94 protein-coding genes and 1 pseudogene (1 of these 95 running past the window's edge) are annotated in these 97,192 nt (G+C 41.2%); 30 read left to right on the top strand and 65 right to left on the bottom strand.

All coding sequences use genetic code 11. From position 1 onward, the window contains the following. Nucleotides 1-66 precede the first annotated feature (66 nt). The 11 genes from CWC16_RS14940 to rppH form a co-directional block, all read right to left on the bottom strand. Nucleotides 67-744 (bottom strand): FlgO family outer membrane protein, encoded by a 678-nt coding sequence (locus CWC16_RS14940; RefSeq protein ID WP_138542087.1) that lies wholly within the window; start codon nucleotides 742-744, stop codon nucleotides 67-69. Nucleotides 745-752: 8 nt separating this feature from the next. After that, on the bottom strand, nucleotides 753-1,445 hold the full coding sequence (locus CWC16_RS14935) for a FlgO family outer membrane protein (protein ID WP_055017390.1): 693 nt from the start codon (nucleotides 1,443-1,445) through the stop codon (nucleotides 753-755). A 13-nt stretch (nucleotides 1,446-1,458) separates the two neighbouring features. Then, entirely contained in the window at nucleotides 1,459-2,052 is a 594-nt protein-coding gene (locus tag CWC16_RS14930; RefSeq protein WP_138542086.1) for a FlgO family outer membrane protein, read from the bottom strand. Nucleotides 2,053-2,124: 72 nt separating this feature from the next. Continuing rightward, complete coding sequence (locus CWC16_RS14925) at nucleotides 2,125-2,664, bottom strand: SPOR domain-containing protein (RefSeq protein WP_138542085.1); 540 nt, start codon at nucleotides 2,662-2,664, stop codon at nucleotides 2,125-2,127. 87 nt (nucleotides 2,665-2,751) lie between these two features. Next, nucleotides 2,752-3,450 carry an SPOR domain-containing protein gene (locus CWC16_RS14920; protein WP_138542084.1) on the bottom strand — a complete coding sequence of 233 codons (699 nt, stop codon included), beginning with the start codon at nucleotides 3,448-3,450 and terminating at the stop codon, nucleotides 2,752-2,754. A 579-nt stretch (nucleotides 3,451-4,029) separates the two neighbouring features. Further along, a complete protein-coding gene (galU, locus tag CWC16_RS14915; protein ID WP_055016730.1) occupies nucleotides 4,030-4,908 on the bottom strand; it encodes a UTP--glucose-1-phosphate uridylyltransferase GalU in 879 nt (292 codons plus the stop codon). A 19-nt stretch (nucleotides 4,909-4,927) separates the two neighbouring features. Continuing rightward, nucleotides 4,928-5,779 (bottom strand): thymidylate synthase, encoded by an 852-nt coding sequence (locus tag CWC16_RS14910; RefSeq protein WP_138542083.1) that lies wholly within the window; start codon nucleotides 5,777-5,779, stop codon nucleotides 4,928-4,930. Nucleotides 5,780-5,790: 11 nt separating this feature from the next. Next, entirely contained in the window at nucleotides 5,791-6,594 is an 804-nt protein-coding gene (gene lgt / locus CWC16_RS14905) for a prolipoprotein diacylglyceryl transferase (RefSeq protein ID WP_138542082.1), read from the bottom strand. Nucleotides 6,595-6,604: 10 nt separating this feature from the next. Then, nucleotides 6,605-7,414, bottom strand: a complete 810-nt coding sequence (locus CWC16_RS14900) for a sulfite exporter TauE/SafE family protein (RefSeq protein ID WP_138542081.1) — start codon at nucleotides 7,412-7,414, stop codon at nucleotides 6,605-6,607. A gap of 72 nt (nucleotides 7,415-7,486) precedes the next feature. Next, the gene (gene ptsP, locus CWC16_RS14895; RefSeq protein WP_138542080.1) at nucleotides 7,487-9,751 is read right to left on the bottom strand and encodes a phosphoenolpyruvate--protein phosphotransferase; all 2,265 of its coding nucleotides are present in this window, start codon (nucleotides 9,749-9,751) and stop codon (nucleotides 7,487-7,489) included. Nucleotides 9,752-9,780: 29 nt separating this feature from the next. Then, complete coding sequence (gene rppH / locus CWC16_RS14890; protein WP_004586239.1) at nucleotides 9,781-10,299, bottom strand: RNA pyrophosphohydrolase; 519 nt, start codon at nucleotides 10,297-10,299, stop codon at nucleotides 9,781-9,783. 577 nt (nucleotides 10,300-10,876) lie between these two features. On the opposite strand from rppH, the gene mutH reads away from it, so the two are divergent. Then, on the top strand, nucleotides 10,877-11,548 hold the full coding sequence (mutH, locus tag CWC16_RS14885) for a DNA mismatch repair endonuclease MutH (RefSeq protein ID WP_138542079.1): 672 nt from the start codon (nucleotides 10,877-10,879) through the stop codon (nucleotides 11,546-11,548). A 166-nt stretch (nucleotides 11,549-11,714) separates the two neighbouring features. On the opposite strand, the gene eno is transcribed toward mutH, so the two are convergent. The 5 genes from eno to rlmD form a co-directional block, all read right to left on the bottom strand. Continuing rightward, nucleotides 11,715-13,013, bottom strand: coding sequence for a phosphopyruvate hydratase (eno, locus tag CWC16_RS14880; protein WP_055015359.1), 1,299 nt, complete (start codon nucleotides 13,011-13,013; stop codon nucleotides 11,715-11,717). Nucleotides 13,014-13,126: 113 nt separating this feature from the next. After that, complete coding sequence (pyrG, locus tag CWC16_RS14875; protein WP_138542078.1) at nucleotides 13,127-14,761, bottom strand: CTP synthase; 1,635 nt, start codon at nucleotides 14,759-14,761, stop codon at nucleotides 13,127-13,129. Between the two features lie 177 nt (nucleotides 14,762-14,938). Next, the gene (gene mazG / locus CWC16_RS14870; RefSeq protein ID WP_171037667.1) at nucleotides 14,939-15,736 is read right to left on the bottom strand and encodes a nucleoside triphosphate pyrophosphohydrolase; all 798 of its coding nucleotides are present in this window, start codon (nucleotides 15,734-15,736) and stop codon (nucleotides 14,939-14,941) included. A 1-nt stretch (nucleotide 15,737) separates the two neighbouring features. Beyond that, entirely contained in the window at nucleotides 15,738-17,894 is a 2,157-nt protein-coding gene (gene relA / locus CWC16_RS14865) for a GTP diphosphokinase (protein ID WP_055015363.1), read from the bottom strand. An 8-nt stretch (nucleotides 17,895-17,902) separates the two neighbouring features. Beyond that, nucleotides 17,903-19,228, bottom strand: a complete 1,326-nt coding sequence (gene rlmD / locus CWC16_RS14860; RefSeq protein ID WP_138542076.1) for a 23S rRNA (uracil(1939)-C(5))-methyltransferase RlmD — start codon at nucleotides 19,226-19,228, stop codon at nucleotides 17,903-17,905. Between the two features lie 111 nt (nucleotides 19,229-19,339). Here rlmD and barA point away from each other — a divergent pair, with 111 nt between their 5' ends. Beyond that, nucleotides 19,340-22,114, top strand: a complete 2,775-nt coding sequence (gene barA / locus CWC16_RS14855) for a two-component sensor histidine kinase BarA (protein WP_138542075.1) — start codon at nucleotides 19,340-19,342, stop codon at nucleotides 22,112-22,114. A gap of 107 nt (nucleotides 22,115-22,221) precedes the next feature. Here barA and pdxJ read toward each other — a convergent pair whose 3' ends face one another. From pdxJ to rpoE, 10 genes are all read right to left on the bottom strand, one after another. Next, entirely contained in the window at nucleotides 22,222-22,953 is a 732-nt protein-coding gene (gene pdxJ / locus CWC16_RS14850) for a pyridoxine 5'-phosphate synthase (RefSeq protein ID WP_138542074.1), read from the bottom strand. Between the two features lie 21 nt (nucleotides 22,954-22,974). Continuing rightward, complete coding sequence (gene recO, locus CWC16_RS14845) at nucleotides 22,975-23,667, bottom strand: DNA repair protein RecO (RefSeq protein WP_055019286.1); 693 nt, start codon at nucleotides 23,665-23,667, stop codon at nucleotides 22,975-22,977. A 20-nt stretch (nucleotides 23,668-23,687) separates the two neighbouring features. Further along, a complete protein-coding gene (gene era / locus CWC16_RS14840; protein ID WP_004586229.1) occupies nucleotides 23,688-24,620 on the bottom strand; it encodes a GTPase Era in 933 nt (310 codons plus the stop codon). Further along, nucleotides 24,610-25,287 (bottom strand): ribonuclease III, encoded by a 678-nt coding sequence (rnc, locus tag CWC16_RS14835; protein ID WP_055017379.1) that lies wholly within the window; start codon nucleotides 25,285-25,287, stop codon nucleotides 24,610-24,612. Before rnc ends, era begins: the two co-directional genes overlap by 11 nt. A 2-nt stretch (nucleotides 25,288-25,289) precedes the next feature. After that, a complete protein-coding gene (lepB, locus tag CWC16_RS14830; protein ID WP_004586227.1) occupies nucleotides 25,290-26,225 on the bottom strand; it encodes a signal peptidase I in 936 nt (311 codons plus the stop codon). Between the two features lie 16 nt (nucleotides 26,226-26,241). Further along, nucleotides 26,242-28,029 carry a translation elongation factor 4 gene (gene lepA, locus CWC16_RS14825; RefSeq protein WP_055017378.1) on the bottom strand — a complete coding sequence of 596 codons (1,788 nt, stop codon included), beginning with the start codon at nucleotides 28,027-28,029 and terminating at the stop codon, nucleotides 26,242-26,244. A 189-nt stretch (nucleotides 28,030-28,218) separates the two neighbouring features. Then, entirely contained in the window at nucleotides 28,219-28,668 is a 450-nt protein-coding gene (locus CWC16_RS14820) for a SoxR reducing system RseC family protein (RefSeq protein WP_055019290.1), read from the bottom strand. A gap of 19 nt (nucleotides 28,669-28,687) precedes the next feature. Further along, nucleotides 28,688-29,638, bottom strand: coding sequence for a MucB/RseB C-terminal domain-containing protein (locus CWC16_RS14815; RefSeq protein ID WP_138542073.1), 951 nt, complete (start codon nucleotides 29,636-29,638; stop codon nucleotides 28,688-28,690). A gap of 4 nt (nucleotides 29,639-29,642) precedes the next feature. Next, on the bottom strand, nucleotides 29,643-30,269 hold the full coding sequence (locus CWC16_RS14810) for a sigma-E factor negative regulatory protein (protein ID WP_138542072.1): 627 nt from the start codon (nucleotides 30,267-30,269) through the stop codon (nucleotides 29,643-29,645). Nucleotide 30,270: 1 nt separating this feature from the next. After that, nucleotides 30,271-30,852: an RNA polymerase sigma factor RpoE gene (gene rpoE, locus CWC16_RS14805; protein ID WP_004586222.1), complete on the bottom strand. Its 582-nt coding sequence runs from the start codon at nucleotides 30,850-30,852 to the stop codon at nucleotides 30,271-30,273. A 245-nt stretch (nucleotides 30,853-31,097) separates the two neighbouring features. Here rpoE and nadB point away from each other — a divergent pair, with 245 nt between their 5' ends. Continuing rightward, nucleotides 31,098-32,708, top strand: coding sequence for an L-aspartate oxidase (gene nadB / locus CWC16_RS14800; RefSeq protein ID WP_138542071.1), 1,611 nt, complete (start codon nucleotides 31,098-31,100; stop codon nucleotides 32,706-32,708). Here the strand turns inward: nadB and CWC16_RS14795 are convergent. Together CWC16_RS14795 and CWC16_RS14790 are read right to left on the bottom strand one after the other, a co-directional pair. After that, complete coding sequence (locus CWC16_RS14795; protein ID WP_349665942.1) at nucleotides 32,683-33,054, bottom strand: hypothetical protein; 372 nt, start codon at nucleotides 33,052-33,054, stop codon at nucleotides 32,683-32,685. The genes nadB and CWC16_RS14795 overlap by 26 nt on opposite strands. A 40-nt stretch (nucleotides 33,055-33,094) precedes the next feature. Then, nucleotides 33,095-33,346, bottom strand: a complete 252-nt coding sequence (locus CWC16_RS14790; RefSeq protein ID WP_004586219.1) for an FAD assembly factor SdhE — start codon at nucleotides 33,344-33,346, stop codon at nucleotides 33,095-33,097. A gap of 161 nt (nucleotides 33,347-33,507) precedes the next feature. Between CWC16_RS14790 and ygfZ the strand changes: the two genes are divergently transcribed. Further along, a complete protein-coding gene (ygfZ, locus tag CWC16_RS14785; protein WP_055015368.1) occupies nucleotides 33,508-34,419 on the top strand; it encodes a CAF17-like 4Fe-4S cluster assembly/insertion protein YgfZ in 912 nt (303 codons plus the stop codon). A gap of 12 nt (nucleotides 34,420-34,431) precedes the next feature. Continuing rightward, complete coding sequence (locus CWC16_RS14780; RefSeq protein ID WP_004586217.1) at nucleotides 34,432-34,917, top strand: FKBP-type peptidyl-prolyl cis-trans isomerase; 486 nt, start codon at nucleotides 34,432-34,434, stop codon at nucleotides 34,915-34,917. Nucleotides 34,918-34,957: 40 nt separating this feature from the next. On the opposite strand, the gene CWC16_RS14775 is transcribed toward CWC16_RS14780, so the two are convergent. From CWC16_RS14775 to CWC16_RS14765, 3 genes are all read right to left on the bottom strand, one after another. Beyond that, entirely contained in the window at nucleotides 34,958-35,446 is a 489-nt protein-coding gene (locus CWC16_RS14775) for a hypothetical protein (protein ID WP_138542069.1), read from the bottom strand. 16 nt (nucleotides 35,447-35,462) lie between these two features. Further along, on the bottom strand, nucleotides 35,463-36,242 hold the full coding sequence (locus tag CWC16_RS14770) for a DUF481 domain-containing protein (RefSeq protein WP_138542090.1): 780 nt from the start codon (nucleotides 36,240-36,242) through the stop codon (nucleotides 35,463-35,465). Between the two features lie 66 nt (nucleotides 36,243-36,308). Then, nucleotides 36,309-36,638 (bottom strand): HI1450 family dsDNA-mimic protein, encoded by a 330-nt coding sequence (locus CWC16_RS14765; protein ID WP_055015370.1) that lies wholly within the window; start codon nucleotides 36,636-36,638, stop codon nucleotides 36,309-36,311. Nucleotides 36,639-36,887: 249 nt separating this feature from the next. Between CWC16_RS14765 and CWC16_RS14760 the strand changes: the two genes are divergently transcribed. The 4 genes from CWC16_RS14760 to CWC16_RS14745 all read left to right on the top strand — a co-directional run bounded on the left by CWC16_RS14760 (nucleotide 36,888) and on the right by CWC16_RS14745 (nucleotide 39,687). Then, nucleotides 36,888-37,679 carry a crotonase/enoyl-CoA hydratase family protein gene (locus tag CWC16_RS14760; RefSeq protein ID WP_138542068.1) on the top strand — a complete coding sequence of 264 codons (792 nt, stop codon included), beginning with the start codon at nucleotides 36,888-36,890 and terminating at the stop codon, nucleotides 37,677-37,679. A 72-nt stretch (nucleotides 37,680-37,751) separates the two neighbouring features. Next, nucleotides 37,752-38,105 (top strand): CidA/LrgA family protein, encoded by a 354-nt coding sequence (locus CWC16_RS14755; RefSeq protein WP_138542067.1) that lies wholly within the window; start codon nucleotides 37,752-37,754, stop codon nucleotides 38,103-38,105. Beyond that, entirely contained in the window at nucleotides 38,098-38,817 is a 720-nt protein-coding gene (locus tag CWC16_RS14750) for an LrgB family protein (RefSeq protein WP_138542066.1), read from the top strand. The genes CWC16_RS14755 and CWC16_RS14750 overlap by 8 nt, the downstream gene beginning before the upstream one ends. Before the next feature lie 36 nt (nucleotides 38,818-38,853). Next, on the top strand, nucleotides 38,854-39,687 hold the full coding sequence (locus CWC16_RS14745; protein ID WP_138542065.1) for a mechanosensitive ion channel family protein: 834 nt from the start codon (nucleotides 38,854-38,856) through the stop codon (nucleotides 39,685-39,687). Between the two features lie 42 nt (nucleotides 39,688-39,729). Here the strand turns inward: CWC16_RS14745 and CWC16_RS14740 are convergent, their stop codons facing one another. The 5 genes and pseudogenes from CWC16_RS14740 to CWC16_RS14720 all read right to left on the bottom strand — a co-directional run. Further along, a complete protein-coding gene (locus tag CWC16_RS14740) occupies nucleotides 39,730-41,082 on the bottom strand; it encodes a magnesium transporter (protein ID WP_138542064.1) in 1,353 nt (450 codons plus the stop codon). 270 nt (nucleotides 41,083-41,352) lie between these two features. Next, a complete protein-coding gene (locus tag CWC16_RS14735; RefSeq protein ID WP_138542063.1) occupies nucleotides 41,353-42,102 on the bottom strand; it encodes an RIO2 family protein in 750 nt (249 codons plus the stop codon). Nucleotides 42,103-42,235: 133 nt separating this feature from the next. Then, nucleotides 42,236-42,760, bottom strand: coding sequence for a MarR family winged helix-turn-helix transcriptional regulator (locus CWC16_RS14730; RefSeq protein WP_249929279.1), 525 nt, complete (start codon nucleotides 42,758-42,760; stop codon nucleotides 42,236-42,238). Between the two features lie 97 nt (nucleotides 42,761-42,857). Further along, nucleotides 42,858-43,007 (bottom strand): hypothetical protein, encoded by a 150-nt coding sequence (locus CWC16_RS14725; RefSeq protein WP_502704909.1) that lies wholly within the window; start codon nucleotides 43,005-43,007, stop codon nucleotides 42,858-42,860. 5 nt (nucleotides 43,008-43,012) lie between these two features. Further along, nucleotides 43,013-43,424: pseudogene (locus tag CWC16_RS14720) on the bottom strand (cache domain-containing protein); the annotation flags it as partial. Between the two features lie 404 nt (nucleotides 43,425-43,828). Between CWC16_RS14720 and CWC16_RS14715 the strand changes: the two are divergent. The 8 genes from CWC16_RS14715 (at nucleotide 43,829) to CWC16_RS14680 (ending at nucleotide 55,877) form a co-directional block, all read left to right on the top strand. After that, nucleotides 43,829-46,537 carry a bifunctional glycoside hydrolase/polysaccharide deacetylase family protein gene (locus CWC16_RS14715; RefSeq protein ID WP_138542061.1) on the top strand — a complete coding sequence of 903 codons (2,709 nt, stop codon included), beginning with the start codon at nucleotides 43,829-43,831 and terminating at the stop codon, nucleotides 46,535-46,537. Continuing rightward, complete coding sequence (locus CWC16_RS14710) at nucleotides 46,537-49,824, top strand: tetratricopeptide repeat protein (protein ID WP_138542088.1); 3,288 nt, start codon at nucleotides 46,537-46,539, stop codon at nucleotides 49,822-49,824. The genes CWC16_RS14715 and CWC16_RS14710 overlap by 1 nt, the downstream gene beginning before the upstream one ends. Before the next feature lie 14 nt (nucleotides 49,825-49,838). Continuing rightward, nucleotides 49,839-50,354 carry a hypothetical protein gene (locus CWC16_RS14705; RefSeq protein ID WP_055015381.1) on the top strand — a complete coding sequence of 172 codons (516 nt, stop codon included), beginning with the start codon at nucleotides 49,839-49,841 and terminating at the stop codon, nucleotides 50,352-50,354. Then, nucleotides 50,351-51,646 (top strand): PelD GGDEF domain-containing protein, encoded by a 1,296-nt coding sequence (locus tag CWC16_RS14700; RefSeq protein WP_138542060.1) that lies wholly within the window; start codon nucleotides 50,351-50,353, stop codon nucleotides 51,644-51,646. Before CWC16_RS14705 ends, CWC16_RS14700 begins: the two co-directional genes overlap by 4 nt. Then, nucleotides 51,639-52,622 (top strand): HEAT repeat domain-containing protein, encoded by a 984-nt coding sequence (locus tag CWC16_RS14695; RefSeq protein WP_138542059.1) that lies wholly within the window; start codon nucleotides 51,639-51,641, stop codon nucleotides 52,620-52,622. The genes CWC16_RS14700 and CWC16_RS14695 overlap by 8 nt, the downstream gene beginning before the upstream one ends. Continuing rightward, nucleotides 52,615-54,132 carry a GT4 family glycosyltransferase PelF gene (pelF, locus tag CWC16_RS14690; protein ID WP_138542058.1) on the top strand — a complete coding sequence of 506 codons (1,518 nt, stop codon included), beginning with the start codon at nucleotides 52,615-52,617 and terminating at the stop codon, nucleotides 54,130-54,132. Before CWC16_RS14695 ends, pelF begins: the two co-directional genes overlap by 8 nt. Beyond that, on the top strand, nucleotides 54,120-55,484 hold the full coding sequence (gene pelG / locus CWC16_RS14685) for an exopolysaccharide Pel transporter PelG (RefSeq protein WP_138542057.1): 1,365 nt from the start codon (nucleotides 54,120-54,122) through the stop codon (nucleotides 55,482-55,484). Before pelF ends, pelG begins: the two co-directional genes overlap by 13 nt. Nucleotides 55,485-55,568: 84 nt before the next feature. Continuing rightward, nucleotides 55,569-55,877, top strand: coding sequence for a hypothetical protein (locus CWC16_RS14680; protein ID WP_138542056.1), 309 nt, complete (start codon nucleotides 55,569-55,571; stop codon nucleotides 55,875-55,877). Nucleotides 55,878-55,982: 105 nt separating this feature from the next. Here CWC16_RS14680 and CWC16_RS14675 read toward each other — a convergent pair whose 3' ends face one another. The 3 genes from CWC16_RS14675 to CWC16_RS14665 all read right to left on the bottom strand — a co-directional run bounded on the left by CWC16_RS14675 (nucleotide 55,983) and on the right by CWC16_RS14665 (nucleotide 59,505). Next, on the bottom strand, nucleotides 55,983-56,984 hold the full coding sequence (locus tag CWC16_RS14675; RefSeq protein WP_138542055.1) for a D-Ala-D-Ala carboxypeptidase family metallohydrolase: 1,002 nt from the start codon (nucleotides 56,982-56,984) through the stop codon (nucleotides 55,983-55,985). Nucleotides 56,985-56,999: 15 nt separating this feature from the next. Further along, complete coding sequence (locus tag CWC16_RS14670) at nucleotides 57,000-58,316, bottom strand: L,D-transpeptidase family protein (RefSeq protein WP_138542054.1); 1,317 nt, start codon at nucleotides 58,314-58,316, stop codon at nucleotides 57,000-57,002. Nucleotides 58,317-58,527: 211 nt separating this feature from the next. Next, entirely contained in the window at nucleotides 58,528-59,505 is a 978-nt protein-coding gene (locus tag CWC16_RS14665; protein WP_138542053.1) for a DNA topoisomerase IB, read from the bottom strand. Nucleotides 59,506-59,752: 247 nt separating this feature from the next. Here CWC16_RS14665 and CWC16_RS14660 point away from each other — a divergent pair, with 247 nt between their 5' ends. Both CWC16_RS14660 and purU read left to right on the top strand, forming a co-directional pair. Beyond that, nucleotides 59,753-61,639, top strand: a complete 1,887-nt coding sequence (locus CWC16_RS14660) for a hypothetical protein (RefSeq protein ID WP_138542052.1) — start codon at nucleotides 59,753-59,755, stop codon at nucleotides 61,637-61,639. Between the two features lie 294 nt (nucleotides 61,640-61,933). Continuing rightward, complete coding sequence (purU, locus tag CWC16_RS14655; RefSeq protein ID WP_138542051.1) at nucleotides 61,934-62,764, top strand: formyltetrahydrofolate deformylase; 831 nt, start codon at nucleotides 61,934-61,936, stop codon at nucleotides 62,762-62,764. A gap of 71 nt (nucleotides 62,765-62,835) precedes the next feature. Here the strand turns inward: purU and CWC16_RS14650 are convergent, their stop codons facing one another. The 3 genes from CWC16_RS14650 to acs form a co-directional block, all read right to left on the bottom strand. Then, a complete protein-coding gene (locus CWC16_RS14650) occupies nucleotides 62,836-64,431 on the bottom strand; it encodes an AbgT family transporter (protein ID WP_138542050.1) in 1,596 nt (531 codons plus the stop codon). A gap of 198 nt (nucleotides 64,432-64,629) precedes the next feature. Beyond that, entirely contained in the window at nucleotides 64,630-65,280 is a 651-nt protein-coding gene (locus CWC16_RS14645) for a response regulator transcription factor (RefSeq protein ID WP_055015393.1), read from the bottom strand. A gap of 104 nt (nucleotides 65,281-65,384) precedes the next feature. Continuing rightward, complete coding sequence (gene acs, locus CWC16_RS14640; RefSeq protein ID WP_138542049.1) at nucleotides 65,385-67,325, bottom strand: acetate--CoA ligase; 1,941 nt, start codon at nucleotides 67,323-67,325, stop codon at nucleotides 65,385-65,387. 418 nt (nucleotides 67,326-67,743) lie between these two features. On the opposite strand from acs, the gene CWC16_RS14635 reads away from it, so the two are divergent. After that, nucleotides 67,744-68,913: a DcaP family trimeric outer membrane transporter gene (locus tag CWC16_RS14635; protein WP_138542048.1), complete on the top strand. Its 1,170-nt coding sequence runs from the start codon at nucleotides 67,744-67,746 to the stop codon at nucleotides 68,911-68,913. Nucleotides 68,914-69,374: 461 nt separating this feature from the next. Beyond that, nucleotides 69,375-71,501: a TonB-dependent siderophore receptor gene (locus CWC16_RS14630; RefSeq protein ID WP_138542047.1), complete on the top strand. Its 2,127-nt coding sequence runs from the start codon at nucleotides 69,375-69,377 to the stop codon at nucleotides 71,499-71,501. 160 nt (nucleotides 71,502-71,661) lie between these two features. Here the strand turns inward: CWC16_RS14630 and recA are convergent, their stop codons facing one another. Beyond that, on the bottom strand, nucleotides 71,662-72,705 hold the full coding sequence (gene recA, locus CWC16_RS14625) for a recombinase RecA (RefSeq protein WP_055015397.1): 1,044 nt from the start codon (nucleotides 72,703-72,705) through the stop codon (nucleotides 71,662-71,664). A gap of 65 nt (nucleotides 72,706-72,770) precedes the next feature. Further along, on the bottom strand, nucleotides 72,771-73,262 hold the full coding sequence (locus tag CWC16_RS14620; RefSeq protein WP_055015398.1) for a CinA family protein: 492 nt from the start codon (nucleotides 73,260-73,262) through the stop codon (nucleotides 72,771-72,773). 21 nt (nucleotides 73,263-73,283) lie between these two features. Between CWC16_RS14620 and mutS the strand changes: the two genes are divergently transcribed. Further along, complete coding sequence (gene mutS / locus CWC16_RS14615) at nucleotides 73,284-75,869, top strand: DNA mismatch repair protein MutS (RefSeq protein ID WP_138542046.1); 2,586 nt, start codon at nucleotides 73,284-73,286, stop codon at nucleotides 75,867-75,869. Nucleotides 75,870-75,942: 73 nt separating this feature from the next. Here the strand turns inward: mutS and rpoS are convergent, their stop codons facing one another. The 11 genes from rpoS to CWC16_RS14560 all read right to left on the bottom strand — a co-directional run bounded on the left by rpoS (nucleotide 75,943) and on the right by CWC16_RS14560 (nucleotide 83,513). After that, nucleotides 75,943-76,917, bottom strand: a complete 975-nt coding sequence (gene rpoS / locus CWC16_RS14610; protein WP_055015400.1) for an RNA polymerase sigma factor RpoS — start codon at nucleotides 76,915-76,917, stop codon at nucleotides 75,943-75,945. 35 nt (nucleotides 76,918-76,952) lie between these two features. Then, on the bottom strand, nucleotides 76,953-77,777 hold the full coding sequence (locus CWC16_RS14605) for a peptidoglycan DD-metalloendopeptidase family protein (RefSeq protein ID WP_138542045.1): 825 nt from the start codon (nucleotides 77,775-77,777) through the stop codon (nucleotides 76,953-76,955). 41 nt (nucleotides 77,778-77,818) lie between these two features. Continuing rightward, the gene (locus tag CWC16_RS14600) at nucleotides 77,819-78,397 is read right to left on the bottom strand and encodes a YqaA family protein (RefSeq protein ID WP_055015402.1); all 579 of its coding nucleotides are present in this window, start codon (nucleotides 78,395-78,397) and stop codon (nucleotides 77,819-77,821) included. Between the two features lie 9 nt (nucleotides 78,398-78,406). Beyond that, the gene (locus tag CWC16_RS14595) at nucleotides 78,407-79,045 is read right to left on the bottom strand and encodes a protein-L-isoaspartate(D-aspartate) O-methyltransferase (protein WP_138542044.1); all 639 of its coding nucleotides are present in this window, start codon (nucleotides 79,043-79,045) and stop codon (nucleotides 78,407-78,409) included. Then, complete coding sequence (gene surE, locus CWC16_RS14590) at nucleotides 79,035-79,799, bottom strand: 5'/3'-nucleotidase SurE (RefSeq protein WP_055017357.1); 765 nt, start codon at nucleotides 79,797-79,799, stop codon at nucleotides 79,035-79,037. The genes CWC16_RS14595 and surE overlap by 11 nt, the downstream gene beginning before the upstream one ends. After that, complete coding sequence (gene truD / locus CWC16_RS14585; RefSeq protein ID WP_138542043.1) at nucleotides 79,783-80,829, bottom strand: tRNA pseudouridine(13) synthase TruD; 1,047 nt, start codon at nucleotides 80,827-80,829, stop codon at nucleotides 79,783-79,785. The genes surE and truD overlap by 17 nt, the downstream gene beginning before the upstream one ends. Next, the gene (gene ispF / locus CWC16_RS14580) at nucleotides 80,826-81,323 is read right to left on the bottom strand and encodes a 2-C-methyl-D-erythritol 2,4-cyclodiphosphate synthase (protein ID WP_138542042.1); all 498 of its coding nucleotides are present in this window, start codon (nucleotides 81,321-81,323) and stop codon (nucleotides 80,826-80,828) included. Before ispF ends, truD begins: the two co-directional genes overlap by 4 nt. Continuing rightward, nucleotides 81,320-82,021: a 2-C-methyl-D-erythritol 4-phosphate cytidylyltransferase gene (gene ispD / locus CWC16_RS14575; protein ID WP_138542041.1), complete on the bottom strand. Its 702-nt coding sequence runs from the start codon at nucleotides 82,019-82,021 to the stop codon at nucleotides 81,320-81,322. The genes ispF and ispD overlap by 4 nt, the downstream gene beginning before the upstream one ends. Continuing rightward, the gene (ftsB, locus tag CWC16_RS14570) at nucleotides 82,011-82,298 is read right to left on the bottom strand and encodes a cell division protein FtsB (protein ID WP_055015408.1); all 288 of its coding nucleotides are present in this window, start codon (nucleotides 82,296-82,298) and stop codon (nucleotides 82,011-82,013) included. The genes ispD and ftsB overlap by 11 nt, the downstream gene beginning before the upstream one ends. Nucleotides 82,299-82,328: 30 nt before the next feature. Continuing rightward, nucleotides 82,329-82,958, bottom strand: a complete 630-nt coding sequence (locus CWC16_RS14565) for a hypothetical protein (RefSeq protein WP_138542040.1) — start codon at nucleotides 82,956-82,958, stop codon at nucleotides 82,329-82,331. 75 nt (nucleotides 82,959-83,033) lie between these two features. Then, nucleotides 83,034-83,513 (bottom strand): DUF2947 domain-containing protein, encoded by a 480-nt coding sequence (locus CWC16_RS14560; protein ID WP_138542039.1) that lies wholly within the window; start codon nucleotides 83,511-83,513, stop codon nucleotides 83,034-83,036. A gap of 60 nt (nucleotides 83,514-83,573) precedes the next feature. Here CWC16_RS14560 and CWC16_RS14555 point away from each other — a divergent pair, with 60 nt between their 5' ends. Genes CWC16_RS14555 through CWC16_RS14545 form a run of 3 tightly spaced genes read left to right on the top strand, consistent with a single transcriptional unit; the run spans nucleotide 83,574 to nucleotide 85,904 of the window. Beyond that, nucleotides 83,574-83,813 (top strand): DUF1653 domain-containing protein, encoded by a 240-nt coding sequence (locus tag CWC16_RS14555; protein WP_138542038.1) that lies wholly within the window; start codon nucleotides 83,574-83,576, stop codon nucleotides 83,811-83,813. Between the two features lie 53 nt (nucleotides 83,814-83,866). Continuing rightward, nucleotides 83,867-84,715: an AAA family ATPase gene (locus tag CWC16_RS14550; protein ID WP_138542037.1), complete on the top strand. Its 849-nt coding sequence runs from the start codon at nucleotides 83,867-83,869 to the stop codon at nucleotides 84,713-84,715. Nucleotide 84,716: 1 nt separating this feature from the next. Further along, nucleotides 84,717-85,904, top strand: coding sequence for a vWA domain-containing protein (locus CWC16_RS14545; RefSeq protein ID WP_138542036.1), 1,188 nt, complete (start codon nucleotides 84,717-84,719; stop codon nucleotides 85,902-85,904). A gap of 174 nt (nucleotides 85,905-86,078) precedes the next feature. Here CWC16_RS14545 and CWC16_RS14540 read toward each other — a convergent pair whose 3' ends face one another. The 10 genes from CWC16_RS14540 to tkt form a co-directional block, all read right to left on the bottom strand. Further along, entirely contained in the window at nucleotides 86,079-86,606 is a 528-nt protein-coding gene (locus CWC16_RS14540; protein WP_138542035.1) for a hypothetical protein, read from the bottom strand. A 41-nt stretch (nucleotides 86,607-86,647) separates the two neighbouring features. Further along, nucleotides 86,648-86,962 carry a helix-turn-helix domain-containing protein gene (locus tag CWC16_RS14535; protein WP_138542034.1) on the bottom strand — a complete coding sequence of 105 codons (315 nt, stop codon included), beginning with the start codon at nucleotides 86,960-86,962 and terminating at the stop codon, nucleotides 86,648-86,650. After that, nucleotides 86,949-87,281 (bottom strand): type II toxin-antitoxin system RelE/ParE family toxin, encoded by a 333-nt coding sequence (locus CWC16_RS14530; RefSeq protein ID WP_138542033.1) that lies wholly within the window; start codon nucleotides 87,279-87,281, stop codon nucleotides 86,949-86,951. The genes CWC16_RS14535 and CWC16_RS14530 overlap by 14 nt, the downstream gene beginning before the upstream one ends. 78 nt (nucleotides 87,282-87,359) lie before the next feature. Next, entirely contained in the window at nucleotides 87,360-87,815 is a 456-nt protein-coding gene (locus CWC16_RS14525) for a GNAT family N-acetyltransferase (RefSeq protein ID WP_138542032.1), read from the bottom strand. Between the two features lie 22 nt (nucleotides 87,816-87,837). After that, on the bottom strand, nucleotides 87,838-88,044 hold the full coding sequence (locus CWC16_RS14520) for a hypothetical protein (RefSeq protein WP_010387734.1): 207 nt from the start codon (nucleotides 88,042-88,044) through the stop codon (nucleotides 87,838-87,840). Nucleotides 88,045-88,108: 64 nt separating this feature from the next. Next, entirely contained in the window at nucleotides 88,109-88,552 is a 444-nt protein-coding gene (locus tag CWC16_RS14515) for a hypothetical protein (RefSeq protein ID WP_138542031.1), read from the bottom strand. Nucleotides 88,553-88,731: 179 nt separating this feature from the next. Next, on the bottom strand, nucleotides 88,732-89,964 hold the full coding sequence (locus CWC16_RS14505) for an NRAMP family divalent metal transporter (RefSeq protein WP_138542029.1): 1,233 nt from the start codon (nucleotides 89,962-89,964) through the stop codon (nucleotides 88,732-88,734). A 142-nt stretch (nucleotides 89,965-90,106) separates the two neighbouring features. Then, the gene (hpf, locus tag CWC16_RS14500; protein ID WP_024033129.1) at nucleotides 90,107-90,463 is read right to left on the bottom strand and encodes a ribosome hibernation-promoting factor, HPF/YfiA family; all 357 of its coding nucleotides are present in this window, start codon (nucleotides 90,461-90,463) and stop codon (nucleotides 90,107-90,109) included. 178 nt (nucleotides 90,464-90,641) lie between these two features. Beyond that, nucleotides 90,642-90,956, bottom strand: coding sequence for a pyrimidine/purine nucleoside phosphorylase (gene ppnP / locus CWC16_RS14495; RefSeq protein WP_138542028.1), 315 nt, complete (start codon nucleotides 90,954-90,956; stop codon nucleotides 90,642-90,644). A 291-nt stretch (nucleotides 90,957-91,247) separates the two neighbouring features. Beyond that, nucleotides 91,248-93,239 carry a transketolase gene (gene tkt / locus CWC16_RS14490; RefSeq protein WP_055016909.1) on the bottom strand — a complete coding sequence of 664 codons (1,992 nt, stop codon included), beginning with the start codon at nucleotides 93,237-93,239 and terminating at the stop codon, nucleotides 91,248-91,250. A gap of 304 nt (nucleotides 93,240-93,543) precedes the next feature. Here tkt and metK point away from each other — a divergent pair, with 304 nt between their 5' ends. The 5 genes from metK to serA all read left to right on the top strand — a co-directional run. Then, on the top strand, nucleotides 93,544-94,695 hold the full coding sequence (gene metK / locus CWC16_RS14485; protein WP_004586168.1) for a methionine adenosyltransferase: 1,152 nt from the start codon (nucleotides 93,544-93,546) through the stop codon (nucleotides 94,693-94,695). Nucleotides 94,696-94,842: 147 nt separating this feature from the next. Beyond that, nucleotides 94,843-95,385, top strand: a complete 543-nt coding sequence (locus CWC16_RS14480; protein WP_055016907.1) for a hypothetical protein — start codon at nucleotides 94,843-94,845, stop codon at nucleotides 95,383-95,385. 19 nt (nucleotides 95,386-95,404) lie between these two features. Continuing rightward, the gene (locus CWC16_RS14475; protein WP_138542027.1) at nucleotides 95,405-96,001 is read left to right on the top strand and encodes a 5-formyltetrahydrofolate cyclo-ligase; all 597 of its coding nucleotides are present in this window, start codon (nucleotides 95,405-95,407) and stop codon (nucleotides 95,999-96,001) included. Nucleotides 96,002-96,038: 37 nt separating this feature from the next. Further along, nucleotides 96,039-96,692 (top strand): ribose-5-phosphate isomerase RpiA, encoded by a 654-nt coding sequence (rpiA, locus tag CWC16_RS14470; RefSeq protein WP_055016905.1) that lies wholly within the window; start codon nucleotides 96,039-96,041, stop codon nucleotides 96,690-96,692. Between the two features lie 9 nt (nucleotides 96,693-96,701). Further along, a protein-coding gene (serA, locus tag CWC16_RS14465; protein ID WP_055016904.1) for a phosphoglycerate dehydrogenase crosses the window boundary here: on the top strand, nucleotides 96,702-97,192 show its 5' end (the start). It continues 739 nt past the right edge of the window; the window shows 491 of its 1,230 coding nt (coding positions 1-491); the start codon lies at nucleotides 96,702-96,704; the stop codon falls past the right edge of the window.

Raw genomic sequence — 97,192 nt, 5'->3', positions numbered from 1 at the left:
GCTTACAGCTTACAGCTTACAAAAATTATAACGGCTTCTTGTTTTTCATATCAAGCTAAAATTAACTTAATTGCTTGATAAATATATATCTTCTTTGTTTAACACGTACAGTGGTATGAGTTTGCGGCTGCTTGCTACAATATGTTTGCTGTGAACATTTATAACGCGAGTGTTTACTGCTACACCATTTGGGCGGTAAATTAACGTACCTGCTAATACATAGTTAGCCATGCTGCTTTCGCTTAGCTTTTCTATATCGCGAGATAACACAAAGTCGCCTCTGTTTGATACATCAATGTTGTCCATGGTTTTAAAATCGACCACGCCGTAGCCAAATTTTTGCAGCTGATGAATAAACGTCTCTGCTAATTGATTACCCAACTGATTACTTTTATTAAGCGATGCGTCTAAATCGACAATGGTGGTAACCGCTATGTTGATGCTGTTGTTATCGGGCGCTTCGGCTTCAAGCGTATCGACTAAATCAAGTGCCATTTGCTCTACATAGTTTGCCAGCGTTTTGTGGTGTTTAAGCGGTGTAAACTGCTTCGCTGTGTCGTACTCACTTTGCTGCTGCACAGATTGGTTGGCATACATAGGCTTTGGTTGGCTACTTTGCGTTACCACGGTGTAATCTGAGCGTGTGTTAATGTTTTCGTTGTGCTCATTATTTTGCGTTATTGAACAGCCAGTTAATGCTAACGCTGTAGTTAGCCCCGCTATAGCAAATAGTTTGTAAAACATGGTCAACCTCACTCGCTGGCTTGTTTAAGCATAATTCCGTCGGTGCGATAGCTACTGTTTAGCGCATCAACCACTGATTGAGGGATAAAGCCTTGCGCACTGCCCACTACCGCTTTACTTTTAATGCCCACTATTCGTGCATTTACCAGTACGCCGCCTTGGTGGCTCACAAGTGTTCCTGCTAATACGTAATTAAAGTTTTGATCTTGGTTTAGCTCTAGGTAGTCGCGGCTAAATACAAAGTCGCCTGCGGGGGTTACTCGCATATAATCGGTGGTTTTAAAATCGATAACCGGTACTCCAAAACTATGCAGTTCGTGCATAAAGCTTTCGGCTATTTGGTTACCTAACAGGCTTCCATCACTGTAATCATCATCTAAAAACACAAAGCTAGAAACGGCAAGTGGCGTTTTGTCGTTTACGTATTGCAGGTTTTCGACCATGTCTTGCATTATCCCGCGCACATAATGGTTTATATTTTTGCGTTTTGCAGGGGCACTTTTGGTGTAGTTACTTTGCTTGTTTAAGTTAGACTGAAATAACGCGTCATTTGCTACAGGTGCTTTTACCGCACGTTGCTCTGAAACAAGCTGGGCTGCATTATCTTGCTCAACTTGCTCCGGCTCTGAATGTAGCGAATTTAGCATTTGCGAACAGCCAAAGCCTAATGGCAAACATAGGGTAATTAATAGGTTTCTCATGGTGTGCTCCTGATTAATATTCGTTGCGGTACAAAGAGCCGTCGCGCTGCTGAATTTTTTCACTTCCCCACATTACATTTATAGGGATCTCTGTGCTGCCTGCCGACAGGACTTGCTTATTTTCAATATTAACGAGTCGTGCATTAACTATATAAGCATGCTGCTGGCGCGTTACAGTGCCGGTGATGACTAAGTCAATATTTTGGCGATTGCGTAATTTACTTAAATCGCGGCTTAATATGCTGTCTGCGTTTTGCGCTAATATAAGGTTATTGCCAAGGCGGTACTCAACAGTATGATAGCCAAGCTGGGTAAATTGCGTTAGTAAGCTTTCTTGAATTTGTAAACTCAAACCCGAGGCCTGCCCTGCTACTAGCTTAGTATCTAAAGCATCGGCATAAAAAAAGCTACTCACACCAATACGCGCATTGGCATTTAAAGCGCCATTTATATGATTAAGCTGCGAGGTTAGATTGGCTACATACTCGTTTACAGTATAGGGTGCCATTGCTGCTTTTGGCGCGTCAGTGGGCACACTCGGCTCTGGGGGCGGAACCAAATTGCAAGCAGTTAAATTTAACAATACTAAAGGCAGTAAAAGGCGCATAGTTGCCGTCCTCTTTAAAACATATCGAGGATAAAGCAATTATTATGCCTAATTAACTTTAAGGCGTTTTTATTAACTTTGAGGCGTTTTGACATAATAGGTTACAAAGCAAGTATTGTTGTTTGTTAATGACTTACAGGCATCTTCAGCTGCGTTTTTTGTTTTAAACGCACCAAGCTTTAACCTATAAAATGTGTGCTGCTCAATGAGTACTTGTTCGGTATTAACTTCAAGCATATTGGGCACCGATTGATATTGTTTTACAGCCGCTTCAAGTACCGCTTTATTTTTATAAGCCCCTACTTGAACTGCAAACAGCGCATTTGGATTTACAACAGCTAAGTGATTAGTTTGCTGGGTTTGCTCTAGCTCTGGCTGCGTATTTAGTTGTTTTAATTTATCGACTGTGCGCTGTAATTCACTTTCTAGCTTTAACAGTCTTTCTAATTGAGGCTGGGTTTGTTGCCACTGCTGCGCAGACTCTTTTAGTACAGCTAAATCATCCTTTTTAATAAACACCGCCTGCTTTTGATCTGTCGCTAGTGCGTGAGCACTGTTTGCTAATGCAGAGCCTAAAACTAATGTAGCTAAAAAGTCCTTGTAGTGCAGCATAAGTATGTTGTTAATTTGGGTAAGAGTGGGCGCTATTTTAACAGCCAATCAACGCTTAGCAAGTCAGGGCTTATCGAGCTATCAGCTTTAAAGTTTAATTGGCTTGTCGGTATAGTTACTTACAATGCAGTCAAGCTTATACATTTTAAATACTTCACAGTCGGCTTTGGCATTTTTAAGGTTTTTATAAGAGCCAAGCTTTAAGCGATAAAAGGTTTTATCATTTATTTTTGCGGTTTCTACGTTGGTTAATATTTTATCCCTAAATAGTGGTGCTGCTTTAGTGTTCAGCTCTTGCCAAGCCTTCGCTACATCTTGCTTAGAGTCGACCGAGGCAACTTGTAATGCAAATACATGTTTAGGTGTATTAAGCTTTATAGTTTGCTTTTGATTATTGTTAGCGGCTTTATACCTTTGCTGGCGACGTGGCTTGTTACTGACTATACGCGAAGGCGTACGAGTATAGCGGCTGCTGTAGGCAGGGCTTGCATTAGATTGTGCAATCGCCTTAGAGTTTATTATATCTATATGATTAACGAGGTAAGTAATTTCTTTTTCAAGCTTTAAAATGCGCTCTATACCGGCGCGTGCTTGTTGCCATTGCATGGCGGCATCTTTTAATTGGGCCAGCTCCAGTGCCGTTATCGATACGTAATCGGGCGCGGTGTTAGGTATTTCATTATCAATAGCAGGTTTAGCTGTAGGCGTAATAGAGCACGCAGAGCCAAACGTAAGCGTAAAAAGGCATACAAAAAAGTGTTTATAATATTTTTTTAATTTAAGCATGTACCCGTTATCCTGAAAGCAGTGCCTGTGCACTTACATTTCAGTTAAACATTCTCACAAGAAAGCGTTTAACTTAGCAATTTAAACAATGAGCGATTTTTGCTCCTGCACGCTAATTGACCTACATAGGTAATAACTAACGTGTCCCTTCCGTGAGTTTGGCTTTTAATACAACTTTAATGCCAATTAACATAAACTTTACAATATAAATTACGTTATGTAGCTATATAACGCAAGTCAAATTCAGAACATAAATAAGCGTAGACCATTTTTACAACTAGCATGTTTAATTAACCTGAGCTCGACTTAAGAGATTAATTAGGCTGATATTTAAATTTACTCTATCTAGCCAGAAATTTTTTGTGAAAACAAGGCGAAATTACGCCTCAATAAGGGGCCTATTGCAAGTAAATACAACGTAGTTAACGCTATAAATAGCGGCTCAAAATAGATTAATTATCTAGCGTACAGATTAGCTAGTATGCAAAATTGTAAAAGCACTATTTAAAAGCTTAGCATTAGTGTTTTTTTTATAAAAAAAGGCGCCTAAAGGCGCCTTGGTCGGTGATTTAATAAAACCTAAATTAACGATTTAATAAATGTTTTTAAATCATCTGCAAACTCGTCGCGGCGCAGGGCAAACTCTATCGTTGCTTTTAAGTAGCCTATTTTGCTGCCACAATCGTGGCTACGGCCTTTCATTGCGTAAGCGTCTACTTTTTCTTGCTCCATTAGCATGGCAATTGCGTCTGTAAGTTGAATTTCGTTACCAGCCCCTTGCGGCGTTTTAGCAAGCAGTGGCCAAATTTTTTCGCTTAATACATAACGCCCTACTACCGATAGGTTTGAAGGCGCTTCATCTACTGGTGGTTTTTCTACCATGTTAATAATTGGCGAGCTTTCGCCTTGGTGAAGCTCTATGTCACCTAAATCAACAACACCGAATTTGTCTACTTCGTCCATGGGTACTGGCTCAACCATAATTTGGCTGTGCTTAGTTTGTTCAAAACGGGCGATCATCTCTGCTAGGTTGTCTTTTTTAAGGTCGCTCTCTACATCATCAACAATTACATCAGGCAAAATAACCACAAAGGGTTCGTTGCCAATAATTGGCGCTGCACAGTTAATTGCATGGCCTAAGCCTTTGGCTTCACCTTGACGTACGTGAATAATGGTCACATCTTTAGGGCAAATTGCCTGTACTTCGGCAAGTAATTGCCGCTTTACGCGTTTTTCAAGCGTGGCTTCTAGCTCAAAGCTGGTATCAAAATGATTTTCGATAGAGTTTTTACTTGAGTGCGTTACAAGTACAATTTCTTTAACGCCTGCGGCTACCGCTTCATTTACTACATATTGAATAAGCGGACGGTCTACCACTGGAAGCATCTCTTTAGGGATGGCTTTTGTGGCAGGTAACATACGCGTTCCAAGACCTGCTACTGGGATCACTGCTTTCATCTTGTTCTCCTTAATCTTATTATACTGAAAACGGATATTGGATTGGTTCGTGGCATTGATAGCCTACTACTTCAAAATCGTCTCGTGTTACCCATGTTTCTATATCTTCTAGTGATTTTATGTTTGGGTTAATATTTAATTGCGGTGAATCAAACGGCTCACGTTTTAACTGTACATCGCGCATTAACGGTAACTGGTTTTCGTAAATATGCGCATTAGCAATTTTATGATACGCCTTGCCTGCTTTATGGCCGGTAATTTGTGCAACCAAGGCCAGTAATACAAAACACTGAATTTGATTAAAATTAAGGCCTAGCGGCACATCGCAACTGCGCTGATATGATGTTAAAAACAGCGTGTCACCAAGCAGCGAAAACGTATGTGTGTGCATACATGGGCGCAAACAACCAAGCTCAAACTCACCAGGATTATAAAAGGTAATTATTTCACCTCTGTCATCAATCCCGTTCTTTAAGTTATTTACTACTTTAGCAAGCTGATCGAGCGTTGAGCCATCCGGTCGTTGCCATCCGCGGCCTTGCACGCCGTAGACGCGGCCCATATCGTCTTCACCTTTACGGTTAGGGTTATTAAGCCATGCGTTATTATCGTTTGCGTTTGCATCCCAGGTTTTACAACCTATATCGCGAAATTGCGCTGCGCTATCGTACCCGCGTAAGTAACCTAAAAGCTCTGCTATAGCGGCTTTGTAATAACTTTTACGCGTGGTGATCATAGGAAATTTATTATTACCTACATCGTATTCTAAGTCGGCATTAATAACAGTTAGGCAGCGCGTGCCTGTGCGTTTGTTTTCTACCCATACACCTTCGTCAACAATGCGCTGACATAAATTCAAATATTGTTTCATGTTATGTTTTACTATGCCTTTGCTGCTGTTACAGGTTGCGGTTTTTTATATGCCCAAATTAATAGCCCAAGGCCACCAATAATCATAGGCAACGAGAGTATTTGCCCCATTGAGATAAAGTCGGCAAATAGGCCAAGCTGCGCATCAGGTTGGCGGAAATATTCAATACAAAATCTAAATACGCCATACCCTAATAAAAATACACCGGCTACACTGCCTGCAGGGCGAGGCTTTTTAATAAACCATAATAAAATTAAAAACAGGACTAACCCTTCAAAAAAGGCTTCGTATAACTGCGATGGGTGACGCGCAAGCGGCCCACCCGTTGGAAATACCATGGCCCATGGCACATCGCTTACGCGGCCCCATAATTCGCCATTTATAAAGTTACCAATACGCCCTGCTAATAAACCCACTGGTACAAGCGGCACTACAAAGTCACCCACTGCAAACAATGATTTTTTACGGGTTTTTGCAAATAGAATAATAGCGGTAATAACCCCTAAAGTTCCGCCGTGGAAGGACATTCCGCCTTGGTCAATTCTAAATAAATAGAATGGATTTTCTAAAAAGTAGCTAAACTGATAAAACAATACATAGCCAATTCTGCCACCTAAAATAACCCCAAGCATGCCGTAAAAAAGCAAGTCACTTACTTGCTCTTTAGTCCAACCAGAATTTGGTTTTTCGGCTTGACGATTAGCAAACCACATTGCAAACGCAAAACCAATTAAATACATTAAACCGTACCAACGTACGCTTAGCGGTCCAACAGAAAAAATTATTGGATCGATTTGAGGAAACTCAAGTGCCATAAATAAACCTTTAGCTAAAAACCATTTTAAGTGCGATGAGCACAAGCAACACCGCGAAAATTTTCTTTATTATAGTAACAGGTAAATAATGAGTTGCTTTAGCCCCTAAGGGCGCCACAAACCACGATGTTATTACAATACCAAATAATGCAGGTAAGTATACAAACCCTGCGAACCCATGGGCTAAATCAGTTACGTTCCAACCTGCGCTTATATAACCAATAGAGCCAAATAACGCGATAACAATGCCGCATGCTGATGCGCACCCTATCGCTTTTTTTATATCAACCGAAAAGTAGTTAAGCATAGGGGCAATAAGCGCGCCGCCGCCAATACCTATTAAACCAGAAAGCGCCCCCATAAGGGCAGAAATGCTCCCTAAAATAGGCCCTTTTGGTAATGGTTTTTCATTAAGCGATTTACTGCGTGATGCCAATACCATTCTGCCTGCAATAAACACAACACTCACAGCAAACACGCTGCGTAACGCTTGTTCTGGTATTAAACTGGCGGCAAAGCCACTTATTAAAGCGCCTAAGCCTACACCCGACATTACCCAAGGCGCAATTTGCCACGGTACATTATCATTTTTATGATGAGCCAATACTGAAGAAGTAGACGTGAATAAAATAGAGGCAAGCGATGTTGCAATAGAAATAACCAAAACGTGATCAGGTGAAGTAACATTAAACATCAGCAATAAACTACTTAAAACAGGCACAATAATTAAACCGCCGCCTATCCCTAATAGCCCTGCTAAAAAGCCAACTACACAGCCAAGTAGCGCACAACTGACCACGAGTAAAGCTAAGTCATACATAGTGTTCTCAAATACCTTTTCGTGCGCATATATTAAAGGATTATTACGTTAATAGCATCTTTAAGCGCTGCATTATTTAGCGGTGTAGAATAGATCGCCTAATTGGTGCTCAATCATAAAATTGCGCGTTAGACGCAGTACCTGTTTAGCGTTCGACTGCATTAGGCACTCTGCAAGTAACTGCTGCATATCGTTAATGTTTAAGCGTCTTAAAATCCACTTTACTTTAGTCAATGACGACATGTTCATACTTAAATGCCTATAGCCCATGGCAATAAGTAAAATTGCGCCCTCTGGCTCGCCGCCCAGCTCGCCACATAAACTAAAAGGTAAGCTGTGTTTGCTGCATTCATTAGCCACTTTATTTAATACCCTTAACACACCGGGGTGATATGGGTTAAATAACTGAGCCACCCTCGCATTTGCTCTATCTACAGCAAGTAAGTATTGCGTTAAATCGTTACTGCCTACTGAGCAAAAGTCGACCTTCTTAGCCCACTCATCAAGCATAAATATACTTGATGGCACCTCAAGCATTATTCCTACCTCGGGGCGTTCTAACTTTTGATTTAGGCACTTTTCGCTTAATTCAAAATAAACTTGTTCAAATAACGCGAGCGCTTCGTCTACTTCTTCTGAGCCACTGATCATTGGTAGCATTATTTTTAAATTACCTAAGCCCATATTTGCTTTTAACATGGCTTTGAGTTGATCTAAAAACAGTTCTGGATGGTCAAGGCTTATGCGTATACCCCGCCAACCTAAAAAGGGATTTTCTTCGGTGATATTAAAGTAATCTAAAACTTTGTCGCCACCAATGTCGAGCGTTCGCATAACCACTGGCGCTGGGTGATAACTTTTTAGTACCTCCCTATACCAGTTTTCTTGCTCGGCCTGTGAAGGAAATTGCCCCTTTTGCATAAACCATGCTTCGGTACGATAAAGCCCTACCCCATCGCAAATATGTGTACTACTTTGTTCGGTATTAAGCTCAAGCCCTGCATTGAGCATTAAATTGATTTGCTCACCATCTAAGGTAACCGACTGTGCACTTTGTTCTGCTAAAAAGCGGTTATTGAGTAATTTATCTTGGTGCTTTAACTGTGCGTATTCATCGAGTAACACTTGCGAAGGAGAAATATATAAACGCCCAGAAAAGGCATCTAAAATCATTGGTTTACCATCAAATTGCAATAAGGGTAAATCTTCGATACCCCAAATAGCTGGTATTCCCATAGCGCGGGTCAATATAGAGGCATGGCTATTGGCTGAGCCATTTACACTCACTACACCTGCTAAATGCCCGTTGGGTACTTCAGCTAACATGGCGGGCGTTAAAGTATTCGCAATTAATATAGTATTCGGCGGATAATCTTTTACTGCGTGCTCAGTGTTTACAAGGTGGTGTAATACTCTTAGTCCAATGTCTTTTACATCAACGGCCCGCTCTTTAATGTAAGGGTCTTGCATGGCATTAAACTGTGAAATAAGCCGCTCAATAACAATTTTTAAGGCGCTTTTTGCACACCAGCCCTCTTGTAACTGTACCTCAACGTTGTGGCCTAAACTTTTGGCATCAAGTAATTGTTGGTATACATCAAATACCGCGAGTGCTTCACGGGGTATTGAGTCACTCAAAGTCATAGACAGGGTATTAAATTCTTTGCGGGTAGCGGCAACGGCTTGTGTAAATAAACGTTTCTGCTCAGCACTATCAGAGTCTTTTTTAAGCTCTATAGATTTAAAATCAAGCTTGGGGAGCACCACAAAGGCTTGGCCAATTCCTATGCCCGGCGCACTCGACACCCCTTTTAGCACTGAGGTTTGATGTGATGATTCGTCTTGGCGTAAAAGCTCTTTTATTTCAGCATGCGCAAGTTGCGAGGCTAGCTGCGCCGAAAGCGTAATTAAAAACGACTCTTCGTCTTGGCTAAAAACCCGCGCCATTTTTTGTTGCACAACAATAACGCCCAATACCTTTTTTTGATGCACCACAGGTACAGACAAAAAGGCATTGTAACCTTCTTCGTTTACTTCGGGGGAGAGCTTAAAACGCGGGTGAGATTTTGCAAAAGCAATATTAATAGGCTCTTCACGCTGAGCAACTAAACCAACAAGCCCTTCGGTAAAACCAATTCTAAACTTACCTACGGCATCAGGGTTTAGGCCTTCGGTTGCCATAAGTACAAAGTTATCTTGACTGTAGTCGGCAAAATAAATAGAGCAGCACTGGGTTTTCATGGCTTCTTTCACCATTTTCACAAAGCACACTAGGGCACTGTCTAAGTTCGCTTGTTGCGACACAGACTCAGCAATAGTTCTTAGTGTTGCCAGCATTACCTGCTCCTTATTTTATAATTATACTACTACCTTTTGTGTCGCCACTGCTCTTTATGATGTTCTCTTTTATTAAAAGGCATTGCAAACGGTGCAAACTCTTTCATCACCCGTCTGTATACATCGCGCTTAAACGACACCACTTGCCTCACTGGATACCAATAGCTTACCCAGCGCCAATCATCAAATTCGGGATGATGAGTTTTAAGCAAATTTACATCTTCATCTTTGCAACGCAGTTTTAATAAAAACCATTTTTGTTTTTGCCCAATACACACCGGACTAGAGTCGCGGCGAATTAATCGTTTGGGTAATTTATAGCGTAACCAATGTTTTGAGCTTGCGACTATTTCTACATCTTCTGGTCGCAAACCTACTTCTTCGTGTAATTCACGGTACATGGTTTGTTCGGGTGTTTCTCCGTCATCAACACCACCTTGGGGAAATTGCCAAGAATGTTGACCGTAACGTCTAGCCCAAAAAACTTGCCCCTGATTATTGCAAATTACAATTCCGACATTGGCACGAAAACCTTCGGCATCAATCACCTTAGTGCCTCATTTGTAAGTCGATTTTTAATGATTGTTCCACATTAGCTGCAATTCGGCAAACACTATTATCCCCAAAGTCATCACGCCCTAGTCACAAGTTTACTATTTACACTGTGCATAACAACTTAACTATAAATTAGCACCTGATGAGTCTAGGGCTAAAATAACCCCTAAATCATGTAACTTTTAGCAAAAAAAACTAAGCTATGCCTTGATTAATAAGTTTTGTACTATTTACTCACAGCTTGTGAATAACTTTTAATAAACACGGCTATTTTGCAAACAAGTCCACAATAGAAGATCTAAAAACTTGCTTTCTCCACAGATTCTGTGGATAAACATGTTTATATTGTTGTATTTATCCCATATAGAATTTGCCAACTTAATTAAAACTGAATGAGTTAAGCAAAAATATTAAAGCTGGTCAGTCACTTACAGTTAAATTGTGACTTTTTGGCGTGAGCAAAATTACGCCAAACACAACACGTATAAAAAACAACCAAAAGCAGAGATATCCACCTAAGTAGGCTTTTGCTATCATGGTGCTGTTAATTATTCAAGGTAAACCAATAGCATGCGACCAACTAGACCCCATTCAATTAATGACTTAATGCAACGCGTAAACGCTATTGCCGGATTAACTTTAGGCCAATTGGCATCGCAATACCGTTTTAAAACCCCTGACGACCTATTGCGCGAAAAAGGCTGGACTGGGCAACTTATTGAATACGTGTTAGGCGCTACTGCAGCCTCCAAACCCCTCCCCGACTTTGAAGATTTAGGGATAGAGCTAAAAACACTCCCCATTTCTTACAAAGGCAAGCCACTAGAGACTACGTTTGTATCGGTAACACCTTTAATAAACGTCACCGGTATGACATGGCATACAAGCGCTGTGCGTAAAAAGCTAAATCATGTTTTATGGTTACCCATACTAAGTGAGCGAGATATAGCCCCATTTGACAGAACGATAGGTAGCGGCTTTTTGTGGCAACCAACACCTGAGCAAGATGCCTTATTACAGCGTGACTGGGAAGAACAAATGGAGTTAATCGCACTCGGACGAGTAGATGAAATATCAGGTCATTTAGGGGATGCGATTCAAATAAGGCCTAAGGCGGCAAACAGCAAAGTGGTTACTGATGCTATTGGGCCAAATGGTCAAATTATAAAAACCCTACCGCGTGGTTTTTATTTAAAAACCAGTTTTACAGGTGAGATTTTAAAGCAGCAGTTTCAGCTTTAATTACACGTAATTATTAAACGCTTCAGGTGTGCTCGTTTTTACTAAATAGGCACCTTAGAAGGTTCACTCAGGTCTCCTATTAGAAAAGTAACTGGCATAAAAAATCCCCGCCTGAGCGAGGATTTTATCATCTAAAATTAAGAATTAGATTCTATATAAAACAGAATTACTGGCCTTTAACTTCTTTAAGACCGTTGTAAGGTGCTTTTGAACCTAGCGCTTCTTCAATGCGAAGAAGTTGGTTGTATTTTGCAACACGGTCAGAACGACTCAGTGAACCCGTTTTAATTTGACCTGCAGCAGTACCTACCGCTAAATCAGCAATTGTTGCATCTTCTGTTTCGCCAGAGCGGTGAGAAATAACAACAGTAAAGCCTGCATCTTTAGCCATTTTGATTGCTGCTAACGTTTCAGTTAGTGAACCAATTTGGTTAAATTTGATTAGGATTGAGTTAGCAATACCGTTGTCGATACCACGTTTTAAAATCTTAGTGTTCGTTACGAATAAATCATCACCTACTAGCTGGATTTTATCACCCAGTAGCTTAGTTTGGTGTGCAAAGCCATCCCAATCAGACTCATCTAAGCCATCTTCAATAGACACAATTGGGTATTGCTCAGTTAGCTCTTTTAAGAAGTAGTTAAATTCTTCTGAAGTGAATTTTTTACCTTCACCTTTAAGGTCGTAAATGTTTGCTTCTTTGTCGTAAAACTCTGATGCAGCACAGTCCATAGCAAGCGTAATGTCTTTACCTAGCTCATAACCTGCGTTTGCAACAGCAGTTTTAATAGCAGCAAGAGCGGCTTCGTTTGACTCAAGGTTTGGTGCAAAACCACCTTCATCACCTACCGCTGTAGAATGACCGTCTGCTTTTAATACTTTAGCAAGGCTGTGGAATACTTCAGCGCCCATACGTAGGCCTTCGCGGAAGTTTGCAGCGCCAACAGGTTGGATCATAAACTCTTGAATATCTACAGAGTTATCTGCGTGCTCACCACCGTTGATGATGTTCATCATAGGCAGCGGCATTGAGTAAACACCTGGTGTACCGTTTAAGTCTGCGATGTGCTCGTAAAGCTCAACTTTTTTAAATTGTGCAGCGGCTTTTGCAGTCGCTAGTGACACTGCTAAGATAGCATTTGCACCTAGTTTTTCTTTATTTTCGGTGCCATCTAAATCTAGCATTACTTTATCTACAGCACTTTGCTCTAATGCATTTTGGCCTTTTAGCGCATCCGCAATTTCGTTGTTAATAAAACCAACTGCGTTTAATACACCTTTACCTAAGTAACGGGCTTTGTCACCATCACGTAGCTCTAGCGCTTCGCGAGTACCTGTTGATGCACCTGAAGGAGCGGCAGCTCGGCCCCAAGAACCATCAGCTAAATATACATCAGCTTCAACAGTCGGGTTACCACGCGAGTCCATAATTTCGCGACCAATTACTTTTACGATTTCTGACATCTTGATTCCTCTATATTCCCAAAATGGTGAGTTCAGCTAACTTTACTACGTTTTATATCTTTTAGTCAGCCCTTTAGACAAAAAAGCCGTGCAATATGCACGGCTTTTTTTAATTACGAAGACGTTTTTTGATGAGTATGAGCGGCTGCTACAAACCCTTCAAATAACGGATGACCATCGCGTGGTGTTGACGTAAATTCCGGGTGGAATTGCGCAGCAATAAACCATGGGTGATCTTTGTTTTCGATTATTTCGACAAGTTTTTTATCTTCTGATAAACCAGTAAAGCTTAAGCCAGCTTGCTCTAATTGCTCTACAAAGTTGTTGTTTACTTCGTAGCGATGACGGTGGCGTTCAACAATTTCTGTATTGCCGTACACTTCATGCACCTTAGAACCCGGCGTTAAATGACATTTTTGTGCGCCTAGACGCATTGTGCCACCTAAGTCAGATTTTTCATCACGTACTTCAATATTACCTTCAGCATCTAGCCACTCTGTAATTAAGCCCACAACAGGTGCTTTTGAGTTAATATTAAACTCAGTTGAGTTAGCATCGGTTAAACCAGCAACGTTACGTGCGTATTCAATAAGGGCTACTTGCATACCTAAACAAATGCCTAGGTAAGGTATTTTGTTTTCACGGGCATACTTAGCCGCTAAAATTTTACCTTCAACACCACGGCCGCCAAAACCACCTGGTACTAAAATAGCATCTAGATGAGAAAGCAATTCAACCCCTTTGCTTTCTAAGTCTTGCGAGTCAACGTATTCAATATTAATAGTTAAACGGTTCTTAAGACCTGCATGTTTTAGTGCTTCGTTAACTGATTTGTATGCATCTGGTAGTTCAATGTACTTACCAACCATACCAATCGTTACTTCGCCCGTTGGGTTAGACTCTTGATAAAGTACCTGTTCCCATTCAACTAAATCAGCTTCTGGTGCGTCAAGGTGGAAACGACGACACACAAAGTTATCTAGCTCTTGTGACTTTAATAACGCAGGAATTTTGTAAATGCTGTCTACGTCTGGCAGCGAAATAACCGCTTTTTCTTCAACGTTTGTGAACAATGCAATTTTTGCACGTTCGTTGTTAGGCAATTTACGGTCTGAGCGACAAATAAGAATATCAGGCTGAATACCTACAGAGCGTAACTCTTTAACTGAGTGCTGTGTTGGCTTTGTTTTAACTTCGCCTGCAGGGCCTAAGAATGGCACTAGCGTTAGGTGAATAAATAGCGCACGTTCGCGGCCAATTTCAGTACCTAACTGACGAATTGCTTCAATAAACGGTTGTGATTCAATATCGCCTACTGTGCCACCAATTTCTACAATCGCAATGTCATGACCTTCAGCACCGTCGTATACACGTTGCTTGATGTCGTTTGTGATGTGTGGAATAACCTGAATGGTTGCACCTAAGTATTCACCACGGCGCTCACGGCGTAACACGTCTTCGTATACACGCCCTTGTGTGAAGTTGTTGCGGCTGGTCATTTTGGTGCGAATAAAACGCTCGTAGTGACCTAAATCAAGATCCGTTTCGGCGCCGTCTTCTGTAACGTATACTTCACCGTGTTGAATTGGGCTCATTGTGCCTGGGTCAACGTTTATGTAAGGATCCAGCTTTAAAATGGTAACATCTAAACCGCGGGCCTCTAAAATAGCTGCCAATGACGCTGCTGCAATACCTTTACCCAACGAAGAAACCACCCCGCCAGTAACGAAGATAAATTTTGTACTCATGCGAACCCTAGAATATCAGGAATTAAAAGGAATATAACACCCGAGAAAGAGACTCTGGGTATATCATCAAGACGGGGCGAAATTATACCAAAACAGCGTTGAGCAATCCAGCTAAAAATAGCGTTTACCCGCACAAAAAATGTTCTTTGATTAACATTAGTTTGTGCTGAGCTCATCTCATTTCACTTTTTTAATGGCTTCCCATGCTTTTTCCATTTCATCAAGCGTTGCGCTCTCTAAACTTTTTCCTTTTGCAATTAAATAACCTTGCACTTTTTCAAAGCGCCCCGAGAACTTATCATTGGCTTGTCTGAGTAACTGCTCCGGGTCGCGTTTAACATGGCGAGCCACATTGACCGTAGCAAATAATAAGTCGCCTATTTCTTCTGCGGTGTGATCAGATAAAGGGTCGTGCTCAAGCGCTTCTTTTACTTCAAGTACTTCCTCGCTTACTTTATCAAGTGCACCATGATAAGTAGGCCAGTCAAAACCAAGTGCGGCGACCCGCTGCTGAATTTTTTTAGCTTTAGCTAAGCTTGGCATATTAGTGGGTATATCTTGCCAAAGCGAGGCGTTGCTCGGCTGTACTTTTGCTGCACGCTCTTGTGCTTTAATTGCTTGCCATTGCGTTGCTAATTGCTCGTCGGTTAACGCTTGCTTAGTGTTAAAAACATGAGGGTGACGGCGGGTAAGTTTACTATTTAGCTCACTAACCACGTCGTTAAAATCAAATAGTTCCTGCTCTTTGGCAAGTTGGGCGTAAAACACTATTTGAAACAGTAAGTCACCGAGCTCATTTTTAAGATCGTTTAAATTACCCGACTCTATGCAATCTGCAACTTCATAAGCTTCTTCTAATGTATGTGGCACAATAGATTTAAAGTCTTGTTTTAAATCCCAAGGACACCCTACCTCAGGATCGCGAAGTGTTTGCATTATATGTAAAAGCTGCTCGAGTGCGTTGGTATCAGCCACTTTATTGGTTTCGTTTGGCACTGTGTACACCTTCAATTTGATGCAACTTAGATAATACCCGGTTTGTGCCCGATAGGTCATGCACTTCTATTTGCATAGTAAATACTGCCAGCTGATCGGCCCCAACGGTATTAACGTTCATGTTGATCACATTTACTTTTTCATTAGCCAGTACAGAGCTAATATCGCGGATTAAACCTGAGCGATCGCTTGCTTCAATTTTTATACTCAGCGCATAAGAGCCGTTTATTTCATCTGACCAACTCACCGATATAACGCGCTCTGGGTGCTGCTCTTTTAAGTTGTTAAATGCATCGCAATCTTCTCGGTGCACGCCTATGCCTCGGCCTTGTGTAATATAGCCAATTATTTTATCGCCAGGGACTGGGCGACAACATTTTGCAACGTGGCTCATTAGGCTGCCAACGCCGTCCACCACAATACCGTTTTTATCGCCTGTTACTTTACTAGGCGCTTTAAAACGAATAACGGGCTCTTCTTCGGTACGGTCGCTTACAAAGTTGAGCATTTGATTTAAACGTACATCGCCTGCGCCTATGGCAACCATTAAGTCATCTAACTCTTTAAAGTTAAAGCGCTTAATAGCGGGGTCTAAATCTTTATAGGTTAAATCTAGCTTTTGCAGTTCGTTATCAAGAATCTCTTTACCGGCGCTTAAATTTTTATCGCGGTCGAGCTGTTTAAACCAATGATGGATTTTAGCCCGCGCACGCGACGATTTAATATAACCAAGCGATGGATTTAGCCAATCGCGGCTTGGATTTGGCTGCTTTTGCGTGAGAATTTCGACCTGATCGCCCGTAGATAACTGATGCGTAAACGGCACTATTTTGCCAAATACTTTCGCCCCTATGCAGCGATGCCCTACATTTGAGTGAATGTAATAAGCAAAATCCAGCGGTGTAGCACCAACAGGTAAATCAATAATGTCGCCACTTGGGGTAAATATATAAACGCGGTCTTCTACAACTTGGTTTTTAAGCTCTTCGGCTAAGTCGCCTCCATCGACCACTTCTTCTTGCCATTGCAGTAATTTGCGCAACCAGCTAATTTTTTGCTCATAACCTGAGCCACGCCCTGGTAAGGCACCTTCTTTGTACATCCAGTGCGCGGCTACACCTAGCTCAGCATCTTGATGCATTTCGCTGGTACGTATTTGTATTTCAACGGTTTTTCCTTCAGGGCCAAATACCACAGTATGAATTGACTGATAGCCGTTTTGTTTAGGTGTAGCAACGTAGTCGTCAAACTCTTTATTTAGGTGACGCCAATTAGTGTGCACAATACCTAGTGCGCCGTAACAATCTTGCAGCCGCTCAACCACTATGCGCATCGCCCGAATATCAAACAGCTGATCAAACTCGTAGTTTTTTTGCTGCATTTTTTTATAAATGCTGTAAATGTGCTTAGGGCGGCCATACACTTGCGCCTCAATACCGGCTTCGCTTAGGCGCGCTTTAACTTGCTCCACCATATCTTCCATATAAGCTTCACGGGCAAGGCGTTTGTCATCAAGTTGCTTAGCAATGCTTTTATAAGTGTCGGGGTGTAAATACCTAAACGATAAATCTTCAAGTTCCCACTTAAGCTGCCCTATACCTAACCTGTTTGCTAACGGGGCAAAAATATCGGCGGTTTCTTTAGCGGCAATAACACGCTCTTCTTCATCGCCATTTTTTACATTACGTAAATGGCACACTTGCTCGGCAAGTTTAATTACAACCGCGCGCACATCTTCAACCATAGTAAGTAACATTTTACGAATGTTATCTACCTGCATTGTTCCTTTACCTTGGTGAGATAAAGTACTAATAGCCGCCATTTGTGCAACCCCCGTTAGAAGCATGGCTACATTTTTGCCAAGTTGTGCTTCTACGGTTTCAAGATCCACTAAGTCATTTAAGTAATAATGCGTAAGGTACGCAGTTGCGAGAGATTCTGCATCTAAATTAAGCTCGGCTAAAATTTCGACCATTTCGATAGCCGTGTTTTGCCGTGCTTGGTTGTCACATGTAACACACAATGCTTGCGCTTTGTTTAGTAGCGTTATTTTATCTTGCGATAACGCTAACTGTTTTAGGCTAGTAGCAAAGTCACCTGTGTCGTCCTGCTGATGTGATTGACGTGTAGCGACCATAAAACGCTTTACCTCCGTTGAAATAACGCCATTGTTTCTATGTGTCCTGTATGCGGAAACATATTCATTAGCCCAATTTTAGTAACTTCAAAACCTGCTTGCGAAATAATTGCACTGTCACGGGCTAAAGTAACAGGATCGCAAGAAACGTATAAAATGGTTTTAAACTGCTTTAAAGGTAGTTGCTCTAAAACAGCCATAGCACCGGTACGAGAAGGGTCTAATACTAATACGTCTAGCGCCTTATTAAACCATTGTGCTGTTTCAATTTTTTGCGTTAAATCAAAACAATGAAAGTGCGCATTAGTAATAGAGTTAGTGTGCGCATTTTGTGTCGCCATTGCAACCGCCGATGCAACCCCTTCTACGCCAATAACCGATTTAGCATGCTGAGCAAGCACTAATGAAAAGTTACCAATACCACAAAATAAATCCAATACCTGCTCGTTTCCTTGCAAGTTAAGCCAATTTACCGACTGCATTAACATAGCTTGGTTCACTTCATCATTTACTTGAATAAAATTACCAAGGCCAAACTCGAACTTTAAATTAAATTTTTCTAAAAAATAATAAGGCGTAGGTAAGTGAGCTTGTTCTATAACATCGCTGCTGTCTTGCCAAGTAATTAACCACTGCTGTGCATTTGCCGCCTCTTGTACACAGCTTTTGGCTTCATCTGCTATCGCTTTAGTATGACGAATAACAATAAAGTTCCCAGCTTCGTTTTGGCATAACTGTAAATGACTTATACTGTGTAGCGCTTTATATTGATTAATAAGCGTTTCAAAAACACTAAATACGTTAGTAAATGCCTTACTAAGCACATCACATTGCTCAATACTAATCACATTTTTAGAGCTAAGCGCACGATACCCAACTCGCATTTTTTTAGCGGCTTTATCATACATTACAGCAATTCGGGCGCTGCGCCTGTAATGAGTGGGCTTACTTAATAAAGGCGCTTGCCAATTTAACTCGCTTAATTTGGCAAATTTTTTAAATAATTGCGTCACTGCAGTTTGCTTTTCAACCACTTGCTGATTTATTTCTAGGTGCTGTAACTGACAACCACCACAGTGATTATAATGCGGGCAAAATGGTTGCGTGCGTGCATCGCTTGAATTAATAACCTTAACCAACTTAGCACTACTGTACTTAGCTTTATCTTCTATTAGGCTTGCCGTTACTTTCTCATTCGTTAAAGCGCCGCTTACAAAGCACACTTTATTATTGTGTTTGGCAACACCTCGCCCCTGATGATCCATGGCCGTAATATTAAGTGTGAGTGTTTGCTGTTTAAGTGGTTTTTTCTTTGCTTTAAAAATTTGCGCCATGCGGCATTACCTTAAATTTTGTATTACGTATAAGCAAATCAGATGCTTTGAGAATAGCCGATGAACCGTATATACTCGGTGCATACTAATAATGATAATAACGCTTCCATTATGACCAAATTAGGCTTACGTGATTCTGTTTTAACCTTAACCTTGATCCCCACAGTGATCATTGGTTTGTTACTTGGCGGCTATTTTACAATAAATCGTTACATTGAGCTTGATGAAATTTTATATCAACAAGGCAGCTCAATATCTGAGCCCCTAGCAATTGCATTAGAGCAGCCCTTACTTGAAAAAAATAAAAAGCTGCTCAATCGTCTTATTAGTTACACGCACAATAAGCATTCTCCTACCATTAAGTCGATTGCTATTTTTGATACTAACAATCAGCTTATTATGACCAGTAACTACCATCGCTCGTTTGATGAACTGACCCAAAAAGCGCAAATTGAAAACCTCAATACAACGAAAATTAATAAGACTGAAGAATTAATCACCTTCTACACCCCTATTTTTAATCACTCCGCGCCGGTATCAAAATGGGATATTAATGATTTTCAAACCCCGCTTGGCACCGTTATTTTGCAACTAAATAAAGACCAAGCCATTATAGGCCAGCAACGAGCGGTGTTAATTAGCGGCATTGTTATTTTATTTTCAATAGTATTGGCTTCTATTTTAGCCCTTAAGCTTAGCCGGATGTTCATGAACCCACTTAATAAGTTGGTACTTGCTACCGATAAGTTAGTAGAGGGTAAAAGAGACACAGGTTTAAACGACACCATGATGGGAGAATTTGAACTGTTGCGTGAAGGGCTTAATACCATTGCCCACACTATGGTTATGCAAAAAGACGAAATGCAGAAAAATATTGATCAGGCCACCAGTGATTACCGCGAAACCCTAGAGCAATACGAAACTTCAAATATTCAGCTAACCATGGCCAAAAAAGAGGCGCAAGATGCGAACCGCGTTAAGTCAGATTTTTTAGCCAAAATGAGTCACGAGCTACGCACCCCGCTTAATGGGGTTATTGGCTTTACGCGGCAGTTGTATAAAACACCTTTAAATAAACATCAAAAAGACTACCTCGATACCATAGAGCTTTCTGCCAACAGTTTATTGACGATTATTAGCGATATTTTAGATTTTTCTAAGCTTGAAGCGGGCGCCATGGAGCTTGAATCCATCCAGTTTCAACTGCGCGATAGCGTAAACGAAGTGATGACATTATTAGCGCCTTCGGCGCATGAAAAACAACTTGAGCTATCTATATATATTAACCCGCAGGTACCTGATGATTTAACGGGTGATCCAACACGCCTTAAACAAGTCCTTATTAATTTGTTAAGTAATGCCATTAAGTTTACCGAAAAAGGCTCAATAAAAGTTGATATTAGCTACCGTTTATTAGATGAAGACCGTGCCTCTATCTTAGTCTCAGTAACCGACACTGGTGTGGGTATACCAATGGACAAACAAGATGCACTATTTACCGCATTTGGCCAGGCTGATTCATCCATTACCCGAAAGTTTGGCGGCACAGGTTTAGGCTTAATCATTACTAAACACATTGTTGAGGCTATGAATGGCCGAATAACGCTAAATTCAGCTCCTGGAAGCGGCACCTGTTTTACCTTTAATGGTGTGTTTAGGTTGCCTGATCATACCTTCAGTAACGACCTACCTTCTAAGTCTCTTATTGGTAAACGCATATTATACTTAGAGCCACACGAGCATACGCATCACTCAGTGCTTTCTGTATTAAACGAGTGGGAGGCGGTTGTAACGGCCTGCTTTAATGAGGCTGCGTTTTTAGATGCTATCAAGCATAAAATGTTTAAATACGATATTTGTATTATTGGTGATATGGCATCGGTAGATGATATGCAGCGCCTTAAAGGCTATGTGAATATGGTTCGCGAGTCGTGCGATTATTTATACCTTATGCTCAATACGGTATCACATAATATGCGCGAGGCATTTATTGGCAGCGGCGCCGATGCCTGTTTAAGCAAGCCGCTTAATCATCGTAAATTATGTGAAGTACTCGCTGCACCTTATCGACTTGATCACCCAACCTTAAATATTGAGCCAAGCGATCAAACCTTATTGCCATTAAAAGTACTGGTGGTAGATGACAACGATGCAAACTTAAAGCTTATTTGCACCTTGTTAAAAGAACAAGTTGAATTTATAGACACGGCCTACAATGGCTCTCAAGCCTACAGCTTAAGTAAAAGCCACAAGTACGATGTTATTTTTATGGATATACAAATGCCGATAATGGATGGCATTACCGCCTGTAAACTGATTAAGGAGTCGTCTTTAAACGAAGACACGCCTATTATTGCGGTAACCGCGCATGCACTGCACAGTGAAAAAGAGCAGCTATTAAAAGATGGCTTTAAAGGCTATTTAACTAAGCCTATTGATGAAGATATGCTCAGCCAAATTATTTGCGATCATAGTCCGCAATCGCCTGTAACCCGCGACAAAATTAAAAGTGTAACGCCACAAAGCCCAGCTCCATTTGAAAGTAACTGCTTAGATTGGTCGCTTGCGCTACAGCGCGCTGGCGGCAAAGGTGAGCTGGCGATGGAAATGCTTAATATGCTGTTACATAGTGTGCCAGAGACGCTCTCGCAGCTTAACGAGGCTATTGAGCAAAACGATTGCCAAACAGTATTAAGTGTTATTCATAAGTTCCATGGCGCGTGCTGTTATACCGGGGTGCCTAAGCTTAAATCTCTGGCAGAAACCATAGAAACCTCACTTAAAAGTGACTGTGTGCTCGATAACGTTGAGCCTGAATTATTTGAGCTGCAGGATGAGCTGGAAAATCTCATGGCAGATGCACGTGTTACTGAGCATCAACGCTAAAAAACACATAATAAAAAAGCGCAGTAAATGCGCTTTTAATAGGTTTTAATATTACGACTTTACTTAGTTAAGTATTGCTATTAAATGCTGTCACCATAGGGTTAAATTTATAACCTTGCCTCTATCATTAGGCGTTTCATGTCGCGTACTGCTTTTTCAAGGCCATCAATAGCTGCACGCGCAATAATAGCGTGACCAATGTTAAGCTCATAAATCTCAGGCATTGCAGCAATCGGCTTTACATTATGATAATGAAGACCATGGCCTGCATTTACAATTAAGCCTAAGCTCGCTGCGTATTTTACACCCTCTCGTATGTGCTCAAGCTCTTTATGTAACTCTTCATCATTAGTGGCATCTGCATAGGCACCGGTGTGAATTTCTACATACGGTGCGCCACACGCTTTAGCAGCATCTAACTGTGCTTTATCAGCATCAATAAATAATGACACTTTAATACCCGCATCAGTCAATGTTTTAGTGGCTGCTTTAATTTTATCTACATTAGCGGCCACATCTAAGCCGCCTTCGGTCGTTAGCTCTTCACGTTTTTCAGGCACTAAACATACGTATTCTGGCTTTACTTCTAGGGCAATGTTAATCATTTCATCGGTAACTGCGGTTTCAAGATTCATACGCGTTTGAATCGTTTTAGCCATTACGTATACATCACGGTCTTGAATATGGCGGCGGTCTTCACGCAAGTGAATAGTAATACCATCTGCACCGGCGTGCTCTGCCACACTGGCCGCATGTGCTGGGTCTGGGTATGATGTACCACGCGCTTGGCGAAGCGTTGCAATATGATCAACGTTTACGCCTAAAAGAATGTCTTTCATTTTGTTACCTGTAAAATATGTTTATTGAGAGGCCATAAATAATTCACGGCTTTTTAATGGTTTATTACCCAGTAAAGGTTTTAGTAAATAACGGCTTAATTGTTTTGCCATATAAAGTACATCGCTTTGGCTAAAATCATGATTGGCAATCGCTTTAAGCTGCGAACCGCTAAACCCAGAGCGCGTATCTTGTTGCACCAAAAAACCCAGCTCAGGGAAATAACTATACGTTTGCTTTTCATCAATTGGCTCACCACTGGCATCAAAGCTAAAGTCAACACCATAACCTAAAAGCTCTAATAGCTGAAACTCGTATGAGCGCAGCACCGACTGTAAATCAACATCGCTATTTAAGTTCTCTAGATGAGTTTTATAAAGCTCGAACACGTGTTCAAGTGGCTCGTTTACCGGCACAATGCGGTTAGTCAGCTCATTTAAATAAAAGCCACAGTAAAGCTTATCCTTTGTTAAATATAAAGGATTGCCATGGAGCTCAAATTTATTAATGTATTTTAAATCGTACTTGCCACTGTAGTGAACAAGCAGTGCCTGAAAAGGCTGTAATTGTGCTTTGTGTTTAGTGGCCTGGCGACCACTAATTCGCGCCAGCATTCTAAGTTGGCCGACGCCTTCTACCAGCATATCAAGCATTACTTGGGAGTCGCTATAAGGACGCCGATGTAATAGGTACGCTGTGTAGAAGTCGCTATCCATATTAGTTGGCTAAATGCAGGTTAATCTTCGCCATAGCCTAAACTTCTTAAGGCACGTTCATCATCTGCCCAACCCGATTTAACTTTAACCCAAAGCTCTAAAAACACTTTGTTATCGAGCATTTCTTCTAGGTCTTTACGGGCTTCACGGCCTATCACTTTAAGCTTTTCGCCTTTGTTACCTATAACCATTCGCTTTTGGGTTTCACGCTCAACAAGAATTAACCCGTTGATATGCCACACACCGTTTTCTTGCCATTTAAACTGCTCAATTTCTACAGTAACAGAATACGGCAGCTCTTCACCCATAAAGCGCATGAGCTTTTCACGAATCACTTCTGCTGCCATAAAGCGCATTGAGCGGTCAGTTACATAGTCATCAGGAAAGTAAAACTCGCACGGTGGTAAGCGTTTAGTCACTTCGGCTTTAATTAAGTCAACGTTTTTACCTTGCGTTGCCGACACCGGCATAATGCCCACAAAATCAAATTTATCGCCAAGCATTTTCATATGCGGTAATACTAAGTCGCGGTCTTTAACTTGGTCTATTTTATTAATAACAAGTAAAACAGGCTTACCACTTTGCGATACTTTATTAAGCACCATTTCGTCATCGGCATTCCAGTGAGTGCCCTCAACAACAAAAATAATTAGCTCTACATCACCAATTGAGCTCGAAGCAGCACGGTTCATTAAGCGGTTAATAGCGCGTTTTTCTTCAACGTGTAAGCCCGGCGTATCAATATAAACAGCTTGATGCTGCCCTTCAGTATGAATACCCATAATACGATGGCGCGTTGTTTGTGGCTTGCGCGAGGTTATACTTACTTTTTGCTCAATGATTTCATTAAGCAATGTTGATTTACCTACATTAGGGCGGCCAACAATGGCAACCATGCCACAAAACGTATCAATGTCACCTTCATGAGGCTGTATTAAGGTATCAAGATTCATTTTTTAGTATCTTCAATGCTTTTTCAGCAGCTTTTTGTTCGGCTTTACGGCGCGAGCTACCAACAGAAATAATGCTATCCATACCTTCAACTATACATTCAACCGTGAACGTTTGATTGTGCGCTTGGCCTTTAGTATCAACAACAGTATAGCCCGGTAAAGATAACTTACGGGCTTGTAGATACTCTTGCAGCAGGGTCTTAGGATCTTTTTGATTAAGCCCTGGTGAAATAGCATCAAGTCGAGATTCGTACCACGCTAAAATCAGCTCACCACAACGCTCTATATTAGAGTCTAAAAATACAGCACCAATAATAGCTTCTACGGCATCAGCCAAGGTTGATTCACGACGAAAACCACCGCTTTTAAGCTCGCCAGGCCCTAAGCGTAAATAATCGCCTAAACCAAACTCGAGACCAAATTCAGCCAATGTTTGGCCACGCACAAGCGTAGAGCGCATACGGCTTAAATCACCTTCACGCGCTTTTGGAAATTTGTCGTACAAAGCATTGGCAATAACAAAGCTCAAAATTGAATCGCCTAAAAACTCTAAACGTTCGTTGTGTTGACCTTTATGACTGCGGTGTGTCATTGCTTGCTCAAGTAAACCTTGATCAGCAAATTCGTAGCCAATTCGTTTATATAATTCTGTTACATTTTTTTTCATTGTTACTGAATATTACCTAGGCGTTCAAAACGAACACCAGTTGGAACCCATCCTGGTAAAACATCATCTGGGCCATTCTCAAATTCAAAACTCATCCATATAAAGACAGCTTTACCCACCAAGTTTTCTTTTGGTACAAAGCCCCAAAAGCGACTATCTTGGCTGTTGTCGCGGTTATCACCCATCATAAAATAATGATCAGCGGGTACGGTCCATTCATCAGAAGGAGTACCTGGTTGCTGATAGTAACGCCCTTTACGTTCAGGTGCGCGTGGGTTGATTAAAATGTCATGCTTGAGTGTCGTTAAATCTTCATTTACACGCGCAAGCGACATTTGGCCTTGTTTAAACTCATTATCGTTAATTAATTTAAAATCAATTTTATTAAACTCATTACAAAGTAGGTCACCCTGCTGGGTCTCACCTTCTTTACAATTAGGTTGAATATACAAACGTTTATCACGATAAACAATCTTATCGCCCGGTAAACCAATAGCACGTTTTATATAATCTACTCGCTCATCTAATGGGTATTTAAAAACAACAATATCGCCACGTTCAGGCTCGCCTACATCTACAAGCTGGCTTCGCCATACCGGGTCTTTAATCCCGTATGAGTACTTTTGCACTAAAATAAAGTCGCCCACCAATAGGGTTGGCATCATTGAACCTGATGGTATTTGAAAAGGCTCAAAAATAAACGACCTAAAAATAGTAATAGCTGCAATCATCGGAAAAATCGATTTTGCAGTTTCTGTAATAGCCGGCTCAGGTGCAATTAACGCCGCTGTTTCTTCATCAAGCTGGCCACCGGCAGATGTTTGAGCAAGCGCTAATCGCTCTTGCCTTTTTGGCGCATACATTAGGTGGTCAATTAACCATATTAAACCTGAGCCTAATGTTAATAACACCAATAAAACTGAGAAATAACCAGCCATCTATAATCCTTTGTTTTTATTTACCAACTTTCAAAATAGCTAGAAACGCTTCTTGCGGTACTTCTACGTTACCCAATTGCTTCATTCGTTTTTTACCATCTTTTTGCTTTTGCAATAGCTTTTTCTTACGGCTCACGTCACCACCGTAACACTTAGCGATTACATTTTTACGTAATTGCTTAACCGTGGTACGCGCAATAACATGTTGTCCTATTGCAGCTTGAATCGCAATATCAAACATTTGACGCGGAATAAGCTCTTTAAGCGCATCAGCAAGCTGACGACCACGCGATTGAGCACTATCTCTGTGTACAATAATAGCAAGTGCATCAACGCGTTCACCATTAATAAGTATATCAACACGTACCATGTCTGATGTTTGAAAGTGCTTAAAGTTGTAATCAAGCGATGCAAAACCACGACTGGTTGACTTTAATTTATCAAAAAAGTCCATAACCACTTCAGCCATAGGTAGCTCATAAGTTACAGCGACCTGCTTGCCGTGATAACTCATTTTAGTTTGAACACCACGTTTTTCGATACACAGCGTTATTACGCTACCTAAAAACTCTTGAGGCACAAGTATGTTAGCTTCTACTACCGGTTCGCGTATTTCTACAATATCATTAACCGCCGGTAAGTCAGACGGGTTGTCGATTTGACGCGTACCTTCTTTAGTAACTACTTCGTAGATTACAGTAGGCGCGGTGGTAATTAAATCAATATCGTATTCACGCTCTAAACGTTCTTGAATAATTTCCATGTGTAGCATACCTAAAAAGCCACAACGGAAACCAAAACCAAGTGCTGTTGAGTTTTCTGGTTCAAAAAACAACGATGCATCATTTAAGCTTAGTTTATTTAGTGCATCACGAAACGACTCGTAATCATCTGAGGCAATTGGGAACATGCCAGCATAGACCTGCGGCTTAATTTTTTGAAAGCCTGGTAAACGCTCTGGTGCCGCATTTTTTTGATGTGTGATGGTATCCCCGACTGGGGCACCGTGTATTTCTTTAATACCAGCAATAACAAACCCTACTTCGCCAGTACGTAAAATACCTGTGTTGGTTTGTTTAGGGGTAAAGATCCCCACGTGATCAGCTATATGAACTTGCTCGTTTGACATTATTTTTATTTTGTCGCCAGCACGTAGTTCTCCATGCTTAATACGTACTAGTGATACAACACCTTGGTATGGGTCAAACCATGAGTCAATAATAAGCGCTTGTAAAGGTTCATCTTTCTCACCTACCGGTGGCGGGATGTCCTTAACAATCATTTCAAGTACTTCGGCAATACCCACACCGGTTTTTGCACTACATTGCACGGCATCTAGAGCATCTATACCAATAATATCTTCAATTTCTTCCGCTACTCGAAGTGGGTCGGCTTGTGGTAAATCTATTTTATTTAATACAGGGATTACTTCTAAATCCATTTCAATGGCGGTGTAGCAGTTTGCCAGCGTTTGAGCTTCAACACCTTGTCCGGCATCTACTACTAAAAGCGCACCTTCACATGCCGCTAACGAGCGAGAAACTTCGTAAGTAAAGTCAACGTGCCCTGGTGTATCGATAAAGTTAAGTTGATAGGTTTCGCCATCGTTAGCAGTGTAGTTAAGTGTTACGCTTTGCGCTTTAATGGTAATACCACGCTCACGCTCGATGTCCATTGAATCTAACACTTGCTTTTGCATTTCGCGGTCTGTTAAGCCACCACAAACCTGGATCAAACGATCAGAAAGGGTCGATTTACCATGGTCGATATGGGCGATGATCGAAAAATTACGGATATGCTTCATAAACTGGATTCTAAACTTCTATTTTAATAGGCTAAGTACGAACACCTGAGTGACTTGAAAATACTTATTGAGCACAAGTGCAATATTAATGGCTAAATACGCATTGTATAACCAAATTATTAATTGCCTTTTTACCCTGTATTTCCAAGTTACTCTGGTATAAAACGGCAATTTTACATTTAATTGGCCTTAATCACCATCTATTTGCGTTAAAGGAAGACTAATTGGATGAATTTTTATCACTTTTACATCGTGTCTTAATGTTTTCACTTTGCTTTTAGCTAAAAAATAACCACCTACTCCACCCAAAGCGGCGAATAAAATTTGCCATCCCTGCGCTAAAAGTAGTAATTCGGCACTAACAAATGCCAACGCTAAGCCTAAGAATAAAGGCAGCATATATACTGCAAAGGCATGTTTTACTAAATGCGAATCATCTAATGAGAGCGTGACTTTTTGGCCTACTTCAACGGGTGTATCGAATTGATATGGAAAGGTTTTTTTATCACTGCCAAAGAGTTTGGCAAAAACTTGTGAGCCACAGCGGCCATTACACCCTTCGCAGGCCTTTTTTTGCTGGGCTTCTAAGTGAGCAGTGGAGCCTTCTAGGGCTACCACTGTAAGTGTTTGTTCAATCATAACAACCCTTACGAATTGTTTATAATGCGCGAGTCACCGACTCTGCAATTGCCTTGGCGGTTTGGCTTGGCACATTACCAACAACAGATACATCAAAGTTTCCGCCATTATGCACATAAATTGTCGTTGCGCCAGATGTTAATGATCCACTTAAGCGACGACCCGGTAAGGGGCGCTGTACAAAAACAGATATTTCAACAAACCCATCTGAATATAAATAATAATCGGTAAGCTCGTTGTTTAAATCAAGCTTATGACGATCTGATTTTAGTAATTTAAAACCACTAGGCAACCAGCCAATGTGCCAGTTTGTGGCACTGCTTTTTTCACCTTCCAATGCGTTACCAGGTAACGGCGTTGGGAAATTACGATTTAGGACTTCTAAAATCATCGGTGCCGGCTGCTCTGTTACACTAATATGGGTTAACTGCAGCTGCTCTAGGGCTTCGCCTTGGTGGTTAACATAAGCGGCTTTTAACAACAGTGACGACTCAGTATCAAGCCAAATCCAATAGTTATATTTGTGTTCATCTTTTGATTCTATTCTCACTAGTTGCGCAGCTCGCCCTGCAATACGCCCTTTGCCGCCTAGTACAAAATCGTATTGGGCACTTAGCGCTTCAATATCTTTAAATAGTACTTCCGGTATTGGCCCTGCAATAGAATCTGTATTGATAGAGTATGGCTGAGATTGCGGTTCAAAGTAGGTAACTTGGTCGTTAATTCTAACCATTTCTAAGCCCGCGCCATTAAGTAAACTTAAATGCTCAAGCTCTGTTTCACCTTGCTTTGCATGAACCCAGCGGTAGGGTTCCATTGCTTTACCCTTTACCACCACAAAGGAGGCGTCAAAATTACGGGTATGCACAGCGTTTGCCATGTTAAGTAGTAAATCTTTGGCGGGGTTTGTGTCGTCAGCAAAAACAGTAAAGCTTACTACTAACGACAGAACAAAAGTAATTACTTTCATTTAATTAGTTTTTTTCCTCTTGCGCTTTGTCGCTATTTTGCGCTGTTTGCAAAGAGTGTGCAACACGTGCTTGACGTTGATGCTCTAAAACTAACGCGCCAATGCGTTGTTGCTGTAATTCGCGTAAACCTTGCTCAGCATTTTCAAGAGCAGGTTCTGATGAATAGCTCACCGGTGATGCCATACCAGTTAACGGGGTAGTTTGTAACAGCGGAATTTCGCTTTCTTGCTCGCCCGCCCCTTGTGGTAAGGTATTTACGCCAACAATGGCAAACATAGCTACGCTTGCAGCAATAGCAAGTTGTGCCACCGGCCTGCGCCAGTTAAACGCCACAACTTTATTATCTTGCTGCGCATCACTTTGCTCGGTATCTGGAGCGTTCTTTACTGTTGATTGAGTGAAATCGGCATACACAGGCTCACTTTCAAGTGCTAAAGCTATGTTTTCGCTTATATCGATGTGTATGTCGTTGTTATTTTTTTGAGCACGCATCGCATCACCAATTAGCGCATATCGACCAAACGTAGCAACATCTTCATCAGAAATTTTACCCTCTGCAAGGTGTTGTTCGCCGTCAAGTAATGCTGATAACGTTTCGCTATCCAACTTGTTAACGTGTGCTTTTGTCATACTAAGACTCGCCTATTAATGGGTTTAATTTATTATCTATTGCTTCTCGGGCTCTAAAAATACGCGAACGTACTGTCCCAACAGGGCAATCCATTACCACGGCTATTTCTTCATAGCTCATCCCTTCGATTTCTCTTAGGGTAATCGCGGTTTTAAGGTCTTCAGGCAAACTATCAATCGTATTAAAAATAACAGCGCGTACTTCGTCGCTTAACAGTAAGTTCTCAGGCGATGCGTTAGAACGCATCGAATCCGCGCCGTCATAAAACTCAGCATCTTCAGCGTCTATATCGTTTGCTGGCGGTTTACGGCCCTGAGCTACTAAATAATTTTTAGCACAATTAACGGCAATACGGTATAACCACGTATAAAAGGCACTATCACCTCTAAAGTTTGGAAGTGCACGGTAGGCCTTAATAAATGCCTCTTGTGCTACATCTGCAATATCGCCTTGGTTAGACACATAACGTGAAATCAACCCTGCAATTTTGTTCTGATACTTCTTTACTAATAGGTTGAAGGCGTTTTTATCTCCTTGCTGGACCCTTTTTACAAGCGCTAAATCTAATTCCTGCTCGCTCATTCGAGCCGGTACTCCTCTGTTTGATTCTTGCTGGTTATTCATAGTGTCGCCATTGTTCACAAATACTCTGACCTCTTTATGAATAAAAAGTTCTGCTTAATATTCTTTTTTTATAAAATAGTCTTAAATAACGCCGCTAAGCCATTAAAATCACTACATAGTAATATGACAAATATGATACAACTACACTATTAAAAACAAATATTGCTCTAATTTGAGCATTGTAACCGCAAAGTACCTCTGACATGAACCAAAATAAACATCATATTGCTGATGTCGCTATTATCGGTAGCGGCGCGGCGGGCTTATCGCTTGCATTGTCTTTAGCTAACTATTGTAATGTTACTGTGATCAGTAAAGGGGCCCTTACCGAAGGCTCGACACTGTATGCACAAGGCGGGATTGCCGCAGTATTTGATAAAAAAAACGACAGCATAGAATCGCATGTTGAAGACACTCTCGATGCCGGCGGCGGTTTATGTGACCGAGAAGCGGTGCATTATACTGCAAGTAATGCGCACCAGTGTCTACAATGGCTCATTGAGCAAGGCGTTCCTTTTGATATGGAGTTTGATAGTAAAGGAAAAGAGCGTTTCCATTTAACCCGCGAAGGCGGACACAGCCATCGTCGAATTTTACATGCAGCCGATGCCACTGGTAAGGCTGTACAAACCACGTTGATTAGCCAAGTTAAAGCGCATAAAAACATTACCCTACTCGAGCAATACAATGCCATCGATTTGATTAGTGATAAAAGCTTAGGTAAACCAGGTTCGCATATTCATGGCATGTACGTGTGGAATAAAAAAGCAAAAAAAGTAGAAACTATCTCCGCTAAGTTTGTAGCGCTCGCTACAGGGGGAGCAAGCAAGGTGTATTTATACACTTCAAACCCTGATGTATCTAGCGGTGACGGTATTGCCATGGCATGGCGTGCAGGCTGTAGAGTAGCCAATATGGAATTTAATCAATTTCATCCCACCAGCCTTTATCACCCTGAGCTGCAAAACTTTTTAATTACCGAAGCCATGCGTGGCGAAGGTGCGTATTTAAAGCGCCCCGACGGCACCCGCTTTATGAAAGACTTTGATGATAGAGAAGAGCTTGCTCCGCGCGACATAGTGGCTCGGGCTATCGACTTTGAAATGAAACGTTTAGGTGCAAATTGTGTGTACCTAGATATTAGCCACAAAGATAAAGACTTTATCATTGAGCACTTCCCGACTATTTACGCAAAATGTTTAAGTGTAGGGCTGGATATAACCAAAGAGGCTATTCCGGTTGTACCTGCTGCGCATTACACTTGTGGCGGTGTAATGAGTGACTTTAACGGTAAAACTGATTTAGATAACTTATACGCTGTAGGCGAAGTTGCCTACACGGGTTTGCACGGTGCAAACCGTATGGCGAGCAATTCACTATTAGAGTGCATTGTATTTGCCCATGCTGCTGCGAAAGATATTTTAAGTAAGCTCGGTGAGGCGCCTGAACCTCTTGCACTTCCAAACTGGGATGAAAGCCGAGTCAGTAATTCTGATGAAGAAATTGTTATTACCCATAATTGGCACGAGCTGCGATTATTTATGTGGGATTACGTAGGTATTGTGCGCTCAACTAAACGCCTAGAGCGAGCACTACATCGTGTTGAATTATTGCAGCAAGAAATACATGATTATTACGCAAACTTTAGAGTCAGTAATAACTTATTGGAGCTTCGTAATTTAGTGCAAGTAGCCGAACTTATTATTAGAAGCGCAATGCAACGTAAAGAAAGTCGGGGCTTACACTATACAATTGACTACCCTGAGCAAAATGAAAACCCAACGCCTACTATTTTGACTTCTCCTCGCCATTAATAGCAATCAAAGCTGCGCGCTTTAACCGCGCGTAGCTTTGATTGTTCACACTATTGGCTGAGATAATTAACCACTGACGTTTATTAAAGCCTTTAATAAGTAGCCATACACTGGTATTTAATATGATAGTTTTTGGGGTGATTTGCCCTTGAATCTTTACGTTTTCGTTTTCAAAGCGTATTTGTTTATGCTCTAAAATAATAAAGCCACTATCTGGGTGAATTGCGAGTATTTTTTGCCATACCCAGCAAAGTGCAATTGCATTTAGAGTTAAACAGACAACAATGCTAAAAAAAGAGCTCAAGTAAAGCCCTAATACAACACTCAATAAGCAGAAAAACAGCACCACAGGCCGATGTTCTGCTTTGTTATTTACTACTGTAAACCTATACACGTACTCGGTCTAAAATCAGCGATACCATAGTATTAAGCTCAGCATCTTTACATTCTTCATGGCCCATAAACCATGCAAACAAATCAGGGTCTTCTTGGGTTAGCAAACGCTGAAATACAGCCTGTTGCTGTGCATTTAATGAATCATATGCCTGCTCGACAAATGGCATAAACAAAACATCTAACTCTAACATGCCGCGGCGACAAGCCCAGCGTATACGTGCTTTACTATGAATTTCAGTCATTTTAAACCTCATACTTAATTGCCCTGAGTTTAACAAATACCTGCATAATTAGCAGCTATTAATCATTGGCCAAATAATAAAAACTGCCCAGCTTCGTTGCTGTACCCTTGGTTATAACTACGTTATTATGTCTACTCATTTGTATTGCACAGAAGGTTTTTATGTCGAGCGTTTATGCATGTCCGTTATCTCACCAGCTTATTAGCCTAACCGGTGCGGATAAATTGTCTTATCTTCACGGACAAATTACTCAAGATCTCAATAAACTATCTAACAGCAATTATTTATGGGCTGGCCACTGCAGTGCCAAAGGCAAGCTGTGGGGTGTGTTTAAATTATTTTCCCATCAAGATAGTTATTACCTAGCAGGCTCACAGCCTGAGGTAGAGCAATCGCTTATCGAGCTAAAAAAATACGCTGTGTTTGCCAAAGTAGATATAGATATCTCTACGAATAGACTAATTGGGTTGATCAGTGACGATTTAGCCCCAGTGCTTGAAAAGCTCGATATTCGTTTTTCTGACGAGCAAACAGCCTGTGACTTTCCAAGCGGTAAAGCACTAAAATTAGCGCCAAATCGCGTTTTACTAATGGTTGATAGCCAATTTAGTATGCCAGATGATGTGTCTACTTTAGATAACTGCGCGCTATGGCAAGAAGCCGCTATAAAAGCGGGCGAGCCACAGTTAAATAGTGACGCCATTGGCGAATACGTACCACAAATGGTAAACCTTCAAGCGATTAACGGCATTAGTTTTAAAAAAGGCTGTTACACCGGCCAAGAAACCGTTGCCCGTATGAAGTACCTAGGTAAAAACAAACGCGCTATGTATATTGTTACAGGTAAAAGCGATGGCCTACTTGAAGAGCCAGAGCTTGAAACCCAAGTGGGCGAGAACTGGCGCCGCGCTGGTAAACTAATTGCCCAAAGCTATAACGAAAATAGCCAAACCTTATTTGGCCTTGTTGTGCTGCCAAACGATACACCAAGTACACACGTACTTCGTGCAAAGCACACCCCTCAGGTAGAGCTAAGCATTCTGCCTCTACCTTACTCTCTTGAAGATGAATAAATAGGAATGACTATGATCGTTGCACCAAACACAGTAGTAAAAATGCATTATTCAGTACTGGATAACGATGGCAATACCATTGATAACTCTTTTGATGGCGAGCCACTGGTTTTTATTATTGGCACAGGCTACTTAATCCCAGGGCTTGAAAATGCACTCCAAGGCAAGCAAGCCGGTGATACATTAAATGTAAAAGTAGAACCTGAAGAAGGCTACGGCGAACGTCACGACAACCTAATGCAAGCGGTGCCTAAGTCAATGTTTGATGGCATGGAGATTGAAGTAGGTATGCAATTTAGAGCGTCAACTGATGATGGTGATCAATCTGTAATGATTATCGAGATTCAAGATGAAGACGTTATAGTTGATGGAAACCACCCGCTTTCGGGTATTACTCTTAATTTTGATGTAGAAATTTTAGAGGTGCGCGAAGCAACTGAAGAAGAGCTTGCGCACGGACACGTGCACGGTGAAGGCGGTTGTGGTCACGATCACTAATCATAGAGCCGTTTATAAAAAAGCGCCTAAGGCGCTTTTTTTATAACATATTGTTGTAGGTCGCGGTTTTTATTGGCGCCGGTTCCTCTAAAGGCGTTTCACTGGGTGTTATTTTACCCTCAAGCGCACGTAATAAGCCTTGCTGATCGTTTGTTCCTACTCGGTACTTAGTACCGTCTTTTAAGGTTAGCTGCACTGCACTAAAGCCTGATACAGAATACACCCACCCATCATGTGTAATACGAATACCAATACCGTGGCGGTAGGAGTTTTGCACCGCTTTAGCCTCTACTATGTCTGCAAGCACCAATCGTTGCCCCGCGACGCCAGGGCCAAAAGCCCAACTAATTGTGTGCTCGTCAACTTTTACGGTTAAACCATGAAACAAAAAGCCAACTAAAACGAGTACACCGGCAAATACCATTAATGGCACATCTGCACCCATTAAGTTCCAGGCTAAAGCTACAAAGCCGCCTATCCATGCTAAAACAAAAAATATAAACACCGCATATTGTTTATGCTGATACATAACGCTCTCTTTATTATTAAAAACTGTACACCAACGTGGCGCTTAATTCTGAGTCGTATTTAAGATTATCGTCTTCAGGTTTTGAGTTATAACGATACATGTAGGCAAACTTTAACGATACCGCGCCTATGACTTGACTAATCAAAGCGGTTTCTGACTTCAAACGTGAATTTAACCCCGATAAAGACTGTTCAATACTCACATCTTGATTAAAGCGCGTACGCTTTGATACCAAACGTTCCCACTGCATTGCAATACGTACTAAATAACCGGTTTGGTTTTCATCTTCTTCACTCACTTCTGACTCATCATCAGCCACTGAGCGATATAGACCGGGGCCAATATCAATATCTACTTTATTTTTTACACCTTGATATACTCTGGCACCATAACCAGTAGCGACTGTACTTTTGTATTCTAGACCGCTAAATTTATCTTCTTCGTAGTCACCGTAAATAAAAAATGAAGAATTTTTAACCCCCACCTTGTAGTTACCTTGTGCAGAGACAAAAATACGGTCCGCTGTTACGTCTGTTTGCCCTGTGTCGTCATTTTCATCGCGTTTATATAAAGTGTCTAATTTAAACTGATTGCGCCAGTTTTCGAAGTCTTGGTATAAATTCCCTCTAAATTTAAAACTAGTGGAGTTAGTGTTACCTTTACTTAAAATCAAGCCAAATTCAGTATCACCATAAAGCATTTCGCCTTTATGCAGCTCGTGAATTTCTTCATCAGAGAGTTGTCCATATTCATGAAAGTCTTCAAATGGGTCAACAGCCCAACAGCGGCTGCACATTATTAAAAACACGAATAGTAAATACTTATGCACGGTAAACTCTCTGGCACATACAAACAAAACTGCTTACTCAGCGTGCTCTGTTTCTTTCCACAAAATATGACAAAACGGCGCGTCTTTATCACGGCTAATTAAAATTTTTGCAAACAACACATCTTCGTTTTCAAACTCTAACCCCACTAACACCTGTACAAATAACTCCGGCTCTATTTCAAGTGCTACAAAGTCTTGCCATTGCGCATCAGGTTCGCCCTCTTCAATAAACCCAAGTTCTTCTCGGTACTCGTTAAAGTCTTCAACATCTTGCTCGCTAAGATTATTTGGCGCCAGCTCTAAAAAAATATCGTACGCTTGATGGGTAACTTCTTCTTCGCTGTATAAACGTGGGCCTGACATGGGTAAAACCTCAATGCATTTTAAGTGCACACATAATACCAAAACTCATCTGTGATTTGAGAAAAAACACCAAAAAATAATGACTTTTTTGTTACCAGCTCATGTGTGGTTAAGCTTGAATAAGATTCGACGTACTTTGACTAAAAAAGTTAAAAATAATTCAATTTATTTTGTATTATAAAACAAACTGTTACTTTACTTAGCACTGCGTACGTCATAAGCTCAAACACATGCGAATAGGAGAGCGCAATGATAAAACTAGAAATACAACAAGGCATTGCTAACGTTACTCTAAGCCGCGCAGAAAAACAAAATGCACTTAGCTTTGATATGTTTATGAAATTAAACAACACAATTAAACGTATTAAAAAAGATAAGCGTGTTCGCGCTGTAGTGATAAAAGGTGACGGTGAGCATTTTTGCTCAGGGCTAGATGTTGCAGGCGTTATGGCTTCACCTTTGAATATTGTAAGGCTGCTATTCAAATGGCTGCCAGGCAATCAAAACCTAGCGCAAAAAGTGGTGCTGGGGTGGCAATCTTTAAGCGTACCAGTTATTGCACAAATAAATGGAAATTGTTTGGGAGGTGGGCTACAAATAGCGCTAGGCGCCGATTACAGAATTGTTGATATTCAAGCAAAGCTGGCCATTATGGAAGCGCGCTGGGGATTATGCCCCGATATGGGTGCCAATGTAGTGTTAGCTGGTTTATTAAAACGTGACCAAGCGCTTTGGCTTGCAAGCCACGCAAACCCTATTAATGCGCAAAAAGCTTACGAGCTTGGATTAGTCACAGAGCTTACAAGTAATACAGAGCAAGCCACCCAACGTATGTTAAATACATTGCTAGAGCGCTCCCCCGACACACTTGCCGCTATAAAGCGCGTTACTCAGCAAAGTTATGCAACAAACCAACGAAAAATATTAGCTAAAGAAACGTTTAGCCAAGTTCGTTTGCTACTCAACCCCAACACAAAAAAAGCAATCGCCAAAACAAAAGGGAAAGCAGATATAAACTATGCAAACTCTAAACGCTGGTAAGACTAAGTTCGCATTTAAAAATGGGGTGAATTTGCTAACGTTAGCTTTTTTATATACTAATGAGCCATTATCATGAAGTACTTGCTTAGCAGTGTAATTATTTTACTGTGTTTAGGGTGTGCTAAATTAATAATGCATTTGATAGGTGGCAGCTTTCCTGCCCCCCTCCTTGGCATGGTTATCTTACTAAGTTTATTACTGTTAGGTGTAGTGAAAGAGCACCATATTAAACCCTCGGCCTCCCCTATTTTAAATATTATGCCAATATTTTTTATACCCGCGGGGGTAGGATTTATCGAGCACATTGCACTTATTAAGCTGCATTGGCCCTATTTAGTTTTGGTTATTTTGCTCGTCCCTGCCAGTACGCTTTTACTGGTAAGCAGCGTTGTTGGCTATGTTAAAGGTAAAAATAACAATGACTGAGCTGCACCTTACGCTATGGTACTTAACAACTCCCGCTATTATTTTGCTGTTTTTACTATTAAGAGCGTTTAATAAACACTGGCAGTACAGCATAGTAAAGTCGCTCACCAACCCGGTGTTTTTAAGTATTGCGATTATTGCCTTAGTGCTTGTTAATTTAAAATTACCTTATGCTGATTTTTCCACGCATAGCCAACTACTTAGCTGGCTATTAGAGCCTGCTATAGTGGCACTGGCCTTACCTTTGTATCAGCAGTTTATACATGTAAGAAAAAATCTACTGTTAATAGTAAGCACCTGTAGCTTAGGTATTATTAACGCCACTGTGGTGGCTTTTATTTTAAGTATTTTATTTGATGTACCCGCGAATTTAAGCGCATCCGTAGCTGCATTAAGTGTAACTACGCCTATTTCATTAATAGTTACTGAGTCTTTAGGGGGGATTAGCTCACTTGCCGCAGCATTAGTTATATTTATTGGCTTACTAGGCGCACTCTTTGGGTTAATGCTCATTAAGTGGATAGGTATCAATAACCACCAAGCACAAGGAATAGCAATGGGAACTGCGTGCCATGCTATAGGCACCGCAGCAGCTCTTGCTGAACACCCAAAAATAGGCGCACTTTCCTCAGTTGCTATGGCCTTAAGTGCACTACTAACGGCAATTATCGTCCCTGTGCTATATCCATTTTTAATCAACACTTTGCTATAGTTAGCAAAAATAATTACGCAATATAAAGAGCCCACTATGATCAGTTCTGAAATAGAACAATTTGAAAAATACTACACCATGCTCACTGAGTATTTAGTTACCTACAGCATGCAAATTGTGGGCGCCATTCTTATACTTATATTAGGTTTGTGGGTTGCAAAAAAACTCTCAAACCTAGTTGCAAAACTGATGGCTCGTCACAATGTAGATGTCACACTTACCAGTTTTGTGAGTAACGTGGTAAAAGTATTACTTATTGTGATGGTCATCGTTATAGCGCTTGGCAAAATAGGCATTAGTGTTACCCCCTTTGTAGCGGCTATAGGTGCCGCCTCTCTAGGTGCGGGTTTAGCCTTACAAGGGATGCTTTCAAACTATGGCGCAGGCCTTGCTATTATTGCCACGCGCCCCTTTGTGGTAGGCGATACCATTGAAGTAAAAGGGGTCAGCGGCCAAGTAAAAACAATTGAGCTGGGTTACACCATTTTAATTGATGAAGAGAAAGTAGAGATCACGATTCCTAATAAGCACATAGTGGGTGAGATTATTCATAACTCCTTTAGCTACTCGTTAGTTAAAGGAGAAATAGACATAGCCTACACTGCATGCGCTGATACCGCTGTTAGCCTTATTGAAGAAGTGTTAAAGGCCCATGACCAGGTCGCTCAAAATCCCCTATCACAAGTGGGTATAGAACGCTTTGCCGATAGCGGCGTTACCATTAGTTATCGCTATTGGGTACCTACAACCAAAATTATAGAAACCAAACTAGCTATTAATGCTGGTGTTTATAAAGCCATTAATGGCGCTGAGATAGAAATACCGTTCCCGCAACGCGTAGTGACTATTAATAACAACGCGCATTCGTAATAGCAAACAAAGCCGCTTAATGCGGCTTTGTTGTTTTATAGCTTAAAGCAGTAATAAACTGCCTAACCCTAAAAAGGTCACAAACCCGACTATATCGGTCACCGTGGTTAATATTACCGAGCCAGAAAGCGCAGGGTCTATTTTCATTTTGTCTAAAATAGACGGTATAACAACCCCAGCTAACGACGCAGCAACTAAGTTAAGCAATATCGCAATGGTAATTGTAATGCTAAGCATGGTGTCGCTAAACCAAGCAAAAGTTAACCCGCCAATCACTAAGGCCCACACCAAACCATTTACAGCGCCTACCCGTAGCTCCTTTTTTAAAAGTGCATTGCGGTTAGAGTCGGTGACTTGCCCAAGCGCTAAACCGCGCACTATTACTGTTAACGTTTGACTACCCGCAATTCCGCCCATAGAGGCCACCACAGGCATAAGCACCGCCAGGGCCACAACTTGCTCTATTGTTGCGCCAAACAAACCTATAAACCACGATGCTAAAAACGCCGTCGCTAAATTTATACCCAACCAAATTCCGCGGTTTTTAGCACTCTTTTTGACACTCGCAAACAGGTCTTCGTCTTCACGTAAACCACCGGCTTTTGCCGCGGCTTCATCGGCAATTTCTTGGCGTAATTCGTATGCCGCGCTAATGGTTAAACGCCCTACCAATTTATTATCACTATCAACCACCGGCATGGCCATTTTTTCACTGTGAATAACCACTTCTGCCGCTTCGTATAAATCATCATCTGCATGTAATGATGAAAAGTCATAGTTTGCCAGCGCCAATAGGTTATCGCCTTCATCGGCTTTTATTAAATCATTTATTGCAAGTTCACCTATTAGGCTGCCTTGGCGGCTAACTAAATACACCACTTCGCTGTATTGCGGCAACCCTTTTTGCAGTAGTTTTTTAACACCTGCTATTGTTGCTTTTTCGGTTATTTTTAAAAAGTCGAAACCAGCCCAGTGCCCTAATTGCTCAGGCGGATACTGTTGAGCAAGATCGTATTGTTTGGTTTGTGCTTCATCGAGTTGCTTTTTTGCATAATCAACAAAGCGCTCAGGGATAACCTCTTCAAGCTCAAGTAACTCCTCAACATTTACTTCATCTAATAACGCGTACGCCTCGTTATCATCTAAGGTTTGTAGTAACCATAAACAGCTGTCATCACTGAGGGTGACAAATATTTCGTGTTGCGTGTCTTTATCTAATAGTTGCCAAATTTCTAAGCGCTGCTCTTTGGGTATGGCTTCAAAAAGTAGTGATAAATGCTCAGTAGATAAATTAAGCTGTGCATCGGCTAAAAGCTGGCTTTTTTGTGCGTGTGTTTCGCATTGTAATAAATCGTTTATTAGCTGCGGTAGTTGGTCGACTGGATACTCAATCATCTTGAAACCTTAAATTTAAAAATGCACATTGCTTATAGTTTACTTGAACAATAAAAAATTGCAGAAAAAACCTAAACTTATTAAAGCACTTTAAGCTTTGGTATTTGAAACTGCACTCATTTTTTTTGCGCATTGTAGGGGCAAAAACACCCGCGATACTACTGTTTATTTTAAAAATTTAAAAAGAAGTGATTGGCCTTATTTTTAGCCAAAAAAAAGCCCATAACGCTAAGCGGTTACGGGCAAAGTTACACAATGAAAAAAGGGGAATTAAAATCTATCAGTTAAGTTACGTATTAGGTCAGAGTCCACAAACTGCGTGACCATTGCAGCACCCCATGCATATGCACGTTGTATTGGGTAGCCTTTGAATATCCATCGCTTACGAACATGGTTAAAACGCTGCAAATACTGCTGCTTAGCACGCGGCAAAGGTGTACTACTTAGCTTATCCCACGCTTTGTATACGCCCGACATGTCGCAGCCGCGCATAAAACGCTGCAACCAACGCGCAAAGCGCGAAAAGCTAATGGTTGACTGAAAATCAATGATATAAGGCTTGCCATCGCTACCACATAATATATTGCCCATATTACGTAAATCTAAATGCACAATGCCTAGGCGGTGCATTTTTGCAACTTGGCGTTCAAGCTCAATAAAAAACTCAACAGGCAACGCCTTGCCCTGCTGTATTAAGCTGCTAAGCGGCGTGCCTTCTATGTAGTCATACGCCACCGCTATCGGCGATAAACGGCTAAACCGATTAGCTACTGCATCAAGCTGTGCTAAACGGCTCAACCCTTTAAATTCTTGATTTACAGAAAGCTTGGCAAAGGTTTTACGAATAAACCACGGGCTTTGGCTAAAGTCTTTTACTATTAAGTCAAACGTATCATCTTTGTACCTGTATACAATTGCATTCGCAAAACGCCCTTTATGAACAACACTTAAATACTGTTGCATAAATACATGTTCAGGAAACTGCTGCTGTAATTGTGATAACAACTTATTTTCAATCATAACAAACCTAACAAGATGATAACTTTAATTGCCTAGGCAACTATATTAACAAGATTGGATTTGCCGCACAATGAGAACTAGTACTTAGCAGGCTAAGTTTTTATTGAAACAGTATCGCTAAAATGTTGATAATCTATTCGGGGGGTGAGTCTAAATTGGTTATTGCTTTAAATAATAAATCTATAACTTGCTGTTTTTCATCATCAGAGAATCCGTTAAGCGCTTTAGCATACACCTCATTTACCAGAGGCATTATTTGCGGGTACAAGGCTTTGCCTTTTTCACTTAAACCTAAAATGGTAGAGCGCTTATCGAACTCGCACTGAGTTTTTGCAATAAGATCTTTTTCTTCTAGGCGCTTTAGCAAGCGGCTCATAGCCCCTTTATCGTAAACCATATGCTCACACAGCCCAGCTAATGTATTTGCCGAGCCTTTTGCTAATAATACCACCACAATATATTGGGCCGACGTTAAACCCATTGACTGAAGCTGTGTATCAATATGGCTAGAAAGCTTTGAACGTAAAAACGAAATTACTCGCCCTAAATCTTGCTCAGGTATTAATTGTGCTCGGTTACAGCTATTTATCGAAGGCATACTTTGTTGCATATAAGGATTACTCAGTTTATTTAAAAATGCGTGTAATAGACTACACATAATTAATAAAATTCCCTAGGGTTAGCATACTTTCAATAATAAAAAGCCGCAACGTAAGTCGCGGCTATTAGTAATTTAAACAATACTGTTTAAAACTTTAAACCTTAAACTGCCCTATTAATTGCCCTAAGTTCTCACCGCGCCCAGCTAAATTTTGGCTAACCTCAGAAGTGGCCTTACTTGCTTGAGTTAGTTCATTAACAATTTCTTGAATGGCAAACACATTACGGTTTATCTCTTCTGTCACTGAGCTTTGCTCTGTTGCAATAATCCAACAATTATTTTTTACCATTTGGGTCTGTCATCCCTATTTTATTCTGCCCTTCAATAGCGCTTACTAACAGAGCATGGAACACGCTAACGCCGCGTGTGTCGTAAATAAAAAAGTAACCGTCGTCACCAAAAGTAAGCTCCCTCAGGACATTTTTAACACCTTGTGTAGATCCGTTATCCAACTGATGGCGTACCAACTCAATTGAGATTTCCACTTCAGTGGCAAGTAGCGAGGGTTTGTCTTTAATGAGTTTAGCTTTAATTGTTTCAAAATTTTGTTGCTGATTTTGCGATTCTAAATAGTACGAGCTGGCCATTAAGCTCATTAATAACTAGCTCAACGGTAAAATAGCCAGTAAAAAAGTTTATTTCTTAAGCTTATGTTACTCATTAAATCTCCACAAATAGGGTATACACGCAGACACTGTCTGCTTTGCCGTAATCAACGTAATAAAGTAAGCATTCAATATGTCACTATTTATACCAATTTATAAATACCATAGGGGTTTGCCAAGGGCTGGCAAGGTGGGCGCATTATAATTAGATTACAGCGCTTTAGATATATAGTATCACTTGGCATTAGTCGCAATTTTTATCGAAAACATTGTGCAGTAACGCGTCTTTATTACCTTTTATTTAGTTAACGCTTAAGCAATAGAGCCAGTCTTCACCTCACATTAAGGTAGCCAGGCATTTTTATTTAACATATAATCATCACAATTCTAATAATAAATACTTATACAAAAAAACGGAACAATGTTCAACGTTAACTTAGGCTGTGGTTTTTAAAAAATAATGAAGTATTTCTTATATCTAACGTTGTTAATTTGTTTAAACGTGTGCGCTCAACCTGCCAGCAAGAGTATTGCTTTTTACTATTCATCCCCCATGCCACTGGCTGAAATGACCTTTTATTCACGGGTTGTTGTGCAACCACAAAATATCACTAAACACGAACTGAATTGGCTAAAAGAGCGTGATATTAGTGTATATGCTTATCTAAGCGTAGGAGAGTCGTATACTGAAAATGAATCTTCAGTAGCTCAAAACCCACACTGGGATAGCCACATTGCTGATTTAACCGCTGAGCATTGGCAACAACATTTGCAAAAACAAGCGAATCAATTAAAGCAACGCGGCTTTAACGGTTTGTTTTTAGACACACTCGACAGCTACCAATTATTAAAACCCGATTACGATAAAGCAGCTCAACAAGCGGGCCTTGTTGATATAATTAAGGGTTTGTCGAGTACGTTTAACAAACACTTAATCCTCAACAGAGGATTTGAGTTATTGCCTAAGCTTAATAATTACGCATCTGATTTAGTTTCCGAAGGACTCTTTAGCCACTTTAACCCAGTCGATAACAGTTACAAACTCACCACTGTGGATGATCAAAACTGGTTAAATGCACAGCTTAACAAAGCACAAAAACTTGGCTTTAAAGTGCAGGTTATTGACTATGCAAAACCGCAGGCTCGCCTTGCAATGGCAAAACAAATTAGCGATCAAGGCTATGCACCTTGGGTTACTGATGGACACCTTCAAACTTGGGGGACATCAAGCATCCAGCCTGTGCCTAGGCGTATACTCATTCCGTATAACAGTAATGTAAAGCCACTGATATACACCACTGTCCATTTAAAACTTGCCACAATGATTGAGTATTTAGGCTACATCCCCGATTACATTGATGTAGCAAATACGCCTTTACCTAAAGTAGATACCAGCCTCCATGCTGGCATTATCTCGTGGACAACGAGCGATCAGTTTTATGATGCTCAAGTTATTGAGTGGCTCGAAGGTAACTTGGGGGTGGTACCACAACTTATTCTCGGCGAACTTCCACCTTCTAATAAATTATTACAAAGTTTAGGGGTAGAAACCCTTAACACTCCTTCAAATGGGCCTTATAAGCTTGCAACGATGGTACCTTGGCTGAAGGGTGAAGCGGCCAGCGCGCCCGCTATTGTAAAACCGTATTTATTAACACTTACTACGAACGCGCAATCATTAATATCAATACACGCTGACGATGGCACCACGCTAACTCAGGCAAGCAAAACAAAGTACGGTGCACTCATTGCGGCCCCCTGGCTAATAGATACATTACCTATGGAGGGCAGCAACTGGGTTGTAGACCCAGTTGCTTTATTAACTGATGCGATGGGACTTGCACCAATACTTGCCCCTGATACCACCACATTAAGTGGCCGGCGGATGCTGACACTGCATATTGATGGCGACGGTTTCACGAGCATTGCGCACTTTGCAGGTAAGCCTTATGCTGCAGAAATAATCCGTGATGAATTTATTAAAAAATATAAGCTGCCATTAACCTCTTCAATTATTCAAGCTGATATTGAGCCTAATGGATTGCATAGCGCTGACAGCCCAAAGCTTGAAAAAATAGCCAAAGAAATATTTGCGCTTCCCTATGTTGAGGTTGCATCACACACCTACAGCCACCCCTATTTTTGGACAGCCTTATCTGGCAGAAAAGAAATAGATAAAGACGATACCGACTACGGGTTTCATTTAGATGTTCCCGGCTATGATGCCATAGACTTAAACAAAGAAATAACTGGTTCAATAAACTACATTAATGAGCGACTCGCACCAAAAAACAAAAAAACCGTAATGATGCTATGGTCGGGTGATGCGACCCCAGGGCCTAAAGCGCTTGAGCTTGCACGAAATGCGGGAGTAATTAACGTAAATGGGGGAAATACCGACGTAAATGCTGATAACCCAAGCTTGTCGCATATTTCGCCTATTGGCCGCCCTGAGCGAGATTTGCTGTATCAAATATACGCCCCTATCTTAAACGAAAATGTTTACACTAACTTATGGCATGGCCCTTACTATGGCTTTAAGCGTTTAGTAGAGACATTTGAAATAACCGAAAAGCCATACAGGTTAAAACCTTACACAATTTACTTTCATTTTTACTCTGGCGAGGTGCCGGCGGGGCTTGACGCACTGCATTACAATGTGGATTACGTATTAGCCAGAGAAAACACCCCTGTGCATTTGAGCCAATATGCACGTATCGCCAAAGATTTTTATTTCTCTGCGCTTGCTAAAAATGCGCGTGGCGAATGGCTCTTTAGCTCTAAATATATAAAAACGCTACGCTTGCCTGCTATTTTTGATGTACCTAACATGACTAACAGCCACGGTATTTTAGGGGTAACGGCGAAAGGCAATTATATTCACGTGGGCGATGAAATAGCCACAATCAACTTTGATCACACAACCCCCGATAACCAACCTTATTTGCTTTCTGCCAATGTAGCGTTTAGTCATTGGCAGGTAAACGGCCCTGTCAGCTTTAAAGCGTGGATTGAAGCTAAAATTGAGCTAAGAAATGCCCAAAACTGTCAGTTTATCTCTCATATGGGTGAGCGTTACAGTGGAAAAACGTTTGGTAATAAAACGCAGTTTACATTACCTGCTGGCGAATTTTATGGCTATTTAAACTGCGCAACAAGGGCTCAATGATGAATAATAAAAAACGCCCTCACTTAGTGTCTGTTAAAACTATTTTAATTATTTTAGCCGTAAGCTGCTTTTCTCTTTACGCGCTGTTCCCACACACCCTCTTTTTTGAAGACGACTCATTATCGCAAGATTATACCTTTGAAAAAACCTACTTAAATGCCGCGTTAATTACAGACCCCTACAATGAAAAACTACGTGCAAAAAAAATAGCCATTCATATTGGTTTAAATGAATATTCACAAGCAACTAGCGAGCTTAAAAAGCTTCCTAAAAGTGATAAAAAAACTGAGCTAGAAATTAAACTTTTATACGCACTATGGGTTGATAGCGGTGCTAAAAAAGATGACCGTTTTGAAGAATTAACTCTTAAATTGTCGGCATTCACACATTGGGATGAACAATTATTAGAAATAGCCAAAGCAACAGGGCTTAATACAAGCGTAGCCCAATACTATGAGCGATACGCTCAGCCATTACTAGCCGCTGATTTTTGGTTAAGCGCTGGGGAGCCAGCCAAGGCCTTGGCCATTTATAAAACCCATATAAATGCTGATGTAGCTCAAAAAGCAATTGAAACTGCGCTTGGCGCTAACAACCCAAAGCAAGCCTACAGATGGTGGAAAAAATACGGTGATACCGCAAATTCTGAGCGTACATTATATTATGCAAGCCTAGCAGGTGATGATGTAGCCGCCTTGAAAGCAGTTGAAATATTACTAAAAGCACAACCTAATAACAGCGAGTATTTAACCAAAGCCATGCACTTACGCCTTGCCAATGGCGATGCACCAGGGGCTGAGCAATTAATCGCAAAGTTATTACGTAAAACCCCAAACAATAAATCGCTTAGGCTTTTAAACTGGAAAATTATGCGCTGGCAAAACAAACCAAAGCAAGCGCTTAAAGAATTTAAATGGTTAATGGCTCACAAAGCCGTTGATGTGGCTATGCTGACCGATAGTATTAATGACGCCAACGCTCTTTACTTGTACCAAGACGCTAACGACATTTACGAATATAAAGCGCAAAACCGACAGCTTAAAGGCAACGGATTTGCAAATTGGATGCAAACCAACGAATTTATTGGTAACGCAAAACAAGAGCTTAATCATATTGAGCGCTATGAGCAAATAAACGGAAAAACACCTCTTTCACAATATTGGAAAGCCAAGGTGTTACACGATACCGGTAATTTAGCTGGATTAAGAGCCTTGTGGCCTCACTACGCAGGGCCAAAAAACGAAGAAGATTTACTCTGGCTTGCAAGAGCACATTGGTTAAATGATGACTTTACAACTGCTTTGACCATTCTAAAGCAAAAAACACACAGTAACGATGATGAGTTTTGGAGTGCACGTGTTGATATGGCTATGCGTGTGAACGATAAACAAGAAGAGTTGTACGCCTTAGAGCAATTAAAAAACATTACCCCCTTGAGTGTAGGTGATATGCTGCATTATCAGCAGTTAAAATTTGCCGACAACCCACAAGGTTTATTAAATTACCTATGGCAGCAAGCGCCATTGACCGATAGACAATTAATTCAAATCACCTTATTAAGTACGCAAATTGGCGATGAAGAACACGTTACTCGTGCTCATCAGGCTCTTGAAAAACAACGTTATAATAAAGCGCTTTACCCAGCATGGTTAATCTTATCAAACTGGTACCAAAACCAAAGTGACTTAAACTACGCGTACACAACACTTAACCGTGCAGCAAAACTAAGCGAATACAATCCCGATGTGGTACTCACGCAAGGCTGGCTTGCATTACAAATGCACGACACCATTATGATTAAGCGTATTTTAGCTAACTACTCAAGCAATGAGCCCAACCGAGATTGGGCACAATTATTGGCGAGTTTATCTATTCATCAAAAAGCCTTTAATAGTGCTTACTTTTATCTGCGCCAGTTAGCTGTTAGTAATCCTCGGGATTTAACCACTTTAGTAAATTTAGCCGATGTGATGAACCAATTAGGCTACTACGCTAACGCCAGCGAACTTAAACATTATTTATTAAACCATTTACCAAAAGACAAATACGCATACCGCGGTTTAATGATCCAGTGGGCAGGTGCTATGGCCGTGCCCCACTTACGCCAATTTAGTAGCTTAGATGACATAGCGCCTGAGGCTATAAACAACACAACCGCTAACTGGTGGTTAGCAAGACGGGCTGCACAAAAGCTTGAGCCATGGCAAAAGCTACAATTAGCTATGAGCAACGGCGAATTTAATAAAGTGAAGGCGCTGGTAAATACACAAACGTTAGGCAAAGTAGATGAACTCAGCGCTTTATTATATTTAAAGCAACCTTATGCAACTATGCAGCGTTGGTATGAGGAGTTAACACAAGAGCCAACACTAGCCGAAACGTCTTTATTACGTAATGCCCGCACCAGCTACTTTAGAGCATTAGAGATTAATCTATCGCCCGAGGCGGGTTTAAACACTAGCCAGTACGATGTAAATGTTTATTTTCCGTATGCTAAAGGGCAATGGAAACTAAGTATTAGTAATCAGCAAAATCTAAATAACAACGGGTTGCTGTTTGCCATTGAAGATAAGATGACGTGGGGCCGCTGGTACTTTGATGCAAAAGTAGACTCGCATCAGGGCAAATTAATGAGCCGCCAAGGCCTGAGTCTAGATACGCGTTACCAATGGGATTCACGTACTCAGGTAGGTTTAAAACTTGAGCACAATGTTGAAAACCGCCAGTCAGAAACCTTGCTTAGCTTTGCTAAATTAAATAAAACCACGGCTTATATTAATTACGCCATTGATGGGCGCCAAAACGTGCAGCTCTCGGCAGCCGCAATGGCGTTTAAACGCCGCAGCGATAGCTCAACGCTTGTAAAAGGCCAAGAATACAACGCCCGCTATCAATACACTATTTTAAAAGACCGCCCTATTTGGAATACCTATTTTAGTGCGCAATGGCAAGACTTTGAGCGCACACTCGCCCCTTTAGGTGTAGACCAAAGAGCACGACCGCAACTTATTGATATACAACCATTTAGGCGCTTTGCTCTGGGTACCTCGCTTTCGTCAAACACAAACTTAGCTCCGCCATACTTAGGCGAAAGTCCCTCATGGTTATTTGACATCAGTACGGGTTATCAAACGTTAAATGATACCCTTGATGTGTCAGTATCAAGTGGAGCAGGCTGGTCTGTGCTAGGGGATGACTTATTTAAATTACAACTGGGTTATCAAAGTAGTAATAAAGTGGGCAACTCAGATACACAATTACAATTAGGCTATTACGTACATTTTTAATGTTAGGAGAGAATATGTTTCGTTTAATCATACCGTGTTTGGTATTAGTGCTCAGCGCATGTACCACCAGCCGTGTGGCTGATGATGTAGAGCTGGGACCATCAACTACCGTGGCGTTACTGCCTTTGGTAAATCATGCGCAAACTCCATTAGCTGGTGAACGTGCAGAAGATATACTGGCCAGTATTTGGCAGCAAAATAAGCTACCAAAGTTATTACGTGCACCGCGAAATAATAACAAGGAGCTTCCGCCGCTTGACGACCAATACCGCCTTGATAACGCTATGCAGTGGCTAAACACGCAGCAAACAGACTATGTATTATCAGGCAGCATTGAAGAATGGCGTTATAAAGCAGGCCTCGATGGTGAGCCTGTAGTAGCACTAACACTCAGCTTAACGGCTACAGGTCAAACAACACCACTTTGGACCGGTACTATCGCCAAAAGTGGCTGGGGACGCGATAGTATTGCTGCCACAGCACAAGATGTTATTGCCGATTTAATTTCGTACATTGAGGTTAGTGAGTGAAAACACATTTTTTTCGACCAAGAGAGGTTCCTGAGCTACAAATTTGGGCTGAGGTAATTATATTTACCACGCTTGCAATTGTACTGCCGGTTATATTTAACGCCGAAGACCCCTTTTGGACGGAAAATGGGTTTTCGTGGCCAGTCCTTGGGCCGCTGTTAGTGGCTTTGCGCTATGGTTTTTCAAAAGGCTTTATAAGCATATTATGTTTATTAGCTGGGCAGTTATTGTTAAGTGAAAGCCAGGTATTAGCGCAACCTAACGAGTTTAATATCAACGCTATGATTGGTTATTTAATTGTTATTATGATTGCTGGCGAATTCAGAGATGTATGGGAGCGCACCAATCAACAGCAAAGTATTGAACTTGAATATGTCACTAACCGATTAGAGACCTTTACCCGCCAATATCATTTAATAAACTCATCCCATGACCGGATTGAGCAAATGCTAGCAGGTCATACTCTTAGCCTTCGCGAATCACTTCAAGCGGTTCGCTCCGTTATCGGGCAACTAACACAAAGACGCTTAGACAGTGCAGCAACAAGCATTTTAAACTTATTTGTTGAGTATGGCTCACTCGAAAAAGCCGCACTTTATAAAGTAGAAAACAACGCCATAATAGAGCCGCCCTTAGCAAGTATAGGTGCTATGGGGGAGCTAAAGCTGGACGACCCACTTATAAAAGCTATGTTTGAAGAGCGCGAATTGGTTTCGGTAAAAGAGATTAAAAATACGTTTAGCCAATACCACATTGCTATCCCACTGGTTGATATTAATAACACCATTTATGGGGTTATTTTAGTACAAAACATTCAATTTTTTGCGCTCAAAAACACCACTCTCACCTTGCTTGCGGTTATGGCCGGTAATATCGGTGATTTACTTCGCCATGAAATAACCAACCCGGTAATGACCCCAGAAGAAACACCTTATTTTGTAAGACAGCTACGCAGAGCAAACAAAGAAGCTAAACGCTATAACATTCCCTCGCAACTGCTTAAACTAAAAGCAGTGCAAATAAGTGATGAGTCGCGTCAGTTGTTAGAGTATTTAAGTGAGGCTCGTCGGGGACTAGATATTTACCTTTACGACAGTGAGAACTACACTCTGTTATTGCTTATGCCAATGGCAAATGAACTGGATAAAAGCGGATTTATATCGCGTATTAACACATGGTGTATTGAACACTTTGGCAAAACCATTGAGCAACTGCATATTAAAATAGAAGAACAAGTGGCCTTACCAATAAGTAGCGAACACATCGCTAAGCTAGTTGCACCTCATGATTAAAATTATTGTTGCCGCTTTTATTGGTTGTTTATGTGAATACTTTGCTTTTGCGCATATTTTAGATGCGCCTAACTGGCTATTGATTGTTTTATTGCATGGCATTGCTAGCCTGTGCTTTACCTTTGTTAGTCATGCTTTTATGCCTAACAAATATAAAACCACCTTAAAAAGTGGCTCAGCGCTGTTATTTTTGCTGCTGTTTACCTTGCCAGTGTTTGGTATTTTAGGGGTGGTATTTGCCATTACTTTTGCCCTTAGTAAACCGCTTAAAAACAGCGACATTGATATTGTAGAGCACAAGGTTCCTGCACTGCCTTTTGAAGCAAGAAGTGTTTCAGCAACGCCTATTTACTCAATGGGTGGATTAAAAGCTATTTTAAAACACGCCAGTGAGCCCAATAAACGCCTAAGTGCAGTAATGGCTGCACGGCACATGAGCGATGCCCAGGCTATTCCTATTCTCAAACTGGCCTTAAAAGACTTAGAAGATGATATTCGTTTACTTGCCTATTCAACTTTAGATAGCAAAGAAACAAAACTGAACGAAAAAATAAGCCAGTGCCAGCAAGACATAGCCAATACTACTCAGCAACCCAAATTAAGCAATCTGCAACGCCAACAAGCAGAGCTTTATTGGGAGCTTAGTTACTTAGGGTTAGCACAAGGCGCACTAAAAAAATACGTACTAGAGAAAGCAGAAACACTGACTTTAACAAGTATAGAGTTTGATCCTCAACCAGCAAGCTATGTGTTTTTAGGCCGTATTCAGCTAGCGCTGGGTAAGTTAAATGATGCGCAACAAAACTTAAATCTAGCCACTAAATTGGGCATGGCCAGACGCCACGTATTGCCTTATAAAGCCGAAGTTGCCTTTGGATTACATAATTACACTGACTGTCAGCGCTATCTAGAAGAATTAGCGCTACAGCCCAAGGGTTCTGAGTTACGCCATTTACAGGAGTATTGGCATGAGTGAAAAAAAAGCTGACATTCTACTCTTACTTGAAGGCACTTACCCCTATGTCAGGGGCGGCGTATCGAGCTGGGTGCACCAGATAATAGAAGGCCTACCCCATTATAACTTTGAACTTGTGTTTGTTGGTGGCGCACCTGAACACTACGGTGATATTCAATACACGTTACCAAGTAATGTGACAAAACTGCACGAACATTATTTAGTTACGCCCCATAATGCAAAAATAAGCGCTAAACATGGCGTTAAATATAAAAAAGAGCTGTTCGATTTTTGGCAGCAACTGCAAAGCTATTTTCGAGACTGTAAAGATCCTATCCCCACAGAATTAGTCAAGTTTGCCTTTGAAAACCTAGCTAAAAAAAGTGGCATAAACGAAGCAGATTTTTTATATAGCGAATCGTCGTGGCAAGTGCTGGCAAACTATTATTTAACCTATTGCGATGAATCCTCATTTATCGACTTTTTTTGGTCGTACAGAAATTTATATAAACCACTGTTTAAAATAGCCGAAATAGCCCGCTCCCTCCCCGATGTAAAACTGATTCATTCTATTTCGACAGGTTATGCGGGTATATTAGGCGCAGGTGCAAGCGTTATACACAACACGCCATTTTTGCTTACCGAGCACGGTATTTACACTAAAGAACGTAAAATAGATTTAATACAAGCTAGCTGGATAAAAGAGTCTGAGCAAAGTCTCGGTAAAAACCTAAATACTGAAATGGGCTTTATTCGCCGAATGTGGATCAGTTTTTTTGAGCAAATTGGCCGCACTACTTATCATCAGGCAGACAAAATCATTTCTCTGTATGAGGGTAACAGACAACGACAAATTAAAGATGGCGCCAGTGAAAGCAAAGCCTCTGTAGTCCCTAATGGTATAAAAACAAAACGCTTTGTTGATGCACTTAACGCAAGACCTAAATCGGTCCCGAGGGTGGTAGGGTTAATTGGCCGTGTAGTGCCAATTAAAGATATTAAAACCTTTATCCGTGCCATCAAAGAGGTCCAAGCCGACCTGCCAGACATAGAAGGCTGGATCATAGGCCCTTTTGAGGAAGACCCACAGTATTACAAAGAGTGTCAGTTACTAGTAAGCAGCCTAGATTTAAGCAATAACATTACGTTTACCGGCATGCAAAACATTGCCGAAATACTCCCAAAATTAGGCCTTGTGGCGTTGACTTCAATTTCTGAAGCGCAGCCTCTGGTATTGCTTGAAGCAATGGCAGCAGGCGTACCTGTGCTTGCAAGTGACGTAGGATCGTGCCGAGAAATAATAGAAGGAGGTAGCGAAGAAGACAAGGCGCTTGGTAAGGCTGGCGAAGTAGTGTCTATTGCTTCACCTAGCGAGACCGCACAGCAAATAAACACGATATTACAAAACGAGCAAACATGGTATCAGTACCAACAAAGCGGCCTAAAACGAGTTAAAACATACTACGACGAGAGCCACATGTTTGCCCGTTACGATAAACTTTACAAGGATACAATCGCATGGCCGGAATAGGTTTTGAGATACGTAAAATTCTCAAAAAAAATACCCTACTTTCTGTTTTTGAAGCCTACGGTTACGCAGGATTAATAGGCTCGGGGCCTTGGCTACTTTCTATTATAGCGCTCATGCTCATTGGTATTTTAAGCTTAGGTGTCGTGCTGCCTAAAGTATTAATTGTTCAATTTTTAACGCTTATTACCTACATGATGGCAGCGTCTCTTATATTAACTGGCGGACTACAGCTGTTATTAACACGCTTTGTTGCCGATCTGTTTTTTCAAAAAAAGGATGAGCAAGTACTGCCTAACTTACTGGGGGCACAACTAGTAACAACAGTTGCGGCCTTGCTTATTGGTTTAGCCGTTTGGCCAATACTACCGCTGCCCGTAGTCACTAAAATAATCATATTGGGGGCATTTGTAAGCTTATGTAACCAATGGCTTGGCGCTATATTTTTATCAGGAATGAAAGAATACCGGCTTATTTTAGTGACCATGTTAAGCGGTTACAGCTTTATGGTGTTACTGGCATTTTTACTGCGCGACTGGCAAATAGACGGGTTGTTTTTTGCGTTTTTTGCCGGTGAAGCGCTACTGTTTTTTAGCTTTTTGTTTATGATTATTCGCCGCTACCCTGGCGGTAAACTCATTAGTTTTGATTTTTTAAACAATAAAAAAGTGTATTACAGCCTCTTTTTTTGTGGGCTCTTTTACAATGTAGGCGTGTGGGCCGATAAAATTATTTTTTGGTACACCCCCGCTACCTCTATTCAAATTATTGGCACATTAAGAGCAAGCCCTATTTACGACTTGCCTATATTCTTAGCCTATTTAACCATTATTCCAGGCATGGCGGTATTTTTAGTCAGAATGGAAACCGACTTTGTAGAACAGTACGACCGTTTTTATACCGCCATTAGAGATGGCTCATCACTTGAAGAAATTTTTTACCTAAAAGATAAAATGGTGCAAACAGCGCAAGGCGGCCTTTACGATATATTTAAAATCCAAGGTATAACCGTTGCGTGCTTATTACTGTGGGGCGAACAAATACTGAGCTTTATTGGTATAGACCCTAACTACAAAACACTGTTGTTTATTGATGTGGTGGGTGTAGGTGTTCAGGTAATATTTTTATCTATTTTAAATATTTTATTTTATCTAGATAAGCGTGCCACCGTATTATTTTTATCTGGGCTGTTTTTGTTTATCAATATTGTATTTACGATTGCCTCAATTGCATTAGGGCCACAGTTTTATGGTTACGGTTTTGCTCTCTCGACTATAATTACTTCGGTCGTTGGCCTGTATTGGCTATCAAAACAATTTGAAGAGCTTGAATACGAAACTTTTATGCTGCAATAATATATTATAAAAGCGGTATAAAAGTCGTCTTCTTTTACGTGACTGAAAACGTACTGAGTTTCTCTATATTTAATGGAATATATTATGGAAATTAATTATTTAAATTATTCACTTCAAGAGTTGCGTGAAGCTTGGATAGCAGTTGATGATTACACGTATCCGGAGCGTGCAATTGAAGTTTATAAGCTTTTAAAAAATTTGGAGATAAAAGCTTCAGAAAATTATCGTGATACATCATCTACTTGGGTTGTCTCTATGCTACGCAACTTCAACAAGCCTAAAATACTTGACCCAACCTTTAGCGATGTATTACTTGAAGAAAGTAGTGCTATGATGAAAGAGAAGCGAGTTATTAAACTTATAGCAGAGCGAGAAAATATTGATCACATATAAGTGATCAATATTTTAAGTTAAGAGCAACACTAGCCAAATTTAACGTGGAAAAAAATTTGGCTTTTTACTCGCATCATTTTTTACCAACACAAAAAAGCTATGTGGTTACTTACTCACCCAACGTGCTTTAAAACCGCGTGTATCAACATGTATAAATGCGCCTCTGTGCGGCTTAGGCCCATAAATACCTAATCCACCTAGTAAACCTTTAAATGATTCTCGCTTAGCAAGCGACTCCACTATACCAGCCATCGCTTGTGCATCGCCAATAGAGTGCTTACCGTCGTTGTTTATGTCATCCATACGGTAGTCGCCATCGTTATCAATAAATATATCGGCAGCGTCGCCAAATACATGGCGGCTAAGCTTTACGTTACCAATGGCTTTGTTGTAATAAGGGGTGCGGTAACCGCTCATTACCACCATATTTTTAACTGGTATGTTTTCTAAAATCAGCTCTTTGCGTATTTTTTCAAGTTTAAGTAACAACTTGTTTTGTAAAAATAAGTATTTAGGGTGTTTACTTCGTTGCTTACTCACAAATTCTTTAAGAGAAAAATGCGGTGATATTTTTGTATTTTCGTTCTCAGGTGTCACCTTTACAAAGCCATCGGGTACTATGTAATGCTCACTGTCTTTAATTTGCGAAGGTTTTGGGTAATGGCCAATATGGTAATATTTAAGCTTTCCACCTTGTACTTCACCTGCAGGCACTTTTACAAACACATTAATTGTCATGCGCTGCTTTTTGTCGGGGGATTCAATAATGACCTGTGTTAAACCTGGCTTTTTAGGTGCCCGCCACTGCCACCGATTTGTATCAGTTAAGGTGGCGTTGCTGTCCTCATTAATAAACGAATAGCTGCGTTTTGATTGTGCGTAAAGTACTTCAAATTCAACCGCTTCATTAGGCATCACAAAAACAGAAAACACCGAATAAGGCATTACTATGTCGTTAATTTTTAGGCTAAATTCTGCATCTTCAAAATTTGATTTATTTTGAATATTAACGCTTGGGTGCGCTTTTTTCACAGGCTCTGCAGCATAACCACCTAGGCTTACGCAAAGTGCTAGTACACACCCTAAAATACATGGAATAAACGGCATAAATCCCCTCATAATCTATTTTATTAATGCAGCAATAACTGATTGCTCTTCGTCATTAAGTAATGCTTTTGTGTCGTGCTGATAAATATCATCTCTAAAATTAATGAGCATGTCCTCATCAACCCAGGCCGTCCAATACACTAAATGAATAGGTAACGGCTCATCTAAATGAAACGTTTGCGTAGTGTCGTTTACCCTAGCTTCATCCATTTGTTTTAAGGTGTGAGTTTCACCTTGGTGCTTGATTATTTCACGCGCTAAAGAAAATGGCTTTTCGACTCGAATACAGCCATGCGATAACGCGCGCTGTGTTTGCCCAAAGCGTTGCTTTGCTGGGGTATCGTGAACATAAATGGCTTCAGGATTTGGAAACAAATACTTCACTTCGCCAAGTGGGTTTTCATCCCCTGCACGCTTAACTAAAAAATGATCAAACTGATAGGGTTTAATAGCCTGCCAATCGATATTACTGGGGTTTACTGTTTTAGAGTCTAGGTAGCTATTTTTTCTAACTTCAATGTCATTTTTAGCAAGGTAGTGAGGATCTTTTGCCACCTTTGGCGCTATTTCTTTGGTTGCAATAGAGGTAGGTATACGCCACTCGGGATTTACAACAAACTTTTCGATTTCGTCACTAAAGGCTGGTGTTTTCCAACTTGGTTTGCCGACGATGACGTTATTTTGTAGTTTTACCTCGCCCGCTTTTACATAACGTAATGTGTACTCAGGTATGTTTACATAAACATATTGTTCATCGCTTGAGCCGGCAAAGTTAGTAATACGATAAAAATTTAGCTTTAACTTATTTAGCTTCACCTTTGCAGGTACATTTAATTTAGCAACAGTGCGTTTGCCAACGCGCCCATCAACCTTTAAGCCATGGCGGCGCTGAAATTGCTTTACGGCCTGTTCAATTTGTTGATCAAAAGTACACTCCGCATCGGTACATGCATTATTTTTTAAATCACGCTCCTGGTATAAACGCTCTGCAAGCAAGTTTACCTCTTTACCTGTGCTGCCTAATTCAAGCAGTTCACTTATTTGCAGCGGAATAAAACCACCATTACTGACAATTTCTTTATACCAGTTGATTGCTTTTTCAGTACGTTCTATTAGCTGTGCTGCATTTTGATCAAAGTAGTAGTCTTGGTTGCTTTTAAGGTGCTGCTGCGAGCTATAGGTGATTAATGAAGAGCCTGCTAATGCAGTACTTTCAAGCTCTGAGGCGGCCAAAGCAGGTAAAGAGCTTATGCAAGCTCCCCCTATAAAAGCAGTGCTTAATGTGATGCTTTTTACCTTTTTAGACACCTGGTTTGAAAATAACCCCTTCATTGTGTACCTCCTCGCTAAATATCGTTGATAAATGCTTTTGTACTTACTGCTAATCAGTAACAAGAAGGTGCAACGCCAGTGCCAAACTTAAATATAACTTTAATTAATTGATATTAAATAAGTTTTAATAAATTCCATTTTTAATACAAGCAGGTTTAGTGTATCGCATTGTGTAATTAATTTGCTGTAGTGTGTAAAGTTGCCACAGCAATTAATCCTTTAAAAAGGCTAAAAAACCACGTTCATAGCGGCTTAAATATTTTGTTTTTCGTGGTAAAGATAATGACTCTCGCCACGCAGTTTGGGTTTGCTCATCCTCTCTACACAAGGCAATTAAATCAGGATGAACATACGATTTACGGGCGATAGCTGGCGTGTTACCTAGCTGTTCAGACACGCTCTCGAGCATACTTTTTAAACTAAGTGCGCCTTTTGCTTTTACAAGTTGCTTAAAGGCAATAACACTGGCTCGCCAGGTTCTAAAGTGCTTAGCGCTAAAGTCCTCGCCCATTATTTGTTGAATATACTGGTTAATTTCACTAGAGGTTACGTTTGTGCGCTCTCCATCGCTTATATATTGAAACAAATGCTGACCGGGTAAATCTTGAAGATCTTTAATTACATGACTAAGCACTCTGTCGGTTATGTTTACCTCGCGCTCTTTGCCCGATTTAGCCCGATACCGTAGCTGTATATTTTTACCCGTCAGCTTGGCATGGCGTGTACGCAATGTGGTGGCGCCAAAGCTTTTGTTCTGCTTTACATTTCGCTCATTCCCAACTCTCAAAGCGCCTAGGTCCATAAGTCTAACTACCGCAGCCAGGGTTCGCTCTACACTGAGCTCATCTCCTTGTAAATCGTTTTCTAAACGGGCACGTAAAAGAGGGAGCTTGTTGCCAAATATACCGCACGATTGATATTTTTTAGCCTCCTGCTGGGCTCTAAACTCAGGGTGATAACGATACTGCTTGCGACCTTTACTATCAAACCCGGTAGCTAAAATATGGCCATTTTCTTCAGGGCAAAACCAGACATTTTTATAAGCGGGCGGAAACGCTAACGCATTTAAACGATCAATCACTTTTTGCTCGTTAATTTGCTTGCCTATAGGGTCAAAGTACAGCCACGTTTTGTTTTTGCGCTTACGAGTTATACCGGGTAAATTATCATCTACGTAAATCAGTTTCATTTGCGCTCCAAGCAACTTTAACCATTTTTAACAAATGTATCACTGTAAAATAACCTTAAACTGAACAACGTAATTGATATATAATCAAAAATTCAATAATAATATAAAAAAGCTCGCGTTTAATTACCTGGTTCAGCATATAAACAGCACCTTGTGGCTCAGTTTAGCCATGCTTAAACCTGGTCAAAATACACGCAAATAATAATAACCTCCCGTTCAAAAATGTGCTGTTTAAAAGGAGCATACAATGGCATTTGATTATGGTTCTATTGATCTAGGATTAAAAAACCCCTTTAAACTAGAGGGTAAAGTAACTGCAGCAAGAGGTCTTGTTGAGTCAATTACAGGCATCAGTTTACTTGTTATAGCTGCAAGCTCGGTGAAAGAAGATACCACCGCAGGTTGGGTTTTAATGCTGTTTGGCATGTTCATTTTAGCACTGGGTATTCGCTCTTTATCAACGGGTATTTATGCTACCTTAAAATACTTTGTTGGTAGGAATCACCCCACTTCGCTTGCGTACAACTTTAGTAAGTCAGAAAGCTCTACAGCGCAGGAAGAAAAAAATGAGGTTGCCTATAATGCTCAATCGCTTGAAGAAATGCTGGTTGGTCGTAAAAACAGTACTTTTAAAGAACCAAATGGCTTTTTATCTCGTTTGTTACACAGCTTAATCCCCAAGCTATTATTTTTACCTTATCCTATACGCAATGTCGCCCAGCGGTTATTTGGCTCGTGGGTGAGTACGCTTGTTGCACTCGTTGCTTATGGGCTTGTTGCCTTTGTTTCGTTGTCGGGCTTTACTGGTGAAGCCGGCGAATTAGCCTTTCCGGTTTACAGTGCTATTTTGATGTTTTATGTGCTTTTTTCTTGGCGTTCGAGTAGCAAGCCGATTTCTCGCAATGCTGAAAGAAACATTGAAGCGCTGGGAGGCGGGACATTAGCTAAAATTATTTCGTTGTCGTTTATTTTGCCTATTGTTATTGGTCTGTCTATGTCGTGGTTGATGCAAGAGCAGCATATCAGCAAACAAGAAATAGACACATGGCTGACGCAGCTGCCAAACTTACATGCTGGCTTGTACCTGATTGCTATTATTATATTAGCAACGTTAAGCTGCACACTTGTATTTACAATGGTTAAAGCACGCTTAAATACTGTAACCCCTAGCGCAGAAGTATCAGAATTACGTGAAAACTGGCAAGAGTCTGTTCACCCTGATGAAGTATTTATAAACCTTGATAACCTTGTTATGGCAAATAGGCGCTACAAAGAAGTGCCAAATAGAGTTTACCGCGAGTTAGACCCAAAACTGCAAGAGCAAATTGAAGGCAAAGGCGGTTTTAGAGGCGAAATGATTCAAGAGGTACAACCTAAACTTCACACTGTGGAGCTTGGAAAAAACTTTACCCTCGCAAGATTAGTTTCACTCATAAGTGCTAATTTACTTTATATTGTGGCGTTAGCATTAACGGTATTGTTAGCCTATTCATTAATAGATATTTATTACTATATAGATAGCGCTAACATTAAAAATCTACAACAAGCGTTTAATAATCTAAATGTTACACAGTTTAGTAGCTTAGTAATGAGCAGTGTTCATATTTTAATAATAGCAGTGATTATTAAAGCTTTTGCGCGCTTACTGGCTAACTGCGCACACTTATTTTTTGCTGAAATGCAGTTTGAATCATTACTAGTTTACTTCAAATGCGAAGGCACATTTACTGAGTCAAAAATTTCAACAGGAACCGGTATTCACGATAGCACTCGCTCTGAAAACACCTTAGTGCGTAGCAGTATAACGCCTTGGGTCATTGTCTCTCGTGTTATTTCGAGCACATTTGCAGCTACTGGCATGAAAAACCTTGAGCACCCTCGCCATATTATGGAAATGCATAAAGACGAAGGTCAATTACAAGCGATTAAAAATGATGTGATAGCCTTTCTAAAAGACCGCGAATCAATCGCTTCAATTACCAGTGAACGCGATTTAGGTAATGCATCACAAATACATCAACTAAACCAACAGACCCGTGCAATCCCTACTCAGCAAGCTATAACGAAAGAGGATGAAGAGGCTGCAGGCTACTTAAGGCAAGAAGAAAACTCAACGCCAGAGCCCAAAACTTAACAATCGCTTTGTTATATTTGTAAACGCTAACTGGCCTCGCGGTTTGTAGCCTAACCAACAAGGTTACAAACCGCGCACCACCTACTAACTGTTTAACCCTTCTTGTAAACACCACCTTGTTAAAAATTGGGTGTGTATGTGCCACGCTGTTAACTTATTTTTAATTGTTCTTCACTTTATTGAATCATTTATACCTATTTGACTAATTAATTCTAAATTTACGCATAAACTCCTTGCTTTATGCGCTAAAAACCAAATAATGAAGCAATTATAATCTGGGTAAGAATGAGGAAAATGAGCTATATACTAACCACCCAATGTGACGATGATGTAGGCCTAATTGCCAAAATTACTGGGCTTTGCCACGTGCACAATTTAAATATTACACGTAATAACGAGTTTGTAGATAAAGACGCCAAACGTTTTTTTATGCGCACTGAGCTAACGGGCGAACCACAAAACGACTTTTTATCGCAATTACGCGCATTATTACCTGAGGGTGCACAACTTGCTCTGCATGATGATACAAAAACTAAAGTGGTGCTGCTTGCAACAAAAGAAGCGCATTGTTTAGGAACTGTACTACTCAAGCAATTTGAGCAAGCGTTAAATATTGAAGTATTGGCTGTAATCGCCAATTACCCAGATTTAGAACCACTAGCAAAAGGCTTTAATGTGCCTTTTCATGTTGTCTCACACGTAGGCCTAAGCCGTGCAGAGCATGATAAAAAAGTAGGTGATTTAATTGCCTCTTATAACCCAGACATTATTGGCTTGGCAAAATACATGCGCATACTAAGCCCAGAATTTGTGGGCCGGTTTGAGAACAAAATTATTAATATTCACCACTCATTTTTACCAGCCTTTATTGGCGCTAAACCGTATCATCAAGCATTTGAGCGCGGCGTAAAAATTATTGGTGCCACAGCCCACTTTGTAAATAATGAGCTAGATGAGGGCCCTATTATTTTACAAGACGTCACTAGCGTAACGCACGCTAACACCGCTGAAATAATGGCTAAAATGGGTAAAGACGTAGAAAAGACTGTATTTAGCAAAGCGCTTCAGCTTGCCTCTGAACACAAGCTATTTATTAACGGTAATAAAACCGTGGTATTTAGCTAAAATACTTTTGCACATATTAAAAAGCCAGCAACAGGGTCTGCCCTGCTGCTGGCTTTTTTATACCAAACAAATTATGGCGTGTAGTAAATAGGTGATTCAGGCCCAACAGGCAAACCTAACGCAAACACCCATACGTAAAATAAAATTACCCAGCCAATAAAAAACACAATGCTGTAAGGCAACATCGTCGCCACTAAAGTCCCTATTCCCATGTCTTTTTTATATTTAACCGCCACCGCTAAAATAAGTCCAAAGTAGCTCATCATTGGGGTAATTAAGTTAGTTACAGAGTCACCAATACGATAAGCCGCTTGAATAGTTTCTGGCGCGTAACCAATAAGCATAAGCATAGGCACAAAAATAGGTGCTGTAATCGCCCACTGCGCCGATGATGAGCCTAAACTCAAGTTCACCAATGCACACATTAATATAAACAATACAAATACTTCTGGACCAGTTAGGTTTAAGGCCTGTAACAGGGCTGCGCCGTTAATTGCCAAAATAGTGCCTAAATTAGTCCATTTAAAAAAGGCCACAAACTGTGCGGCAAAGAACACTAATACAATGTATAAACCCATTGAGCTCATGCTTTTACTCATTGCGTTAATAATGTCTTTATCGTTTTTCATACTGCCAACAACACGCCCGTAAACAAAGCCTGGCACACTAAATGTGACAAATATTATGGCAACTATGCCTTTTAAAAATGGTGAGCCTGCTACCTGGCCTGTTTCTGGATGGCGTAAAATGCCATCGGCGGGAATAATCGTCCAAGCAAATAGAGATAGCACTACTAATAGCGCAACGCCCGCCCACTTTAAACCGGTTTTTTCAAGCGCGGTAAGTGTATCAATATTGTTTTGTGATAAGTCGATGCTGGCTTCATCTGGGTTATATTTACCTAAACGTGGCTCGACTATTTTTTCGGTAACCAGTGTACCAAGGGCGGCTATAAGTAATACCGATATCATCATAAAATACCAGTTAGCCTCAGCCCCAACCTCGTAATTTGGGTCAATCATTTGTGCGGCAGGTGTTGTGATACCCGCTAATAGTGGGTCTATTGTACCGAGTAGTAAATTAGCGCTATAACCACCAGACACACCAGCAAATGCAGCCGCTAAGCCAGCTAAAGGGTGGCGCCCTAAACTATGAAATATCATCGCTGCAAGCGGTATTAAAACCACATAACCAAGCTCTGAAGCCGTGTTAGACATAATGGCTGCAAACACCACCATAAAGGTAACTAAGCGCTTTGACGCGCCCATAACCATGCCTCGCATCGCAGCAGAGAGTAAACCTGAGTGCTCAGCAACACTTACCCCAAGTAGTGCCACTAGTACGGTGCCTAAGGGCGCAAAACCAGTAAAGTTAGTAACCAGGCCAGCCATAATACGCTGTAGCCCCTCAGCACTGAGTAAACTAACGACCTCAATCACGCCACCAGGTGCACGCCCTGCTGCGCCAATAGGCCTTGGGTCTACGGCGCTTAATCCGAACCAATCTGCTATACCACTTATCAACACAATTGAAACTGCAAATATCGCAAATAAAGTAATGGGATGCGGAAGCATATTTCCTAAAAACTCAACGGTTGCTAAGAAGCGATTAAATAAGCCGTTATTGTCTTTAGGTTGATTATTAGGTGAGTGTGTGGAGTCTGTCATACTTAGCTCTATAAATTACAAAATTGCGCTAACCTAGCATTGTTTGCAAAAGAGATCATGTATAAAAGGTAAATGACGTGTAGATTTTAAGTGTAAAATTAAGTTGTGTAGAGACGAGCAGGCTTTTTAATTAAACGTTTTACAAGCTAAGGGCGATTTAATAGCTGAAAATAAAACGCCCTCACTTTTATATTATATTTATGCTTGCTCTATTGGCTCTAACTGTAGTTTAGCGGCAATTAAAACAGCCTGTGTACGGTTATAGACCCCAAGCTTTCTAAAAATAGCAGTAATGTGTGCTTTTACGGTTGCCTCTGAAATATGCAATTCGTAAGCTATTTGTTTGTTTAGTAACCCTTCATGCAGGTATTGCAATACACGGTATTGCTGCGGCGTGAGCGAGGCGACTTGTGCGGCAATTTCTCTGTCCTCTCCTTCTATTTCAGCTACTTTATTTTTTAATTCGTTTGGTAGCCACGTATCGCCTTCAAGTATTTGGTTAATAGCATTGGCAATATCATCTGAAGACGATGACTTAGGAATAAAACCCATTGCACCATAACCCATTACCTTAGAGACTATGTTGATGTCTTCACTCCCTGAGACAACCGCTATGGGTAAACTTGGGTAGTCTTCGCGAATGCGGATCAGGCCATATAAATCACCATTGCCTGGCATGTGTAAATCTAGCAGTAATATATCAAGATCTTCTTGTTCGCTGAGTACTTGCAATGTGCTGTCAAAATCTGATGATTCAAATACCTCTAAATCGTCAAACTTAGCACTTAATGCTCCCTTTAGTGCCTCACGAAATAACGGATGATCATCCGCTATTAAAAACTGACTCATGGTTCGCTCCTAATAAATTCGGCCGCCAATAAGGTATAACATACTTACTGACAGCCGATATACTACGTTTAGAATCAACTTGTAATCAAGTTTTTAACGCGCATTTAACGATTTAATCGGTTTTCTATGAGCTCATCTACCACGGTTGGGTCTGCAAGGGTTGATGTATCCCCTAGCTGTTGGTGCTCATTTGCGGCTATTTTACGTAAAATTCGACGCATAATCTTACCTGAACGCGTTTTCGGTAAACCTGGCGACCATTGAATCATATCAGGGGAGGCAATCGGGCTTAGTTCTTTACGTACCCAATTACGCACTTGCGTTGTGAGCTCATCACTGACAGTAATGCCTTCGTTTGGCGTAATGTAAACATAAATACCTTGGCCTTTAATATCATGCGGGTAACCTACTACTGCAGCCTCTGCTACTGCTTCGTGGGCTACCAGCGCGCTTTCTATTTCAGCGGTGCCTAAGCGATGCCCTGATACATTAAGCACATCGTCTACTCGCCCTGTGATCCAGTAATAGCCATCTTCATCACGACGACAGCCGTCACCTGTAAAGTAAACACCAGGGTAAGCACTAAAATAGGTTTGTTCAAAGCGTTCGTGGTCGCCATAAACAGTACGCGCTTGTGATGGCCAGCTATCTAATATAACTAAATTACCGTCAACCGCACCTTCAAGCGTATTACCCTCTGCATCAAATAACGCGGGTGCAATACCAAAAAACGGATGGGTTGCTGAGCCAGGTTTTGTTTGGGTTGCACCCGGCAATGGGGTGATCATAATGCCGCCTGTTTCAGTTTGCCACCACGTATCTACAATTGGGCAACTAGCGTTACCAATATTTTCGTAATACCAGGCCCATGCTTCTGGGTTGATAGGTTCACCCACCGAGCCTAAAATACGTAAGCTTTCACGCTTTGAAGACGCGGTTGGCTCATCACCTTTGGCCATTAACGCACGGATAGCGGTTGGTGCAGTGTATAAAATGGTGACGCCGTGCTTATCAATCACCTCACCCATACGCCCTGCTGTTGGATAGGTAGGCACGCCTTCAAATACCACTTGCGTACAGCCATTGACCAATGGCCCATAAGCAATATAGCTGTGCCCTGTGATCCAACCCACATCGGCGCTACACCAATATACGTCATCCTCTTGTAAATCAAACACGTACTCGTGGGTTATTGATGAGTAAACTAAGTAACCACCTGTAGTATGCACAACCCCTTTTGGTTGACCGGTAGAGCCCGACGTGTACAAAATAAAGAGTGGGTCTTCTGCATTCATTGGCTCTGGTTCACATTGCGCCGGTTGGTCAGCAACGAGATCGTGCCACCAAATATCGTTCTCGTTCCAATCAACTTCGCCACCGGTTAACTGGTGTACAACAACGTGTTCAATTGTTGTAACAGATTCTTGGGCTACCGCCTCATCTACATTGGCTTTTAATGGTACACAATTGCCCGCTCTGCGCCCTTCATCAGATGTGATGACCACTTTAGCGCCTGAGTCTTTAATACGGTCAGCAATAGCTGAAGGAGAAAAACCACCAAATACAACCGAGTGTATGGCGCCAATACGCGCACAGGCCTGCATGGCGTAAATTGCCTGCGGTGTCATTGGCATGTAAATAGCTACTCGATCACCTTTTTGTACGCCTAGTTTTTTTAAACCATTTGCAAAGCGCGCCACTTCATCATGTAATTGTTGGTAGGTAATGTTTTCACTTTGGTTTGGGTTGTCCCCCTCCCAAATAAGCGCCACTTTATCAGCTTTGGTTTTTAAATGGCGATCAATACAATTGTAAGAAGCATTTAAAACGCCGTCTTCATACCATTTAATATCTATATGGCCTTTATCAAATGAGGTGTTTTTAACTTTGGTATAAGGAGTAAACCAGTCTAAGCGCTGGCCATGTTCACGCCAAAACCCTTGTGGGTCATCAATCGACTGTTTGTAGAGTATTTTATATTTATCGTTATCAACTAACGTCGTTTTTTCAATGTGTGCAGGAACAGGATAGATACTTTGTGACATCTCAGTCTCCATTTTAATAACTTGCCATGAATTAAGGATTACTCAGCAGTACTTTATTAAGTATTAGACCTTAGTTGTACAACCCTTCTAATTGCCGTTTTGTGGTTTATAATCACGCGGCTCATGACTTTTTTACATAGAAATACAATATGTTAAATATAAGTAAGTGGTCACTAAATTACTCTTAAACCTTCGTCTTATAGACCAATAGGTAATTGAGTAAATTTTGCACATATTTAAAAGTGGTTTCGAGCATTAAAATAATGTGACCATGCTACTCAAACCTTTATTAACGGATGAATTCATAGCGTGAAGCAAAATAAGTAAAAGTTTTATTCGTAAGTAATACCAGTAGCAAGTAATACATTTGAACGTATAAAAAGCAACAAACAACAAGTAGCCTTTAAAGGACACCACAATGAAATTTACCCCATTAAAAACTCTTGCAGCGAGCGCTGTGTTATGTGCCTTAACAAGCACAGCTTATGCGGCAACTGCAGCTAAAGTAGGTAACACAGAATTTACTTACGGCGGATACATTAAGCTTGATACTATGTGGAGTGACTACTCTGCAGGTGCCCCTTCTGGTTCAAGTGTAGGGCGTGACTTCTATGTACCAAGCACAGTGCCCGTAGGCGATGATGCTGATTCAGATGCTGTATTTGATATGCATGCACGTGAGTCACGCTTTAACTTTGGTACTTCCACATTAATGGATAACGGTAAAACAGTTAAAACTAAAATTGAGCTAGACTTTTTAGCTTCAGCCCCTGGCGGTAACGAGCGCGTATCAAATTCTTATGCACCACGTATTCGTCATGCATTTGTAACTTACGACGGTTGGTTATTTGGCCAAACATGGTCAAACTTTCAAAACGTAGGTGCACTTGCTGAAACACTTGATTTTGTCGGCCCAGCCGAGGGCACTGTTTTTGTTCGCCAAACACAAATTAAATACACAACAGGCGCATGGTCGTTCTCTTTAGAGAACCCTGAAAGCACTATTACCACTCAAGGTGGCGCGCGTGTAGAAACAGACGATGCATCACTTCCTGATTTTACTGCACGTTACACACATAACGCCGACTGGGGTAACTTTGTAGTTGCAGCACTTGCTCGCAAACTTACTTATAAGGTAGGCGATGTGGACGCTGATGAAACCTCGTTTGGTATTAGCGCTTCGGGCCGTGTAAATTTTGGTGAAGACTACCTTAAATTTATGCTTACTCAAGGTAAAGGCCTTGGCCGTTACGTGGGCTTAAATGTAGCACACGGTGCAGTACTTGATGGTGATGAGTTAGATGCAATTGACTCAACCTCGGGCTTTGTTGCTTATCAGCATAAGTGGACAAGCCAGTGGCGCTCAACTTTCTTATATTCTTTCTTTAGTGCTGATAACAACACTGATTTATTAACCATTTCGGGTGACCCTGTTGAATCAAGTCAAAGCTTCAGTGCAAACATTTTATACTCACCCGTTAAACGTTTGACATTTGGTGCTGAGTTTAAGCATGCCGAGCGTGAAACGGAAAGTGGTATTGACGGAGATTTAGACCGTTTACAGTTTTCTGTTAAGTACAACTTTTAATTAAGCATATTAATAACACCAAAGCGGCTTAGGCCGCTTTTTTTAGTCTTTGAAAAAATACTGAACCAGCGCTATTTACTATTAATCAGCGTAAACTGTACTTTAGCAACGTTTACATCAGTTGTAGTAGAGTGATTAGCTGTTAAATCGTCTGCTAACGTGAGGCATTAAAAATGTTTAGTAGCAAATTTTAAAGTAACTAATTGACTAACATATTAAATCGTCTAAATAATGATTTAGCTAAAAGCTCAGTAGAACTTGTAATTCAATCCCCTATCCCACTTAATATAATTGTTGCCTTAACATCAAACTAAGTAGCTATTAAGGCGCTAAAATTCCCAAACTATCAATAATTTCTGGTAAGCCCTAATTATTTTGTTTATATAACACCCTTGTTATTGAAAATCACTCTCATTTAGATTATGTTATGCACTTCTTTTTTGAACCTATTGGAAAAACACATGTCGTCCCAACAAATTTTGCGTTTATCTAAGCTTAGCCTTATTACTTCACTTGTTTTATCTGGTCATGCATTTGCACAAGAAACTACAACAAATACAGATGATTCATTAGAAAAAATAGCGGTATACGGCCAGCATCATAAAAACTACATCACTGAAGATGCGCAATCTGCTACAAAACTAGGCCTAACAATCAAAGAAACTCCTCAAAGTATTTCTGTTGTTTCTCGCGCGTTAATGGATGATTTTTCACTAGATGATATTAACTCAGTGCTAGAAAGCACGCCTGGCGTAACTGTAGAGCAAATAGAAACAGACCGTACTTATTTTAAAGCCCGCGGCTTTGAAATCACAAACTTTCAGGTTGATGGTTTAGGTATCCCACAAAGTTCAGGCTCTATTCAAGGCACTTTAGATACTTCTATTTACGACCGTGTAGAAATTGTACGAGGCGCAAACGGCCTAATGACAGGTGCAGGTAACCCTTCTGCCACTGTAAATATGGTGCTAAAAAAACCAACCTACATAACACAAGCTCACGCATCTTTATCTTACGGCTCATGGGATAACAAGCGCTTAGAGCTCGATTATTCTACACCGATTAATGATGATCACGCTGTGCGTGCAGTTTTCACAAAGCAAAAATCTGAGTCATACCTTGATCGTTACGAAACAGATAAAACAATTGGTTACCTTGCCTACGAAGGTAAATTAACTGACGATACAACGTTAAGCATCAACTATGTTAACCAACAAAAAGATGCCGACAGCCCTCTTTGGGGTGCACTGCCTCTTTACTATACCGATGGCACAGCAACAGATTACGACGTATCTACAAGCACTGCAGCTGATTGGTCATACTGGGATAACAGCGCAGAGCAAGTCTACGTAACACTTGAGCAAAACTTATCTGCTACATGGGTTGCAACGGCGCGTTATGCACACATAGAAAATGAGCAAGACTCAGAGCTATTTTACGTATACGGCACACCCGATAGCGAAACTGGCCTTGGTTTAACAGGTTACGCAAGCCGTTACGACTACGAAGATAAGCACGACCTGTTTGATTTATACGCTAGCGGAAAATTTGATTTATTTGGTCAAGAGCACGACTTATCATTTGGTGTAAGCCAAGCTAAAATGGATTACAACGAGCAGTCACTTTATGATTACACCACGGGTAATGGCTTCCCAGCAATGCCTTCGCTTGACACGTGGGATGGTGTAATACCTGAAGCAACCCTTGCTGATGGTTTAAACGGCAGTGAGATAGAAAACAAACAGAAATCTGCCTATATATCTACTCGCATAAAATTAAGCGCACCGTTAAGTGTACTTGCGGGTGTACGTTACACAGATTGGGAAACATCAGGCACAGCTTATGGTGTTGAGCAAACCCGTGACGATAGTGAAGTTATTCCATATGTTGGAGCTGTATACGATTTCAATGAATCACTTTCAGCTTATGCAAGTTACACTGAAACGTTCGTACCGCAAAAAGAGCTAGATATTAATGCTGAGCAATTGGCGCCTATTACAGGTAAAAGTAGCGAAATTGGTTTAAAAGCACAGCTTTTAGATGACCAAGTATTTGTCACCTTTGCCTACTTTGATGCAAAGCAAGAAAACCTAGCCGTTGCATTACCTGATTCATTACCAGGCGATACTCGTTATTATGGTGCTGATGGTATCAACAGTGATGGGTTTGAAATAGAACTAAGTGGTAAAGTAACCGACGATTTAAGTGCAAGCATCAGCTTTAGTAATTTAAGTATTGAAGGTGATGATTTAGTTGAAGATTACACACCAGAGAACCAGTTAAAACTTGCTGCAACTTATCAAGTTCCGTTTGTTGAAGGCTTAACATTTGGTGCAAACTACCGCTGGCAAGATTCTGTTAGCCGCGTACAAGTTGAAGATGCAACCGGTGCCGCCCTTGTAACCACTAATCAAGATGCCTACGGTATTCTTGATCTGATGGCTAACTACAAGATCACAGAAAACGTCGGTGTTACTTTTAACGTAAATAACACCACAGACGAAAAGTACCTACACAGCCTTTACTGGGCTCAAGGTTACTACGGTGCTCCGCGTAATTACGCGCTATCAGTAAACTGGCAGCTATAATACCCTCTATGATGTAAGGCACTTTTAAAGCACAGCTTTTAAATTTAACGGCACTTTTTAGTGCCGTTTTTTTAAAGTTACAATACAAAAAGGCGCTAACCATTGCTGGTTAGCGCCTTTTAAAGCTCGGGTCAAATCAAGCTTAGAGAACATTTAACACTTAAAGATCAGGCTCATCACCTAGTACGTCTTCGCCATCTTCTGGCTCAACGGTTGCTTTTAATAGCAACATATCGCGTAATTTACCTTCAATCTCATCAGCAATTTCTGGGTTTTCTTTCAAAAACTTAATAGAGTTTGATTTACCTTGGCCTACTTTATTGCCATTGTAGCTGTACCAAGCACCTGCTTTTTCAACAATTTTATGCTTAACACCTAAATCAATTAACTCACCTTGTTTAGAAATACCTTCACCATACATAATGATGAACTCAGCTTGCTTAAATGGTGGTGCAACCTTGTTTTTAACCACTTTAACACGGGTTTCGTTACCAACTACTTCATCGCCTTCTTTTACAGAGCCAATGCGGCGAATATCAATACGAACTGACGCGTAAAACTTAAGTGCATTACCACCAGTTGTGGTTTCAGGGTTACCAAACATTACACCAATTTTCATACGAATTTGGTTAATGAAAATACATAGCGTATTTGAGCGTTTAATATTACCTGTAAGCTTACGTAATGCTTGCGACATTAAACGTGCTTGTAAGCCCATGTGCGAATCACCCATATCGCCTTCAATTTCAGCTTTAGGTGTAAGTGCAGCAACAGAATCGACAATAACAACATCTACAGCACTTGAACGTACTAACATGTCACAAATCTCAAGAGCTTGCTCGCCGGTATCTGGCTGAGAAACTAATAGCTCATCAATATTAACACCTAACTTTTGCGCGTATACCGGATCTAGCGCATGCTCAGCATCAACAAAGGCACATGTTTTGCCCTCTTTTTGTGCTTGTGCGATAACTTGCAAAGTAAGCGTTGTTTTACCAGATGACTCAGGGCCATACACTTCAACAATACGCCCCATAGGCAAACCACCTATGCCTAAAGCAATATCAATCCCAAGTGAGCCTGTAGATACAGCATCTATGTTTAGGGCTTTGTTATCGCCCAACTTCATAATTGAGCCTTTACCAAATTGACGCTCAATTTGTGATAGTGCAGCGTCCAGCGCTTTTTGTTTATTATCGTTCATTCTGTTCTCCAAATCCGGCTAATGCGAACAAGTATACTGTATGAAATCACAGTATCAAGTTAAATTTATAACTTTATCTTATCGATAGTGCTTTTTAATGCAAATTCAATAGCTTGCATTCTAACTTGTGCTCTATCTCCCTTAAATATTTGCTTAAACGTAAATTGTTCATTGGCAATTTGTATGCAAAACCACACAAAGCCTACCGGTTTATTAGGCATTGCTCCGCCTGGCCCTGCGATACCCGAAATAGCAATTGCAATATCAGCTTTGGCAGCGCTTGCGGCACCAAAAGCCATCTCTTTTACGGTTTGCTCACTTACGGCACCAAATTGCTCAAGCGTAGTATTAGCCACATTAAGCAGCTCATGCTTAGCTTCATTACTATAAGTAACAAATGCGCGGCCCAAATAAGCAGAGCTGCCAGGTGTATCTGTCAGCGCATAACTCACCCCACCACCAGTACATGATTCAGCGGTAGTGATCCATAAGCGTTTATCCGTTAAAATAACGCCCAATTGCGCAGCAAGTGTTTTAATCTCTTGATGTAATTCCATATTCAGCCTTTGGGTAAATACATGTCGTTTGATCTTTATGCACCGCACACTATAAAACAACAAACCCCTATGATGCAGCAGTATCTAAAAATTAAATCTGAGCATCGCGATATTTTATTGTTTTATCGTATGGGGGATTTTTATGAACTCTTTTTTGATGATGCTAAACGCGCGGCCCAATTACTTGATATCTCGCAAACGCATCGTGGTAAAGCCGGTGGCGATCCTATCCCTATGGCGGGTGTTCCTTATCACGCAGTAGAAAACTATTTAGCACGTTTAGTGCAAATGGGCGAATCAGTCGCTATATGTGAGCAAGTTGGTGACCCCGCAACCAGTAAAGGGCCTGTTGAGCGCAAAGTAGTGCGTATAGTAACACCGGGCACAATTTCAGATGAAGCGCTATTGCAGGAGCGCCAAGATAACTTACTCACTAGCGTATGGCAAAATAAAAAAGGGTTATACGGTATTGCCTACCTTGATATAAATTCAGGGCGTTTCAATATAGTTGAAGTGAACACCGACGAAGCGTTTACTTCAACCCTGCAGCGTTTAGCTCCTGCTGAGCTTTTATACTGTGAAAGCTTTGAAAGCACACATTTAATTGAACATATTAAAGGGGCACGCCGACGCCCTGAATGGGAGTTTGACTTAGATACCGCTCAACACTTACTGTGCGAGCAGTTTGGCACCAAAGATTTAGTAGGCTTTGGTGTAGATAAAGCGCATGCTGCTTTGGTCGCTGCGGGTTGTTTAATGCAATACGTAAAAGATACACAACGTATTGCCCTGCCTCACATTCGTGCTATTACACTTGAACATAATGAGCATGCCGTTATATTAGATGCTGCAACACGCAAAAATTTAGAGTTAACTGTTAATTTATCAGGTGGCTTTGAAAACACCTTAGCTCAGGTACTCGATAAGACTGCCACAGCCATGGGATCACGTTTACTTAAACGCCGCATTCATACACCTGTGCGCAATAAAAATGAACTTAACTCACGTTTAAATGCTATTAGCGCTATTTTAGATGCGCAGTTATATGGCGAGCTACACGACTCATTAAAAGAAATTGGTGATATTGAACGCGTCATAGCACGTCTTGCTTTATGCACCGCACGCCCGCGCGATCTAACTCGGCTACGCAGTGCCTTACAAGCACTCGCACCACTGCACGCATTATTAAACGATGCTAATGATGAGCGTATCGCCAGCATTGTTCGCCATTCTCCAGAGCTGCCTGAACTACAAGCTTTACTTGAGCGCGCTGTAATTGATAACCCACCAGTACTCATTCGCGATGGGGGCGTTATTGCACCAGGCTACAACAGCGAGCTTGATGAATGGCGAAACTTGAGTAAAGGCGCTACCGATATACTTGAGCAACTAGAGCTTAGAGAGCGCGAGCGCACGGGGATCAGCACATTAAAAATTGGCTATAACAAGGTGCATGGCTTTTTTATCGAAGTAAGTCGTGCTAATTCGCACTTAGTACCTGCTGATTATATTCGCCGCCAAACGCTTAAAAATAATGAGCGCTATATAATACCTGAACTAAAAGAGCATGAAGATAAAGTACTAGGCAGCCAATCAAAAGCGCTCGCACTTGAAAAACAGTTATACGAAGAGCTATTTGAATTTATAGCTCCGCATATTGAACAGCTGCAAATGATGGCTAGTGCATTGGCCGATTTAGATGTACTCAATAACCTAGCAGAGCGAGCACAAACACTTAACTATGCAAAACCACAGCTATGCGATGATGATAATATAAGCATTAAGCAAGGTCGCCACCCTGTGGTTGAGCAAGTAATGAAAGAACCTTTTATTGCTAACCCTGTGGAGCTAAATAGCCAGCGTAAAATGTTGATTATTACTGGTCCTAACATGGGTGGTAAATCAACCTATATGCGTCAAACAGCACTTATCGTATTAATGGCGCATATTGGCTGTTATGTCCCTGCTGATAGTGCAAAAATTGGTAATATAGACCGAATATTTACTCGCATTGGCGCAAGCGACGACTTAGCCTCTGGTCGCTCTACTTTTATGGTAGAGATGACAGAAACCGCCACAATATTAAATAATGCAACTGCGCAATCTTTAGTATTAATGGATGAAATAGGCAGAGGCACCAGTACCTACGATGGCTTATCACTTGCTTATGCAACCGCTGATCATCTGGCACAAAAAATATCTGCTAAAACATTATTTGCTACGCATTATTTTGAATTAACAGAACTTGCAGAACAAAAAACGGGGTTAGTGAATGTGCACTTAGATGCCATAGAGCACAACGACACCATAGCATTTATGCATACTGTACTTGATGGTGCAGCAAGTAAAAGCTTTGGGTTACAGGTTGCAGCGCTTGCTGGTGTGCCAAAGGCCGTAATAGCTCAAGCAAAGCAAAAGCTTAAACTGCTCGAAAACCACCAAAGCGTGACCGCTCCAAATTCAGAGCAGCAAACGTTTTCTTTTGCTAATGAGCTACCTGCGCCACAGCCATCAGAAGTTGAGGAGCAACTCAGTGCCATTGACCCTGATAACCTATCGCCGCGTCAAGCACACGAATTACTTTATAAATTAAAAGCGCTGCTTTAAATTTAATTTGGCATAAAAAAAGCTGAAGGTTTTATCCTTCAGCCTTTAAACACATAGACAGTCTAAGTATGAGTTACGAGAACTGGTCAAACAAACTTTCTGTGCTTAACCCCTCTTGTTGTAAAATATCTTTTAAACGACGTAATGCTTCTACCTGAATTTGTCTTACGCGCTCTCGCGTTAAACCAATTTCACGGCCAACATCTTCAAGTGTTGATGGCTCGTAGCCTAGTAAACCAAAGCGGCGCGCTAATACTTCTCGTTGTTTAGGGTTTAACTCACCTAACCAATCTACAATGTGCTTATTAATATCGTTGTTTTGTACTTCACCTTCAGGACCTGCGCTTTTTTCATCGGCAATGATATCTAAAAGAGCGCTGTCGTTTTCACCACCAATTGGCATATCAACTGAGGCTATTTTTTCGTTTAAGCGTAGCATTTTAGTTACGTCTTCTACGGGTCTACCTAGGCACTCAGCAATTTCTTCAGCGGTAGGCTCATGGTCTAGCTTTTGAGTTAGCTCACGTGCTGTACGCAAGTAAACATTTAATTCTTTAACTACATGGATTGGTAATCGAATAGTGCGCGTTTGATTCATAATAGCGCGTTCAATTGTTTGGCGTATCCACCAAGTTGCATAAGTTGAAAATCTAAAACCGCGTTCTGGGTCAAATTTTTCAACAGCGCGAATTAACCCTAGGTTACCTTCTTCAATTAAATCTAAAAGTGCTAAACCTCGGTTATTATAACGGCGGGCAATTTTTACAACTAAACGTAAATTACTTTCAATCATACGCTTGCGAGATGCTTCACATCCACGTAGTGATTTGCGGGCAAAAAAGACTTCTTCTTCAGCGCTAAGCAGGGGAGAAAAACCAATTTCTCCTAAATATAGTTGGGTCGCATCGAGGTTTTTAGTTACTTCCTCTTTTGCAAATATCTCTTCTTCGTTCTCTACCTCTTCAAGTAGGGCTGCAGTTTCCTCTACTGCGGTGTCATCAAATTTTTCGTCGGTGGTGTTTTTGTCAAGTTTTGCTGCGTTAGCCATAAGCCTTCTCCCGAGCAATTATCAATACCTAGAAATTAGGGAAGGTATTTAGCAGGGTTGACAGCTTGCCCACGGTAGCGAATTTCAAAACGAAGCGCAGTGACCGAAGATTCTGACTTGCCCATTTCTGCTATTTTTTGTCCTGCCTTAACTTTCTGCTTTTCTTTAACAAGTAGTTTCGAGTTGTGTGCATAAGCACTTAGGTAATCATCATTATGTTTCAAAATGATTAAATTACCGTATCCTCGAAGCGCATTACCCGCATACACCACCGTTCCTTGTGCTGCGGCTAAAACTGAAGCCCCTGTACGGCCAGTAATCTGTAAACCCTTGTAACCGTTTTCCTTATTAGAAAAGCGTTTAGTCACTTTGCCCTTTGCAGGCCAAAACCACTTTACTTTACTGCTCGACGAAGGTTTAGCATTACTAACTATTTCATTGGCTTGTTTTCGAACATACTCTCGTTGTTTCGGCTGATCAAGACTTTTCTTTAATTTTTTGTTACTTTTTTTCTGTGTTTTATTTTTAGTGCTTTTACTCTTATTAGAAGAGTTTTTAGCAATACTATTTTTATCATTGGCGGTTAGGTCAATAACCTGGCCAGGGTAGATAACATAAGGTGATGGAATTAAATTGTTTTTTGCAAGCGCTCTAAAATCTTTTCCTGCGCTAAAGGCAATCGAATAAAGTGTGTCACCTTTTTGCACCCTGTATTTACTACCATAAATGTTAACGCCTTTTTGAAAATCGTTAACATTACTATTTAAACTACTTACTGGAGCTGGCGCGTTCCGAGATGAGCAACCATGGAGTAAAACTGCTGCAAATACAATTAAATAAAGTGAAAATCGTTTATTCAACAGGTTTTACTCCAAAACTATAAAAGTGTTATTTTTAGCAATTAACGTAGAAAAAAGTACGCTATTACTATTAATACAACTAAACCCCAGCCAAGTACTTCAACATATTGACGTAATTTTTGCTCCATTTTAACTCCGCCCCACTTCATTAAAGCTGAAACTAAAAAGAAACGCGCACCACGGCCAATTGCTGAAGCTATTAAAAATGGCAAAAAGGCCATCTGTAATACCCCTGCACCTATGGTAAATACCTTATAAGGTATCGGTGAAAACCCTGCTAAAAATACCACCCACACACCATACTCTTTAAACCACGTAAGTGCTGTTTCAAACTTTTCTTGCCAATGCATTTGCTCTATTAACGGCTGAACAACCGGCTCAAATAACCAGTACCCTAAAAAATAACCTACAATACCACCAAGCACTGAGGCAACCGTTGCAAAGCTTGCAAAACGCCACGCTTTACTTGGCTGTGCAAGCGACATAGGGGCCAGCATGACATCAGGGGGCACCGGAAAAAAAACCGACTCTGCAAAGCTCATGGCTGCTAAGTAGCGCTCAGCAAAACGGTGTTTTGCCCACACGAGGGCCATATCGTATAACTTAGTAAACAATTTCAACGTGAATTCCTATTCAATATCACCAGGGACGAGGGGGACAAACCGTACGGGTGCAATAACATGCTCTGCGAAGCCATTGCCTTGGCGAATAATCATGGTTAATTTTTGTTCTTGCTCTCCAATAGGGGCAAGCAATACCCCCCCATCAGCTAACTGCCCGAGCAAGTCCTGAGGCACTTTTGAAGCGGCGGCAGTAACTATAATACCATCAAACGGAGCTTGAGATTGCCAGCCTTGCCAACCATCTCCATGTTTCATGGTTACATTGTATAAATCAAGTTGATGTAAACGGCGTTTGGCTTGCCATTGCAGCGTCTTAATCCGCTCAACCGAAAATACTTTATTAAAACATTTGGCTAACACCGCGGTTTGATAACCAGAGCCTGTGCCAATTTCTAATACTTTGTCGCGCACACCCGCTAAATAAAGCAGCTCGGTCATGCGCGCCACAATATAAGGTTGCGAAATAGTTTGCCCTTGTCCTATAGGCAAGGCCGTGTTTTCATATGCTTTGTGCTTTAGCACATCATCAATAAAGGCATGGCGTGGTATATCGGCAATGGCTTTTAATACCTGTTTGTCTTCTACCCCTTCTTGCTCTAAAAGCTGAGAAAGCGCATTAGCACTGCGCGAGTAATTAGCCAGCACGGTTTATCTCCATTTCAGCCAACCACTGTCCTACCGCTTCAATACTCTCTTTTGCTGTCATATCTACACTTAATGGCGTTACTGATGCAAAGCCATTATTAATAGCGTAAAAATCAGTACCCTCACCAGCATCACTTTCAATACCAAGCGAACCATACCAAAAAATATCGCGCCCCCATGGGTCTGTTTGTTTGGTCATGGTTTCCGCTTTATGACGAGCACCTAATCGTGTTACTTGTACGCCTTTTAATTCACTTAAAGGAACATCAGGTACATTAACATTGATAATTTGATCTTTAGGTAGTGGGTGCGAGGCCAACCCTTTAATTATGTTTACGGTTACAGCGGCTGCGGTCTCAAAATGCTCACCATGGTGCGAGCAAAGTGATACAGCAATTGCTGGTAAACCCAAATGGCGCCCTTCAGTTGCCGCTGCAACAGTACCAGAATAAAGCGTGTCATCGCCCAAGTTAGCACCGTGGTTAATACCTGCCACTACTAAATCTGGGGTTTCATCAACTAACTGATTAACCCCTAAATGTACACAATCCGTCGGCGTGCCATTAACAGATATAAAACCGTTTTCAAGGGTGGTTGAACGTAATGGGTTAATGAGCGTTAACGAGTTACTGGCGCCACTACAGTTGCGGTCTGGAGCGACAAGAGTTACATCGGCAATTTGCGTAAGGGCTTGGTATAAAACCGCAATCCCTTTGGCATTTACACCATCGTCGTTACTAAGCAGTATCTTCATTTTGACTGTCCTTTTCTTTTCGCTCATTAGGGCTTGCATCGGTGTAATCCACCAGCTCACGTAAAAGAGCGGTAGCAAAACACCCTTTAGGCAATCCAAAGCTTAATTTTAAAGTCGTTTCGTCTAGTGTTTCTATGGTCAAATTTTGCGGAATGAGGCGCAGCATACGGCGCTCATTTTTAAGGCCTAATTCGCCTAAGCCTTCACACCACGCTTGGTAGGGTTTTAACCATACTTTTTCTTGTTCAGTTAAACCTTTTTCACTTTTTCCCACCATAGGGGCCGACATCATAATATCGCCAGAGGCTAAACGTGCTATGTTTTCATCGCTTATTGCATCTTCAAAAAATGCGTTACTACCGCTGAGCATAAATACTTCACGGTGCATGGTTTTTGCTAAGCCATGCTCTTTAACACGCAAGCTCACTATTTGATTGAATACATGAGAACGGGCGGCGGAAATAATAATACCGCGCAGTTTTTTATCGCGAATACGCTCCCCGGCAAACATTTTTTCGGCCATTACTAAATTATGCCCGTCGCGACCAAAGCGCTGCTCGCCAAAGTAATTAGGTACACCAGCACGCACGGCATTAATACGACATAATATATCAAGCGGCTCGGTAACATTACGAAGGGTAATAGTGAATCGGTTTCCTTTATGGCAACCAGTGCGTAACTTGCGCTCGTGGCGCTGTTGCGAAACCACAAAAATGCTGTCGCTATTTAGCTCGCTAAAATCAATATGCTTTTTAATGGGCACTTTTACGCTAAACCATTGGCTACACACGCCGTGGCGGTCTTTCATGCCGGCATAGCTTACTTCACGCGGCGACACTCCAGCCTTTTGTGCAATTAACTTAGCAACGTATTGCGTGTTTTCGCCTTTTTTAACCACTTGCAAGCATACATGCTCACCACTGCCGGTAAACTCTATACCGAGGTCTTCATCAACCATAAAATCTTCAGCAGTGGTTTTAAAGTCTGCTTTAGAAAGCGGTGCGCCGTATAAATAGTTTAAATCGCTCATGCGTTGGTGTTACTCGTAAGCGCTTTATTCATAATAACCACCGCATGGCTAGAAATACCTTCTTTGCGCCCTTCAAACCCAAGCTTTTCGGTGGTGGTGGCTTTAACGTTAATTTGGCTAAGCTCGCAATCTAAATCGCTGGCTAAATTAGTGCGCATAGCGTGGATGTGCGGCAGCATTTTTGGCGCCTGTGCAACAATAGTGACATCGCCGTTACCCAATACATAACCTTGCTCTTTGGCAAGGCCTACAACATGGCGAAGTAAAATACGGCTGTCGATATTTTCATACTCGCTCGCCGTATCCGGAAAATGCTTACCAATATCGCCCATCGCCAACGCGCCTAAAATAGCATCGCATAATGCATGAATAGCAACATCGCCATCAGAGTGTGCTAAAAACCCCTGCGGGTAATCTATTTTTTCGCCGCAAATTGTTATTGGGCCTTCGCCGCCAAATTTATGTACGTCAAAACCATGGCCAATTCGAATCATAATGCTTGCTCGTTTTGTTGTTTGTTTAATAAAAACCCCGCCAGGTCTAAATCCTCTGGCGTGGTTATTTTAATATTATCGCTGCGCCCTGAAATTAGTTTAACGGGCTTGCTTGCCCACTCAATGGCACTGGCTTCATCGGTAATTGTTACGCCCTCACAAAGCGCATGTTGCAACGCATTTTTTAGCTCGTCATATTTAAAAAACTGTGGCGTAAGGGCTTGCCATAAATCATTACGAGGCACGGTTTGCTCACTATGCGTGCTACCGCGTTTTATGGTGTCTTTTACTTTGCTTGCTAAAATACCGCCTTCGTCGTCGGCTATGCAATGCGCTATTAAGGTTTCAATATCGTTAATAGTGACAAGTGGGCGGGCCGCGTCGTGCACCAGCACCCATTCGGGAGGGTTATTTTCTAAAAATAATAAGCTATTAAGCACTGAATCAGCACGCTCTTGTCCGCCGTTAGCGCGCAAGATGCGAGAGTCTATACATGGAAGCGTGTCAAAATAAGGGTCTGTTTGGCTCACGGCGACCACTATTTGGCTTAGACTTTGAAGCTGCGAAAGCTTACAAAGCGTATGCTCTAAAATAGTTTTCCCTGCCAATTTAATATACTGCTTAGGTGCGCTGTGCTGCATTCTGCTACCCACGCCGGCAGCAGGGACAATGGCAGCAATTGTAGTATTAATTTTCATGTTGTTTACCCGGTAAAACACGTATAAATGTTTCATCCGGTTTAATCATTCCTAATTCGTTACGAGCGCGCTCTTCTATGCCTTCTTGGCCAAGTTTTAAATCTTCTATGTCGGCGGTAAGTACTTTATTGCGCTTAATTAGTTTTTCGTTTGTTTGTTGATGAGAAACAACGGCCGCTTTTAAACGCGTATAATCTTGCACACCGTTATGACCAAACCAAAGTCGGTATTGTATAAACAGTGCTAAGCACAACAGGCCAAGCTGAAACAACCGCATTTAACACTCCCTATTCGTTTTTAAATAAAATTAGGCTTGTGGGCGTTTTATATTACGCCAATTAATATTACCCGCTAATAGCATTTCTCTCAGTGAAAGTAGCCTAGGTGCGCAGCGTTTTGAAAATTGCCACTGATGCCCACAACACGCGGCTGTTAAACTCATTTTACTGGGTTTTACCAACTGCGCATTTGCATGCTCTAAACCCTTGCCAAAAAAATCGAACCAACCTAGTTCGTTGCAATGCAGTTTATTGTCGCTTACTTGATCTATGCTGTCTATTCTTAGCCTCACTTGGTCATGGCTATTTAATAACACCGGCACTATTAGCCCCACTTTGGCATATTCTTTATAAAAAAGTTCATTTGCCTGAGCATTAACCTTTGGCGGTGTTGGCTTTTGTTTTTCAAGCCAGGAGCCATTTTGTGAGTCGAGCGTAAACGGCGAACTCCCATTGGCAACCAATGTGGCCGCACGCTCTATGTAATACGGTAAACTTTTTAATTGGCGACGAAGTTTATCGGCATTAGGCTCAGCAACTAGGCGCTGCACCTCACGCTGATAAAACGCATTACACAATTGTGCATACAACACCTTTTGCGCATCACTTTGCCATATTTCTTGCTGCTGAGCTGCAAGTGGCTGATTCTTCGCGACCAATAGTTATACTCAAAAAACGAATAGGTAGCTGTTTTATAGCACACCAACGATTATTTTTTAAGCACACACTACAATTTAAGCGCTTGGTTTTTCACCTAACTTAGCAATGCCGCTTTCTAAAAATTGCACCACGGTATTGCGCTTTTTACCAATTAATAAACTGCCATCGGCTAAAAACATAAAGTTTTGCCAATTGCGTTTAAATACATCAAAAGTGGTTTCGATAACGTTATCGCGCGCCATACAAAAATAAACCGTGGTATTAGCCTGCCAATCTAAATGATCCAATATGGCTTGTGGTAAGCTTTCGTCGCCATTTTCCCAGGCGTCTTCCCAGTTTACTTCATCGCTAAAACTTTCTTCTTTACCGCACCAATCGGTTTTATCAAAAAAATCGGGGTGGTCGAACTCGCGACTCACCATAGTGCTCCAAAGCACCGCAGCACGTTCGCTGGTCATAGGTTTTATACGCGCAGCGTCTTCATCAGATACAGGGAGGTCTTTATGACGAAAAACCCAGGCCTTTTTGTGATCATCGAGAGAAATATAATTCATAATGTTGGTGTATTCTTTGGCATAATAAAAAGCAAACGCAATTATACAAGAGATCAAAACATGACTACAGCAATAAAACCGCTTTCCCTCAAACCTGGCATATATCAGCACTACAAAGGGCCGCAATACAAAGTATTTTACGTAGCTACACACAGTGAAACCGACGAGCAACTAGTTATATACCAAGCCCTGTATGGCGAGTACGGCATGTGGGCACGCCCACTAAGTATGTTTTTAGAAGCCGTTGAAAAAGATGGCGAAACCATACCTCGTTTTGCATACCTTGGACCTGCAGATTAACTATGGCATTATAAACCACATTTAATACTGCTCAGACCAGATAAGGGTAACCCGTGCAATTTAATTCTACCGACAATTACATCGCAAGCAGCTCACTAAAACAGGCTGTAAATGCCGCCATTATGCTCGAAAAACCACTCTTAATTAAAGGTGAACCAGGCACGGGTAAAACCATGCTGGCTGAGGAGCTTGCAAAAAGCTTAGATACCGAACTTATTCAATGGCACATAAAATCGACCACTAAAGCGCAACAAGGTTTATACGAATACGATGCCGTATCGCGCCTGCGCGACAGCCAATTAGGTGACGAACGCGTACACAACATTGGCAACTACATTGTAAAAGGTAAATTGTGGCAAGCGTTTAACTATGCCGAGCTTAACGGCAAACGCCCTGTACTTTTAATTGATGAAATAGACAAAGCCGATATCGAGTTTCCAAACGATTTACTGCTTGAACTTGATAAAATGGAGTTTCATGTTTACGAAACCAACGAGCGCATTGTAGCGAAAGAGCGCCCAATTGTGATCATCACTTCAAACAATGAAAAAGAATTGCCAGATGCCTTTTTACGCCGCTGCTTTTTTCATTATATTGATTTTCCTAGTAGTGACGAAATGCAGCAAATCGTTGATGTGCACTACCCTAACGTTAAACAAGATTTAGTTCGCCAAGCACTCGAAGTATTTTTTAACTTACGTGAAGCCAACGGCCTTAAAAAGAAGCCCTCTACCAGTGAGTTACTCGATTGGTTAAAGCTTTTAATGGCCGAAGATATAGACGCTAAAACGCTGCACGACAAAACCCAAAAAGGCGGCTTAATGCCAATGTTTGGCGCTTTACTTAAGAACGAGCAAGACATAAGCCTAATCGAAAAACTAGCGTTTATGAGCCGTCGCTAACATGCTAGTACAGTTTTTTTTCAAACTGCGTGAATACCGCTTACCGGTAAGCCTGCGCGAACTACTCGATTTAATTAACGCCTTAAAAAAAGGCGTTATATTTGCCGATGTAGATGGCTTTTACCATTTAGCCCGCACCATAATGGTAAAAGACGAAACCCATTTTGACAGGTTTGACAAAGCCTTTAGCGACTATTTTAGCGGCATTGCCGACCTTGATTTGCTCGAGAGTTTAAAGCAACAGCACAACTTACCTAAAGACTGGTTGCGTAAAGAGTTTGAAAAACACCTAAGTGATGAAGAAAAAGCCCAACTAAAAGCCATGGGTGGGCTCGACGAGCTTATGAAAACCTTAAAAGAGCGCTTACAAGAGCAACAAAAACGCCACGCAGGTGGCAATAAATGGGTGGGCACTGGTGGTACATCACCTTTTGGAGCGTATGGGTATAATCCTGAGGGCGTGCGTATAGGGCAAGACGGCAACCGTAATCGCCAAGCGGTAAAAGTGTGGGATAAACGCGAATACCGTAATTTAGACTCTGACAGAGAAATTGGCTCACATACAATAAAACTCGCCCTTAAAAAACTACGTAAATTTGCCCGCACTGGCGCAAGTGACACCCTTGATTTAAACGAGACCATTCGCGCTACTGCCAAACAAGGCGGCATGCTGGATGTAAAAATGGCACCCGAGCGCCACAATGCCGTTAAAGTATTAATGCTATTTGATATTGGCGGCTCAATGGATGACTACATTCATACCTGTGAAGAGCTATTTAGCGCCGCCCACAGCGAGTTTAAACATTTAGAGTTTTACTACTTTCATAACTGTTTATACGAGCACGTTTGGCAAGACAACGCGCGCCGCCATTCAAACATCATCGACACCATGACGCTGATTAATAAATTTACCAGCGACTATAAAGTGATATTTGTCGGTGATGCCACTATGGGCCCGTACGAAATTGCCTACCCAGGCGGCTCGGTAGAGCATTACAACGAAGAGCCCGGCAGTGCCTGGTTATCACGAATCACCAACCACTTTGATAAAGTTGCCTGGCTCAACCCACAACCCGTTGAACATTGGCCGTACTATCAATCAATTGATTTTATAAAGCAGCTGATGAGTAACAGAATGTACCCGCTGAGTTTAGATGGTATAAGTAGCGCGATAAAAGAGCTGAGTTAAATATTAATTTACCTCGGCTCAGCGCTAGCAGCAGAGCTTCGGGCGTGAACCTATAACTTTGTTGGGTGGCGCCTTCGGCTTAACCAACCTACCTTTGACGTAGGTCGAATAAGTGGCGAAGCCACGCCATCCAACAAAATGATCGATGTACCAGAAACAATCCGATGCACCGCATTATTTATAGGTAGGGTCAGAATTAATTAAACAAACAGAATTCGAGATTAACTTTTTCTTTAGCTCGTGATTATCATTCTTAATTTCGGAGAGCTCTCCCATAACACTTTTATTTGTTTTATTTATGGTTGAATATAGCTTATCCGGTATATTTAAATCCGATTCAATTGACTGTATAGATAGAAAAATCGATACGACCGTAGATAAAATAGCTATCCAAATCGCAAATAAAGCTTTTCTATTTGCATCTTTTGCTGATTCCCTAGCTTCATTAAGCTCTACATACTCTAAAAATCTAAAGTGATCTTCTGCACTTGCAAATAATTTAATATCCGACCCAGGTCTGGCTACCGAACTATAGAATGATGTGTGTGAGTGAAACAAAAGTGATTTATCATGAATTAACAGTTTTAACTGCTCCTGCTCTTTTTCACTTAGCAGGACAGCTTTACATAGCTGCTGGAAAGTAAACTCTTCTTGTAGTGTTGCCCACTTTAGCACACGTATTATAAAGTTAGTGTCATTCATTTTAGTCCCTTAGAATGATAGAAAAAAGAGTAGCGAGAGGCCTACAACTCAGCTATATGATTCAATGTCTCAGGATGACGCTGCACTAGCTTTAGCAATGTTATCGCTTGCCCATTAGGAGCGCTGCGTCCTTGCTCCCAGTTTTCAAGCGTTCTTGCTGAAGTATGTAAAATGTTAGCAAAGACACCACGCGACATATTAAATGTTTCTCGAATATTCACTATTTCATCGGGTGAGATAGCAAGATCGTTAATATCATTTACCGTATGAGTACGTAACGTAAGTTTTCCTTGTGAATGCGCTTTGGCATCATCAAGTGCTGTAGTTAATTCTGAAAATAAATCACGTTTGCTCATCGCGCCATACCTCTAAGAACTCTTTTAAATACTTTTTCTGATTAGCTGTTAAATCGATTACTTCGTTTTTACTGTAAATAGTGAGTAGATAAAAACGTCTTTTGTCGTCCAAGTAATAATATATAACTCTTGAACCGCCACGCTTACCTTTTCCTTTGCTCGCAACTCGTACTTTACGTAAGCCGCCTGTTCCTTGAATCACATCGCCCTGTTTTGGATTAACCATGAGATCTGCTTGAAATAAACGATAATCGTCATCACTCAAGTACTGCTCTCGGTACTTTTCGAATATGCTTGATTCAACAAATAGGCTTTTCATACACCAAAGTATACGTAAATAGCGTATAAATTCAATTAAATATTTTAAACGAGTAGCAGCAGGTATCTCTTACTCTAGCTAAAGCACTTTACTCATAAATAAGCTGTACGGATCTAGCTCATAATCACCAAACGGTTCACACTCTTTAAAACCAAATTGAGTGTAAAGCTTTTGTGCGGGTACAAATGCCTCTGCTGTTCCAGTTTCTAAACTTAGCTTTTTGTAACCTCGCAGTGTTGCCTGCTCAATAATATGCGTAAGTAGCTTAGCCGCTATGCCTTGGCGCAAATAGTTACTTGATGTACGCATTGATTTAATTTCGCCATGAGTGGTATTGAACGCTTTTAATGCACCTACACCCGCTAAATTATTATCAATCCATAAGCTATAAAATGTTATGTTGGGGTGAGTCAGTTTACTCACATCAAGTGCATGTACACTCTCAACAGGTGAGTGCTTTAGCATATCGTTATGATGCGTTTGTAATAGTTTTATGACGTGTGGGTTTGAAAGCTCGCCTGTTTTTATTTCCATTTACAGCTCATTTTTTCGTGTATTAATATTTAATATAAAGCGCTAATAACTTTATATTTAACTCATCATTACTAGAAGCTAAAACGCTACCGACTGATTTCGAGTGTTCTAAGTCCCCTATTCGCATCTCAAACCTTTGATTATCAAAACTATCAATAAAAATATGTACTTCTTTATCCTCATCATAAAATGATGCGAAGTTGTCTGTAATGAGCATATTAAATATCATAGTTTCCTCCTTGTAGATTAAACATAAAATAATGATTACCTAGGACAATTTAAAGTTACAAGGTTTATAACGAAGGATTGCTGTAAATTTTAATATATTGATAAAAAATATTCTTTCTTGAAACCCCTTTAAGTGAAGAAATAAGAGGAAATAAGAACTCCTTACTATCTAGTATTTCTATTTTCCATTTAGTATCGCCAATAAAATGAAAAGTTAACGTGTTCGAGTTTTGAATATTATAATTTCTAAAAGATCCCATTGAATACATGCTGCCAATCGTAGCTGAATCAACAATATCAAGGTGCTCATTTAAGAGATGGATATGAAGCATATCCTCGTAAGGAGTGTCATCCGTCATAAAGACAAGGTATTTACAACCTGCTTTAATGCAAAGCTCCAAATAAGTACCATCAACAACTTTATCTGTTTGCGTATTATTTAAAAAGATACAGCTCTGTTCTGCAGACTTAGGGATTGTCTTAAATACTTGGCTTTTAAGTATGATCATCTTTTTCACCTAGCTATTACTTTTGACAGGCCAATTCTCGCCCTCCGCAGGCTATTGCGATCCACACTAGCCGGTATTTATGCAGAGGTTGTTTGATTTGTACCTTTCACCTCGAGCCTCGAATCTCGAACCTCGAACCTCGAACCTCGAACCTCGAACCTCGAACCTCGAATATAAAATCACATCAGCTTCCACACCACAAACGCAACAGCAAAACCCACTAAATACACTAACCCTAGCCACGTTAAGCTGCGTAGTAACACACTGTGTTTAATGGTGGGCTCTGAGCGTACAAGGCTGAAGTTAAGCCATGCAAAAACGGGGGTGGTTACAAAGGCTAGTGTCATGGCAAAGGTAAGCATGGGGCCAAGGGCCGATTTAAAAAATAAAATAACGGCCATGCCAGCTAGTGCTTGCAGTACAAGCCAACTATTTAAACTGTGCTTAGATTGCTTAAAACCAAGTAATTTATGTGACTCGTTAAGTGTACGTGCGTAACCATCAAGTACAGTAAGTGTTGTGCCAAACATACATAAAAAAGCAATAGCTGATACAAGCGGCCTTGCCCACTCACCAATAGTCAGTGCGTACATATCAATAAGCTGCTTAGCAAAGGCTACACCGCCAAGCTCTATATTGCTGCTTTGTCCGTATTGCACCAGCACTCCTAAGCTAAAAAATACTAATGCTAAGCACGCTGTTAACCAATACCCTACGTTAAAATCGAATAAACCTTGGCTTTTAGTCACTGTTTGCTGAGCTTGTTTTTCTTTAAGCCATAGCGAGCTAAGCGCTGATATTTCTATTGGTGCCGGCATCCAGCCCATTAACGCGACCATAAAGCTCAGCATAGCCAGCTCGTATGGTGAAGGACCCACATAGTCAGCGGGCGCCATTGGGCCATTACCAAACGCAATAACCAGCGCAATAACAGTAGCAAGCGTTAATAGCCCCATAATGCCTTTAGCAACGCTGTCGAGCGCTTTAAAGTGCCCTAACAATAATATAGCTAAGCATATACCGAGCAATATCCAACACAGCAGGGTTACCTCTATCACTACAGGCAATGCATAATGCAGTAAACTTGCTGTGAGCAGCAATACACCAGCAGTATTTACTATGGCAGCAAGTATGTTTAGCCCTATAAAACTATAAAAATAGACAGGGCCTTTATTTTTATAGCCTTCTACTAAGCTGTTTTTAGTTACTAATGTGTATTCCATACCAAAACGGAAAAATGGGTATTTTAATACGTTAACCGCCAATATAAGCCAAAATAGTTGCCAGCCAAATAATGCGCCAGCTTGAGTGGATGCAACCAAATGGGAGCCACCTATTGCGGCGGTTGCCATTAAGATACCAGGGCCCAAGGCGCCCAATCGAGATTTCCAAGAAGTGTGTGTGTGCTGCATTAATTTCTCAATATGTGTGTGTTATATATACAAAAGATTAAGTTTTATAATTAAAAAACATAAAGAGAGAACAACTTACCTAAAATCAAGGCAATAAAAAAGAGCCATAAGGCTCTTTTTTATAGTACTTTGGGACTAAAGGTTATTTTAGTTCCATCTCTTGGATGATCTCATGCGCTATTTCTGGCGTTGTGCTTACAGGCTTTTCGTGTAAATTTGCTTTTATTTGCCCTTTTCGATGTTTTAGTGCTGCATCGAGTTTTTTAGCTGCGCTGGCAATCGCTGGGTACATAACTTCATTTTCCCCTTTTACCGATATACGCGCACCTTCGTAATTTGTGCTAATTTCTGCTTGGATTTTGTGATGCTCTTTAGACAATATAATGTCGAGTGCAATAAGTGATGGAAAGTGGCTCTCGATTTTTGAAAACTTTTCGTTGATATGCTCTCTAATAGAGTTAGTAACGTCTACATGGTGACCAGAAAGATTAATTTTCATAGGGTATCCTTTTATTTGTTACCTCATAAATAGTATTGGGGGCTATTTAGATTAACACAAGGAAAAAGCACTGTTTTTTAAAATTAATTTGTTACTCAAACTGATTTAAATCATACGTTGTGCAAAGTTTATGCAAAGCCCATAAACTATGGGCTTTTAGACGTCTAGCCTTAAGCGTTTAGTCTGTATACGAACAGCAATAGTCAGCAAACTCACTTACTTTTACTTTAAAGCTAACATTGGCATCAACGTTAAATGATTCGCCCGCGGTAAATGTTTTCCACTCACTCTCGCCTGGTAATAAAATATCCCACTGGCCACCTAAAAGCTCCATTAATTCTTTTTTACTGGTATCAAATACAAATTCGCCCGGTTGCATAAAACCTAGCGTTTTGGTTGTTCCATCATTAAACACCACGGTACGGCTTGATACTTTTCCGTCAAAATACACGTTCGCTTTTTTAATTACGCTTACATTTTCAAACTGAGACATCCTCACTCCTGTTGTATTATTTTATTTAATCGGCCACCACCTTGCCTGATAGGCCTTAGCCTTGCAAGAAAAGTACATTGAAAGTTACTCATTCGCGGTTTTAAAGCGGTGTTTTTAAGTATTAGTCGCTGCGCTTTTTACGCGGGCAGGCATAGCCAAAAGCTGAATCTGTATTTCCTGAGCAGGCGTTAGGCATGCTTGCGTTTATAGCAGCACCTCTTCATATTTGATCAAACAAAAAAGCCCGCCCTGATTTACACAGGGCGGGCTTTAAAATATTAAATCAATTGATTAAAACAAGGCGTTTGCTTTATTCACAATGTTTTCTACTGTAAAGCCAAAGAACTCAAACAGCTCATTTGCTGGTGCAGACTCACCAAAGGTCGTCATACCAACTACCGCACCATTTAAACCTACGTACTTGTACCAGTAATCAGCAATACCTGCTTCTACTGCTAAGCGGCGTGTAACGGCTGAAGGTAGTACGCTTTCTTTGTATTCGGCGCTTTGATCTTCAAACGCATCAGTACACGGCATAGAGACAACACGTACCTTTTTACCTTGGCTGCGTAGTTCTTTTGCTGAGTCTTGCGCTAGTTGTACCTCAGAACCAGTAGCAATAATAATTAGCTCAGGGTTGCCGTCACAGCTAAGGATGTACCCGCCCTTTTTAACATCTGCTAATTGTTGAGCGTCACGCGATTGTTGCTCAAGGCCTTGGCGAGTAAAGATAAGTGATGTAGGGCCATCTTTACGCTCAATAGCTTGTTGCCATGCAATTGCCGACTCAACTTGGTCACACGGGCGCCAGTTGTATAAGTTTGGCGTTAAACGCATGCTAGCAATTTGCTCTACCGGTTGGTGAGTTGGACCGTCTTCACCTAAACCGATTGAATCATGTGTGTATACAAAAATGCTTGGTTGCTTCATTAGTGCAGCCATACGTACAGCGTTACGCGCATATTCCATAAACATTAAGAAAGTAGCACCGTAAGGAATAAAGCCTTTGTGAAGGGCAATACCGTTCATAATTGCCGACATACCAAACTCACGTACACCGTAATAAACGTAGTTACCACTTGCATCGTCTGCAGTTAATCCTTTAGAGCCATCCCAAATTGTTAAGTTTGAGCCAGCTAAGTCGGCTGAGCCACCCATGAATTCTGGTAAAATTGGGCCAAAGGCGTTTAATGCATTTTGTGATGCTTTACGCGATGCTGGATTTGCAGGGTTTGCTTGTAACTGCTCTATGTACTCTTGTGATTTTTGTGCCCAATCAGCAGGTAAATCGCCAGCTGTACGACGTTTAAATTCTGCTGCTAGCTCTGGGTACGCATCTGCGTACGCTGCAAACTTTTCGTCCCAGCTTGATTCAAGTTCTTGCCCTTTAGCTTTTCCATCCCACTGTGCGTAAATATCTTCAGGAATTTCAAATGCCTCGCCAGTCCAACCTAAAAATTCGCGAGATGCTGTAATTTCGTCATCACCTAAAGGTGCGCCGTGACAATCGTGGCTACCCGACTTGTTAGGCGAGCCATAACCAATCACTGTTTTACAACAAATAAGCGTTGGTTTATCGGTAACACTTTTAGCTTCAGCTATTGCAGCACTGATTGCGTCGCTATCGTGGCCATCTACGCCACTAATTACGTGCCAGCCATACGCTTTAAAACGTGCTGGTGTATCGTCGCTAAACCAACCTTCTACTTCACCATCGATTGAAATGCCATTGTCATCCCAAAAAGCAACTAACTTGCCTAGGCCTAAGGTGCCCGCAAGTGAACATGCTTCATGAGAAATACCTTCCATTAAACAACCATCACCCATAAATGCATAGGTGTAATGATCAACAATGTCGTGACCTTCACGGTTAAATTGTGCAGCCAATGCTTTTTCAGCAAGTGCCATACCAACCGCGTTTGTGATCCCCTGACCTAATGGGCCCGTAGTGGTTTCGATACCTGGCGCGTAACCGTACTCTGGGTGGCCAGGTGTTTTTGAATGCATTTGACGGAAGTTTTTAATTTCATCAATTGGTAAGTCGTAACCACTTAGGTGCAGCAGAGAATAAATAAGCATTGAACCGTGGCCGTTTGAAAGAATAAATCTGTCACGGTCAGCCCACTCTGGATTAGTTGGATTATGCTTTAGATAATCGCGCCATAATACTTCTGCGATATCGGCCATGCCCATAGGGGCTCCAGGGTGACCAGATTTGGCCTTTTGTACTGCGTCCATTGACAAGACGCGAATAGCATTTGCAAGTTCTTTGCGAGATGGCATGAATTCTCCTACCTTTATGTGTATTTGCGCGGGTACTAATGTGCTCGTTTATACCCTTAAGTAACTTAAGAGCTGTTATAGCAACCATTCTTACTTAATGTGGGTGCTGTGTGCAATTAAAAACCCCATAAAAATGGGCTATTATGAATATTTTTTAAGACCAAAAAGTGATTACTCATTTTATTTAGACGTCTAGGCGTAAAAACACTATGCAAGCAGTTTCGTTTTAGATAAAATACGCCCCTTAATTTTTTAGCGCTAATACCGACGTTTGTGAAGCGCAATATTTGTGAGCAGAAATACAATGGCAAAACATTTATTTACTTCTGAATCTGTTTCTGAAGGTCATCCGGATAAAATCGCCGATCAAATCTCTGATGCGGTACTTGATGCTATCCTAGAGCAAGACTCTCATGCCCGTGTTGCGTGCGAAACTTACGTAAAAACCGGTATGGTTATGGTTGGTGGTGAAATCACGACTAGCGCATGGGTTGATATTGAAGAAATCACACGTAAAACAGTACGTGAAATTGGCTACACGCATTCAGACATGGGTTTCGATGCAGACTCGTGTGCTATTTTAAACACTATTGGTAAGCAGTCTCCTGATATTAACCAAGGTGTTGACCGTACTAGCCCAGAAGAACAAGGTGCTGGCGACCAAGGCCTAATGTTTGGTTACGCATGTAACGAAACAGAAGTACTGATGCCTGCGCCAATTACTTACTCACACCGTTTAGTACAGCGCCAAGCCCAAGTACGTAAAAGCGGCGAGCTTAATTGGTTACGCCCAGATGCAAAATCGCAAGTAACGTTTGCATACGAAAACGGCAAGCCAGTAGGTATTGATGCAGTTGTACTTTCTACTCAGCACGCTGAAGAAATCTCGCAAAATGATTTAGTAGAAGCCGTGATGGAAACCATTATTAAGCCGGTACTTCCTGCCGAGCTTATTACAAGCGCGACTAAATTTTTCATTAACCCAACGGGTCGTTTTGTAATTGGCGGACCTATGGGCGACTGTGGTTTAACAGGTCGTAAAATCATTGTAGATACATACGGTGGTATGGCACGTCACGGTGGTGGTGCTTTCTCTGGTAAAGATCCATCAAAAGTTGACCGTTCAGCAGCATATGCTGCACGCTACGTAGCTAAAAACGTAGTGGCTGCAGGCCTTGCTGATAAGTGTGAGCTGCAAGTATCTTACGCAATTGGTGTTGCAGAGCCTACCTCTATCAGCGTTGAAACCTTTGGTACAAGCAAGCTTGAAGAAGGTCGCTTAATCGAGCTTATTCGCGAGCACTTTGACCTACGCCCTTATGGCTTAATTCAAATGCTTGATTTAGAGCGCCCAATTTACCAACCAACAGCGGCATACGGTCACTTTGGTCGTGACGAATTCCCATGGGAACGTACAGATAAAGCAGACGCACTTCGCGCAGCTGCAGGCCTTTAAGCCAAAACACATTAATTAAAAACGGCCCTTTTAAGGGCCGTTTTTATATCTAAAACAAAAGTTAATAATGAGTTTTAGCGAGCCCTCGAATTACTTGCTGTTTTAGGTATATACTCTTTGCATAATAAAAGCTTAAGGGATAAGTAAATGGCCAATAATTTTCGCGTTATGTTTGTAGGGCTAGCTGAGGGCACTGAAACTAAAACTGCCTGCGTTAATTTAGCAAATAAACTAAAAACGTCTGAAGATAAAGTAACACAGTTTTTTAACGGCAAGACACTCTTTGCACCAAGCAATAAAGACAAAGCCCTAAAGCAAGCCAAATTACTCGCAAGTTTAGGCATTAAAAGTAAGTTACAAGCCACAGGTGAGCAGCCTCCTCAAAACCCTAGTGCAGCTAGTCAGCGTGATGAACGGATTTTTGATGCCCTCGATTACATAACAAGCAGCCTGATCCGCCTAGAAGAAAAGCTAGAAGAGCTAGAACAAAGGCTTCCAACCAATGAGCTAAAAAGCCCTGCAGACGAAAGCGATGAGTGGCAAGAAGATGATCTAATGCTTGACGAGCAACTTGATGAACCTGTTAAAGCGCGTAGCAATATTTTGTTATATTCACTGATTGCCACCGCCGTTTTACTACTAATTGTGCTTGCTGTTTACTTAGCTTTTCCTGATTTAGTGTCTATTTAATCGAAGGTGCGTAATTACAATGAGCAATAAACGTACACACATACGCCAATCTATTCGCCAATTACGCAATAATTTATCAAAAAAGCAGCAAGAAAAAGCCGCTGCACAGCTAAAGTTGAATTTTACTCAACAGCTAAATAGCGAGAAAACAGCCTCGAAAAAACAGATAGCCATTTACTTTAGTAACGATGGAGAATTAGATACATCGTTGTTAATTAACGAGTTATGGCGACAAGACCATACTCTTTACTTACCCGTTATACACCCGTTTAATGGGGCTACGTTGCTATTTCAACGCTATGAAAAAAACTCACCCATGAGGGCAAATCGCTATGGTATCTTGGAGCCTAAGCTGAACTGCTCTCAAATATGCCCATTAACTGATTTAGATTACTTACTGATGCCACTTGTTGCATTTGATAATCAAGGTAACCGATTAGGAATGGGGGGTGGATTTTACGATAAAACACTGGCGCAATTACACGCATACAATTGGCAAAAACCGCAACTTATTGGCCTAGCACACAGCTGCCAAAAAGTAGATGCACTGCCAATTGAATCGTGGGATGTTCCACTTAAAACCATTATTACTCCTGATAAAATTTATCACTGGTAATATACACCCACTACACATTTGAAACATGAGCATGACAATGACGCAAGACGAATTAAAAAAAGCAGCTGCGTGGGCTGCACTCGAGTTTGTAAAAGAAAACACCATTGTTGGTGTAGGCACAGGCTCTACCGTAAATCATTTTATTGATGCCCTAGGCACAGTAAAAGACACCATAACGGGGGCGGTATCTAGCTCTGAGGCTTCAACAGCGCGCCTACAAGCATTAGGTATTGAAGTGTTTGAGCTAAACGATGTAGATGCGCTTGATGTTTATGTAGATGGCGCAGATGAAATTAATGCCCATAACGAAATGATCAAAGGCGGCGGCGCAGCACTTACCCGCGAAAAAATAGTCGCAGCCGTTGCAAAACAGTTTGTGTGTATTGTTGATGACACAAAATTAGTAGATACATTGGGCGACTTCCCACTTCCGGTAGAAGTTATACCCATGGCACGCAGCTACGTAGCGCGTGAATTATTAAAACTTGGTGGCGACCCTGTTTACCGCCAAGGCGTAGTAACCGATAACGGTAACGTTATTTTAGATGTACACAATTTAAGTATTAGTAATGCCAAACAACTTGAAACACAAATTAATTCAATTGTTGGCGTAGTTACCAACGGCCTATTTGCGATGCGCGGTGCTGATAAAGTAATTATCGGCACTAAAAATGGGCCACAAATTAAATAGGATGAGGTTATGAGTAAGGTATCGTTAGCAAAAGACAAAATTAAAATTCTCTTGCTTGAAGGTGTTCACCAAAGCGCTGTAGAAACGCTTAAACGTAATGGTTACAGCAACATCGATTACGTAAAAACATCGCTACCTGAGGACGAACTTAAAGAGCGTATTAAAGATGTGCACTTTGTAGGGCTTCGTTCTCGTACTCATATTAATCAAGCCGTTTTAGACTCAGCTGAAAAGCTAGTAGCCATTGGCTGCTTTTGTATTGGTACTAACCAAGTTGACTTAAACGCAGCGCGCGAGCGCGGTATTGCGGTATTTAACGCACCGTTTTCAAACACGCGCTCTGTCGCTGAGCTGGTACTTGGCGAAATACTCTTGTTATTACGTGGTATTCCACAGCGTAATGCAGCAGCGCACCGTGGCGGCTGGTTAAAAACGGCAACCGGCTCATTTGAAGCTCGCGGTAAAACACTCGGGATTATTGGCTACGGCCACATTGGTAC

It is taken from the genome of Pseudoalteromonas sp. S3776 (assembly GCF_005886915.1).
In the GTDB taxonomy this organism is placed as follows: Bacteria; Pseudomonadota; Gammaproteobacteria; order Enterobacterales; family Alteromonadaceae; genus Pseudoalteromonas.
The sequence above is the reverse complement of the archived record's forward strand: the minus strand, read 5'-3'. Positions and strand labels throughout refer to the sequence as shown.

Coding starts and splice junctions, on each gene's coding strand:
- CWC16_RS14940 (WP_138542087.1), bottom strand. CDS start 744: ATGTTTTACAAACTATTTGCTATAGCGGGGCTAACTACAGCGTTAGCA.
- CWC16_RS14935 (WP_055017390.1), bottom strand. CDS start 1,445: ATGAGAAACCTATTAATTACCCTATGTTTGCCATTAGGCTTTGGCTGT.
- CWC16_RS14930 (WP_138542086.1), bottom strand. CDS start 2,052: ATGCGCCTTTTACTGCCTTTAGTATTGTTAAATTTAACTGCTTGCAAT.
- CWC16_RS14925 (WP_138542085.1), bottom strand. CDS start 2,664: ATGCTGCACTACAAGGACTTTTTAGCTACATTAGTTTTAGGCTCTGCA.
- CWC16_RS14920 (WP_138542084.1), bottom strand. CDS start 3,450: ATGCTTAAATTAAAAAAATATTATAAACACTTTTTTGTATGCCTTTTT.
- galU (WP_055016730.1), bottom strand. CDS start 4,908: ATGAAAGCAGTGATCCCAGTAGCAGGTCTTGGAACGCGTATGTTACCT.
- CWC16_RS14910 (WP_138542083.1), bottom strand. CDS start 5,779: ATGAAACAATATTTGAATTTATGTCAGCGCATTGTTGACGAAGGTGTA.
- lgt (WP_138542082.1), bottom strand. CDS start 6,594: ATGGCACTTGAGTTTCCTCAAATCGATCCAATAATTTTTTCTGTTGGA.
- CWC16_RS14900 (WP_138542081.1), bottom strand. CDS start 7,414: ATGTATGACTTAGCTTTACTCGTGGTCAGTTGTGCGCTACTTGGCTGT.
- ptsP (WP_138542080.1), bottom strand. CDS start 9,751: ATGCTGGCAACACTAAGAACTATTGCTGAGTCTGTGTCGCAACAAGCG.
- mutH (WP_138542079.1), top strand. CDS start 10,877: ATGCGACCAACTAGACCCCATTCAATTAATGACTTAATGCAACGCGTA.
- eno (WP_055015359.1), bottom strand. CDS start 13,013: ATGTCAGAAATCGTAAAAGTAATTGGTCGCGAAATTATGGACTCGCGT.
- pyrG (WP_138542078.1), bottom strand. CDS start 14,761: ATGAGTACAAAATTTATCTTCGTTACTGGCGGGGTGGTTTCTTCGTTG.
- relA (WP_055015363.1), bottom strand. CDS start 17,894: ATGGTCGCTACACGTCAATCACATCAGCAGGACGACACAGGTGACTTT.
- rlmD (WP_138542076.1), bottom strand. CDS start 19,228: ATGGCGCAAATTTTTAAAGCAAAGAAAAAACCACTTAAACAGCAAACA.
- barA (WP_138542075.1), top strand. CDS start 19,340: ATGACCAAATTAGGCTTACGTGATTCTGTTTTAACCTTAACCTTGATC.
- pdxJ (WP_138542074.1), bottom strand. CDS start 22,953: ATGAAAGACATTCTTTTAGGCGTAAACGTTGATCATATTGCAACGCTT.
- recO (WP_055019286.1), bottom strand. CDS start 23,667: ATGGATAGCGACTTCTACACAGCGTACCTATTACATCGGCGTCCTTAT.
- era (WP_004586229.1), bottom strand. CDS start 24,620: ATGAATCTTGATACCTTAATACAGCCTCATGAAGGTGACATTGATACG.
- rnc (WP_055017379.1), bottom strand. CDS start 25,287: ATGAAAAAAAATGTAACAGAATTATATAAACGAATTGGCTACGAATTT.
- lepB (WP_004586227.1), bottom strand. CDS start 26,225: ATGGCTGGTTATTTCTCAGTTTTATTGGTGTTATTAACATTAGGCTCA.
- lepA (WP_055017378.1), bottom strand. CDS start 28,029: ATGAAGCATATCCGTAATTTTTCGATCATCGCCCATATCGACCATGGT.
- CWC16_RS14820 (WP_055019290.1), bottom strand. CDS start 28,668: ATGATTGAACAAACACTTACAGTGGTAGCCCTAGAAGGCTCCACTGCT.
- CWC16_RS14815 (WP_138542073.1), bottom strand. CDS start 29,638: ATGAAAGTAATTACTTTTGTTCTGTCGTTAGTAGTAAGCTTTACTGTT.
- CWC16_RS14810 (WP_138542072.1), bottom strand. CDS start 30,269: ATGACAAAAGCACACGTTAACAAGTTGGATAGCGAAACGTTATCAGCA.
- rpoE (WP_004586222.1), bottom strand. CDS start 30,852: ATGAGCGAGCAGGAATTAGATTTAGCGCTTGTAAAAAGGGTCCAGCAA.
- nadB (WP_138542071.1), top strand. CDS start 31,098: ATGAACCAAAATAAACATCATATTGCTGATGTCGCTATTATCGGTAGC.
- CWC16_RS14790 (WP_004586219.1), bottom strand. CDS start 33,346: ATGACTGAAATTCATAGTAAAGCACGTATACGCTGGGCTTGTCGCCGC.
- ygfZ (WP_055015368.1), top strand. CDS start 33,508: ATGTCGAGCGTTTATGCATGTCCGTTATCTCACCAGCTTATTAGCCTA.
- CWC16_RS14780 (WP_004586217.1), top strand. CDS start 34,432: ATGATCGTTGCACCAAACACAGTAGTAAAAATGCATTATTCAGTACTG.
- CWC16_RS14775 (WP_138542069.1), bottom strand. CDS start 35,446: ATGTATCAGCATAAACAATATGCGGTGTTTATATTTTTTGTTTTAGCA.
- CWC16_RS14770 (WP_138542090.1), bottom strand. CDS start 36,242: ATGTGCAGCCGCTGTTGGGCTGTTGACCCATTTGAAGACTTTCATGAA.
- CWC16_RS14765 (WP_055015370.1), bottom strand. CDS start 36,638: ATGTCAGGCCCACGTTTATACAGCGAAGAAGAAGTTACCCATCAAGCG.
- CWC16_RS14760 (WP_138542068.1), top strand. CDS start 36,888: ATGATAAAACTAGAAATACAACAAGGCATTGCTAACGTTACTCTAAGC.
- CWC16_RS14755 (WP_138542067.1), top strand. CDS start 37,752: ATGAAGTACTTGCTTAGCAGTGTAATTATTTTACTGTGTTTAGGGTGT.
- CWC16_RS14750 (WP_138542066.1), top strand. CDS start 38,098: ATGACTGAGCTGCACCTTACGCTATGGTACTTAACAACTCCCGCTATT.
- CWC16_RS14745 (WP_138542065.1), top strand. CDS start 38,854: ATGATCAGTTCTGAAATAGAACAATTTGAAAAATACTACACCATGCTC.
- CWC16_RS14740 (WP_138542064.1), bottom strand. CDS start 41,082: ATGATTGAGTATCCAGTCGACCAACTACCGCAGCTAATAAACGATTTA.
- CWC16_RS14735 (WP_138542063.1), bottom strand. CDS start 42,102: ATGATTGAAAATAAGTTGTTATCACAATTACAGCAGCAGTTTCCTGAA.
- CWC16_RS14730 (WP_249929279.1), bottom strand. CDS start 42,760: ATGTGTAGTCTATTACACGCATTTTTAAATAAACTGAGTAATCCTTAT.
- CWC16_RS14715 (WP_138542061.1), top strand. CDS start 43,829: ATGAAGTATTTCTTATATCTAACGTTGTTAATTTGTTTAAACGTGTGC.
- CWC16_RS14710 (WP_138542088.1), top strand. CDS start 46,537: ATGAATAATAAAAAACGCCCTCACTTAGTGTCTGTTAAAACTATTTTA.
- CWC16_RS14705 (WP_055015381.1), top strand. CDS start 49,839: ATGTTTCGTTTAATCATACCGTGTTTGGTATTAGTGCTCAGCGCATGT.
- CWC16_RS14695 (WP_138542059.1), top strand. CDS start 51,639: ATGATTAAAATTATTGTTGCCGCTTTTATTGGTTGTTTATGTGAATAC.
- pelF (WP_138542058.1), top strand. CDS start 52,615: ATGAGTGAAAAAAAAGCTGACATTCTACTCTTACTTGAAGGCACTTAC.
- pelG (WP_138542057.1), top strand. CDS start 54,120: ATGGCCGGAATAGGTTTTGAGATACGTAAAATTCTCAAAAAAAATACC.
- CWC16_RS14680 (WP_138542056.1), top strand. CDS start 55,569: ATGGAAATTAATTATTTAAATTATTCACTTCAAGAGTTGCGTGAAGCT.
- CWC16_RS14675 (WP_138542055.1), bottom strand. CDS start 56,984: ATGCCGTTTATTCCATGTATTTTAGGGTGTGTACTAGCACTTTGCGTA.
- CWC16_RS14670 (WP_138542054.1), bottom strand. CDS start 58,316: ATGAAGGGGTTATTTTCAAACCAGGTGTCTAAAAAGGTAAAAAGCATC.
- CWC16_RS14665 (WP_138542053.1), bottom strand. CDS start 59,505: ATGAAACTGATTTACGTAGATGATAATTTACCCGGTATAACTCGTAAG.
- CWC16_RS14660 (WP_138542052.1), top strand. CDS start 59,753: ATGGCATTTGATTATGGTTCTATTGATCTAGGATTAAAAAACCCCTTT.
- purU (WP_138542051.1), top strand. CDS start 61,934: ATGAGCTATATACTAACCACCCAATGTGACGATGATGTAGGCCTAATT.
- CWC16_RS14650 (WP_138542050.1), bottom strand. CDS start 64,431: ATGACAGACTCCACACACTCACCTAATAATCAACCTAAAGACAATAAC.
- CWC16_RS14645 (WP_055015393.1), bottom strand. CDS start 65,280: ATGAGTCAGTTTTTAATAGCGGATGATCATCCGTTATTTCGTGAGGCA.
- acs (WP_138542049.1), bottom strand. CDS start 67,325: ATGTCACAAAGTATCTATCCTGTTCCTGCACACATTGAAAAAACGACG.
- CWC16_RS14635 (WP_138542048.1), top strand. CDS start 67,744: ATGAAATTTACCCCATTAAAAACTCTTGCAGCGAGCGCTGTGTTATGT.
- CWC16_RS14630 (WP_138542047.1), top strand. CDS start 69,375: ATGTCGTCCCAACAAATTTTGCGTTTATCTAAGCTTAGCCTTATTACT.
- recA (WP_055015397.1), bottom strand. CDS start 72,705: ATGAACGATAATAAACAAAAAGCGCTGGACGCTGCACTATCACAAATT.
- CWC16_RS14620 (WP_055015398.1), bottom strand. CDS start 73,262: ATGGAATTACATCAAGAGATTAAAACACTTGCTGCGCAATTGGGCGTT.
- mutS (WP_138542046.1), top strand. CDS start 73,284: ATGTCGTTTGATCTTTATGCACCGCACACTATAAAACAACAAACCCCT.
- rpoS (WP_055015400.1), bottom strand. CDS start 76,917: ATGGCTAACGCAGCAAAACTTGACAAAAACACCACCGACGAAAAATTT.
- surE (WP_055017357.1), bottom strand. CDS start 79,799: ATGAAGATACTGCTTAGTAACGACGATGGTGTAAATGCCAAAGGGATT.
- truD (WP_138542043.1), bottom strand. CDS start 80,829: ATGAGCGATTTAAACTATTTATACGGCGCACCGCTTTCTAAAGCAGAC.
- ispF (WP_138542042.1), bottom strand. CDS start 81,323: ATGATTCGAATTGGCCATGGTTTTGACGTACATAAATTTGGCGGCGAA.
- ispD (WP_138542041.1), bottom strand. CDS start 82,021: ATGAAAATTAATACTACAATTGCTGCCATTGTCCCTGCTGCCGGCGTG.
- ftsB (WP_055015408.1), bottom strand. CDS start 82,298: ATGCGGTTGTTTCAGCTTGGCCTGTTGTGCTTAGCACTGTTTATACAA.
- CWC16_RS14560 (WP_138542039.1), bottom strand. CDS start 83,513: ATGAATTATATTTCTCTCGATGATCACAAAAAGGCCTGGGTTTTTCGT.
- CWC16_RS14555 (WP_138542038.1), top strand. CDS start 83,574: ATGACTACAGCAATAAAACCGCTTTCCCTCAAACCTGGCATATATCAG.
- CWC16_RS14545 (WP_138542036.1), top strand. CDS start 84,717: ATGCTAGTACAGTTTTTTTTCAAACTGCGTGAATACCGCTTACCGGTA.
- CWC16_RS14540 (WP_138542035.1), bottom strand. CDS start 86,606: ATGAATGACACTAACTTTATAATACGTGTGCTAAAGTGGGCAACACTA.
- CWC16_RS14535 (WP_138542034.1), bottom strand. CDS start 86,962: ATGAGCAAACGTGATTTATTTTCAGAATTAACTACAGCACTTGATGAT.
- CWC16_RS14530 (WP_138542033.1), bottom strand. CDS start 87,281: ATGAAAAGCCTATTTGTTGAATCAAGCATATTCGAAAAGTACCGAGAG.
- CWC16_RS14525 (WP_138542032.1), bottom strand. CDS start 87,815: ATGGAAATAAAAACAGGCGAGCTTTCAAACCCACACGTCATAAAACTA.
- CWC16_RS14520 (WP_010387734.1), bottom strand. CDS start 88,044: ATGATATTTAATATGCTCATTACAGACAACTTCGCATCATTTTATGAT.
- CWC16_RS14515 (WP_138542031.1), bottom strand. CDS start 88,552: ATGATCATACTTAAAAGCCAAGTATTTAAGACAATCCCTAAGTCTGCA.
- CWC16_RS14505 (WP_138542029.1), bottom strand. CDS start 89,964: ATGCAGCACACACACACTTCTTGGAAATCTCGATTGGGCGCCTTGGGC.
- hpf (WP_024033129.1), bottom strand. CDS start 90,463: ATGAAAATTAATCTTTCTGGTCACCATGTAGACGTTACTAACTCTATT.
- ppnP (WP_138542028.1), bottom strand. CDS start 90,956: ATGTCTCAGTTTGAAAATGTAAGCGTAATTAAAAAAGCGAACGTGTAT.
- tkt (WP_055016909.1), bottom strand. CDS start 93,239: ATGCCATCTCGCAAAGAACTTGCAAATGCTATTCGCGTCTTGTCAATG.
- metK (WP_004586168.1), top strand. CDS start 93,544: ATGGCAAAACATTTATTTACTTCTGAATCTGTTTCTGAAGGTCATCCG.
- CWC16_RS14480 (WP_055016907.1), top strand. CDS start 94,843: ATGGCCAATAATTTTCGCGTTATGTTTGTAGGGCTAGCTGAGGGCACT.
- CWC16_RS14475 (WP_138542027.1), top strand. CDS start 95,405: ATGAGCAATAAACGTACACACATACGCCAATCTATTCGCCAATTACGC.
- rpiA (WP_055016905.1), top strand. CDS start 96,039: ATGACGCAAGACGAATTAAAAAAAGCAGCTGCGTGGGCTGCACTCGAG.